Source organism: Tropicibacter sp. Alg240-R139 (assembly GCF_900537075.1).
Lineage (GTDB): Bacteria > Pseudomonadota > Alphaproteobacteria > Rhodobacterales > Rhodobacteraceae > Falsiruegeria.
Genome location: NZ_UNRA01000004.1, coordinates 115,344 through 228,373, shown reverse-complemented (window position 1 = coordinate 228,373; position 113,030 = coordinate 115,344). Strand labels below are relative to the sequence as shown.

The 113,030-nt window shown below is 58.6% G+C and carries 114 protein-coding genes and 1 tRNA gene (2 of these 115 cut by a window edge); 50 read left to right on the top strand and 65 right to left on the bottom strand.

The genetic code is table 11. The features are described from left to right. The 4 genes from G6R15_RS16820 to G6R15_RS16805 all read right to left on the bottom strand — a co-directional run. On the bottom strand, positions 1-689 hold the 5' portion of the coding sequence (locus G6R15_RS16820; RefSeq protein WP_164661139.1) for a phage tail sheath subtilisin-like domain-containing protein. 409 nt of this gene lie to the left of the window's left edge; 689 of the gene's 1,098 nt are visible here — the first part of the coding sequence; the start codon lies at positions 687-689; its stop codon lies beyond the left edge, outside the window. A gap of 68 nt (positions 690-757) precedes the next feature. Beyond that, positions 758-2,161: a TRAP transporter large permease gene (locus G6R15_RS16815; RefSeq protein ID WP_164661138.1), complete on the bottom strand. Its 1,404-nt coding sequence runs from the start codon at positions 2,159-2,161 to the stop codon at positions 758-760. Then, entirely contained in the window at positions 2,154-2,789 is a 636-nt protein-coding gene (locus G6R15_RS16810; protein ID WP_164661137.1) for a TRAP transporter small permease subunit, read from the bottom strand. The genes G6R15_RS16815 and G6R15_RS16810 overlap by 8 nt, the downstream gene beginning before the upstream one ends. 78 nt (positions 2,790-2,867) lie before the next feature. Next, positions 2,868-3,884: a C4-dicarboxylate TRAP transporter substrate-binding protein gene (locus G6R15_RS16805; RefSeq protein ID WP_164661136.1), complete on the bottom strand. Its 1,017-nt coding sequence runs from the start codon at positions 3,882-3,884 to the stop codon at positions 2,868-2,870. 477 nt (positions 3,885-4,361) lie between these two features. Here G6R15_RS16805 and acs point away from each other — a divergent pair, with 477 nt between their 5' ends. The 8 genes from acs (at position 4,362) to G6R15_RS16765 (ending at position 13,780) form a co-directional block, all read left to right on the top strand. Next, positions 4,362-6,326: an acetate--CoA ligase gene (gene acs, locus G6R15_RS16800; protein ID WP_164661135.1), complete on the top strand. Its 1,965-nt coding sequence runs from the start codon at positions 4,362-4,364 to the stop codon at positions 6,324-6,326. 7 nt (positions 6,327-6,333) lie between these two features. Further along, positions 6,334-7,017, top strand: a complete 684-nt coding sequence (locus G6R15_RS16795; RefSeq protein WP_164661134.1) for an adenylate kinase — start codon at positions 6,334-6,336, stop codon at positions 7,015-7,017. A gap of 196 nt (positions 7,018-7,213) precedes the next feature. Beyond that, entirely contained in the window at positions 7,214-7,498 is a 285-nt protein-coding gene (locus G6R15_RS16790; RefSeq protein ID WP_164661133.1) for a DUF4212 domain-containing protein, read from the top strand. A 1-nt stretch (position 7,499) separates the two neighbouring features. Further along, positions 7,500-9,284, top strand: a complete 1,785-nt coding sequence (locus G6R15_RS16785) for a sodium:solute symporter family protein (RefSeq protein WP_164661132.1) — start codon at positions 7,500-7,502, stop codon at positions 9,282-9,284. A 113-nt stretch (positions 9,285-9,397) separates the two neighbouring features. Beyond that, positions 9,398-11,221 carry a DUF294 nucleotidyltransferase-like domain-containing protein gene (locus G6R15_RS16780; protein WP_164661131.1) on the top strand — a complete coding sequence of 608 codons (1,824 nt, stop codon included), beginning with the start codon at positions 9,398-9,400 and terminating at the stop codon, positions 11,219-11,221. Positions 11,222-11,288: 67 nt separating this feature from the next. Continuing rightward, a complete protein-coding gene (locus G6R15_RS16775; protein WP_164661130.1) occupies positions 11,289-11,807 on the top strand; it encodes a hypothetical protein in 519 nt (172 codons plus the stop codon). Next, positions 11,807-13,219, top strand: coding sequence for a 3'-5' exonuclease (locus tag G6R15_RS16770; RefSeq protein WP_164661129.1), 1,413 nt, complete (start codon positions 11,807-11,809; stop codon positions 13,217-13,219). The genes G6R15_RS16775 and G6R15_RS16770 overlap by 1 nt, the downstream gene beginning before the upstream one ends. Before the next feature lie 60 nt (positions 13,220-13,279). Continuing rightward, on the top strand, positions 13,280-13,780 hold the full coding sequence (locus G6R15_RS16765) for a flavin reductase family protein (protein WP_164661128.1): 501 nt from the start codon (positions 13,280-13,282) through the stop codon (positions 13,778-13,780). Positions 13,781-13,792: 12 nt separating this feature from the next. On the opposite strand, the gene G6R15_RS16760 is transcribed toward G6R15_RS16765, so the two are convergent. From G6R15_RS16760 to G6R15_RS16745, 4 genes are read right to left on the bottom strand one after another with little or no spacing between them, the layout of a single operon-like run. Then, positions 13,793-14,269 carry a DUF6505 family protein gene (locus G6R15_RS16760; protein ID WP_164661127.1) on the bottom strand — a complete coding sequence of 159 codons (477 nt, stop codon included), beginning with the start codon at positions 14,267-14,269 and terminating at the stop codon, positions 13,793-13,795. Beyond that, positions 14,266-14,970: a DUF4444 domain-containing protein gene (locus G6R15_RS16755; protein ID WP_373456016.1), complete on the bottom strand. Its 705-nt coding sequence runs from the start codon at positions 14,968-14,970 to the stop codon at positions 14,266-14,268. The genes G6R15_RS16760 and G6R15_RS16755 overlap by 4 nt, the downstream gene beginning before the upstream one ends. Beyond that, positions 14,970-16,031 (bottom strand): Mrp/NBP35 family ATP-binding protein, encoded by a 1,062-nt coding sequence (locus G6R15_RS16750; protein ID WP_164661126.1) that lies wholly within the window; start codon positions 16,029-16,031, stop codon positions 14,970-14,972. Before G6R15_RS16750 ends, G6R15_RS16755 begins: the two co-directional genes overlap by 1 nt. Further along, on the bottom strand, positions 16,028-16,225 hold the full coding sequence (locus tag G6R15_RS16745) for a DUF6494 family protein (RefSeq protein ID WP_164661125.1): 198 nt from the start codon (positions 16,223-16,225) through the stop codon (positions 16,028-16,030). The genes G6R15_RS16750 and G6R15_RS16745 overlap by 4 nt, the downstream gene beginning before the upstream one ends. A 68-nt stretch (positions 16,226-16,293) precedes the next feature. On the opposite strand from G6R15_RS16745, the gene G6R15_RS16740 reads away from it, so the two are divergent. Continuing rightward, positions 16,294-17,025 (top strand): cytochrome c, encoded by a 732-nt coding sequence (locus G6R15_RS16740; protein WP_164661124.1) that lies wholly within the window; start codon positions 16,294-16,296, stop codon positions 17,023-17,025. On the opposite strand, the gene G6R15_RS16735 is transcribed toward G6R15_RS16740, so the two are convergent. After that, entirely contained in the window at positions 17,019-18,965 is a 1,947-nt protein-coding gene (locus tag G6R15_RS16735; protein WP_164661123.1) for a 4Fe-4S binding protein, read from the bottom strand. The genes G6R15_RS16740 and G6R15_RS16735 overlap by 7 nt on opposite strands. A 293-nt stretch (positions 18,966-19,258) precedes the next feature. Here G6R15_RS16735 and G6R15_RS16730 point away from each other — a divergent pair, with 293 nt between their 5' ends. The 10 genes from G6R15_RS16730 to G6R15_RS16690 all read left to right on the top strand — a co-directional run bounded on the left by G6R15_RS16730 (position 19,259) and on the right by G6R15_RS16690 (position 28,676). After that, entirely contained in the window at positions 19,259-19,813 is a 555-nt protein-coding gene (locus tag G6R15_RS16730) for a DUF3305 domain-containing protein (protein ID WP_164661122.1), read from the top strand. Further along, the gene (locus G6R15_RS16725) at positions 19,810-20,439 is read left to right on the top strand and encodes a DUF3306 domain-containing protein (RefSeq protein WP_164661121.1); all 630 of its coding nucleotides are present in this window, start codon (positions 19,810-19,812) and stop codon (positions 20,437-20,439) included. The genes G6R15_RS16730 and G6R15_RS16725 overlap by 4 nt, the downstream gene beginning before the upstream one ends. Before the next feature lie 3 nt (positions 20,440-20,442). Beyond that, positions 20,443-21,057 carry a molecular chaperone gene (locus G6R15_RS16720; protein WP_164661120.1) on the top strand — a complete coding sequence of 205 codons (615 nt, stop codon included), beginning with the start codon at positions 20,443-20,445 and terminating at the stop codon, positions 21,055-21,057. 58 nt (positions 21,058-21,115) lie between these two features. Beyond that, complete coding sequence (locus tag G6R15_RS16715) at positions 21,116-21,304, top strand: twin-arginine translocation signal domain-containing protein (RefSeq protein WP_164661119.1); 189 nt, start codon at positions 21,116-21,118, stop codon at positions 21,302-21,304. A gap of 159 nt (positions 21,305-21,463) precedes the next feature. Beyond that, positions 21,464-24,358 carry a formate dehydrogenase subunit alpha gene (locus tag G6R15_RS16710; protein WP_164661118.1) on the top strand — a complete coding sequence of 965 codons (2,895 nt, stop codon included), beginning with the start codon at positions 21,464-21,466 and terminating at the stop codon, positions 24,356-24,358. Between the two features lie 12 nt (positions 24,359-24,370). Further along, entirely contained in the window at positions 24,371-24,964 is a 594-nt protein-coding gene (gene fdh3B / locus G6R15_RS16705) for a formate dehydrogenase FDH3 subunit beta (protein WP_164661117.1), read from the top strand. Positions 24,965-25,152: 188 nt separating this feature from the next. After that, positions 25,153-26,361, top strand: a complete 1,209-nt coding sequence (locus G6R15_RS16700) for a formate dehydrogenase subunit gamma (RefSeq protein ID WP_164661116.1) — start codon at positions 25,153-25,155, stop codon at positions 26,359-26,361. Then, a complete protein-coding gene (locus tag G6R15_RS16695; RefSeq protein ID WP_164661115.1) occupies positions 26,362-27,636 on the top strand; it encodes a c-type cytochrome in 1,275 nt (424 codons plus the stop codon). It begins immediately after the preceding gene. Next, the gene (locus G6R15_RS23030) at positions 27,633-27,758 is read left to right on the top strand and encodes a hypothetical protein (RefSeq protein WP_255456181.1); all 126 of its coding nucleotides are present in this window, start codon (positions 27,633-27,635) and stop codon (positions 27,756-27,758) included. Before G6R15_RS16695 ends, G6R15_RS23030 begins: the two co-directional genes overlap by 4 nt. Positions 27,759-27,803: 45 nt before the next feature. Further along, a complete protein-coding gene (locus G6R15_RS16690) occupies positions 27,804-28,676 on the top strand; it encodes a helix-turn-helix transcriptional regulator (RefSeq protein ID WP_164661114.1) in 873 nt (290 codons plus the stop codon). A 216-nt stretch (positions 28,677-28,892) separates the two neighbouring features. On the opposite strand, the gene G6R15_RS16685 is transcribed toward G6R15_RS16690, so the two are convergent. The 10 genes from G6R15_RS16685 to G6R15_RS16640 form a co-directional block, all read right to left on the bottom strand. Further along, on the bottom strand, positions 28,893-29,708 hold the full coding sequence (locus G6R15_RS16685) for a substrate-binding domain-containing protein (protein ID WP_164661113.1): 816 nt from the start codon (positions 29,706-29,708) through the stop codon (positions 28,893-28,895). Positions 29,709-29,736: 28 nt separating this feature from the next. Continuing rightward, complete coding sequence (locus G6R15_RS16680; RefSeq protein ID WP_164661112.1) at positions 29,737-30,474, bottom strand: ATP-binding cassette domain-containing protein; 738 nt, start codon at positions 30,472-30,474, stop codon at positions 29,737-29,739. Then, positions 30,467-31,180: an ABC transporter permease gene (locus G6R15_RS16675; protein WP_164661111.1), complete on the bottom strand. Its 714-nt coding sequence runs from the start codon at positions 31,178-31,180 to the stop codon at positions 30,467-30,469. Before G6R15_RS16675 ends, G6R15_RS16680 begins: the two co-directional genes overlap by 8 nt. Positions 31,181-31,721: 541 nt before the next feature. Beyond that, entirely contained in the window at positions 31,722-32,723 is a 1,002-nt protein-coding gene (locus G6R15_RS16670) for an ABC transporter substrate-binding protein (RefSeq protein ID WP_164661110.1), read from the bottom strand. 78 nt (positions 32,724-32,801) lie between these two features. After that, a complete protein-coding gene (locus tag G6R15_RS16665; protein WP_164661109.1) occupies positions 32,802-33,647 on the bottom strand; it encodes an ABC transporter permease in 846 nt (281 codons plus the stop codon). A gap of 82 nt (positions 33,648-33,729) precedes the next feature. Further along, positions 33,730-34,647: an ABC transporter permease gene (locus G6R15_RS16660; RefSeq protein WP_164661108.1), complete on the bottom strand. Its 918-nt coding sequence runs from the start codon at positions 34,645-34,647 to the stop codon at positions 33,730-33,732. Then, entirely contained in the window at positions 34,644-34,937 is a 294-nt protein-coding gene (locus G6R15_RS16655; protein WP_164661107.1) for a hypothetical protein, read from the bottom strand. The genes G6R15_RS16660 and G6R15_RS16655 overlap by 4 nt, the downstream gene beginning before the upstream one ends. Beyond that, entirely contained in the window at positions 34,930-35,724 is a 795-nt protein-coding gene (locus tag G6R15_RS16650) for an ABC transporter ATP-binding protein (RefSeq protein WP_164661106.1), read from the bottom strand. The genes G6R15_RS16655 and G6R15_RS16650 overlap by 8 nt, the downstream gene beginning before the upstream one ends. Positions 35,725-35,781: 57 nt before the next feature. Further along, entirely contained in the window at positions 35,782-37,236 is a 1,455-nt protein-coding gene (gene hydA, locus G6R15_RS16645; RefSeq protein ID WP_164661105.1) for a dihydropyrimidinase, read from the bottom strand. An 82-nt stretch (positions 37,237-37,318) separates the two neighbouring features. After that, entirely contained in the window at positions 37,319-38,569 is a 1,251-nt protein-coding gene (locus tag G6R15_RS16640; protein WP_164661104.1) for a Zn-dependent hydrolase, read from the bottom strand. 183 nt (positions 38,570-38,752) lie between these two features. Here G6R15_RS16640 and G6R15_RS16635 point away from each other — a divergent pair, with 183 nt between their 5' ends. Further along, the gene (locus G6R15_RS16635; protein WP_164661103.1) at positions 38,753-39,361 is read left to right on the top strand and encodes a TetR family transcriptional regulator C-terminal domain-containing protein; all 609 of its coding nucleotides are present in this window, start codon (positions 38,753-38,755) and stop codon (positions 39,359-39,361) included. Between the two features lie 61 nt (positions 39,362-39,422). Here the strand turns inward: G6R15_RS16635 and G6R15_RS16630 are convergent, their stop codons facing one another. From G6R15_RS16630 to G6R15_RS16615, 4 genes are all read right to left on the bottom strand, one after another. Next, the gene (locus G6R15_RS16630) at positions 39,423-39,782 is read right to left on the bottom strand and encodes a 1-deoxy-D-xylulose-5-phosphate synthase (protein WP_240336792.1); all 360 of its coding nucleotides are present in this window, start codon (positions 39,780-39,782) and stop codon (positions 39,423-39,425) included. 175 nt (positions 39,783-39,957) lie between these two features. Further along, the gene (gene preA / locus G6R15_RS16625) at positions 39,958-41,262 is read right to left on the bottom strand and encodes an NAD-dependent dihydropyrimidine dehydrogenase subunit PreA (protein WP_164661102.1); all 1,305 of its coding nucleotides are present in this window, start codon (positions 41,260-41,262) and stop codon (positions 39,958-39,960) included. A gap of 70 nt (positions 41,263-41,332) precedes the next feature. Next, positions 41,333-42,667, bottom strand: coding sequence for an NAD(P)-dependent oxidoreductase (locus G6R15_RS16620; protein WP_164661101.1), 1,335 nt, complete (start codon positions 42,665-42,667; stop codon positions 41,333-41,335). 158 nt (positions 42,668-42,825) lie between these two features. Further along, positions 42,826-43,458, bottom strand: coding sequence for a cupin domain-containing protein (locus G6R15_RS16615; protein WP_164661100.1), 633 nt, complete (start codon positions 43,456-43,458; stop codon positions 42,826-42,828). A 426-nt stretch (positions 43,459-43,884) separates the two neighbouring features. On the opposite strand from G6R15_RS16615, the gene G6R15_RS16610 reads away from it, so the two are divergent. From G6R15_RS16610 to G6R15_RS16595, 4 genes are all read left to right on the top strand, one after another. Then, positions 43,885-44,427: a 3-hydroxyanthranilate 3,4-dioxygenase gene (locus G6R15_RS16610; protein ID WP_164661099.1), complete on the top strand. Its 543-nt coding sequence runs from the start codon at positions 43,885-43,887 to the stop codon at positions 44,425-44,427. 54 nt (positions 44,428-44,481) lie between these two features. After that, on the top strand, positions 44,482-45,465 hold the full coding sequence (locus G6R15_RS16605) for a TRAP transporter substrate-binding protein (RefSeq protein WP_164661098.1): 984 nt from the start codon (positions 44,482-44,484) through the stop codon (positions 45,463-45,465). A 67-nt stretch (positions 45,466-45,532) separates the two neighbouring features. Then, on the top strand, positions 45,533-46,072 hold the full coding sequence (locus tag G6R15_RS16600; RefSeq protein WP_164661097.1) for a TRAP transporter small permease: 540 nt from the start codon (positions 45,533-45,535) through the stop codon (positions 46,070-46,072). Next, positions 46,073-47,332, top strand: a complete 1,260-nt coding sequence (locus G6R15_RS16595; protein WP_164661096.1) for a TRAP transporter large permease — start codon at positions 46,073-46,075, stop codon at positions 47,330-47,332. A 14-nt stretch (positions 47,333-47,346) separates the two neighbouring features. On the opposite strand, the gene G6R15_RS16590 is transcribed toward G6R15_RS16595, so the two are convergent. Together G6R15_RS16590 and G6R15_RS16585 are read right to left on the bottom strand one after the other, a co-directional pair. Next, positions 47,347-47,979 (bottom strand): hypothetical protein, encoded by a 633-nt coding sequence (locus tag G6R15_RS16590; RefSeq protein ID WP_164661095.1) that lies wholly within the window; start codon positions 47,977-47,979, stop codon positions 47,347-47,349. 237 nt (positions 47,980-48,216) lie between these two features. Further along, entirely contained in the window at positions 48,217-48,720 is a 504-nt protein-coding gene (locus G6R15_RS16585) for a hypothetical protein (RefSeq protein ID WP_164661094.1), read from the bottom strand. A gap of 137 nt (positions 48,721-48,857) precedes the next feature. Between G6R15_RS16585 and G6R15_RS16580 the strand changes: the two genes are divergently transcribed. The 4 genes from G6R15_RS16580 (at position 48,858) to G6R15_RS16565 (ending at position 51,896) form a co-directional block, all read left to right on the top strand. Continuing rightward, positions 48,858-49,862, top strand: coding sequence for a hypothetical protein (locus G6R15_RS16580; RefSeq protein WP_164661093.1), 1,005 nt, complete (start codon positions 48,858-48,860; stop codon positions 49,860-49,862). 137 nt (positions 49,863-49,999) lie between these two features. Next, positions 50,000-50,215 (top strand): ABC transporter six-transmembrane domain-containing protein, encoded by a 216-nt coding sequence (locus tag G6R15_RS16575; protein ID WP_240336791.1) that lies wholly within the window; start codon positions 50,000-50,002, stop codon positions 50,213-50,215. A gap of 12 nt (positions 50,216-50,227) precedes the next feature. Continuing rightward, positions 50,228-50,536: a hypothetical protein gene (locus G6R15_RS16570; RefSeq protein WP_164661092.1), complete on the top strand. Its 309-nt coding sequence runs from the start codon at positions 50,228-50,230 to the stop codon at positions 50,534-50,536. Positions 50,537-50,603: 67 nt separating this feature from the next. Next, complete coding sequence (locus G6R15_RS16565) at positions 50,604-51,896, top strand: O-acetylhomoserine aminocarboxypropyltransferase/cysteine synthase family protein (protein WP_164661091.1); 1,293 nt, start codon at positions 50,604-50,606, stop codon at positions 51,894-51,896. A gap of 74 nt (positions 51,897-51,970) precedes the next feature. On the opposite strand, the gene G6R15_RS16560 is transcribed toward G6R15_RS16565, so the two are convergent. Continuing rightward, positions 51,971-52,465 (bottom strand): DUF2938 family protein, encoded by a 495-nt coding sequence (locus G6R15_RS16560; RefSeq protein WP_164661090.1) that lies wholly within the window; start codon positions 52,463-52,465, stop codon positions 51,971-51,973. A 64-nt stretch (positions 52,466-52,529) separates the two neighbouring features. On the opposite strand from G6R15_RS16560, the gene G6R15_RS16555 reads away from it, so the two are divergent. Beyond that, complete coding sequence (locus G6R15_RS16555) at positions 52,530-52,937, top strand: helix-turn-helix domain-containing protein (protein ID WP_164661089.1); 408 nt, start codon at positions 52,530-52,532, stop codon at positions 52,935-52,937. A 129-nt stretch (positions 52,938-53,066) separates the two neighbouring features. Here the strand turns inward: G6R15_RS16555 and G6R15_RS16550 are convergent, their stop codons facing one another. Beyond that, positions 53,067-53,774, bottom strand: coding sequence for an SIMPL domain-containing protein (locus G6R15_RS16550; protein ID WP_164661088.1), 708 nt, complete (start codon positions 53,772-53,774; stop codon positions 53,067-53,069). 210 nt (positions 53,775-53,984) lie between these two features. On the opposite strand from G6R15_RS16550, the gene G6R15_RS16545 reads away from it, so the two are divergent. After that, the gene (locus G6R15_RS16545; protein WP_164661087.1) at positions 53,985-56,357 is read left to right on the top strand and encodes a hypothetical protein; all 2,373 of its coding nucleotides are present in this window, start codon (positions 53,985-53,987) and stop codon (positions 56,355-56,357) included. Between the two features lie 378 nt (positions 56,358-56,735). Here the strand turns inward: G6R15_RS16545 and hppD are convergent, their stop codons facing one another. Continuing rightward, entirely contained in the window at positions 56,736-57,833 is a 1,098-nt protein-coding gene (hppD, locus tag G6R15_RS16540) for a 4-hydroxyphenylpyruvate dioxygenase (RefSeq protein WP_164661086.1), read from the bottom strand. Positions 57,834-57,975: 142 nt separating this feature from the next. Between hppD and G6R15_RS16535 the strand changes: the two genes are divergently transcribed. Both G6R15_RS16535 and G6R15_RS16530 read left to right on the top strand, forming a co-directional pair. Beyond that, positions 57,976-58,431 carry an Lrp/AsnC family transcriptional regulator gene (locus tag G6R15_RS16535; protein WP_164661085.1) on the top strand — a complete coding sequence of 152 codons (456 nt, stop codon included), beginning with the start codon at positions 57,976-57,978 and terminating at the stop codon, positions 58,429-58,431. Between the two features lie 61 nt (positions 58,432-58,492). Continuing rightward, positions 58,493-60,373: a monovalent cation:proton antiporter-2 (CPA2) family protein gene (locus tag G6R15_RS16530; RefSeq protein ID WP_164661084.1), complete on the top strand. Its 1,881-nt coding sequence runs from the start codon at positions 58,493-58,495 to the stop codon at positions 60,371-60,373. A 27-nt stretch (positions 60,374-60,400) separates the two neighbouring features. Here G6R15_RS16530 and cobT read toward each other — a convergent pair whose 3' ends face one another. Continuing rightward, positions 60,401-61,411 carry a nicotinate-nucleotide--dimethylbenzimidazole phosphoribosyltransferase gene (gene cobT / locus G6R15_RS16525; RefSeq protein ID WP_164661083.1) on the bottom strand — a complete coding sequence of 337 codons (1,011 nt, stop codon included), beginning with the start codon at positions 61,409-61,411 and terminating at the stop codon, positions 60,401-60,403. Between the two features lie 79 nt (positions 61,412-61,490). On the opposite strand from cobT, the gene cobS reads away from it, so the two are divergent. Beyond that, positions 61,491-62,255: an adenosylcobinamide-GDP ribazoletransferase gene (gene cobS, locus G6R15_RS16520; RefSeq protein WP_164661082.1), complete on the top strand. Its 765-nt coding sequence runs from the start codon at positions 61,491-61,493 to the stop codon at positions 62,253-62,255. A gap of 185 nt (positions 62,256-62,440) precedes the next feature. Here cobS and G6R15_RS16515 read toward each other — a convergent pair whose 3' ends face one another. The 8 genes from G6R15_RS16515 to G6R15_RS16480 form a co-directional block, all read right to left on the bottom strand. Then, on the bottom strand, positions 62,441-63,214 hold the full coding sequence (locus G6R15_RS16515) for a potassium channel family protein (protein WP_164661081.1): 774 nt from the start codon (positions 63,212-63,214) through the stop codon (positions 62,441-62,443). A 72-nt stretch (positions 63,215-63,286) separates the two neighbouring features. Continuing rightward, positions 63,287-63,976: a glutathione S-transferase family protein gene (locus G6R15_RS16510; RefSeq protein WP_164661080.1), complete on the bottom strand. Its 690-nt coding sequence runs from the start codon at positions 63,974-63,976 to the stop codon at positions 63,287-63,289. Positions 63,977-64,050: 74 nt separating this feature from the next. Continuing rightward, positions 64,051-64,554 (bottom strand): RNA polymerase sigma factor SigZ, encoded by a 504-nt coding sequence (gene sigZ / locus G6R15_RS16505; RefSeq protein ID WP_164661079.1) that lies wholly within the window; start codon positions 64,552-64,554, stop codon positions 64,051-64,053. A gap of 114 nt (positions 64,555-64,668) precedes the next feature. Next, the gene (locus G6R15_RS16500) at positions 64,669-65,184 is read right to left on the bottom strand and encodes a CarD family transcriptional regulator (protein WP_164661078.1); all 516 of its coding nucleotides are present in this window, start codon (positions 65,182-65,184) and stop codon (positions 64,669-64,671) included. Between the two features lie 296 nt (positions 65,185-65,480). Next, positions 65,481-65,819, bottom strand: a complete 339-nt coding sequence (gene fdxA, locus G6R15_RS16495; RefSeq protein WP_164661077.1) for a ferredoxin FdxA — start codon at positions 65,817-65,819, stop codon at positions 65,481-65,483. A gap of 65 nt (positions 65,820-65,884) precedes the next feature. Further along, on the bottom strand, positions 65,885-66,262 hold the full coding sequence (locus G6R15_RS16490) for an RNA-binding S4 domain-containing protein (protein WP_164661076.1): 378 nt from the start codon (positions 66,260-66,262) through the stop codon (positions 65,885-65,887). 3 nt (positions 66,263-66,265) lie between these two features. Continuing rightward, positions 66,266-69,169: a helicase-related protein gene (locus tag G6R15_RS16485; protein ID WP_164661075.1), complete on the bottom strand. Its 2,904-nt coding sequence runs from the start codon at positions 69,167-69,169 to the stop codon at positions 66,266-66,268. A 40-nt stretch (positions 69,170-69,209) separates the two neighbouring features. Next, positions 69,210-69,818: a tetratricopeptide repeat protein gene (locus G6R15_RS16480; RefSeq protein WP_164661074.1), complete on the bottom strand. Its 609-nt coding sequence runs from the start codon at positions 69,816-69,818 to the stop codon at positions 69,210-69,212. 42 nt (positions 69,819-69,860) lie between these two features. On the opposite strand from G6R15_RS16480, the gene G6R15_RS16475 reads away from it, so the two are divergent. The 6 genes from G6R15_RS16475 (at position 69,861) to G6R15_RS16450 (ending at position 75,032) form a co-directional block, all read left to right on the top strand. After that, positions 69,861-70,151 (top strand): SCP2 sterol-binding domain-containing protein, encoded by a 291-nt coding sequence (locus G6R15_RS16475; protein WP_164661073.1) that lies wholly within the window; start codon positions 69,861-69,863, stop codon positions 70,149-70,151. After that, the gene (locus G6R15_RS16470) at positions 70,151-71,116 is read left to right on the top strand and encodes an alpha/beta hydrolase (protein ID WP_164661072.1); all 966 of its coding nucleotides are present in this window, start codon (positions 70,151-70,153) and stop codon (positions 71,114-71,116) included. The genes G6R15_RS16475 and G6R15_RS16470 overlap by 1 nt, the downstream gene beginning before the upstream one ends. A gap of 60 nt (positions 71,117-71,176) precedes the next feature. Next, positions 71,177-72,997, top strand: a complete 1,821-nt coding sequence (locus G6R15_RS16465) for a M3 family oligoendopeptidase (RefSeq protein ID WP_164661071.1) — start codon at positions 71,177-71,179, stop codon at positions 72,995-72,997. A 137-nt stretch (positions 72,998-73,134) separates the two neighbouring features. Continuing rightward, positions 73,135-73,848, top strand: coding sequence for a GNAT family N-acetyltransferase (locus G6R15_RS16460; protein WP_164661070.1), 714 nt, complete (start codon positions 73,135-73,137; stop codon positions 73,846-73,848). A 14-nt stretch (positions 73,849-73,862) separates the two neighbouring features. Continuing rightward, positions 73,863-74,351, top strand: a complete 489-nt coding sequence (locus G6R15_RS16455) for a hypothetical protein (protein ID WP_205520547.1) — start codon at positions 73,863-73,865, stop codon at positions 74,349-74,351. 60 nt (positions 74,352-74,411) lie between these two features. Beyond that, on the top strand, positions 74,412-75,032 hold the full coding sequence (locus G6R15_RS16450) for a cation transporter (protein ID WP_164661069.1): 621 nt from the start codon (positions 74,412-74,414) through the stop codon (positions 75,030-75,032). Here G6R15_RS16450 and G6R15_RS16445 read toward each other — a convergent pair whose 3' ends face one another. Then, a complete protein-coding gene (locus G6R15_RS16445; protein WP_164661068.1) occupies positions 75,033-75,302 on the bottom strand; it encodes a DksA/TraR family C4-type zinc finger protein in 270 nt (89 codons plus the stop codon). A 172-nt stretch (positions 75,303-75,474) separates the two neighbouring features. Between G6R15_RS16445 and G6R15_RS16440 the strand changes: the two genes are divergently transcribed. Continuing rightward, positions 75,475-76,590, top strand: coding sequence for a class I SAM-dependent RNA methyltransferase (locus G6R15_RS16440; RefSeq protein ID WP_164661067.1), 1,116 nt, complete (start codon positions 75,475-75,477; stop codon positions 76,588-76,590). A gap of 240 nt (positions 76,591-76,830) precedes the next feature. On the opposite strand, the gene rpoH is transcribed toward G6R15_RS16440, so the two are convergent. Then, complete coding sequence (gene rpoH / locus G6R15_RS16435) at positions 76,831-77,727, bottom strand: RNA polymerase sigma factor RpoH (protein ID WP_164661066.1); 897 nt, start codon at positions 77,725-77,727, stop codon at positions 76,831-76,833. A 145-nt stretch (positions 77,728-77,872) separates the two neighbouring features. Beyond that, positions 77,873-78,907 (bottom strand): RluA family pseudouridine synthase, encoded by a 1,035-nt coding sequence (locus tag G6R15_RS16430; RefSeq protein WP_164661065.1) that lies wholly within the window; start codon positions 78,905-78,907, stop codon positions 77,873-77,875. On the opposite strand from G6R15_RS16430, the gene G6R15_RS16425 reads away from it, so the two are divergent. Beyond that, the gene (locus tag G6R15_RS16425) at positions 78,906-79,211 is read left to right on the top strand and encodes a DUF6476 family protein (protein WP_164661064.1); all 306 of its coding nucleotides are present in this window, start codon (positions 78,906-78,908) and stop codon (positions 79,209-79,211) included. The two genes, G6R15_RS16430 and G6R15_RS16425, sit on opposite strands and share 2 nt — an antisense overlap. A gap of 681 nt (positions 79,212-79,892) precedes the next feature. Next, entirely contained in the window at positions 79,893-80,924 is a 1,032-nt protein-coding gene (locus tag G6R15_RS16420; RefSeq protein WP_164661063.1) for a GlxA family transcriptional regulator, read from the top strand. On the opposite strand, the gene G6R15_RS16415 is transcribed toward G6R15_RS16420, so the two are convergent. From G6R15_RS16415 to G6R15_RS16380, 8 genes are all read right to left on the bottom strand, one after another. Next, entirely contained in the window at positions 80,902-81,834 is a 933-nt protein-coding gene (locus G6R15_RS16415; protein WP_164661062.1) for a 3-hydroxyacyl-CoA dehydrogenase NAD-binding domain-containing protein, read from the bottom strand. The two genes, G6R15_RS16420 and G6R15_RS16415, sit on opposite strands and share 23 nt — an antisense overlap. Beyond that, a complete protein-coding gene (locus tag G6R15_RS16410; protein ID WP_164661061.1) occupies positions 81,834-82,568 on the bottom strand; it encodes an SDR family NAD(P)-dependent oxidoreductase in 735 nt (244 codons plus the stop codon). The genes G6R15_RS16415 and G6R15_RS16410 overlap by 1 nt, the downstream gene beginning before the upstream one ends. A 60-nt stretch (positions 82,569-82,628) precedes the next feature. Then, a complete protein-coding gene (locus G6R15_RS16405) occupies positions 82,629-83,561 on the bottom strand; it encodes a 3-keto-5-aminohexanoate cleavage protein (protein ID WP_164661060.1) in 933 nt (310 codons plus the stop codon). Next, the gene (locus tag G6R15_RS16400) at positions 83,561-84,355 is read right to left on the bottom strand and encodes an SDR family NAD(P)-dependent oxidoreductase (protein WP_164661059.1); all 795 of its coding nucleotides are present in this window, start codon (positions 84,353-84,355) and stop codon (positions 83,561-83,563) included. The genes G6R15_RS16405 and G6R15_RS16400 overlap by 1 nt, the downstream gene beginning before the upstream one ends. A 5-nt stretch (positions 84,356-84,360) precedes the next feature. After that, a complete protein-coding gene (gene betC / locus G6R15_RS16395; protein WP_164661058.1) occupies positions 84,361-85,887 on the bottom strand; it encodes a choline-sulfatase in 1,527 nt (508 codons plus the stop codon). Continuing rightward, a complete protein-coding gene (locus G6R15_RS16390) occupies positions 85,884-87,005 on the bottom strand; it encodes an SRPBCC family protein (RefSeq protein WP_164661057.1) in 1,122 nt (373 codons plus the stop codon). Before G6R15_RS16390 ends, betC begins: the two co-directional genes overlap by 4 nt. A gap of 442 nt (positions 87,006-87,447) precedes the next feature. Next, positions 87,448-87,524: transfer RNA gene (locus G6R15_RS16385), tRNA-His, on the bottom strand. Positions 87,525-87,566: 42 nt separating this feature from the next. After that, positions 87,567-88,049, bottom strand: a complete 483-nt coding sequence (locus G6R15_RS16380; protein ID WP_164661056.1) for a GNAT family N-acetyltransferase — start codon at positions 88,047-88,049, stop codon at positions 87,567-87,569. Between the two features lie 81 nt (positions 88,050-88,130). Here G6R15_RS16380 and G6R15_RS16375 point away from each other — a divergent pair, with 81 nt between their 5' ends. Further along, positions 88,131-88,319 (top strand): DUF6324 family protein, encoded by a 189-nt coding sequence (locus G6R15_RS16375; RefSeq protein ID WP_164661055.1) that lies wholly within the window; start codon positions 88,131-88,133, stop codon positions 88,317-88,319. Here the strand turns inward: G6R15_RS16375 and G6R15_RS16370 are convergent. Beyond that, positions 88,311-88,760, bottom strand: coding sequence for an MmcB family DNA repair protein (locus G6R15_RS16370; RefSeq protein WP_164661054.1), 450 nt, complete (start codon positions 88,758-88,760; stop codon positions 88,311-88,313). The genes G6R15_RS16375 and G6R15_RS16370 overlap by 9 nt on opposite strands. A 117-nt stretch (positions 88,761-88,877) precedes the next feature. Here G6R15_RS16370 and G6R15_RS16365 point away from each other — a divergent pair, with 117 nt between their 5' ends. Together G6R15_RS16365 and G6R15_RS16360 are read left to right on the top strand one after the other, a co-directional pair. Next, entirely contained in the window at positions 88,878-89,201 is a 324-nt protein-coding gene (locus tag G6R15_RS16365; RefSeq protein ID WP_164661053.1) for a helix-turn-helix transcriptional regulator, read from the top strand. Continuing rightward, positions 89,194-89,619 (top strand): SRPBCC domain-containing protein, encoded by a 426-nt coding sequence (locus G6R15_RS16360; RefSeq protein ID WP_164661052.1) that lies wholly within the window; start codon positions 89,194-89,196, stop codon positions 89,617-89,619. The genes G6R15_RS16365 and G6R15_RS16360 overlap by 8 nt, the downstream gene beginning before the upstream one ends. Before the next feature lie 221 nt (positions 89,620-89,840). Here G6R15_RS16360 and G6R15_RS16355 read toward each other — a convergent pair whose 3' ends face one another. Continuing rightward, positions 89,841-90,146: a hypothetical protein gene (locus G6R15_RS16355; RefSeq protein ID WP_164661051.1), complete on the bottom strand. Its 306-nt coding sequence runs from the start codon at positions 90,144-90,146 to the stop codon at positions 89,841-89,843. 104 nt (positions 90,147-90,250) lie between these two features. Between G6R15_RS16355 and G6R15_RS16350 the strand changes: the two genes are divergently transcribed. Continuing rightward, on the top strand, positions 90,251-91,027 hold the full coding sequence (locus G6R15_RS16350; protein WP_164661050.1) for a LuxR family transcriptional regulator: 777 nt from the start codon (positions 90,251-90,253) through the stop codon (positions 91,025-91,027). A gap of 178 nt (positions 91,028-91,205) precedes the next feature. On the opposite strand, the gene nusB is transcribed toward G6R15_RS16350, so the two are convergent. The 3 genes from nusB to ribB are packed head-to-tail and all read right to left on the bottom strand — an operon-like array spanning position 91,206 to position 93,376. Continuing rightward, on the bottom strand, positions 91,206-91,688 hold the full coding sequence (gene nusB / locus G6R15_RS16345) for a transcription antitermination factor NusB (protein ID WP_164661049.1): 483 nt from the start codon (positions 91,686-91,688) through the stop codon (positions 91,206-91,208). Continuing rightward, a complete protein-coding gene (locus G6R15_RS16340; RefSeq protein WP_164661048.1) occupies positions 91,685-92,236 on the bottom strand; it encodes a 6,7-dimethyl-8-ribityllumazine synthase in 552 nt (183 codons plus the stop codon). The genes nusB and G6R15_RS16340 overlap by 4 nt, the downstream gene beginning before the upstream one ends. Before the next feature lie 6 nt (positions 92,237-92,242). Further along, a complete protein-coding gene (ribB, locus tag G6R15_RS16335; RefSeq protein WP_164661047.1) occupies positions 92,243-93,376 on the bottom strand; it encodes a 3,4-dihydroxy-2-butanone-4-phosphate synthase in 1,134 nt (377 codons plus the stop codon). Positions 93,377-93,519: 143 nt separating this feature from the next. Between ribB and G6R15_RS16330 the strand changes: the two genes are divergently transcribed. Beyond that, positions 93,520-94,575: a proline racemase family protein gene (locus G6R15_RS16330; RefSeq protein ID WP_164661046.1), complete on the top strand. Its 1,056-nt coding sequence runs from the start codon at positions 93,520-93,522 to the stop codon at positions 94,573-94,575. 1,470 nt (positions 94,576-96,045) lie between these two features. Here G6R15_RS16330 and G6R15_RS16325 read toward each other — a convergent pair. Next, positions 96,046-96,633, bottom strand: coding sequence for a riboflavin synthase (locus G6R15_RS16325; protein WP_164661045.1), 588 nt, complete (start codon positions 96,631-96,633; stop codon positions 96,046-96,048). A gap of 161 nt (positions 96,634-96,794) precedes the next feature. Here G6R15_RS16325 and G6R15_RS16320 point away from each other — a divergent pair, with 161 nt between their 5' ends. From G6R15_RS16320 to G6R15_RS16310, 3 genes are all read left to right on the top strand, one after another. After that, complete coding sequence (locus G6R15_RS16320) at positions 96,795-98,087, top strand: capsule biosynthesis protein (protein WP_164661044.1); 1,293 nt, start codon at positions 96,795-96,797, stop codon at positions 98,085-98,087. A gap of 105 nt (positions 98,088-98,192) precedes the next feature. Next, on the top strand, positions 98,193-99,317 hold the full coding sequence (locus tag G6R15_RS16315) for a polysaccharide biosynthesis/export family protein (protein WP_164661290.1): 1,125 nt from the start codon (positions 98,193-98,195) through the stop codon (positions 99,315-99,317). A 4-nt stretch (positions 99,318-99,321) separates the two neighbouring features. Then, on the top strand, positions 99,322-101,322 hold the full coding sequence (locus G6R15_RS16310) for a capsular polysaccharide biosynthesis protein (protein ID WP_164661043.1): 2,001 nt from the start codon (positions 99,322-99,324) through the stop codon (positions 101,320-101,322). 1 nt (position 101,323) lies between these two features. On the opposite strand, the gene G6R15_RS16305 is transcribed toward G6R15_RS16310, so the two are convergent. The 11 genes from G6R15_RS16305 to G6R15_RS16255 form a co-directional block, all read right to left on the bottom strand. Beyond that, complete coding sequence (locus tag G6R15_RS16305) at positions 101,324-103,042, bottom strand: amidohydrolase (protein ID WP_164661042.1); 1,719 nt, start codon at positions 103,040-103,042, stop codon at positions 101,324-101,326. Between the two features lie 71 nt (positions 103,043-103,113). After that, entirely contained in the window at positions 103,114-104,205 is a 1,092-nt protein-coding gene (gene ribD, locus G6R15_RS16300; RefSeq protein ID WP_255456179.1) for a bifunctional diaminohydroxyphosphoribosylaminopyrimidine deaminase/5-amino-6-(5-phosphoribosylamino)uracil reductase RibD, read from the bottom strand. Between the two features lie 5 nt (positions 104,206-104,210). Continuing rightward, positions 104,211-104,681 (bottom strand): transcriptional regulator NrdR, encoded by a 471-nt coding sequence (gene nrdR / locus G6R15_RS16295; RefSeq protein WP_164661040.1) that lies wholly within the window; start codon positions 104,679-104,681, stop codon positions 104,211-104,213. 125 nt (positions 104,682-104,806) lie between these two features. Continuing rightward, positions 104,807-105,220: a secondary thiamine-phosphate synthase enzyme YjbQ gene (locus tag G6R15_RS16290; protein ID WP_164661039.1), complete on the bottom strand. Its 414-nt coding sequence runs from the start codon at positions 105,218-105,220 to the stop codon at positions 104,807-104,809. 51 nt (positions 105,221-105,271) lie between these two features. Next, entirely contained in the window at positions 105,272-105,685 is a 414-nt protein-coding gene (locus G6R15_RS16285) for a hypothetical protein (RefSeq protein WP_164661038.1), read from the bottom strand. Positions 105,686-105,830: 145 nt separating this feature from the next. Further along, positions 105,831-106,310, bottom strand: a complete 480-nt coding sequence (locus G6R15_RS16280; protein WP_164661037.1) for a hypothetical protein — start codon at positions 106,308-106,310, stop codon at positions 105,831-105,833. A gap of 76 nt (positions 106,311-106,386) precedes the next feature. Further along, entirely contained in the window at positions 106,387-108,369 is a 1,983-nt protein-coding gene (rpoD, locus tag G6R15_RS16275; RefSeq protein ID WP_164661036.1) for an RNA polymerase sigma factor RpoD, read from the bottom strand. Between the two features lie 111 nt (positions 108,370-108,480). Next, positions 108,481-110,436 (bottom strand): DNA primase, encoded by a 1,956-nt coding sequence (dnaG, locus tag G6R15_RS16270; RefSeq protein ID WP_164661035.1) that lies wholly within the window; start codon positions 110,434-110,436, stop codon positions 108,481-108,483. A 79-nt stretch (positions 110,437-110,515) separates the two neighbouring features. After that, complete coding sequence (locus tag G6R15_RS16265; RefSeq protein WP_164661034.1) at positions 110,516-110,812, bottom strand: hypothetical protein; 297 nt, start codon at positions 110,810-110,812, stop codon at positions 110,516-110,518. Between the two features lie 39 nt (positions 110,813-110,851). Next, entirely contained in the window at positions 110,852-111,397 is a 546-nt protein-coding gene (locus G6R15_RS16260) for a sarcosine oxidase subunit gamma (RefSeq protein ID WP_164661033.1), read from the bottom strand. After that, positions 111,390-113,030 carry the 3' portion of a sarcosine oxidase subunit alpha family protein gene (locus G6R15_RS16255; RefSeq protein WP_164661032.1) on the bottom strand. 1,293 nt of this gene lie beyond the right edge of the window, so only the last 1,641 of its 2,934 coding nucleotides appear in the window; its start codon lies beyond the right edge, outside the window — the gene reads right to left on this strand; the stop codon is at positions 111,390-111,392. The genes G6R15_RS16260 and G6R15_RS16255 overlap by 8 nt, the downstream gene beginning before the upstream one ends.

Here is a 113,030-nt window from a genome sequence, read left to right as displayed (position 1 = left end):
GCCGCATTCAGCCCCTCTTGATCCTCGTCCGTCAGATCCTGGGTCACAGCGCCCACGCCCCAAAGCCCTACATTGGCCGGTGCCTGCCATACACCCCGTTGTTGATCAGTGCGGGCGATTGCGCCGCATATATGACCTGACGGCGGTGTCGGGTCAAAGAGTGTGCCTTGGGTATCCTTGGGCACCACCCACGGCAGATAGAGCGCCGCCTTGCCGCTTGCCGCCAAGGGCTCTTTCTGTAGAGCGCTCGCATCTGCAATCTCGGCAGGCCCATCCAGAACGGCAAAGCGATTACTACGCCCCTCGCAATGGGCGATCAACGCCTTGTGGCTGGCGGCATCCACATATCCGGGCGCCGCAACCAGGTTTGGATGGTCCACTTGGGTCAGCGGCAACAAAACCTGATCGGTGATCACATCGACATCGGGTCCAATGTTAAGCACAAACAGGTCCGCGCCGCCGTTCTGATAGAACCCCGTCACCGCTCGTTTCAGCACCCCGTCAGGCCAATCCTGATAATCGGGTGGCGGAAAACTGTTCACGCTCAAGTCAACCAGCTCTCCCTCGGGCACGCCCCCCATGGGGACATGTCCAACAAAGACTGTGACCGAAGTGGCGCAGGGGGCAATCCCTGCAATCCCACCACCAAATTCTTGTACGTAAACACCCGGATACGAAAACTCTGGCATCAAATCACTCAAATCACATATAAAATCCAGCGCATCCTATGCGTGAATGAGCGAAGCAGGCAATCCCGTTATTGCGCCAAAGATGGCAGATACAGAACAATCCCCGGAAAGGCGACCAGCAGAGCGATGGTAATGGCGTCCGCCACAAAGAATGGCATCACGCCTCGGAACACGTCCTGCACGCTTAAATCCGGACGTACACCTGCCACGACAAAGCAGTTCAGGCCGATGGGCGGCGTGATCAGGCAGAACTCGGCCATCTTGACCACAAGAATGCCGAACCAGATCGCGCACATGGTGCCTGACATGCCAAAAGCGCTGTCAGCCGCTGACACAGCCTCGCCCCCATTGAGCGCCATGACTGCCGGATACACCACCGGAAGCGTGAGCAGCAGCATCCCGATTGCGTCCATGAACATGCCGAGCACCGCATAGGCCAAAAGGATGCAGACCAGGATCAGCATGGGCGACATTTCCAGCGCAGTGATCCAGTCGGAAAACGCGCCGGGCAGATCGGCAAAACCTAAAAAGCGCACATAGATCAGAACGCCCCAGATGATGGTAAAGATCATCACCGTCAGCTTGGCGGTTTCCAACAGCGCAGACTTGAATTCGGCCCATTTCATGCCCTGAACCATGGCCATGCAGAACACAACGAATGCGCCTAGCGCCCCGCCCTCGGTCGGGGTGCCCCAGGCATCACCGCCAAAGGGATTGTAGACAAAGCAAATGATGATCACGACGACAAAGACGATTGGCAACGCGCCCGGCAGCGCTGCAAACCGCTGGCGCCAGGTAAAGCCCGTCACAGGCGGGCCAACGGATTTGAAGATCACCGCGATGCCCACGATCAACAAGCCATAGATGATGGCGGAAAAGGCGCCGGGAATGAAACCCGCCAGCAGCAACTTGCCCACGTCCTGTTCAACGATGATCGCGTAGATCACCAGAATGGCGGACGGCGGGATCAGCGAGGCAAGCGTACCACCTGCTGCAACAACTCCGGCTGCAAATCGCTTGTTGTAACCGATTGCCAACATCTCGGGGATGGCGATGCGTGCAAAGACGGCTGAGGTGGCGACAGAAGCGCCAGACACTGCGGCAAAGCCAGCAGTCGCAAACACCGTCGACACCGCCAGCCCACCCGGCAACCACGCGATCCAGCGTTTTGCTGCCTCAAACAACGCCTTGGTCAGGCCCGCGTAATAGGCCAGATACCCGATCAGGATAAAGGTTGGAATCAGGGAAAGCGCCTGAGACGACACTTTGGAATGGGGTACCTGCCCCGCAACTTTGATCGACACGGTCAACGCCTTGCCGAACTTGTCGGGCGCATAGCCGAACTTGGCCCAGAAGATCCAGACCAGACCGATCAGACCAGCCATACCAGCAGCAAAGGCAACGCGCATGCCCAGAACGACCATCAGCAGCAGACCGCCGGTGACCCAAAGGCCAATATCAATGCTATCCATTGTCGTGCCCTTCAAGCTGCTCGGCTTCGGCGGCCGCCTGTGCCGCCACATCCTGGATCAAGGGCACTGCCACGGGGCTTTCAAGCCCTAGGATAAACGCCCGACCATAGCCCCATATCTGCAAGACCAGCCGCAGGCACAGCACCGAAAACGCCACTGGTGCCAACAGTTTTGCAGGCCAGATCGGGATGCCGATGTCGATGGAACTGTCCCGGCTCCAGAGTGGAGCGTTGAAATCAAAGGCGCGCAGGAAATGTTCCCAGCTGCCCCAGACCAGCGCCATCATCAACAGAAGGATTAGGGTCACCGACAGCATCTCAAAGAACCACAAGGCGCGGCCTGACAGTTTGCCAACCACCAGATCCATACGGATATGCCCTCCGTCGCGCTGCACATAGGCAATCCCCATGAATGCGATCAGCGGCATCGCCTGTTCGATCCAGTCCACATAGCCCGGCAGCGGCGCGTTGAACGCATTGCGCCCCCCCACCGACACCACCGCCAGCACCATCAGGCTGAAAACAGCCAACCCGCTGAGCAACGCCAGAAATCGTTCGATCGTCAAAAGCGACCGATCCAACCTGCTGAGCAGGCTGTGATCCTCTAATACCGAGGCCTGTCCTGCCATGGCAGAACTCCTTCATGTCAAAGCGGGGAGTGTTTGAAAGGAAAAGGCCGGGCGACAGATGCGCCCGGCCCGAGTGTCTTAGTTGCCGCCGCGCTGCGCTTTGAGCGTGGCCATGACCAGATCATACAGATCCTGCGCAGGCAGGCCCTGCGCGGTCATGTCGGCAATCCACTTTTCGCGGATCGGATCAGCCGCCGCCTTGCGGAACGCATCCAGCTCGCTTTCAGCCAGTTCGACCTTCTGGACATTCTTCTCGGTCAGAACGCTGTCCCACTTTTCAAGCAGGGCGCCATAGTTGGCCAGATAGTGACCGATCGCTTCATCAATCGAGCTGTCCAATGCTTCGCGGTGCTCAGGGCTCAGCGCCTCATAGGCGTCGATGTTCACCACCACCGGGCAGTTCACGGTGCCGGGGTTCAAGTTTGCAGTCCACCAGTCGGCGCGGTTGATGGTGCCGAACGCCAGATGCGCGTGCTGGGCAAAGGCCACTGTATCCACAACACCCGATTCCATCGCGTTGTAGGCCTCAGTGGCGGTCACAGATGTGGGCACACCACCAACAGCGGAAAACGCCTGACCGATGCCGCCGGTTGCCCGGACGCGCATGTCCTTGAACTCGGCCAGTTCATCGCGCGGCTCGCCAGTGCCGACCAGATTGTACTGCGGCATGGGCGAGGTCATGATGATGCGCGCGTTCCATTGCGCCATCTCTTCCTGCACGGCAGGATGATCATAGATCGCGTGGCTGACGGCCACTTCTTCGTCCAGCGTATTCACACCAAGGAACGGCAGTTCCAGAACGGTGATCGCGCGGTTCTTGTCACGGTGATAACCAGCGCAGAACTGGGCCATCTCAAAGGCGCCAATGGAAATCCCGTCCAGGTTCTCCTTGTTCTTGGACAAGCCACCATAGCTGATGTTCAGCGTGAAATCACCGCCGGTCTTTTCGTCCACCAGCTCGGCCAATTTTTCAACGTGCTCAGTAAAAGCACGGCGCTTGCCCCACAGGGACACATTCCATTCGGTCGCCATGGCTTCGGACACAAAAGCAAAGCTGGCAGCAGCGGCCACTGCCCCCGTCAACATCTTGTTCATAAAAGTCTCTCCCTTACATGCGCCCCCTCTTGGGCGGCGCTTGAAGATAAAGCTAGCGCCAACACACCTAGCTGCCAAGTCCTGAACCAAAGCGCATCCAATCCGAGTCGGCGAATGATGCACGCGCAGCATTTTTGCGCCCATGCATGGCTGGCCGAAACAAAATGTCACACCGGATTCGAGAGCAAAGTGACCCAACGTCCTGAGTCCGGGGGCCCATGGAGGTCGGGTTTTGTAAATTTGCATTGACACGGAATTGCTTGAAAAACTGTGACTTTCACAACCTGTCACACAAATACTTTACAAATTCCCAGCGACATCAAGAAACAGATTTACAAGCAAATCGTTATATTACGGCAAGTTATTTCATTATTTTCAGCCCTGACTATTATTTGGGCAGGGATGGAACCAGATCGACAAAACCTGAACTTCGGGTGAAAACGGTCTTCGAACAGAACTTCGAGGGAGGAGCCTCATATGACAACCGCAGCCCAGACCGATTCCCCGGTCTTTCCCCCATCTGCAGACACCGTTGCTCGCGCCCATGTGGACGCCGCCAAATATGATGCGATGTATGCTGCCTCGATCGCCGATCCCGAAGGATTCTGGTCCGAACAGGGCAAGCGCGTCGACTGGATCAAGCCATTCAGCCAAGTTAAGGACGTCAACTACGCCTTTGGCGAGGTCAGCATCAACTGGTTCGCCGATGGCGCGCTGAACGTTTCGGCCAACTGCATCGACCGTCATCTGGAGACCCGTGGCGATCAAACCGCGATCATCTGGGAACCTGACGAGCCGACCGATCCGGCCAAACACATTACTTACAAAGAGCTGCACCGCGACGTGTGCCGCATGGCCAATATTCTGGAATCCCTGGGCGTGCGCAAAGGCGACCGGGTTGTCATCTACCTCCCGATGATCCCCGAGGCCGCTTATGCCATGCTGGCCTGTGCCCGCATTGGTGCCATCCATTCCATCGTTTTCGCTGGCTTCTCCTCGGACGCTCTAGCGGCCCGCGTCAACGGCTGTGACGCCAAGGTTGTGATCACCGCAGACGAGGCCCCACGAGGGGGCCGCAAGACCGCCCTGAAGTCCAACGTCGACGCGGCGCTGCTGCATTGCAAGGACAGTGTGAAATGCCTGGTCGTCAAGCGCACCGGCGGTCAGACCACTTGGATCGACGGACGCGATTTCGACTACAACGAAATGGCGCTTGAAGCGTCGGATTATTGCGCCCCGGCCGAGATGAACGCCGAAGATCCGCTGTTCATCCTCTACACATCGGGTTCCACAGGTCAGCCCAAGGGCGTGGTGCACACCACCGGCGGCTATCTGGTTTATGCCGCGATGACGCATGAGGTGACGTTTGATTACCACGACGGCGACATCTATTGGTGTACAGCAGATGTGGGCTGGGTCACCGGCCACAGCTACATCGTCTATGGCCCGTTGGCCAACGGCGGTACCACGCTGATGTTCGAAGGTGTGCCCACCTATCCAGACGCCAGCCGTTTTTGGCAAGTCTGTGAAAAGCACAAGGTGAACCAGTTCTACACCGCCCCCACCGCCCTGCGCGCCCTGATGGGTCAAGGCAAGGAGTGGGTCGAGAAATGCGACCTGAGCGATCTGCGCACCCTGGGCACCGTAGGTGAGCCGATCAACCCCGAGGCATGGAACTGGTACAATGAGGTTGTTGGCGGCGGTCGCTGCCCGATCGTGGACACCTGGTGGCAGACCGAAACCGGCGGTCACCTGATGACCCCCCTGCCCGGCGCGCATGCGATGAAGCCCGGCTCGGCGATGAAACCCTTCTTTGGCATCGAGCCTGTTGTGCTGGACCCGCAGTCGGGGGTTGAAATCAGCGGCAATGACGTCGAGGGCGTGCTGTGCATCAAAGACAGTTGGCCGGGCCAGATGCGTACTGTCTGGGGCGATCACGAGCGGTTCCAGAAGACGTATTTTGCCGATTACAAAGGTTACTACTTTACCGGCGACGGCTGCAAACGCGATGCCGATGGCGATTACTGGATCACGGGCCGCGTAGACGACGTGATCAACGTCTCGGGTCACCGCATGGGCACGGCAGAGGTCGAAAGCGCGCTGGTGGCACACGCCGCCGTAGCCGAGGCCGCTGTTGTTGGCTACCCGCATGACATCAAGGGTCAGGGCATCTATTGCTATGTCACCCTGATGAACGACCGCGAACCTTCGGATGAGCTGCTGAAAGAGCTGCGCACCTGGGTCCGGACAGAGATTGGCCCGATTGCGTCGCCTGACGTGATCCAGTGGGCGCCCGGTCTGCCGAAAACCCGCTCAGGGAAAATCATGCGCCGCATCCTGCGCAAAATCGCAGAGAATGACTTTGGCGCGCTTGGTGACACATCGACCCTGGCCGATCCCTCGGTTGTTGACGATCTGATCGCCAATCGTGCAGGCGGGTGAGGCTGACATGGACGCTGCCGTGATGACATCCCCCGCCGTTCTGATCCTTCTCGGCCCTCCGGGCGCCGGGAAGGGTACACAGGCCCGCATGCTCGAAGAAAACTTCGGACTGGTTCAACTCAGCACCGGCGACCTGTTGCGGGCCGCAGTTGCTGCTGGAACCGAAGCGGGTAAAGCCGCCAAAGCCGTGATGGAAGCCGGCGATCTGGTCAGCGACGGGATCGTCATCGCCATCCTGCGCGACCGTCTGGCCGAACCTGACTGCGCCAAGGGCGTGATCCTTGATGGTTTCCCCCGCACCACTGTGCAGGCCGAAGCACTGGATGGGCTGCTGGAGAGCACCGGGCAAAAGATCAACGCCGCCATCAGCCTTGAGGTTGAAGACGGTGAAATGGTCACCCGGATCTCGGGTCGCTACACCTGTGGTGGCTGTGGCGAGGGGTATCACGACACGTTCAAGCAGCCCGCCACGACAGGCACCTGCGACAAATGCGGCAGCACCGACATGGAACGCCGCGCCGATGACAATGCCGAGACGGTTGCAAGCCGCCTTGAAGCCTATCACGCGCAAACCGCGCCCCTGATCGCCTACTACCGGGGCAAGGGCGCGCTCAAGACCATCAACGCCATGGGCGAGATCGACGAGATCGCCCATGGCCTGAACGACATCGTTGCGTCAGCCATGACGTAACCGGACCCCAAGGCCCCCCGCTCCCCCCTACCCAACAGGGGGCCTTGGGTTTCCAAAACCAGCAATACCCGATGGACCCGCTTTGGCGGACCAGAGGAGGCATGTCCGCGTTCTGAAAACACGCGCGGACAAACGGAGAAGGTTTGCCCGCCCGCAATCGGACAAACCAGGAGGAAGCAAAAGGAGGACCGCAGTTATGGCGGATCAAACAACCACCTCCGCACAGACTGCCGAAAGCGACAAGGGCTATTGGCAGGCCAACGTGCGGATCATCCTCGTCAGCCTAGTGATCTGGGCCGTCGTATCGTTCGGGTTCGGCATTCTGCTGCGCCCCATGCTGTCGGGCATCGCCGTTGGCGGCACCGATCTAGGCTTCTGGTTCGCCCAGCAAGGCTCGATCCTGGTGTTCCTGGGCCTGATCTTTTTCTACGCCTGGCGCATGAACAAGCTGGACGCCGAATTCGGCGTTGAGGAGGAATAAGATGGACCAGTTTACCATCAACCTGCTGTTTGTGGGCGCGTCATTCGCACTTTACATCGGCATCGCGATTTGGGCCCGCGCGGGTTCCACATCGGAATTTTACGCCGCCGGTCGCGGCATTCACCCGGTCACCAACGGTATGGCGACAGCGGCTGACTGGATGTCGGCAGCCTCGTTCATTTCGATGGCCGGCCTGATTGCCTTTACCGGTTACGACAACTCGTCCTTCTTGATGGGCTGGACTGGCGGCTACGTGCTGCTGGCCCTGCTGCTTGCGCCTTACCTGCGCAAGTTCGGCAAATACACCGTGTCGGAATTCATCGGCGACCGTTTTTACAGCCCCACAGCGCGCATCGTGGCCGTGATCTGCCTGATCGTTGCCTCGACCACCTATGTGATCGGTCAGATGACCGGTGTTGGCGTGGCCTTTGGTCGTTTCCTTGAGGTGTCCAACACCACGGGTCTGCTGATCGGTGCCTGTGTGGTCTTCGCCTACGCCGTATTCGGCGGCATGAAGGGTGTGACCTACACCCAAGTGGCGCAGTACTGCGTGCTGATCATGGCTTATACCATCCCGGCCATCTTCATCTCGCTTCAACTGACCGGAAATCCGATCCCGGCATTGGGTCTGTTTGGCGATCACGTTGCATCCGGCGAGCCTCTCTTGACCAAGCTGGATGCCATCGTGTCCGAGTTGGGCTTCAAGGAATACACTGCACACCATTCTGATACCTTGAACATGGTGCTTTTCACCTTGTCGTTGATGATCGGTACTGCGGGCCTGCCCCACGTGATCATGCGCTTCTTCACCGTCCCTCGCGTTGCTGACGCACGCTGGTCAGCCGGTTGGGCACTAGTGTTCATCGCTCTGCTTTATCTGACGGCTCCGGCTGTTGGTGCCATGGCACGTCTGAACATCACTGACATGATGTGGCCGGGTGGCACGGATGGCGAGGCTGTCTCGGTCGAGATGATCGAAAACGAGCCGCGCTATGATTGGATGGCAACCTGGCAGAAAACCGGTCTGCTGGATTGGGAAGACAAGAACGGCGACGGCAAGATTCAGTACTACAACGACAAATCTGAATCGATGCAGGCAAAGGCGGCCGAAAACGGCTGGGAAGGCAACGAGCTGACCAAGTTCAACCGTGACATCCTGGTTCTGGCCAACCCCGAGATTGCCAACCTGCCGGGTTGGGTCATCGGTCTGGTCGCGGCGGGTGGTCTTGCGGCTGCTCTGTCGACGGCTGCTGGCTTGCTGCTGGCGATCTCGTCGGCCGTGTCCCACGATTTGATCAAGGGGTCTATCAACCCGCAGATCAGCGAAAAGGGTGAGCTGTTGTCGGCCCGTATCGCCATGGGCGTGGCCATCGCGGTTGCAACCTACCTGGGTCTCAACCCTCCAGGCTTTGCGGCTCAGACGGTTGCGCTGGCCTTTGGTCTCGCGGCGGCCTCGATCTTCCCGGCGCTGATGATGGGTATCTTCTCCAAGAAGATCAACAACACCGGTGCCGTGGCAGGTATGCTCGCTGGCTTGGGTGTTACCCTGATCTACATCTTCCTGCACAAGGGCTGGTTGTTCATTCCGGGCACCAACTCGTTCACTGACGCGGACCCGCTGTTGGGGACGATCAAGTCGACCTCGTTCGGCGCGGTCGGTGCCGCGGTCAACTTTGCTGTCGCCTACATCGTGGCTGGCATGACCAAGGAAACCCCGCAGGAGATCAAAGACCTGGTCGAAAGCGTTCGCATTCCCCGTGGCGCTGGCACAGCTCAGGATCACTGATATGTGCCGCAGGCCCCGTTCCCTCCCGTTTGGGGTCTGCTTCAACTGACCATGGTCCCGCCCGGCGTTTCTTACCGGGCGGGGCTTTTTACACTTTTGACAGGCAAGACCAAATGCCCCTGACACATGCGCAAATCACCCGTTTCCTGAAGTCCGTGCATCCCTATGATGCGCTGCCGATTGCAGAGCTCGACACCATCGCGCCGCAACTGGACGTGTGGGAGGTCGAGCGCGACTTTGCCGTCTATGATCATGGCGAGGCCCTGCCCGGCCTCTTCATTGTTTACGAGGGCCAGATCGAGGTGACGGACGAGAACGGCGTCGTGGTCTCGCACCTGGGCCTGCGCAATTCGTTTGGCGAGCGTGGCCTGCTCCGCGAGGGCAAGGCCGTCACCAGCGCCCGCGCGGATGCCCATTCGGTGCTTTTGGTTCTGCCGTCCGCGCTGTTTGCTGATCTGATCGCCCGACACGGCGTGGTCGCGAAATTCTTTAACCGCGCCCGAGCGCCGCGCCCGCAACAAGAGACATTGGCCACCAGTTCCGTCGACACGCTGATGGCCCGCAACCCGGCCACCTGCGCGCCCGACGCCACGGTGCAGGCGGCGGCGCAGCTGATGCGCGACCGTGGGATTTCATCGCTCTGCGTGACCGGGGGCGAGGCACTGCGCGGCATCCTGACAACCCGTGATCTGTCCGGCAAAGTGGTGGCGCAGGCCCTGCCCGCCAACACGCCCGTGTCGCAGGTCATGACCGCGGATCCTCTGACACTGTCGCCCTCGGCCATCGGCTCGGACGTGCTGCACGCGATGATGGAGCATCATATCGGCCACATCCCGATCACCCAGGGCGACCGCGTCGTGGGGATCGTGACGCAAACCGACCTGACCCGGTTTCAGGCCGTCAGCTCTGCCGAGCTGGTCAGTCAGATCGCCAAGGCAACCACGGCTGAGGAAATGGGCAAGGTTACGGCCGAGATACCGCAACTGTTGGTGCAGCTGGTGGCCAGTGGCAATCGGCACGAGGTGGTGACGCGGCTGATCACCGACATCGCCGATACCGCCACCCGCCGCCTGCTAGCGTTGGCCGAGGCCAAGCTGGGCCCTGCTCCCGTGCCGTATCTGTGGCTGGCTTGCGGCTCGCAAGGCAGGCAGGAGCAGACTGGCGTCAGCGATCAGGACAACTGTTTACTACTGGATGATGCGGTAAGTGATGCTGACATGCCCTATTTCGCCGATCTGGCAAAGTTCGTCAGCGACGGGCTGGACACCTGCGGATACTTCTATTGCCCCGGCGACATGATGGCCACAAACCCGCGTTGGTGTCAGCCGGTGCGCGTGTGGCGTGACTACTTTGCAAGCTGGATCGGCAAACCCAACCCCGAGGCGCAGATGCTGGCCTCGGTCATGTTCGACCTGCGCCCCATTGGTGGTACTTTCGATCTGTTTGCCGATCTTCAGGCCGAAACGCTGAAAGCAGCCAGCGCCAATTCGATCTTTGTGGCGCATATGATTTCAAATTCGCTCAAACACACTCCCCCCTTGGGTCTGCTGCGCGGCTTTGCCACCATCCGCTCCGGCGAGCATCGCAACACGCTGGATCTGAAACACAACGGCGTTGTGCCGGTGGTCGATCTTGGGCGGATCTATGCACTGCAAGGTCGACTGCCAGTGGCAGGCACCCGCGCACGTTTGCAGGCGGGGCAAGAGGCAGGCGTGCTCAGCCCATCGGGTGCGCGTGATCTGCTGGACGCCTATGACCTGATCGCTGAAACACGGCTGGAGCATCAGGTGGCGCGAATCAAACGCGGGCTGACGCCCGACAACTACCTCGCGCCCGCAGAATTGTCAGACTTTGAGCGAAGTCATCTGCGTGACGCCTTTGTCGTGGTAAAGACGATGCAATCGGCCGTGGGTCACGGCAAGGGTATGCTGGGATGAACGTGCGGGACGCCTTCGGCGACCGTATTTGGGACAAAAAGAAGAACTGGGTCTGGAGAGTAAGCGCATGTTTCTGGAGTTGATAGCAACGGTTTTTGCAGGCTTCGCCGCTGCGGGCGTCATGATGCTGGTAGGGCGCTGGATCCCCGGCCTGCCCCGCTGGTTGACCCCGGTGGTCGCGGGTGCCGCAATGATCGCCGCGACGATTGCCAGCGAATACGGCTGGTACGAGCGCACGCGCGCGTCCCTCCCAGTCGAGTTCATGGTGATAGAGACGGTCGAGAGCCGCGCAATCTATCGCCCCTGGACCTATGTGGTCCCATTTGTAGAACGCTTTGCCGCTGTTGATACGGCCTCGGTCCAGACCCACGGTGCACGCCCTGATCAGCGATTGGCCGATCTCTATCTGCTGGGCCGTTGGGCGCCAGTGTCCAAGCTGCCGGTGGCCGTCGACTGCGCCGGATCACGCCGTGCCAATTTGGCCGACGGTGTCGAGTTTGATGCAGACGGTGCAATCAATGGAGCCAGCTGGGTGTCTGTGGCTCCCGACGACAGTGTGGTGTTGGCGATCTGCGGAGTGTCCTGATGCTGGCACGCCTGAGCCTTCGGCTGCGAATTTTCCTGTTCTTTGGCCTGATCGCCCTGGGGGGTGTGGCCGTGGTTCTTGTCTCGCTCTACGTTGGTTTGCAACGCAGCGCCGAGGCCGGGGTGGCCGGTGGGTTCACTTTCAGCGCCATCCTGGCCAGCTTTGGACTGCTCGCGTTAAGCGCAGGCATCTGGTTGCTGTTTGACGAAAACGTCGCCAAACCGATCGAGCGGGTAGCCGCGCTCATGCGGGTGCGTGCGCATTCGGACGCTGGCACCGGGATCGACACCGAGTTGGCACGCTATTTGGGCGATCTGGCCCCCGCTGCCGCCGGTTTGGCAGATCGCGCAGGCAGTGTTGCGCAAGATTTGGCGTCAAACCTCGCAGATCACACCGCCCAACTGGCCGCAGAACGGGATCAGCTGACGGCCTTGCTCACAGACATTCCGGTAGCCATGACCGTGCTGAGCGCGGATCTGCAGATCGTGCTCTATGATGGGCAATCTGCCGATCTGCTCAGCCGCATCGCACAACCACGCCTGAACGCGTCCCTGACCCAATATTTTGAAGCCGACGCTCTGGAACGGGCCCTATCAAAGGTCAATCGCACCGGTTTACCGGTGCGCTGCACCCTCACCAGCCTTGATGGTGCATACAGCTGCCAGGCTTTGATGCGGCCATTGGAAAGCACACAGGGTTATCTTCTGTCATTCGGCGACGCAGACAGCACTCTGCGCGTCGATCAACCCCGTCCTCTGGTCTATAACTTTGATCTTCTGGACACCGACGGGCAGGCACGGACCGAGGACACACCCCTGGCAGCACTGACCTATGCAGTGTTTGACACCGAAACCACCGGGCTCTTGCCACATAAGGACGACATCGTACAGATCGGCGCCCTGCGGATGGTACATGGCCGGATCATCGAGGGTGAGGTGTTTGACACGCTGGTCAATCCGGGACGCCCGATCCCGGCCGCGTCCAGCGCCGTGCACGGCATCACCGATGTGATGGTCGCAGGCGCGCCCGATGTGGTCGAGGCGGCACGCGGATTTCACAGCTTTGCCACCGACGCCGTTCTGGTGGCCCACAACGCGCCCTTTGATCTGGCATTCCTGCGCAGGCAGGCTGATGCTTGCGCCGTAACATGGGATCACCCGGTGCTGGACACGGTGCTTTTGTCCGCCGTGCTTTTTGGGGCCAGCGAAACCCACACGCTTGACGCCATTTGCGACCGGCTGGGAATTGTGATCGAACAACGGGACCGCCACACCGCATTGGGAGATGCCCGGGCCACAGCCAATGTTCTGGCCCGCATGATCCCGATGCTTGAGGCGCGCGGACTGATCACCTTTGGCGAGGTGGTGACCGAGACCCAGAAACATGGGCGCCTTTTGCAGGACCTGAACTAAATCGTGGACAAGGCGCGCGGCCCGTGGCACGTGGGCCAAGACCACGAGGACAGGCGCGCGATGACCGAGACCCACTTTAACCCCGGCCCCGACACCACCCTTGCCTTTCGCGAGGCACTTGGCTGTTTCGGTACCGGCGTGACCGTTGTAACCACCATGGCACCGCAAGGGCCGATGGCAATCACGGTGAATTCCTTTGCGTCCGTCTCGCTGGATCCCGCTCTTGTGCTGTGGTGCCCGGCCAAAATCTCGACCCGTTATGCCGAATTCATGGCTGCCCGGCATTATGTCATCCACGTCATGGCCGAAGATCAGCATAGCGTTGCCAAAGGCTTTGCCATGAACGGCGCGGATTTCTCGGTTGCGGATTGGTCGCCCAGTCAAACCGGCGCACCGCTCTTGCACGGCTGTCTGGCTCGGTTCGAATGCACCCAACAGGCTGTCCATGACGCAGGCGATCATTCGATCATCGTGGGTCAGGTGGATGCGGCCATGCATCGCCCCGGTCGCGGGCTGATCTTCAAGCGTGGGCAGTACGGCGATTTCGCACCACGGGGATAGCTGACGGGGGAATTAGTCGTCAGTGACATGCACCGCCAACAGGTCCAATGCAGCCTCTTGCGGCTCGATCACGCGGTACGCCTCACGCACGCCACCCTCGGACAGCTCTCGCGCCACAGTCAGCAATGTGTTGGCGTCGTGCGCGTCACACAGGTCCACCATCTGATCAATCTCTTCTTGCGCCACTGACAGCGCCGCCTCGATCGAGGGCGCTCCGTAGAGGTCGACGAAATGCTGCGCCAGCGCCTGCTCTGCCGCTTCGCGCTCAGCCAGTTCGATCTGGGTTACGGCGACAAATGTCACCCGGCCAAAGGTTTCCAGGCCCAACCAGCCGTTGGCAAAGGCTTGACGCGCTTTGCCTTCCAGATCGCCCTCGGACCAATTGGAAAATTCAAAGCCCCCGGAAATGCACAACTCGCCCGTGCGAGCCGGAGAGTGGAACACATTCCTGTCGCTGTCGTCGAAATGGATGGCTCGAGCCAGTTTCATGTCTGTTCCTCCAACAGCGAACTCAGCGCGATCAGCTCGGTTGCATCGCCTTCTCGCACCAGCATTCCGAAATCTTCGTCCACGCCCAGAAAAGTGCCGTTGTGTCCGGCACGCGAAACAGGTTCACCTACCCCCTGCACCAACCCCATCCACTCGGCGTGCAGCGGCGCATTGCCTTCGGCGTCCCAGCGGTTGATCCAGACAAGCGTATGCCTGGCCCAGCTTTCCAGAAGTGCCAGCGGTTCCACCTCGGCGCAACCTTCGTCATAAAGCGCGGTGACGTCCGGGTTTGAACCGGGGTCCTCGCCTGTTTGCAAGATCGTGATGTCGATTCCGATCACCAGCCAATCGGGCACCTGTTCCGGTGCGCGGGTCGACGCGGCAACTCGCAACCGCCCACAGCGCGCACCATTTACACGGATCACCCCGTCCCAGCCCAGATGCACAGCAACCTCGGGCGGGGCCAGCGCGCCAAGGGCATTCTGGAACCCCACGGCGCAAAGCGGCAACATGACCATCGCCTGCTCCAGCGCCACCTCTGGGGCAAAGACCAGCGCGGCGCGCAGGCGGTCGGCTTGCACGGAATGCACGACGGTGCCGCCGTCACAACCCAAGGCGGCCAACGCCTTCGCTTTGTCACAAGGGTCCTCTCCGCCACCGGCGGGATGTCCCTGCATCAGTGGCGGAAAGGACGGCGTCATCAGGCGTGTCCCTTGGCGATCATGTCGCGGGCAATGGCGCGGAACGCCTCGGCCTGCGGGCTGTCGGGCTTGCTGACCACAATGGGGGCACCGCTATCCGCCGCCAGACGAACGTCCAGATGCAAGGGGATCTCCCCCATCAGTGGGACGCCCATCTTGTCGGCCTCATCGCCCACACCGCCGTGACCAAAAATGTGCTCTTCATGACCGCAGTTCGAGCAGATGTGCGTCGACATATTCTCGATCATACCCAAGATCGGCGTCTTGGTCTGGCGGAACATGTCGATGCCCTTGCGTGCGTCGATCAGCGCCACATCCTGCGGTGTGGACACCACAATGGCACCATCCAACGCGAACTTTTGCGTCAACGTCAGTTGCACGTCACCGGTGCCAGGTGGAAGATCCACGATCAGTACATCCAATGCGCCCCACTGCACCTGGTTCATCATCTGCTGCAGCGCGCCCATCAACATCGGACCACGCCAAACAACTGCCTGCCCTTCGTTGGTCATCAGCCCCATCGACATCATGGTGACACCATGGTTGCGTAGCGGCAGGATGGTCTTGCCGTCCGGGCTGGCAGGGCGACCCGACACACCCAACATGCGCGGCTGAGACGGACCGTAAACGTCGGCATCCAGCAGACCCACCCGACGCCCTTCAGCAGCCAAGGCACAGGCCAGGTTGGCCGAAACGGTGGATTTGCCGACGCCGCCCTTGCCACTGGCAATCGCCACAATCCTGTCAACACCTGCAACATGGGCCGGGCCGGTTTCCGACGGTTTGGGCTTGGGCTTCAAATCTGGTGGGGCCTTTTCGGAATGCGCAGTCAACATGGCCGTGACCTTGGCAACGCCATCCACCATCTGGGCGGCTTGTTCAGCAGCCGCGCGCACCGGTTCCATTTTTTCGGCCAGCTTTGGGTCCACTTCGATGACAAAACGCACGGTGTCGCCTTCGACGTTGAGCGCACGTACCACGCCCGCACTTACGATGTCCTGCCCGCTGACCGGGTCGGTGATCTTCTTCAGGTTCGCCAGAACCGCATCGCGCAGGCTCATGCGTCGCCATCCTTGATCAGACCTGTGACCACATGCTCGACCTCGAGCCCGTCGATGGTCAGCACCACCTTGGCTTCGAAACTGCCGCCATCCGGCGCGCCCGCCTTGCGCAGCCCTTCTTCGATGGCCTGCTGGCTGGTCACGCCAACCTGTTTTAGGAACTTGCGCATGGACATGTTGTAATCGCCGCTCATCGCATCGGTCTCCGTTCATTCATTTCGTGTATTTGACGCATCGCCCCCGCCCGACTTAGGCTGAACCCATGCGCTTTGCCCTTTTGTGCCTGAGCCTTGCCCTGACCGCCAGCCCCTCTTGGTGCCAAGAGGCGCTTGGACTGACTGCGCCGGACAAAGTGGCACGATCCGGTCTGCTGAAACATATCCTTCCGCGCTTCTCTCTCAAGACCGGAGTGCGCATTCAGCTGGAAGAAACAAGCGGAACGCTGCAGATAACGGACAGCGCGCCCGGAGATCCGGTGTTTCAGTATGATCAGGTCACCTATTATCTGCGTGCGGTGGACGACCCGAAACCGCAAAGGTTCCGCGACTGGATGCTGTCGGACATTGGCAAGCGCACCATCGAAAGCTTTCAGATCGACGACACCAATCCGTTCACCGCAAGCTTCGAAGTGGTCGAGGTCGAAGAAGCCCCCGATTTCGAAGGAGACGCCGTGCTTGGCGCCGATCTGGCGTTGACGCATTGCGGGCGCTGCCATGTGATTGGTCCGAGAAACCGTATGAGCGGCTTGGGCTCGACGCCATCCTTTGCGGTGCTGCGCGCCTTTCCTGATTGGTCCGACCGGTTTCAACAGTTCTATGTCCTCAAGCCCCACGGCGCGTTCACACAAGTTGCGGATGTGACCGAACCTTTCAGTCCCGAACGCCCGCCGCCCATCGTGCCGGTGGAAATCACGCTGGATGATCTGGACGCGATCCTGGCCTTTGTCGCCGCCGTTCCCGCGGCCGATCTGGGGGCTCCGCTGCAATTTCAGTGATCCTTGCGTTTGCTGAAATAATCCTCGGTTCGTACGACGCGCGGTTTAGGAGCCGCCTGGAATGGGTTGTTTTCGATGTGAAACTGTGCCTCGACCCGGCAGTCATCACACATCTGCATCACCCGCGCCTGATCTGACGTCGCAAACATCGGATTGACGCCCGCCAGCTTGTCCATGACGCGCTCAATCGTCGATTTTACCCCAAAAAGCGACCCGCATTCGACACAGGCAAAAGGTTCTTCCTCGTTCAGCACCCGCTGGCTTAATGCCCCATCACTCAGGTCAAGTTGGGGCACCAACGTGATCGCCGTTTCCGGGCAGATCGTCTGACACATGCCACATTGCAAACAGGCGTCCTCTTGGAAATTCAACTGCGGCATATCCGGGTTGTCGATCAACGCCCCCGACGGGCACAGCGAAACGCAGCTCAGGCACAAGGTGCAACTGTCAGTATTCACCGACACCGCCCCATAGGGCGCACCTTCGGGCAAGGTCAGCGTCTCGCCGCCGGGGTTCAATGCCTGCGCCGCCAGCCGCGCGATCTGACGTCGATTGCCTAAGGGCAGCACCGGATCTTTCAGCGGCTTGGGGACGTCTGCTTCATACAGCAAATCGGACAGCGCGTCGGGGTCGACCACGTCAATCAGCCCCAGCTTGCCCGTTCCCCCAATCGCCTTGGCCAAGGCCAACTCCCGGTCCAGCGCAGCCCGTTCGGTGGTTGGGGCAAGCAACACTTGGACCTGCGCAAACCCATGCGCCAGACCAGCTAGCATCTCTGCATGACCAAAGCCGGAAATCACCTGCAATTCCATCGGGATAACATCCGCAGGTAACCCACGCCCAAAACGCGCCGCGAGCCGGACCATCTCGGCACCATGCGCATCATGCACCAACAGCCGCGGCGCAACGCCCCCACCCTTGCGATAGCTACGCGCCAGTATCTGCATCCGTGCCAAAACAAAGCCGACACCCGGATCCTGATATGTAATTGCGCTCGACGGACACAGCGCCGAGCACGCCCCACACCCGGCACAAACCATCGGATCAATCGCCACATAATCGCCCGCCGACGTGATCGCCCCGGTCGGGCAGATGTCCAGACAGTTCGAACATCCCACTTGCTCGGCACGGGAATGGGCGCAGAGCGTTTCCTCGACCCGCACATACAAAGGTTTTTCAAAGGTGCCGGTCATCTGCACCGCCTCAAACGCCAAATCAGCCACGGCCACCGGATCGCGTGGGTCCGCACGCAAATACCCCTCGCGCTTTTCTGGTCCGGGCACCAAAGACGGGCCGCCCGTCAGATCAATCACAATGTCACAAGCCGAACGTGCACCGTCCCGAGGCGTGCTTAACGCTTGCGCCCCACGCCCCGCCGGTTCGATCATCTGCAAGCGGTCAATGTGGATCTCAAACCCACCCAATGCGCCGTGCACCTGCCGCACCTGTCCCCGGATCACGTCGAAGGTCTCAGACGGCGTCACCTCGGCTTCATCCGTGATCAAAACTGTCACCGCCAGAACCGGTCCCAACTTGAACGCCAGCGGCTCAACCACCTCACCCGGTCCAACAACAAAACAGACGCCTTCGCTGATCACATCCACTGCAGGCGTCTCGGGGGTTGGCAACAGCGCCTCGGCCGCAAGTGCTGCCATTTTCGGACCTGCTTCGCCTTCCCCCCATCCGGCGCGATCGCGCAGATCGACAAAGCCGGGCAGGTCAACCTCCATATCCTCCGCCAATGCCTCGAACGTCGCGCGTTCCTGTTGGCAGGCGATCAGCACCTCACCACCACGCAAAGCACTCTCGACCGCAGACAGTTCAGTGGTGCAAAGCGCCGTGTGAACCCTACTGCACCTCAGCCCACACCCCGCCTCGATGGCGGTTACGTCCAGATGCTGCGACCCTGCGCAGTCGCATAAAATCAATGACTTGACCATGTTCTCCCCTTGGATCACGCAACGCGAACCGCTCTTCTCCTGGCCGTAGCCTAGGCCCAGGACAGCACACGGGTAAACCCTGCGCTGCACCCAAGTCACGTTTTCACAGGCCGCCCTTTCCCTGAAACCACCAAACGCTACATGTGGCGTTATACGATACAGCATTCTGCCATTACGCCAAAAAATGTAACAATCAAATGTCCACATAAGCCGCTGCAGGGCTTGGCAGACTGCCTGTTCCGTTTATAGTTCCCCTTACGGAAGGAAGGGGAGAGCCTTTCGGGGAGGAGATCGTGGCGCAGGCCGCTATTCACATACAAATGCCTCTGGGCGTGGTCGTCCGGAAGTCACCCGGCGTGACCCGCTGGGCCAAATGGACGTGGAAGGCTGTTGCGGTGCTTCCAGGTGCTGGCCCTGCGGATTGGGTCATGGTGCGCCACGAGGGGGCGGTTGTGGACTACCACGCCGCCACCCTTCCTCTTACGCTCTGGGCGGCCGAGGCCGAAGCCTATGTCACCAATTTGGCCGACGGCCAGCCCTCGATCTATCTGGTTCTGCGCGAAGAACGCGATGGAGACCCGCCGCTTGAAGCTGTGCTGGTGACTGCTTCACCCTTCGAGGGTCAGGATTACGCCGACACCGGCGAGGACATCGTTGAAAAAATCCCGATGACACCGGGCCTGATCGCCTGGGTTCGTGATTTCGCAATGGAACACTACCAACCGGAAACATTCGTCAAACGCCGCCGCGACAAGTCCCGCGTGGATTTATCCGAAGACGGCAAAGGCGATCAAAGGATTAGGCAGACATCGGATGTCTACAGGGCACCCAGGAAGGTCTTGCAATGACCCAAGCCCGCGATTTCTGGAGCAAGCGCAAAGCGGCCGTTCAGGCCGAGACAGAAGCGGACGAGAGTGCCCTGGCCTTGCAACAGGAAGACACGGAGATGGAGGTCGACGAGCGCAGTGATGCCGAGATTCTCGCCGATCTGAACCTTCCCGACCCAGACGGCCTGCAAATGGGCGATGACGTGTCAGGTTTTATGGCCAAAGCGGTGCCCGACCGCCTCCGTCGCCGCGCTCTGCGCAGGCTCTGGCGGCTCAACCCGGTGCTGGCCAATGTCGATGGACTGGTGGACTATGGCGAAGACTATACCGACGCGGCTTGTGTGATTGAAAACCTGCAAACCACCTATCAGGTCGGCAAGGGCATGCTGGCCCATGTCGAAGCACTGGCCAAGGCCGACGAAGTTCCCGAAGAAAACACCACCGCCGAAGATCTGGCCGACGACATCTCCGCCAGTCTCCCCGACCAGGACGAAGCCACACCACCGGCGGCACTGACGGAGGATGCGCATGCATCCGACGCGGGCGATGAGGTGACCCCGTCAGGGGTTGGCGAAGAACCTGCACCTGACGAACTCACCCTGCACTCTCCCACGCCGCGCCGTATGCGGTTTGAATTCGAAGGATAATCCATGGTCACAGCCCAACAGCAGCCAACAACGACCACCTCCGAGGAAGACCGGCTGCGCGCCGACTTTTACAACTTCCTCGGGCTGGTCCTGGCCGGTCCCCCGGACCAGATTCTGCTGGACCAGATCGCAGGCCTGACCGGCGGCGACACAGATTTGGGCAAAGCCATCACGGCGCTGTCTCGTGTCGCCCATGTTACCAAACCCGCCGCCGCTGAACGCGAGTTCAACGCGCTCTTCATCGGTCTGGGTCGGGGTGAGTTGCTGCCCTACGCCAGCTACTACCTCACCGGGTTCCTGAACGAAAAGCCGCTGGCGCAACTGCGCAACGACATGGCCGCACGCACCATCACCCGCGCGCCCAACGTCTATGAACCCGAAGACAACATCGCCTCTCTGATGGAGATGATGGCCGGGCTTATCGTGGGTCGTTTTGGTGCTCCCGCCCCGCTCGACGCTCAAAAAGCGTTCTACAACAAACACATCGGCCCCTGGGCCGGGCATTTTTATTCAGATCTCGAAGCTGCCGAACACTCGGTTCTCTATGCTTCGGTCGGCGCAGCCGGCCGGGTGTTCATGGAGATCGAGCGCGACGGCTTTCGAATGTCGGCGGATTGACCCGCCACCAACCGGTGCCCGTCAGGGTGCCATAACTGCCAAGGGAAAGGAGACTCCCATGAGCAAACCAGAGGAAAGTGGCGCAACCCGCCGCGACTTCCTGAAACTGGCCGGAACCGCAGCGCCCGCTGCCGTTGCTGCGGCCACGTTGAGTGGTAAGGCCGAAGCCGCCGAACCGCCGGTGAACGAAACCCGCATTCAGGATACCGCGCACACCCGCGCCTATCTCGATAGCGCCCGTTTCTGACACCTCTTCGCGCCCAGCGCGGACACACAAAAGACGCCGCCCGGCCCCGCCGGACGCCAGTCACCCCGGAGAGAGAGGTAGCGAGAGGCCCTTGATCCCCGGTTTTAGGGAGAGAGTACCAAGCCAGCCACGATACGTGGCCAGCAAGGGAGGAAAGAAATGCTAAGGAAAAAGACCAACGGGGTTGCGAGACGCCCCCAGCGGACAAGTATCCTGTCCCAGGTCGGCGAGAAAACCGTCGACCGTCGCGCATTCCTGCGTGGCTCGGGTCTGGCGATCGGTGGCCTTGCCGCGATCAGTGCCACGGGTGGAACCGTGACACAGGCCAGCGCCCAGACAGCGGCGACCAGGGCCGTCGAGACAGTCAAATCCGTTTGTACCCATTGTTCCGTCGGCTGCACCGTGGTGGCCGAGGTTTCCAGCGGCGTCTGGATCGGGCAAGAGCCCGGTTGGGACAGCCCCTTTAACCTGGGCGCCCATTGCGCCAAGGGTGCGTCGGTGCGTGAACACGCACACGGCGAACGCCGCCTCAAATACCCGATGAAAAAAGAGGGTGGCGAGTGGAAGCGCATCAGCTGGGAACAGGCGATTGATGAGATCGGCGACGGCATGATGAATATCCGCAGCGAGAGCGGACCTGACAGCGTGTATTGGCTGGGATCAGCCAAGCACAACAACGAACAGGCCTATCTGTTCCGCAAGTTCGCCGCCTATTGGGGCACGAACAACGTGGATCACCAGGCCCGTATCTGTCACTCGACCACTGTTGCGGGTGTGGCCAACACATGGGGCTACGGCGCCATGACCAACAGCTACAATGACATCCACAATTCCAAGGCCATCTTCATCATCGGCGGCAACCCGGCCGAGGCGCACCCCGTCTCGCTGTTGCACGTTCTGCGCGCGAAAGAGCAGAACAACGCACCGCTCATCGTCTGCGACCCGCGCTTTACGCGCACCGCAGCCCATGCTGATGAATATGTCCGCTTCCGCCCGGGCACCGACGTTGCCCTGGTCTGGGGCATCCTGTGGCATATCTTTGAAAACAGCTGGGAGGACAAAGAGTTCATCCGCACCCGTGTCTGGGGCATGGACCAAATCCGCGAAGAAGTGCGCAAATGGAACCCGGAAGAGGTCGAACGCGTCACCGGCACGCCGGGAACCCAATTGCGCCGCGTGGCGCGCACCATGGCAAACAACCGTCCCGGCACGGTGATCTGGTGCATGGGTGGCACGCAGCACACCAATGGCAACAACAACACCCGCGCCTACTGCATCCTGCAACTGGCCCTTGGCAACATGGGCACCAGCGGTGGCGGCACCAACATCTTCCGCGGCCACGACAACGTGCAGGGCGCGACCGATTTGGGCGTTTTGTCCCACACCCTGCCCGGCTATTATGGCCTGTCCAAAGGTGCATGGGGTCACTGGGCGCGAGTCTGGGAGGAAGAGCCCGAATGGCTTGCCAGCCAGTTCGATTCCATCAAGGACAAGGACGGCAAGGACAAGTCGCTCCAGAATGAGCGCGGCATCCCGGTCAGTCGCTGGATCGACGGGGTTCTCGAAGACGTCGACAACATGGACCAGCCGAACAAGGTTCGGGCCATGGTGCTCTGGGGTCACGCCCCGAACTCGCAAACGCGCGGGCCTGAGATGAAGACGGCGATGGAACAGCTGGACATGCTGGTGGTGGTTGATCCCTACCCGACTGTCTCGGCCGTTCTGCATGATCGCACAGACGGTGTTTACCTGCTGCCTGCGTGTACGCAGTTTGAAACCCGTGGGTCTGTCACTGCGTCCAACCGCTCGTTCCAGTGGCGCGACAAGGTTGTCGATCCCCTATTCGAGAGTTTGCCGGATGAGGTCATCATGGCCAAATTCGCCAACAAGTTCGGGTGGGCAGATCGCCTGTTCCGCAACATCGAGATGGACAATCCGGAAACGCCAAACGTCGAAAGCATCACGCGAGAGTTCAACCGCGGTCTCTGGACCATCGGGTATACTGGGCAGGATCCGGACCGGCTCAAGCTGCATATGGCGAACCAGCACACCTTTGACCGCACCACGCTGCGCGCCAATGGTGGACCGGCAGATGGTGACTATTATGGTCTGCCATGGCCCTGCTGGGGCACCGCCGAGATGGGTCACCCGGGGACACCAAACCTCTATGACATGTCCAAACCGGTGGCCGAGGGTGGCCTGACCTTCCGCGCCCGCTTTGGCGTGGAGCGTGATGGTTCCAACCTGCTGGCCGAAGGGGTCTACTCAGCGGGCTCCGAAATTCAGGATGGCTATCCTGAATTCACAATGCAGATGCTGATGGATCTGGGCTGGGACGGCGATCTGACCGACGATGAACGCGCCTCAATCGACGCGGTTGCCGGTCCCAAGACCAACTGGAAGACCGACCTGTCGGGCGGCATCCAGCGGGTTGCGATCGAACACGGCTGTGCCCCCTTTGGCAACGCCAAGGCCCGCGCCGTGGTCTGGACTTTCCCGGATCCGATCCCGATCCACCGCGAGCCGCTCTATACGCCGCGTCGCGATCTGGTGGAGGACTATCCCACCTACGAGGACCGTCAGAGCTATCGCCTGCCGACCCTTTATGCGTCGATCCAGAAGAACGACTTTTCAAAGGACTACCCGATAATCCTGACGTCTGGTCGCCTGGTGGAATACGAAGGCGGCGGCGAAGAGAGCCGGTCGAACCCCTGGCTTGCCGAACTACAGCAAGACATGTTCGTCGAGATCAATCCACGCGATGCCAACAACCTTGGCATTCGGGATGGCTCTCAGGTCTGGGTCGAAGGCCCTGAGGGTGGCAAAGTCAAAGTGATGGCGATGCTGACCGAACGGGTCGGAGCCGGGGTGGCGTTCATGCCATTCCATTTCGGAGGCCATTTCCAGGGAGAGGATCTGAGGCACAAATACCCCTCGGGCGCTGATCCTTATGTGCTGGGCGAAAGCTCGAACACGGCGCAGACCTATGGCTATGATTCAGTGACCCAGATGCAAGAGACCAAGACCACTCTCTGCAAAATCTGGACAGCGTAAGGAGGACCCAACATGGCAAGAGCAAAGTTTCTTTGTGACTCTGAACGCTGCATCGAATGCAATGCCTGTGTCACGGCCTGTAAGAACGAACATGAAGTGCCCTGGGGCATCAACCGCCGCCGCGTGGTAACCATCAATGATGGTAAACCCGGTGAACGGTCGATTTCCGTAGCCTGCATGCACTGTTCTGACGCGCCCTGCATGGCGGTGTGTCCGGTGGATTGTTTCTACCAGAACGAGGAAGGCGTGGTTCTGCACTCCAAGGACCTGTGCATCGGTTGTGGCTATTGCTTCTACGCGTGCCCCTTTGGCGCGCCGCAATATCCGCAGGCGGGCAACTTCGGCTCACGCGGCAAGATGGACAAATGTACCTTCTGCGCCGGTGGCCCCGAAGAGAACCACTCCACCGCCGAGTTCGCCAAATATGGCCGCAACCGGATCGCCGAGGGCAAGCTGCCGCTGTGCGCCGAGATGTGCGCCACCAAGGCCCTGCTCGCCGGTGACGGCGACGTGGTGTCGGCCATCTACCGAGAACGCGTCGTGGCGCGCGGTTTTGGCTCTGGCGCTTGGGGCTGGGGAACCGCCTACGAACAAAAAGGCGGCTAAAAAACAAGGTCAACGACGGGAAAGGCCCCGTCGTTGGCCACACTCGGTGCAAGAATTTTACAAAAATTCTTGGTAAGAAAATTTGTAATTTTCTTGTCCCGCAATACCGCGATCGGAGCGTTTCCAGCCGCAAAGGTTGGGAGATTGGCGCAAAAGAACTCGAAACCTGTATCAATAGGAACCAGGCCATGATCACTTTCAGGCTTTTGATCCTTCTGCTGGCAATTGTTTTTGGTGTAACCAGTGCTGTGGCGCAAAGCGTCGTGCCTCCAGCAGATGCAATTCCGCGCGCTGAAACGGGCGGTGCCACCACGCTCGAGGACATCATGGCTCGACAGCGCGGGGAAAAAGTCGACGACGACTATCGATCCTCCAACACAGGTGCCAGCAACACCGAGGCCTTGATCGGCCAACTCGGTACACGCGGCGTCGCCTCTGACAGCGATCTTTATCGGTCCCTGCGCTATGGCTCGGCCGACATCACCGTTTCGTCCCGTGGCCCTGCCGCAGATGTGATCATTCAGGACGGCGGCATGTGGTGGCTCACTTTCCGCACTGGGCCCCTGCGTACCTATGGAACCTACATCCTTGGCGGGATGCTTGGCCTTCTGATCCTTTTCTTCATCCTGCGCGGCAAGATCCGCATCGAAGGCGAGCGCACCGGCCGCCGCATCCTGCGTTTCAACGGCTTTGAGCGCTTTGGCCATTGGCTGTTTGGCGGCTCCTTCCTGATCCTTGGCGCCACGGGGTTGATCACGCTCTATGGCCGCGACTTCCTGATCCCGCTTTTTGGCCACGACGGCTTTGCCATGATCGCGCAGGGCTGCAAGTGGCTGCATAACAACATTGCCTGGGCCTTTATGTTGGGACTGTTGATCATCACAGTGAACTGGATCGCCCACAATATTCCCAACAAGCTTGATCTGAAATGGCTCGCCGCTGGCGGTGGATTGTTCACAAAGGGCTCGCACCCGCCTGCTCGCAAGTTCAACGCTGGGCAAAAATTGATCTTCTGGGCCTGCGTGATCCTTGGCGTGTCGATCAGCCTGTCTGGTCTATCTCTGCTCTTTCCGTTCGAGATGCCGATGTTTGCCAAGACCTTTGTGCTTGCAAATGCAACCGGCCTCCCTGAATTCATAGGGCTGAACCTGCCCGAACAGATGTCACCCCATGAAGAGATGCAATATGCCCAAGTGTGGCACGTCATGGTCGCCTATGGCTTCCTCGCCATCATCTTTGCACACATCTATCTCGGCTCGGTCGGGATGGAAGGCGCCTTCGACGCCATGAGCACTGGCAAGGTCGAAGAACAATGGGCCCGCGAACATCACCCCAATTGGCTGGAAGAGGTCAAGGACGCTGAAACACAAAGCGGCGCGACCTCTCGCGCCGAATAAATGCGCGCGCTGCTGGCCGCGTTTCTATTGCTGCCGCCCACAGGGGCAGCGGCGGATTTCTTTACTCTTAAAGGTCACGGCGGCCCGATCATGGGCATCGCCAGCGCGCCTGATGGGCGCATCGCCACCGCGAGTTTCGACAATACGGTCGGACTGTGGACAGACGGCGTTCCGCAGTGGTTTGAGGGGCACGACGCCGCCGTCAACGTGGTGCTGTTCAACGGCACCGGTATCTATTCCGCAGGCGACGATTTTACCCTGCGCCACTGGCCGGGCGGCGAGGTTTTGGGCCGCCACAAAGGCAAGATCGTCGATCTGGCGGCCAGTAAAACCCATGTCGCCAGTGCCAGCTGGGACGGCACCATCGGCCTCTGGCCGCTTGACGGAAGTCCCTCACAGATCCTGCCAGTGGGCAGTGGCGGCATCAACGCGGTCGCCTTCTCACCGGATGGGGCAAAGCTTTATTCCGCCGGAACCGACGGCACTCTTCGCCTGTGGGATGTTGCGACGGGCGAAGAACGCCAACAACTCCTGCGCCAAGGCTTTGGCCTGAATGTACTGCTGATCAACTCAGATGACGGCTGGCTGGCCTATGGTGCCGTCGACGGTGGCACCCGCATTCTGGATCTGCACAGCGGCCAAGAGCTGCATGATTTTACCCTTGAGCGCCGTCCAATTTTGGCGCTCGCGCTCAGCCCGGACCGCCGTCACCTCGCCGTTGGGGATGGCGAGGGATATATCATGGTGATAGACACCCAAAACTGGCGCATTGCCCGCGATTTTCGCGCCACACTGCGCGGACCCGTTTGGGCACTGGCGTTTTCTTCGGATGGCAAGAATATCCACGCAGGCGGCATTGATGACGCCCTTTACAGCTGGCCGCTGGCCTCGCTCGGCGAACACGGACAAATGGCCCAAGCAGACCTCAGTTTTCTGAAAAACCCGGCCGAGATGGGCAACGGCGAACGGCAGTTTGCACGCAAATGTTCCATCTGCCACGCTCTGACACCGGAAGGAAAACGGCGTGCTGGCCCGACGTTGCACGGCCTGTTCGGTCGCCCTGCCGGAACCGTGCCGGGATATTTGTACTCTCAGACATTGACGGGATCGGACATAATCTGGTCAGATGACACGATAAATCTGCTTTTCGATCAGGGCCCGGACCACTACATTCCGGGAACAAAGATGCCGATGCAACGCATCACCGCAGAACAGGACCGCGCCGATCTGATCGCGTATTTGCGTCAAGCTACAGCTCTGGAGGACACGAAATGAAAGCCTTTCTTGCAGCCGTTGCCGCGATGGCCGTGATCACCGTTGCCGCCCCCTTTGCGCTAGAGACCGTGGGGTTCACGGCCGCCGACAGCACCACCAGCTCTTCGGTGCGCCTGGATTAAGGCATGTTGCGTCCCACTCAGAACAAAAGGCGTATCGAACCGTAGATGTCCGACTATCTGACCACCCGTGAACTGGCAGAGCTGCTGCGTCTGGGCGAGCGCAAGGTCTATGACCTGACGTCGTCGGGCGAGATCCCGTGCGTACGCGCCACCGGAAAACTGCTATTCCCACGGGCCGAGATCGCCGCCTGGCTCGCTTCCTCACGCACCGGGCCACAGGTGGCCGAGCCGCCCCTGCCCGCTATTGTCGCAGGCAGTCACGACCCGCTGCTGGACTGGGCGATCCGCGAAAGCGGCTCGGGCCTGGCGACATATTATGACGGTTCATTTGATGGTCTGACGCGGCTAGCTGACCGCTCGGCACAGGCGGCAGCACTGCATATCCACGAAGCGGACGGGTTCAACACTGCGTCCTTACGCGACCGCTTGGGCGAGGCACCGGTGGTGCTGATCGAGGTGGCGCGGCGACAACGCGGGCTTCTGCTAGCCCCGGATGTCTCGGGCATCAAAGGCTTTTCTGATCTGGCCGGGCGCCGCGTGATCCTGCGCCAGCCGAGCGCCGCGAGCCAGCACCTGTTCCTGTCCGAACTCGCCGCACATGATCTGTCGGCGGCGGACTTGCAGACCCCCGCCCCTTGCGCGCGCACCGAAGAGGACATGGCAATCGCTCTTCAATCTGCCAAGGGAGACGCCGGGTTCGGGTTGGGCGCGATGGCCAAACTCTATCGGTTGGGCTTCGTTCCGACCCACAGCGAACGCGTCGATCTGGCGATCTGGCGCCGCGCCGCGTTTGATCCGCCGATGCAGGCGCTCTTGTCCTTTCTGCGCTCGGGTCGGTTTACGGCCCGAGCTGAAGAATTGGGGGGTTATGACGTTAGCCAAGCAGGAGAAATCCACCACAACGGCGCCAGCGGCTGACACGCCTTTTTCTTTTCATCTTAAATTCGCTCAACCAAGGCTTTGGCCGCAGGCCAATCCATGCGGACAGGTAGCGCTCCCGCCCGTCGTCGATGCCCCCGACGGGGCATCTCCTTCCGTTGGGCCAGGCTCATCCGGGCAAAGCCCGGATGAGCCTGGCCCACGCCAAGTTTCCGTACTATCCGCAGAACGCAGGGCCGACAGGTCGCGCAGGAATTAGCGTGCGTTCGGAAAAAACAGCTGTTCACCACCCAGCTTGTAGCTGGCAATCGCGGCCTGGCCATCCGGTCCCACCAGCCAGTCGATGAACCGTTGCCCGGCTTCCGCCCGAACGCTTGGGTGTTTTTCGGGGTTCACCAGTATGACACCGTATTGGTTGAAAAGCCTCGGATCGCCCTCGACCAGAACCTCCAGCCCGCTGGCATTGCCAAAGGCCAACCAAGTTGCTCGGTCTGTCAGGGTATAGGCCCCCATGCCTGCTGCCACATTGAGCGTCGCCCCCATGCCAGACCCGGTCTCGCGGTACCAACCGCCCGAGGCCTGCGCTACATCCACACCGGCCCTGACCCATTGGTGCAACTCGGCCTTATGAGTACCGCTGTCATCCCCGCGCGAAACAAAGACCGCTTCGGCTTGGGCTATCATCGTCAGCGCGGCGACCGCATCGGTGCCTTTCCGAATACCCGCCGGATCGCCCGTGGGACCAACTATGACGAAATCATTATACATCACGTCTTGCCGCAACACGCCCCAGCCCTCGGCCACAAAGGCCTCTTCGGCTAGCTTGGCATGCACCAGCAGCACATCCCCATCACCGTTGCGCGCATTGCGGATCGCGTGGCCCGTACCGACCGCTACGACGCGCACATCGATCCCGCTCTCGGCCTCGAACCACGGTAAAATCGCGTCGAAAAGGCCCGAATTCTGTGTCGACGTCGTCGATTGTACCACAATGAAGTGATCGGCCGCCTGGGCAGACCCCGCTATCAGCGCAATCACCGCCGCTGCTGCGCGCGCGCATTCTCTTATCATGCCTCGTGTCTCTCCACTCATCTCGAGGTCACACCATCAATCCGCCGGATAGAAACCGCCGGGTCAAATCGTTTTGGGGTCCTGAAAACAACTGCGCGGCCAGCCCCTTTTCGATCACGCGCCCGCCATGCATCATCACCACTTCCCGCGCAAGGCGTCGTGCCTGGCCGATGTCATGTGTCACCATCACCACCCGCAACCCTTGCCCCGAAGCTCGCAGAACCATCTGTTCGACCTCCTGCGTCGCCTCTGGGTCCAGCGCACTGGTTGGCTCGTCCAGAAACAGCACCGCAGGCTTGCAGGCCAGTGCCCGCAAAATTGCCAACCTCTGCGCCTCCCCCCCGGACAGGGACCGCGCCGATTGTCGCGCCTTGTCGGCCAACCTGCCCTGCGCCAGCAGCGCCTCGCGTTCCGCCTTGCGCGCCACGCGCGACAGCCCCCGACGTCGCAATACAAAGTCCAGATTACCTGCTACGCTCCGACGCAGCAGTACAGGGCGCTGAAACACCATCGCCTGTCCGGCCCGCACCTGATCGGTCAGTGCTTGCCCGTTCTGGCTGACCGCACCACCGTCCGGCGTGATCAATCCGTGCAGACAGCGCAATAGCAGGCTCTTGCCGGCCCCGTTCGGGCCAAGAATGATCGTCGGCCCCGGACCGTCCAAATCCAGATGATCGACATCCAGAATCGCCCTGCCATCCCGTGCAATGCAGAGCCCACGGACGCTGATGATCGGGTGATCGCTTGGGGCCTGATAATCACGCATGGCCCACCCCTTGACGCTCGCCGCGCAGGCTCAACACGCTCACTGCCCCCGTGACGCTCACAGCAAGAGAAATCAGGATCGCCCCAAGAGCAAGGGCCAGCGCCAAATTGCCCTTGGAGGTCTCTAGCGCAATGGTCGTCGTCATCACGCGGGTCACATGGTTGATATTGCCACCAACAATGATCACCGCGCCCACCTCGGCGATGGCGCGACCAAAACCCGCCAGCAGAGCGGTCATCAACGCCAACCGCCCGTCCCACAACAATACCGGAACTGACGACAGGCGCGACACGCCCAAGGACCGCAACTGTTCGTCATATTCGGTGGCCAACATCTCGACCACTTGCCGCGTCAGGGCCGCGATGATCGGCGTCACCAGAACCACCTGCGCAATGATCATCGCCGTGGGGGTGTAGAGCAACTGCAACACGCCCAAAGGCCCCGAACGGGACAGCATCAGGTAAACCAACAGCCCCACCACCACCGGCGGCAAACCCATCAAAGCGTTGATCAGCACGATCAGAACCCGACGCCCCGGGAACCGTCCCACCGCCAGACCAGCCCCCAAAGGCATGCCGATCAGAGCCGAAATGATCACCGCCAAAACAGAAACCTTGAGTGACAGCAGAACAATCGCCCACAGCTCGGGATCACCGGTCCCGACAAGCTTAAGTGCGATTATGAATTCTTGCGTGAAATCCTGCATTATTTACGTTCGATTGATGTTTTGTGGAGGTTCTTCAGTGGTATGCATCAGAAACCTAACATATGCGGGATTCATTTCCACATCAGAAACGACCAACCACACACAAAAAGCGCGCGACGCCACTGATCGCGGGTCAACCAGAAATCCATGCTCTGGACAGTGGGCTGCTAAATGGCTCAACGCGATTGTGAAAAGCGTGCGTGTTGATGCGTCGATCGACACATTTCAGCTGCCTCTTCGCGTCCCGCAGCTAAGCACCAACTAAAAACCCGGGAAACTCCCGCACCCGCGCGATCCCGACTGCGTCGGCACCGCTGGCGGCTCTGGGCCGGGCATTGCGCAAAGCGCAATGCCCGGCCCAACAGGAGGAGCTGTTCCGTCAGGAACATCGACGACGGGCGGGAGCGCCTCTGAAAACAATGGAAATTGAAGCAGCAGTCGGATCATCGGTGTCCGCTACACAACGCACATGAGACACAATTAGGGCCTCAAGGTCGCAGCGCCCCAACCCAGGGCGCTGCCAATCGCTTAGTACAGCAGCTTAATTCAACGCCGCATCAGTGATGTCATGTGTCCAGGCACCTTCAGGCTTTGCCGTGATCACCGGATCAGAACCACCGGCCAGCAGCGTGCTTACCGTTCGGTCGAAATCCGCCGGGTCCAGTGCGCCATTGCTGCCCGCAGTCAGCTTGGCGATTTCGCCCATCATACGCACCTGATGCGCTTCGGTCTGGGCACCGCTGGCGTCATTGTCCAGCACGATACCTGCCGCTTCATCCGGGTTCGCTTCGGCGTATTTCCAGCCCTTCATCGAAGCACGCACAAAGCGGGTCATCTTGTCCTTGAATGCCGGATCGCTCAGCTTGTCTTCCAGCACATAGATCCCGTCCTCCAACGTGGCGACGCCCATGTCTTCGTACTTGAAGGTCACCAGCTCATCCTCGGACACGCCCGCATCCAGCACCTGACCGTATTCGTTGTATGTCATGGTCGAGATACAGTCTGCCTGGCGTTGCAGCAGCGGATCAACGTTAAAGCCCTGCTTCAGAACCGTCACGCCATCATCACCACCATCGGTGCTGATCCCCTCCTGGCTCATCCAGCTCAGGAACGGGTACTCGTTGCCAAAGAACCAGACGCCGATGGTCTTACCCTTGAAATCCTGCGGCCCGGTGATCCCGGTGTCCTTCCAGCAGGTCAGCATCAGACCCGACGACTTGAAAGGCTGCGCAATGTTGACCACCGGCAGGCCCTTTTCGCGGGCTGCCAGCGCCGACGGCATCCAGTTCAGCATGGCATCCGCGCCACCACCCGCCAGCACCTGCGGCGGTGCGATGTCCGGGCCACCCGGCAGGATGGTCACATCCAGATCCTCTTCGCCGTAATATCCTTTGTCGAGCGCCACGTAATACCCGGCGAATTGCGCTTGGGTCACCCACTGCAGCTGCAGTTTGACCTCATCCGCTGCCAAGGCCGATGTAGCGGCAAAGCTCGCGGCCCCCATCACCAGGGCCGAAGCGGCACCACTCAGTAGCTTTTTCATTGTCTTTTCTCCTTGTTGGTTTGTTTTTCTACCCCGTTTATCAGGGTCTTGAAATTGATATGCTCTTATCCCCGCCGATTACCCCCTCTGCGATGGATGCCAAAAGGTCATCGATCTCTCGATCATCGCGACACAGCCATAAAACAGCGAACCGGCCAATGCAGCCACCACAATTTCAGCCCAGACCATATCGAGCGCCAGCTGCCCCACACTCGTCGAGATACGAAACCCCATGCCCACCGTCGGCGAGCCAAAGAACTCAGCCACAATTGCACCAATGAGCGCCAACGTGGTCGAGATCTTAAGCCCGTTGAAAATGAACGGCATCGCCGCGGGCAGGCGCAGCTTGAAAAAACTCTGCCAATAGCTGGCGGCATAGGTCTCCATCAGGTCCCGCTGCATCGCTGTGGTTTCGCGCAGGCCCGCCACCGTGTTCACCAGCACAGGAAAGAACACCATAACCACGACAACGGCCGCCTTGGACTGCCAGTCAAACCCGAACCACATCACCAGAATGGGCGCGGTGCCCACGATGGGCAACGCGGCGACAAAGTTGCCCACTGGAAGCAGCCCCAGACGCAAAAACTCATACCGGTCCACCGCTATCGCCATCAGGAACGCACCACCGCACCCGATGATATAACCGCTCAGCGCGCCCTTCACGAAGGTCTGTGAAAAATCCGCCCATAAGATCGGCATCGAGGATCCGAACCGATCGGCAATCATCGACGGCGGCGGCAGGATCACCAAAGGCACCTCCAGCCCGCGCACCACCATTTCCCAAACAATCAGGATGGTCACACCAAAGATCACCGGCACAAGCAACCGCACTGCCCGCGTCTTCGCCTGTGGGCCCTCGGCCAGCCGCGTGTTCAAAAACCACGCGCCCATCCAGATCATAAAAGCCAGCCCTAGCAAAATCATGCAACCGCCCCCTTCATCTGACCGAAAATATCCCGGGGGAGTCGCAGAGCGACGGGGGCAGAGCCCCCAATCCAACGTTCCATCATGACGCGATCCCCATCCGTTTCAGAACCATCCGTTCGATCAGCCCTAGCAACGCCACCAGACAAGCGGCAAGAATGGCAGCGGCAAACAGCGCCGACCAGATCTGCACCGTCTGACCATAATAGCTCCCCGCCAACAGACGCGCGCCAAGACCGGCCACCGCCCCTGTCGGCAGCTCACCCACGATGGCCCCTACAAGCGATGCGGCGATACCGATCTTGAGCGAGGCAAAGAGATACGGCATCGACGCCGGCAGGCGGAGCTTCCAGAATCCCTGCGATTGAGAGGCACTGTAGGTCCGTAAGAGATCCAGCTGCATGTGATCAGGGCTGCGCAACCCCTTTACCATGCCGACAACCACTGGAAAGAAACTCAGATAGGCCGAGATCACCGCCTTGGGTATGATCCCCTGAACTCCCACGGAATAGAGCACCACGATGATCATCGGCGCGAGTGCGATGATCGGGATGGTCTGGCTGACGATGGCCCAGGGCATCACCGACATATCCATGACGCGCGAATGCACGATACCCACAGCCAGCAAGATGCCCAGCCCCGTACCAATGGCGAAACCAAGCAACGTCGCGCTCAGCGTCACCCAGCCGTGATAGATCAGCGAACGTTTCGAAGTAATCTTTTTGCCCACCGTGGTATTCCACAGCTCGGTCGCAACCTGATGGGGTGCAGGCAGACGCGGGCGGGCCTGCTCCCAAGTGGCAGGGATGGCAAAGCTGTTGTCGATTATCAGACCAATCTCACCCATATCGCGGCGAACTTTGGCAGATGGCGGTTGCACCTCGGCGCCAGCGCGCTCGGCCTCGACCAGAACACCCTTGATGTTCATCGGCACGCAGGCGGCGTACCAAAGCGCGATGATGACAGCGATGACGGTCAGAACGGCCAGAATGGATTTCATGCTCCCAACTCCCGGCACTCAGCTTCTGATGCCATCCGCTCCTCGAACCGACGCTCGGCACGGCGTGCTTCGCCGTCCAAATGAAGTTTCATGAAGAATGCTGCGCAAAAAAAGAACACCAACAGCCCCACCGTATGTCCGACTTGGTAAGAGCCGCCGAATAAAACGCTGAATAGCTGTGTCCCGATGCCCACACCCGCAATTATCGCGTAACGAAGCAAACGCAGTTTGTAGCACGCCCACACCCACGCATCTAGATCAAACCCGTTCGTAGTGTTTGTGTCAGTCATCTGAATGCCCCGCCCGCAAGCCTTCACGCACGCGGTGCGCCACTTCGATGAATTCGGGAGTGTCACGGATGTCCAAGGGGCGTTCCTTGGGCAGCGGGCTTTCGATCACATCCGTGATCCGGCCCGGACGCGGGCTCATCACCACGATCTTGGTCGACAGATAGACCGCCTCAGGGATCGAGTGTGTGACAAATCCGATGGTCTTGTTGGTCCGCGCCCACAGCTGCAAAAGCTGCTCGTTCAGATGATCACGCACGATTTCGTCCAATGCCCCAAAGGGTTCGTCCATCAGCAAGAGATCGGCGTCAAAGGCCAGCGCCCGTGCGATAGACGCGCGCTGCTGCATTCCACCCGACAATTGCCATGGGTACTTGCCACCAAATCCAGCCAAATCAACAAGTTCCAGAACTTCGCTCACGCGCTTGTCTTGATCGGATTTGGAATATCCCATGATCTCAAGCGGCAACTTGATGTTCTTTGAAATGGTGCGCCAAGGATAGAGCCCCGCCGCCTGAAACACATAGCCATAGGCCCGGTTTCGCCGCGCCTCATCGGCACTCATCCCGTTGACGCTGAGCGTGCCACCAGTGGGTGTTTCCAGCGCTGCAATACAGCGCAAAAACGTCGTTTTGCCACAGCCCGAAGGACCGATGAAGCTGACAAAATCGCCTTTGTTGATATCAAGGTTTACATCCTTGAGAGCATGAACAGGACCGTCGTTGGTTTGAAACGTCAGATCCAATTGCCTCGCCTTGATTACAGGCTGGGTGGTGCTTTCAGTAGTCATTCTATCGCCTTGTAAAGACTGGGAAACGGGCTGCTGATACAGCAGCCCAACTCCGGTTTACACGCCAGTGGCCGGAATACCTGTCCGCTCGACCGGTCGGGGCGAGGTCAGTTCTTTCCAACTGCTGAGCGCGCGGTTGACTGGCGTGTTTGCCTCGCGTTTGACGAACTTGCCGTGGCCCTCCTGCGTCCGGATTTCGCCGTCATGTACGGCCACCTGACCCCGGCTCAGAGTAAAGCGCGGCAGACCTTTGACCTCTTTGCCTTCAAAGACGTTGTAGTCAATCGAACTTTGCTGGTTAGAAGCCTGAATTGTCTTGCTCTTTTCCGGATCCCATACAACCAAATCTGCATCCGCGCCGACGAGAACCGCGCCTTTCTTGGGATAACAGTTCAGGATCTTGGCGATGTTGGTCGAAGTGACAGCGACAAACTCATTCGGTGTCAGACGGCCCGTGCCCACCCCATAGGTCCAAAGCATCGGCATCCGATCTTCCAACCCGCCGGTTCCATTGGGGATCTTGGTGAAATCGCCGACGCCATATCGTTTCTGTTCGGTGCTGAAAGCACAGTGGTCAGTGGCCACAACGCTAAGTGATCCCGACTGCAACCCGTTCCACAGGCTGTCTTGATGCTGTTTATTGCGGAAAGGTGGCGACATCACACGCCGCGCCGCATGGTCCCAATCTTTGTTGAAATACTCGCTTTCATCCAATGTCAGATGCTGGATCAATGGCTCGCCCCAGACCCGCTTGCCCTGCATACGCGCCCGACGAATGGCCTCGTGGCTGTCCTCGCACGAAGTATGCACCACATAAAGCGGCACGCCCGCCATATCCGCAATCATGATGGCGCGGTTGGTCGCCTCGCCTTCGACTTGCGGCGGGCGCGAATAGGCGTGTGCCTCGGGGCCATTGTTGCCTTCGGCCAGCAGTTTTGCGCTCAGCTCCGCCACCACATCGCCATTTTCGGCGTGCACCATGGCGATACCACCCAGTTCGGCAAGCCTTTGGAAAGACGAATACAATTCATCGTCATTCACCATCAACGCGCCCTTGTAGGCCATGAAGTGTTTAAACGTGTTGATGCCGCGTTGTTCAACCACGGTCTTCATGTCATCGAACACCTGCTCGCCCCACCAGGTCACCGCCATGTGGAAAGAATAGTCACAATTTGCGCGCGTCGATTTGTTGTCCCATCGCTTGAGCGCATCCAGCAGGCTTTCACCCGGATTGGGCAGCGCAAAGTCCACAACCATGGTCGTGCCCCCAGCCAGACCCGCGCGCGTGCCGCTTTCAAAGTCATCAGAGGAGTACGTCCCCATAAAGGGCATTTCCAGATGCGTGTGCGGGTCGATCCCACCGGGCATCACATAGCAGCCCGTCGCGTCCAGCTGCTCGTCCCCTTTCAGGTCCGGCCCGATCTGAGCGATCACGCCCCCTTCGATCAGCACATCGGCCTTGTACGTCAAATCGGCAGTTACGATGGTTCCGTTTTTGATGACGGTGCTCATGTCATTCCTCCCTTGGCGCGCCTCCCGCGCACCTCTTCATCTTTTCTCAAATACACCGGGGGTTTTGGGGGCTAGCCCCCAATCACTCCACGATTTCCGCCGTCTCAACAACGGCATGAAACAGGACATCTGCCCCGGCTGCAGCCCATTCGCGGCTGATTTCTTCGGCTTCATTATGGCTCAACCCATCCACACAGGGGCACATGACCATCGCCGTAGGTGCGACCCGGTTGATCCAGCAAGCATCATGACCGGCGCCTGAAATGATATCCAGATGCGAATGCCCTAGCCGCTCGGCCGCACTGCGCACAGCCGAAACACAGCCTTCGTCAAAGGTCACCGGATCAAACCCGCCTACCTTCTCGAAACTGATGCTCAGGCCCATGTCGTCAGCAATCTTTTGGCCCTCGATCCGCAGCCGCGCCTCCATATCCTCGATCACTGACAGATCGGGCGATCGGAAATCGACTGTGAACACCACCTTGCCCGGAATCACATTGCGTGAGTTCGGATAAACGTCAATATGACCCGCCGCCCCCACCGCATGCGGTGCGTGGGACCAGGCGATTTCATCCACCTTCTCCAGCACCCGCGCCATGCCAAGGCCCGCATTCTTGCGCATCGGCATCGGAGTGGAACCAGTATGTGAATCCTTGCCCTCGATCGTGACCTGCGTCCAGCTAAGGCCCTGGCCATGGGTGACAACCCCAATATCCTTGCCTTCGGTCTCCAAAATCGGGCCTTGTTCAATATGCAGCTCAAAGAAAGCATGCATCTTGCGCGCGCCAACCTCTTCATCGCCACGCCAGCCAATGCGCTTCAGCTCATCACCGAACGTTTTGCCCTCGGCATCCTCGCGCTCATACGCCCAATCCTGCGTGTGAATGCCCGCAAACACACCCGACGACAGCATCGCCGGAGCATAGCGTGTCCCCTCTTCGTTGGTGAAGTTGGTCACCACGATGGGATGTTTGGTTTTGATCCCCAAATCATTGAGAGTGCGTAGAATTTCCAGTCCGCCAAGCACCCCAAGTACGCCGTCATACTTGCCACCCGTCGGCTGCGTATCCAAGTGAGAGCCGACATAGACCGGCAGCGCGTCAGGGTCCGTCCCTTCGCGTCGGGCAAACATATTGCCCATCTGGTCCAGGCCCATCGAGCAGCCCGCCGCCTCGCACCAACTTTGGAACAGGGCGCGGCCATCGCCATCCTCGTCGGTCAGGGTTTGGCGATTGTTGCCACCTGCGACGCCCGGGCCGATCTTGGCCATCTCCATCAGACTGTCCCACAGGCGTTCGCCGTTGATCTTCATATTCGCGGCAGGCGCTGCCATGTCTCATCCCCTGTTGCTTGCTTGCGATTGGCTCGCTCTTGGTATGTGATTTGACCAAACGGTCAAACTCACGCTATCACGGGTTTGACACCAGTCAAGAAATTGCGGCACATGTCTGCAAAAATGCTGGTAAAAAATGCAATCTGCTCGGCAATCGCGCAGCCAACAAAGGACAATCGCCCCATGCCAAAGGACCGCACCCCGACACGGATCCAGAAAAAGAACCGTGCCGCGATCCTTGAAGCGTCGTTGAACGTGTTTTCGGCCAACGGATTCCGGGGTGCAACCGTCGATCAGATCGCGAGTGAGGCCGGGCTGTCCAAGCCAAACCTGCTGTATTATTTCCCCTCCAAAGTCGACATGCACAACGCGCTTTTGGCGCAGCTGATGGACACCTGGCTGGATCCGCTGCGCGAGATGGATGAAGACGGCGAGCCGCTGACCGAGATCATGGCTTATGTTCGCCGTAAACTGCAGATGAGCCGAGATTTCCCGCGTGAAAGTCGGCTGTTTGCTAATGAAATCGTGCAAGGCGCGCCCCGCATTCACGACGCGCTGAACCACGATCTGAAAACACTGGTGGACGAGAAAACCAAACTGCTGGAGCGCTGGATGGCGGACGGCAAAATCGCCCGCGTCCACCCTTATCACCTGCTGTTTTCGGTCTGGTCGCTGACCCAGCACTATGCCGATTTCGACGTTCAAGTCCGCGCAATTTTGGGCGACGAGGATCCATTCGACGGTGCTGACCCGTTTCTTGAAACGCTCTACTTGCGGCTGCTCACTCCCTAAGCAAACCAATGTCTGAGTGTCGCTTTGGTCCGTCCTGAGCCCGAGAACCTATATCGTTATTCTAGCGTATCAGCGTCTCGTATTCATCGCGCACATCGTCATCGACCAAGACCCCTTGATTGCCCCCATAGAGCCTGTCGTTCTGATCTTTTCGAGGTCCTGATATCCAATAAAAATCGCCGCTAGCAGTTTCGAAGTAGTTTGCTTTGAAACCGGCGCCCTTGAGACTCTGGAAGCGAAGCCCCTTATAATAAAGGGTTTTTCCTGATTTTGAGAAGTACACACGGCCGATTACAGCAACTCCTTCAAGCCCTTCAAACTTGGATTCGATGTACATAATTCGTGACCGTGTTAGACGAAACTCCTTTGGAAGCGTCGCATCTTGATCGAGCTTCTCCATCCAATGATCGGCGTGTCGCATTGGGAAATTCCATTCCGTTGTTCGCGCAGGTTTCCAAATACCAAGAAAACCGAATGGCAGCAAAGTCCAGTTTGCAGAGCAATACGGTTAGAAGGCACTGCCTACAACAAAGGGCGGCGCGTATCGCACCGCCCTTTGTTCTTTTTGTTCCAAATACGGTCGCTGAAGGCGCCCCTCACTCGGCTGCTTGTGCGGACGGGTTGTTGGGATGCGTCGTCCAGTTGGCGTAGTCCGCGCTCACGGTTTCACCGGTACGCTCGTCCAGCTCGCCGGGCTGCAACTCGACCATCGAGATGCAATTTTCGACCGGGCAGACGTTGACACACAAGTTACAAGCCACGCATTCGTCGTCCTTGACGGTGAATGTGCGGTCTTCGCTCATCGCGATCGCCTGGTGTGATGTGTCCTCGCAAGCGGCATAGCAGCGGCCGCATTTGATGCAGGCGTCCTGATCGATCTTGGCTTTCGAGATCGAATTCAGGTTCAGATACTGCCAATCGGTGACATTAGGCACCGCCATGCCGATGAAGTCCGACGTCGAGGCATAACCCTTTTCGTCCATCCACTGCGACAGGCCCGAAATCATCTCTTCGACGATTTTGAAACCATAGGTCATCGCCGCCGTGCAGACCTGCACGTTGCCGGCACCCAGCGCCATGAACTCTGCCGCGTCGCGCCAGGTGGTGATGCCGCCAATGGCCGAGATTGGCAGGCCATGGGTCTGCGGGCAGCGGGCGATTTCGGCCACCATGTTCATGGCAATCGGCTTGACCGCCGGGCCGCAATAGCCGCCGTGGGTGCCCTTGTCGCCAATGATCGGCTCGGGTGCCATCTGGTCCAGATCGACCGAAACAATCGAATTGATGGTGTTGATCAGGCTGACCGCATCCGCGCCGCCCGCTTTTGCCGCGCGCGCCGGAAAGCGGACGTCGGTGATGTTGGGCGTCAGCTTGACGATCGCCGGCTTGTCGTAATTTTCCTTGCACCAGCGGGTGACCATCTCGATGTATTCCGGCACCTGCCCCACGGCCGAGCCCATGCCCCGTTCGGCCATCCCGTGCGGGCAGCCAAAGTTCAGCTCGATCCCATCAGCGCCGGTTTCCATCACGCGCGGCAAGATCGCTTTCCAGGCCGCTTCTTCGCAGGGCACCATCAACGAGACGATGATCGCACGGTCAGGATAGTCTTTCTTGACGCGCGTGATTTCATCCAGGTTGGTTTGCAGTGGTCGATCAGTGATCAGCTCAATGTTGTTGAGCCCAAGCAAGCGCCGGTCCGCGCCCCAGATCGCGCCATAACGCGGGCCGTTCACGTTCACCACCGGCGGCCCTTCGGCCCCCAGTGTTTTCCAGACCACGCCGCCCCAGCCGGCCTCGAATGCGCGGCGGACGTTGTATTCCTTGTCCGTGGGCGGAGCTGACGCCAGCCAGAACGGGTTGGGACTTTCTATTCCGAGGAAGTTTGTTTTTAAATCAGCCATTTGTCCGGCCTTTCTGATGCAAATCTTGCACCTTCATCATGTCATACATACTCACATCCAGCGGCGCGGCTTAAGCGCTCAGGCTGGCGTGAATGTCCATCGCGGCGTCGCGGCCTTCGGCCACGGCTGTCACGGTCAGATCGTCGCCACCAGCGGCGCAGTCACCTCCGGCCCAGACACGTTCTAGCGAGGTCCGGCCCGCGCCCGTCACAGCGATCTTGCGACCGTCCAAGGTCAGCTCACCAGGTGCGTCCTCAAGCGTCTGGCCGATGGCTTTGAACACTTGATCAGCGGACAGGCGGACAGTTTCGCCAGTGCCGGTCAGTTCGCCGCCCGTGTATGAAGTATACTCCAACTCGATCTCTGTCGCAGCCCCGTTGCCATGCACGGCGACCGGCTGGACGTTGAACATCAGTTTCACACCTTTGGAGGCAGCCAAATCCTGTTCGAACCGGCTGGCGCCCATGGCCTCGCGGCCCCGGCGGTATGCGATGGTGACGTTCTCTGCGCCCAGCAGTTTCGACTGCACGGCGGCGTCAACCGCTGTCATGCCGCCACCGATCACCACGACATTGCGGCCCACTGGCAGCGCCGACAGATCGTCGGCCTGGCGCAGATCAGCGATGAAATCGACCGCGTCGCGCACACCATCCTTGTCCTCCCCCTCAGCGCGCAGCGCGTTTACGCCGCCCAAACCGATGGACAGGAACACGGCGTCATACGCCTCTTGCAAACCCGCCAGCGTCACGCCCTGCCCCAGAGCCGAGCCGTTCTCGATGGTGATGCCACCGATTTTCAGCAACCAATCGACCTCGGCCTCGGCGTAGTTTTCAGTGCTTTTGTAGGCGGCGATGCCAAATTCGTTTAACCCGCCCGCCTTTGGACGCGCCTCGTGGATCACAACGTCATGGCCCAGCATCGCCAGACGGTGCGCAGCGGCCAGACCCGCAGGCCCTGCCCCGACAACGGCAACGGTCTTGCCGGTGGATGCGGCGCGTTCGAACGGATGCACGCCCGCCGACATGACGGTGTCGGTGGCGTAACGCTGCAATCGGCCAATCTCGACCGGCTTGCCTTCGGCTGTTTCGCGGACGCAGGATTCCTCGCACAGTGTTTCCGTCGGACAGACCCGCGCGCACATGCCGCCCAGAATGTTCTGATCCAAAATGGTCTGTGCGGCCGCCTGCGGGTGTCCCGTCTGAATCTGGCGGATGAATAGCGGAATGTCGATGTCCGTGGGACAGGCCGTCACACACGGCGCGTCATAACAGAAATAGCAACGATCTGCGGCAACTGCGGCCTCGTGCGGCGCGTACGCCGGGTGAAGGTCGTCAAAGTTCGCGGCAATGTCTTCGCTGGATAGCCGCCCGGACACGATACCGGGTGCTGTCTGGCCCTGTGCCATCACTCTCTCCCTGAGATATGTTGTTCTTGCCCTCCAGACTGCCACATTTGAATTTTTTATCAATTGGTAAAATTTATCAAAGGGTCAAAAAATTGAAAAAACCGGACCAATGGCCCGGTTTTACTGCAAATTTCATCAGGTTAGGGATAAGCAAAAGATCAGATCATTTGGTTCAAATGACCAGATTTCACCCAAACTTCGGACCCATCGGGCCCGGCGACCGCCCGAAACGCCCCGTTGGGCGGCACCCGCAGCCAGTCCCATTTGACGAAAGTTTCGCCGCTTTCTACGTAGCTCCCGGACAGCACAAAAACCTCCAGCCCGCCTCCGGCGTCCAACTCGACCACCTCACCCGCAGCCCACCGTTCAACCCGCACATCCTCAACCGCGTCGCGGTGCAAATCGACCCGCCCCTCTCCAGCAATCGGTTGGCGCACCTCGGTCCGGTCGTCCGGGTCGAACTGGTGCAGCTTGACCAGAATGGTCGCCCCCGGCTTTGTCGCGGGCGTGTGGGAGGAGGTGGGCGGGTTACGCACATATGTGCCAGTGGGGAAATCACCCAACTCGTCCTGAAACACGCCATCCAGCACCAGATATTCCTCTCCTCCGTCATGGGTATGCGCAGCAAAGGCACTGCTGGGCGCAAAGCGCACGATAGTGGTGGCGCGGGCCACCTCTTCGCCGATCCGGTCCAGCATCTTGCGTTCGACGCCTGCGGAGGGGGATGGCACCCACTCGGCTTCGTCAAAGTGAACGGCGACGCGCTTGGTGAAGTCGGCATTGATCCGCATGGGGCTCTCCTTGGGCGATATCCGGTCTGGAATGTGGGTCTTTTGTCGGATCAGACAAACGCTCATCACCGCGACGTAAAATGACGCCTGAATTAAGTCTGTGCAACTTGGATCGTTTCACCGCTACAAACAACAACAAATACAACCCCTTACCTGCCTCAGTAAAAACCCGCCCAAACGGTGAACCACAATCTCTTCAGAAAAATTCTTGACTCGCGCACATATTTTAAACCTAAACTTTCAAGCATGAAGCAACTTGAACTGCTGTCGTGAACCGCTCTTCACCTATCCGGGTGAGTTATGCCAAGGGAAACAGGTATCCATGTTTTTGATATCAACATTCGGACAATTACCTTGTTCCAATGCCCTTGGTTGCCCGACCTTTGGTGCATGGCCAGCCCGGCCCCTTTGGGAGGATAATGAACCATGGCACGCCTGAGCGCCTTCAATTTCCAGAAATGGATCGACGAGCACAAACATCTGTTGAAACCGCCTGTGGGCAATCAACAGGTCTGGGAGGACGCGGACCTGATGGTGACTGTTGTGGGTGGACCAAACAAGCGCACCGACTATCACGACGACCCGGTCGAAGAGTTCTTTTATCAGCTCAAGGGGGACATGGTGCTCAAGCTCTATGAGGGCGGCGCGTTTTATGATGTCCCGATCCGCGAAGGCGAGGTTTTCCTGCTGCCCGCACATGTCCGCCACTCACCTCAGCGACCGCAAGAGGGCTCGATTGGTCTGGTGATCGAGCCCAAGCGCCCCACAGGCGAGCAAGACGCCATCGAATGGTACTGCTTCAACTGCGGTGATCTGGTGCATCGGTCCGAGCTGATCCTGGAAAGCATCGTCCGCGACCTGCCGCCCGTCTATCAGGCGTTTTATGCCGACGAACAGGCACGCACTTGCAAAAGCTGCGGCGAGGTTCACCCAGGGAAGGAACCGCCAGAGGGTTGGGTGAAACTCTGATCCGCGCTTAAACTCGCCAAAAACAACAATGATTCTATCAGGGAGAGAGAGAACATGACAATCAGCCTAAAGGGCCTGACCAAGGGTGTCACAGCCGCTGCGCTGGTGCTGGCCGCGCTGCCCGCCACCGCCAAGGAATTCAAGCTGGGCCTGATCACGCCGCCGCCACACGTCTGGACCAAAGCCGCCGAGGCCTTTGGCGCCGAGCTGGCCGAAAAGTCGGGCGGTGAACACAGCGTCACCGTGTTCCCCGCCCGTCAGCTGGGCAACGAAGCGCAAATGCTGCAGCAATTGCAGACCGGCGCGCTGGACATGGCGTTCATGACAGTTGCCGAAGTGTCAAACCGGGTGCCGAACATGGGTGCGTTTTATGCCCCCTATCTGGCCAATGACATGACCCACGCTGCCGCGATCCTGCGCTCGGACACCGCCAAGGGTATGCTTGACGTTCTGCCACAAGAGGCAGGCGTTGTTGGTGTCGGTTACGGCAGCGCGGGCATGCGCCAGATTCTCAGCCGGGGCGAGGTGAATTCAGCCGCCGATCTGTCTGGTGTGAAGCTGCGGATCACACCGTTTGACCCGATCCTGGATTTCTACAACCTACTGGGCTCGGCCCCGACGCCGATGCCCCTGCCCGCGGTTTATGACGCGCTGGCCAACGGTCAGGTGGACGCCATCGACATGGACGTCGAACTGATCAACGTGCTGAAGTACTATGAGCACGCCGACACGCTGCTGATCTCGAACCACATGATGTTCCCGATGGTCGGCCTGATCTCGGCGCGCGTTTATGCAGGCATGAGCGACGAAGACAAGGCGATGGTGTCCGAGCTGATGGCCAAGCACGTAGACACCACGCTGGACGCTTATATCGAGAAATCACCGGCTTGGACTGACAAGCTGAACACCGTGGGCATCACCGTGCACACCGTAGACGCAGAATACTTCGGTGACGTGATGGGCAAGTGGGAAGAGATTTGGGCCGCCAAAGCACCGTCACTGCCCGATCTGCGCAAGACCGCAGACGCGACCAAGTAAGCTCTGACATACGCGCTCGGGCCGGTCACGCACCGGCCCGTTTGCTTAAAATACCAAAGGCAGGCACATGCTCTATCGGGCTTCCCACTTCTGGGCACGGGTCGAGATTTTCTTTGCGGCAGCATTTGCCGCATCGGTTACCGGGCTCATCCTTCTCAACGTCATCACCCGCGCATCAGGCAACGCGATCTATTGGGTCGATGAGGCCGCGATTTACGCGATGGTCTGGATGACGTTCCTGGCCGCATCCGCCGCGATCCACTTTCGCTCGGCCATTTCGGTCACGATCCTGAACGAGATGCTGCCTGCATCGGGCCGCACTTGGATCAACCGCTTTGTCGATCTGACCATCTTTGTCTTTGCCTGCCTGATGGTCTGGATCTGCCTGCGCTGGTTCATGCCACTGCAATTGATGCAGGCGGGATGGGACGTGAAGGCGTTCCAGGGCCAGACGTTCAATTTCATCTATGCCGAACCCACGAACACCATCGGGTTGAAAAAGGTCTGGATCTGGCTCGTGATGCCGCTCTTTACTCTTGGTGCACTACTGCATTCGGGTGCCAACCTGCTGCACCCCGGCAAGACATCTCAAGTGGAGGCCGTGTAAATGACCCCTCTCCTCTTTCTTGTTCTGCTGTTCGGCTCTGTCCCTATTGCCTTGGTGCTGGCACTGACCGCGCTGTGGTACATCTACGACAGCGGCAATCTGGTGCTGTATGACAGTTATGCGCAGCAAATCTTTTCTGGCGTTGAAAACTATGGCCTGCTGGCGATTCCGCTGTTCATCCTTACCGGAGAGCTGATGAACGAAGGCGGCATGACCCAACGTCTGGTCCACGCGGCGCGGGTATTTGTGGGCGGGTTCCGGGGCGGGCTGGCCTATATCAACCTGCTGGCCAATATGTTCATGGCCGCCATCATCGGCTCGGCCGCCAGCCAGATCGCTGTGATGAGCCGGGCCATGGTCCCGGCTATGGTAAAAGAGGGCTATGACCCCGGATTTTCGGCCGCCACCACGGCTGCAGGGGGCCTGTTGGCACCGGTGATCCCACCGTCGATGCTGTTCGTCATCTACGGCGTTCTGGCGCAATTGCCGATTGGTGACATGTTCATCGCTGGTATCATTCCCGGGCTCATTCTGGCGGGCACGTTCTTTGTTGTCGTCGCCTTGATTGGGTTGGCCAAGGATTTCCCCAAGGGGGAATGGATGACCTTGCCCGAAGCGACCATTGCGCTGCGTAACGCTCTGCCTGCCTTTCTGATCCCGATCGCCATTGTGGGGGGCATCCTGTTTGGCATTGCCACACCGACCGAATCCGCCGCTGTCGCCTCGCTCATCGCCTTTGCTGTTGGGTGGCTATTCTACCGCGAAATCACCCCGCGCAATCTGGGTCAGCTGTTTGTACGCACGGCCACAAACTCCTCACTGGTGATCTTTATGATCGCCGCCGCCAATGTGTTCGGCTGGGTTGTCGTTTATGAGGAGCTGCCACAGAAATTGGCGGCCTTCATCTCGACCGTGACGTCGGACCCGTTCACCTTTTTGCTGATCGTGAACCTGTGCTTGCTATTTGTTGGCATGCTGATCGACGGCATCGCCGCGCTGATTTTGATCACACCCATCCTGTTGCCGATTGCGATGAACACCTACAACATTGACCCCTTCCATTTTGGGGTTGTCGTAAGTCTGAATCTGGTTCTCGGCCTGCTGACGCCACCCGTGGGTGTGGGCCTTTACATCGCGTCAGCCATGTCCGGGGTGCGCCCGTTCACCATCTTTGCCGCCCTTTGGCCCTTCCTGCTGGCGGTCGCGGTGGTGCTGGTTTTGCTGAGCTACTTCCCGATCCTCAGCACGGCGTTGATTTGAGCCTAGGTTGGGGGTCAGAAATTAAAGACGACCCCCAGCAACGGCCCCTGTTGTTCGACATCATACAGGAAACTGCCGTTGGAGCGGTCCACTGACATATAGCGATAGCCCAGAACGCCTGATGTGGTCGGCGTGAACTGATATCCAACGCCGCCGAACAGATCGACCATACTGTCAGAACCGGCGCCAAACCCGCCAACATAGGCCCAGCCGGACACATAGGTGCGCTCGCCAATGTCGCGGCGTCCGTAGATGCCTATGACCGGATCGAGCCAGCTATCCGATCCGTTCGCGGTACGTGCGGCGGCGGTGCCGGCCGTCAGGGACAGGTCGGTTGAAACAGACCAATGTCGGACCCCGCCTGAAACCCAAAGCTCGTGCTCCTGGCTTTGGCCCACTTGATAATCTGCGTAGAGCGACACAATTGTGTTGCGAATCTTTGCATTGGCTTGACCAAACGTTGGCCCCAAAGGCCCGCTGGCCGCGCTCAGTTTGACGTATTGCACATCGCCTGATAGCCCCCACCGCCCATTGCGCGCCTGAACAACCACCATCCCGGCAAAATCCAGATTATCCAAGATATCGCTGAAGCTGGCATCCACATCTACAGGGGGCAACCCCGGCACAGTGGCCACCGGCCCGGACAAGGATGTGCCCCATAGATAAGGTGCGATTCGCCATTCCCAATTGTCCTGAGCCTCAGCCCAAATCGGTATGCAACATAAAAGGCCGGCCGCCAAACTTCGAATACACCGTCTTCCCAGGGGCTTGGGGGCAATCTCTCGAGGCTCTGACATCAACAGTCCTTTCGGTTGGCAGCGTAAATTGGGGTCTTGGTCTGTCCGTCTTTCTTGGATCATAGTTCAATTGTCTCGCGAGAGTGTTCACGGAATCTTAACGGCCTGCCGTTCAAAGCTGGCGTTTTCGGTCGTCAAATCATCATAGGTCAGCTGAACCTCGATTGCCTGAACCGAACCCAGGTCAAAAACGCCGTACGGCAAACCGTCTTGTTCCTTGATCGCGTTAGGCGCGGGCTCGTCCTCGTGACAGGTGGGCAGTGGCCAGACCTCGGGCGCGGTCCCATTGATGCCGATGCGCAGTTCCACCAGCCCGCAACGCCACGACCACAGATGCGTCACATAGAGAAGATCCTGACCGTCATATTCACGCACCCCGATCCAGTTCCCCCGTGTGGCACCAAGGATCGGCTTGATCTCGATGGCCGTGGTGAACTTGCCCGATGGCACCTGCGGCTCGGCCACAAGCTTGCTCTGAGGCGCCAGAAAGGCAGGCGGCGCTTCAGCGGATTGGCCATCGACCGCAGCCGCCCCGCCCCCTTGGTTGGATTGCGCTGCTGCCGCGGCAAGGAACAACAGAATTTCAATCATTTTGACCACCAGATGCTGAACCAAATTCGTAGAATTTCTAAGTCGGAATTCCGGCCTTTTGTGATCGGCCAACGCGTTCTATAGTGCCTGCAAAAGCAGGTGCCACATTCAAAATTCAATTGCGGCTTTCAGGTAGTATGGCAAAAAAACAGGCGTCGCGCCAATTGTTTAACATCGTGATCGTTGGTCAGAACAACAGACTTCAGTATGAGGCGCTGCTGTTTGCGGCCTCGTTGCGCTATTCCTCGCCTGGGTTTCAGGGGCGGTTGTTTGTTGCGACCCCGCAGCCGGGCAAGCGATGGACCGGCGATCCCAGCATCCGCAATGTGGACGTTCTCAAGGCCCTGCTCGATCTGGATGCCGAGGTTGTGCCCTTTTCGAACAAGGTCTTTGGCGAAAGTTATCCGCACGGTAACAAGATCGAGGCGCTGAGTGTTCTGCCCAAGGGCGAACCGTTTGTCTTCTTTGATACCGACACGCTGATCACCGGCGATGTCAGCACTGTTCCGTTCAATTTCGACCGCCCGTCCGCATCTATGCGGCGCGAGGGTACGTGGCCGGAACCCACACTGTATGGCCCCGGCTACACGGCCATATGGAAGTCACTTTACGATCGGTTCGGGTTGAACTTTGAAAGCTCGTTGGACAAGACCCAGCCGGACGAATACTGGGGGCGATACCTGTATTTCAATGCCGGCTATTTCTACTATTCCTGCCCGCACAAGTTCGGTCAGCGGTTCATGGAATATGCCACCAGCATCTATCGCGATCCCCCACCCGAATTGATCTGTCAAAGCCTTGACCCCTGGCTGGATCAAGTCGCTCTGCCGCTGGTGATCCATTCGTTCCGGGGCGGTCGCCGGACGCTGCCACCGGGCATGTTGGACGGCACGGTCAGCTGCCATTATCGCAACTTCCCGCTGCTGTACGCCCGCGAGAGCGACTATGTGATTGATGTGCTGGAAAACGTGGCCGCGCCCAACAAGATCAAAAAGGTTCTCAAGAACTACGAGCCGATGAAAAAAATGATCTATCAGAGCAAGGGGCAAAAAGTGCGTGCGCTCTTTGATCAAGACAACTTGCCGCGCAAAGAACAAGCGATCCGCAACCGGATCAAGTCCAACGGATGGTGGATGCGGTAAGTAATGCACGCGCAATCGGTAACGCCCATCTGATAGTCATTCAAAGGTAAGCTGTCTCAGCTGCTAGAAAAAGCCCTTCTCTTTCAACACTTCTGCGCGTCTTTCGTTGGAAATTCCGCCTAACCTGCGTGGTAACCGTGCTGAAAACAGCCCCGCTGACCTTGATCCCTCTTTTCATCGGATTCGCGATCGACGGGTTTATGGGGCGTGACGTCTTCTCACTGTGCTTGCTCGGCACAATCCGGGTCGCTTTGGGGGCGGAACTGGCAGATCGCAATGCCTCATTGCCGGTGTTATCTCTTAGCGCCGAGGTGCTTATGGCGCGGGAGCTGGTGGATTTCCTAGAACAATAGCTGCCGGATTGCATGAAGGTGGTGCTGCAACTGGTGATCGCGTTGCATTTCGACCCCAATTTGCAGGCTTTGCGCAAATTCACCGTGAACTTGTCGGACACCAAGACGCTGGTTTATGGCGTCATCCTCTCTGTCCTGTTAGCGGCGATCATCTTCAATTTGGCGTACGCCGCACATGTTTTGGCGGCCTCAGCTGGAACAATATTCTCGATCATCACCTACAGCAGGAAATTCATCAACGTTGCGGCCGCCATCCCTTTGGCGCCGCAAAGCTGGCCCCGCCTGAGCGAGATCATCGCACCGCTCAACCGGACGCCCTGAACGGTTGTGCAACCGGCATCTGTCCTCTAACTCTGGTGCCAAGAATTTGACCAGGGAGACTTTGACCATGACCGACGGCCCGACCTACGGCTTTGATACATTGCAGATTCACGCAGGTGCCCGGCCCGATCCGGCAACCGGTGCCCGCCAGACACCAATCTATCAGACCACCGCTTATGTATTCCGCGATGCGGATCACGCCGCTGCGCTCTTTAACCTGCAAGAAGTGGGCTATATCTATTCGCGTCTGACCAACCCGACTGTGGCGGTTCTGCAGGAACGCATCGCCACGCTTGAAGGTGGTGTTGGCGCGGTTTGCTGCTCGTCGGGACACGCAGCCCAGATCATGGCGCTGTTCCCCCTGATGGAGCCGGGCCGCAACGTGGTCGCCTCGACCCGCTTGTATGGCGGAACGGTCACGCAGTTCAGCCAGACCATCAAGCGCTTTGGCTGGTCGGCCAAGTTTGTCGACTTCGACGACCCCAAGGCGGTGGCAGACGCCATCGACGACGACACCCGTGCGATCTTTGGCGAGTCCATCGCCAACCCGGGCGGCTATGTTACCGACATCCGTTCGATTGCTGATGTGGCCGACGCTGCTGGCATCCCTCTGATCATCGACAATACCTCGGCCACGCCATACCTGTGCCGCCCGATCGAACACGGCGCGACCTTGGTGGTGCATTCAACCACCAAATACCTGACCGGCAACGGCACTGTCACCGGCGGCTGCGTCGTCGACAGCGGCACATTCGACTGGTCGGCCAGCGACAAGTTCCCCTCGCTCAGCGCGCCCGAGCCCGCCTATCACGGGTTACGGTTCCACGAAACGTTTGGCGGGTTGGCGTATACTTTCCACGGCATCGCCATTGGCTTGCGTGATCTGGGCATGACCATGAACCCGCAGGCGGCGCATTACACGCTGATGGGGATCGAAACCTTGTCGCTGCGGATGCAGCGCCACGTCGAAAACGCCGAAAAAGTTGCAACCTGGCTCGAAAAGGACGACCGCGTCGACTACGTGACCTATGCTGGTCTGGCGTCGTCGCCCTATCACGACCGCGCCAAAAAGCACTATCCGCTCGGCGCTGGTGGTCTGTTCACCTTTGCGGTCAAAGGCGGCTATGACGCCTGCGTCAAGCTGGTCAACTCGCTGGAAATCTTCAGCCACGTCGCCAACCTGGGCGACGCGCGCTCGCTGATCATCCACTCGGCCTCGACCACACACCGCCAGCTGACGCCCGAACAGCAGGAAGCCGCAGGCGCAGGTCCGGGCGTGGTGCGTATCTCTATCGGGATCGAAGACGCCGATGACCTGATCGCCGATCTGGACAAGGCGCTGGCCGCAGCCTGCGGTTAAGTCCAGCCGACCAAGTTATCGGTATGTACAATAAAGCCCCCGCCACACTTTGGCGGGGGCTTTTATCATTCTCATCAAGTGATCAACCTGTTCAGCAGCACCGCGCTCAACCAAAGTCCCAGGCCAAACACTGCATGCGTGATCAACCCGCGCAGGCGCAGTTTCCATGGCTCTGGTGCTCTTGCAACAGCGACGCCCCAACCAAAGAACGGTTGAAAAATGAGCCAAGGCACCAGAACCGTCAGCACACCAAAGCTCAAACCCTGCCAGGCTTGGGGCGATCGCAGGGCTGCTGCCCCAAAAAGCACAGCGAACGCCATGCCGAACACAAGCCCCAAGCCAATGTGAGCAGCCCACCCCAATGCAGCCTCTGCTCTGACCGGCGGCGTGGTGCGTATGTCATCGTGAAACACCCCCTGACAGTGGACTGATCCCACCCATCGCCCAACCAGGCAATAAAACCCATGTGTCGCGGCAACCCCCTGGCGCAGAAAACCGACGCAATCGGTTAGCAAGGTCGCTCCAAGGCCAAGGGCGCTACCCCAGGCCATCAATTCAGTGAATTCCATGCGCTTTCCTTCTTTTCAATAGTCGCGCAAGATGTGTGCAACTTGAAGTGAGGTTTAAGTCAACATGTTCCGCCTGGATATTGCCGAGGTCGCCCACCAAAGCGGCTTCCCGCCGTCGACCCTGCGTTTTTATGAAAAGCGGGGCTTGATCACCTCGGACGGGCGGCAGGGCTTGCGTCGGCAATACGACGACGGAGTATTGACGAGACTCGCGTTGATCGCGCTCGGACAACGGGCGGGTTATTCCTTGGATGAGATCGCCACGTTACTGCGCCTGAAAGAAGGAGAGCTCGATCTCAGCCGGACTGAATTGCAGAGCCAAGCCACCACGCTGCGGGCGAAAGCGAAGGAACTGCAGGCCACTGCCGATCTGCTTGATCACATTGCAGCCTGTTCGGCCCCGTCCCATCTGGAATGTCCAAGGTTCAAAGCGCTCTTGCGAGACCCTCGTATCACCGGAAGAACAGGTTAGGCTGCATCATCTGGCTGCCAATTGGGGGTAGAACAGTGCCCAACAAACTCAGCCCGCCAGTTGATAGCGAGCTGCGTTGTACGGGTTCATCCCCAAATCTTGTATATCAGGCAAACGGCCTGCCAAAGCTCACTGACCGATGACAAACACCATCGAAACCGTGGATTGATAGCTGATCTCGCCTACTTCGATGGGCACGGCTGCGGATTCCATCGCAGCAAAGCGTGCGTTTGCGCCACGCGCATAGGGTTGCACACTGTTTTCCGAGATGCTCAGAACGTCGCCAAGTTTGACGCCTGCCGCTTCGGCCAGCTGCTGTGCCCGATCCATAGCATCCTTAACGGCATCTGCGCGGGCCTGATCGACCAGCGGCTTGGGGTCTTGAACCAAAAAGCGCAGGCCCTGAAAATCGTTGACGCCATCACCCACGACCTCACCCAGGATCACCCCCAGTTTGTCCATATCCTTGACCCGCACGGCCAGGATGTTCGACGCTGAAAAGCCCGTTATATGGTTACGGTTCTGGCCTGTGGATTTGTCGACCTTCTGCGACCAGATCGGGTGCAGTGACACCTGCTGCGTCTGGATATCACGTGCCTCGACACCTTGATCCTTGAGCCGCGCGATCACTTCGGCCAGAGCTTGCGAAGTCGCATCCATCGCCTCGGCAGCAGTGGCGGCCTCATTGGTTACACCAAGGTTGATCAACGCCTGATCCGGCTCGGCTTGGACCTGTGCCTGACCTGAAACCTGAATCGTGCGAGGCGGCTCTTCGGCGCGCACAAGCGTGGCAGCAGTGATCATGAGGGCGGTCACGAGAAAAACAAGCGTCTTCAATGAACTTCTCCTGTTGATTTAAGTTATACATCGGGTGCGCCCCCTTGCCCAACAAGGGGGAAGATTTGTGTTTTTCTTTCCCTCGGCGAATGTCTGCTTTATGGTCATCGCGCGGGCATTCATGTGCGGGCATTTCAGCCGTACACATTGGCTCCGCGAAACCCGGGTGGCGCGACGCCCGATTGTGAACTGGGATGGTATGGCCGCAAAATGAAACCCGCATTTGCGCTTTCTTTGTCGTTCGAGGGGATCTCTCTGCTGCATCGCGCAGCCGGAGGTTGGCGTCTGGTTGGCGACGTCGACATCAACAATGACGATTTCATTCAAAACCTGTCCGCATTGCGCGACAAGGCACTGCTTTTGTCACCTGATGGGGTCGGCTGCAAACTGATCCTGCCAAACGATCAAATCCGCTATCTAAGCATCAACACCGGTTCTTTCGAAGGCGAAACACGAACGTCGATCATCGAAAGTGCCGTGAATGAGGCGACGCCTTATGCGATGGACGAGTTGGTCTATGACACCTCGCCGGACGGGCATCTGACGCATATCGCGATCGTCGCGCGCGAAACCCTGCAAGAGGCCGAAGATTTTGCGACCAGCAATGGGTTTGGACCGGTAAGCTTTGTCGCTGTGCCGGGTGAGTATGATTTTCTTGGGGAGCCGTATTTTGGCCCGTCGCAGGCCGCACTGGGACTGACCGGCGCCGATGCGGTGGAGCCGGACGGGATCGCCGTTGTGGTTATTGGGCCCGCCGAGCTTCCAGTGGTCGAGCCTGCCCCGGAACCCGAAGTCGAAGTTGAAGTCGAGGAGCCTGCACCTGAGGCTTCTGAAGTTCCAGCTACAACGCCGGAAGAGCCGGAAAAACCCGCTGTATCTGAAGTTCAACCCGCCGTTGGATTCGCGAGCCGAAGGGCCAAAGCCGCAACCACAAAGCCAGAGCCCACCCCTGAACCGATCTCTGAGACGTCGGCCGAGCCCACGCCCGAAGTTGTGGCTTTTGCAAGCAAGCGGTCTGCGCCGCCAGTGACGGCACCTGCGCCACCTGTTGCACCGCCCCCACCAACGCCAGAACCCATTCGGCACGAACCGACAGCCATAGCCGTCGCCGAGGTGGAACCTTCGGCAGGCTTTGCGGCACCGCGCCTGCCTGGACAAGAGGCTGCAACCGAAAAAGACCGCATGACCATCTTCGGCGCGCGCGATGGCGGCATTGGTGGCAAGCCCAAGTATCTGGGTCTGATGCTGACGGCTGCGCTGATCCTGGTTCTGGCGGCTGTTGCCACATGGGCAGGCCTCTTTTCCGGCATTGGACTGTTTGACGACCGATCAGAGCAGCGCGAGCTGACACCTGCGCCGGTTCCCTCCCCGCTGGACCCAGTAAAGCCGCAGTCACCAGGCACGGCCCCCGCTCTGCCCGATCCGGCCCTTGCGACGCCGCCGCCGACAGCAGGCTTGAGCGAAAATACCCCGCAAGAAGAAAACCTTGCTTCACTCCCGCAGGATCAGGATTTGAGCGGGACGGACAACGCCGTACTGGATGCCCTCAGGGTAGAGCCAGAAACAGTCGAGACTGTCACCCCCGAAGAAGACGCCGAAACCGCGTCACAGGATCTGGCGAACGATAAGGACCCGCTGGAGGGGACCAATCCTGAAACCCGCTATGCGGCGACTGGGATCTGGGATCTGGCCCCGGAGGAGCCCTTTACGCCGTCCCTCATTCATCTGGACGATCTGTATGTCGCTTCAATCGACCGGACGGACTTGTCACAAGACGCTGTGGCCTTGCCCACCCCGATTTCGTATCAAACGGACTTGGATGTGGATTTGCCTGCTTCGCCAACTGCCGCAGGAACCGCCTTTGTGTTGAACGATCAGGGGCTTGTGACACCAACGCCCGAGGGCACGCTGAATCCCGATGGCATCGTCGTGTTCCTCGGCCGACCGGCGCGCGTGCCGCCTGCGGTTCCAGTGCGATTTGAAGCCGCCCCCGAAACAGACGAAGCGCAAGAGCGTCTGGCGGGTTTGCGGCCCAGAGTGCGCCCCGGCAACCTGATCGAACAGGCCGAGCGTGGTCAGTTGGGCGGTCGCAGCCTGGAAGAACTGGCCGGCCTCCGACCCAAGCTCCGTCCTATTACCGAAAAGCAGAAGGCCGAAGAGGACCAGACCCCTACGGCGCTTGCCGTCGTCCGCGGTCCGCGTCCGAAATTGCGGCCACAGGGTCTGGCCGCCAGGGCCACGCGGCGCACGGCCAGCCTGGGTTCGACCGCTGGCGTGGGGCGGGATTCGGGTGACGTGGGAACAGTCGCTCCGCGCACTGTGAAACCCAAGACACCATCGCCAGCATCAGTGGCTCGTCAGGCAACTCTCGACAATGCAATCAACCTGCGTCGGGTGAACTTGATCGGGGTTTACGGAACCCCGGCCAACCGCCGCGCATTGGTGCGTCTGCCGAGTGGTCGCTACAAAAAAGTCAAAGTGGGTGATCGGGTGGATGGTGGCCGTGTCGTCGCCATTGGTGACAGCGAGCTGCGCTACCAAAAAGGCGGTCGCAACATGACGCTCAAGATTCCTAGCGGGTGATTTCGCGTCTGAAAGAACCTCTAGCGCCCATTTACTCGAAGTGCTCCCGCGCCCGAGCGGTCCTGACTTCGTCAGCACCGTTAGCGGCCTTGGGCCTAGCGCCTCGCTGCGCTCGGCGCGGTCCCGCCTGCGGCAAGTGTTGCGCCCATTTCGCGCGGCCGAACTGCTGTGACACATTTGGTCGCGACAAAGCACCAACAGCCGAGCGCAGCGAGGCCCGGCCCAACGGGAGGAGATGTTTCGCAAGAAACATTGACGACGGGCGGGAGCTCCCCCGGCTATGTGCCCCTACTCGTGCAGAAAAAAACCGCCATCTGCCGCGAGACAGATAACGGCCAGTCTGGAATGGTCAGGTCACCCGGACCACATCCGATCTGATTATTCTGCGGCGGTGATTTCTCCGCTTTCGATCTGCTCACGCTCAATCGATTCAAACAGGGCCTTGAAGTTGCCTTCGCCAAAGCCGTCGTCGCCCTTGCGCTGGATAAACTCGAAGAAGATCGGACCGATCACGGTCTTCGAAAAGATTTGCAGCAGGATCTTGGTTTCGCCCCCATCCACGACACCTTCGCCGTCGATCAGGATGCCGTGTTTCACCATTCGATCCTTGGGCTCGTCGTGCCCCACGACACGGTCATAAGACATGTCATAATAGGACTCGTTCGGGCCAGGCATAAACTTGAGGCCCTTATCTGCGATCGCGTCCGTGCTGGCATAGATGTCATCCGACCCAACGGCGATGTGCTGGATACCCTCACCCTTGTACTTTTTCAGATACGACACGATCTGACCGGTTTCACCGCGGTCCTCGTTGATCGGAATGCGGATACGGCCACAAGGCGAAGTCAACGCGCGGCTCAGAAGGCCGGTAAACTTGCCCTGAATGTCAAAGAAACGAATTTCCTTGAAGTTGAACAGGTCGCCATAGAACCCGAACCACTTGTCCATGTTGCCCTTGAATACGTTGTGGGTCAGGTGATCCAGGTAAAAGAATCCGTCGCCGCGTGGCTTGGATTGGGTCAGCCATTCGAACTCGGTATTATAGGGTGAGGTGTCATAATACTGGTCGATGAAATAGATCAACGATCCACCGATCCCCTTGATTGCAGGCACGTCCATGGTTTTGTCGCCCGCGTCATAAGGCTCGGCGCCTTTGGACACCGCATGCTCATACGCCTTTTGCGCATCTACAACACGCCAACCCATGGCCGGGGCGCAGGGCCCGTGCTCTTCGACAAAACGCGCGCCAAAGCTACCCGGTTCTGCGTTCAGGATGTAAGTCACATCGCCCTGCTGCCACAGTTCGACGTTTTTGGTCTTGTGGCGGCCGGTCAGCGCATAACCCATGCGCGCAAAGAGATCGCGCAATTCCTGCGGTTCGGGATGAGCAAACTCGACAAACTCGAAGCCGTCAGTGCCGGCGGGGTTTTCTTCGTTGATGACGGACTTGGGGGCATTGTGCGGGAAAGGACCCATCGCGCATCTCCTGGCTAAATATGAGGCGTTGATACAAAAATAACCCATGCACGATACGGCGTTTGCGCGTATTCTAGCTCGAGAACGTAATTTTATGCGTAAGTTCCGCATGATTATCAGATAACACAAGGAAACCCCGCACGTGCTGGACGAAACCGACAATCGATTGCTGGATGCCCTGCAAAAGGACGCCCATCTGACAGCGCAGCAATTGGGAGAGATGCTGAATCTATCACCCAGTCAGGCGGGACGTCGCCGACAACGGTTAGAGGCAGACGGGTTCATCACCAATTACGCCGCGAAGCTGGACCCTGCCCGTCTTGGCCTGCACGTACAAGGGTTTGTGCAGGTGCACCTTGGCACACATGGACCGGATCAGTCCCAGGCCTTTGCCCGGATGGTAGATACCCGCCCCGAGATCACCAGCGCCTGGACGATGACCGGGGATGCCGATTACCTGCTGCACGTCTATTGTGCGGATTTGCCCGCGCTCAACAGCTTGATTCATCATGTGATCTTGCCGCATCCTGCAGTGGCACGGGTGCAAAGCCAGATTGTTATGGATCAATTGAAACGAGACGCCCCGCTGCCCACTTGAATCGGGCCCCATAAAACCGGACCACGAGACCGGACAAAAACCAACATAGGACTGCCCCCGTATGGAAAACTTCCTGTACCAAGCCTCGATCTACCTTGCTGCGGCGGTGATTGCGGTCCCCTTATCGGCTCGGCTGGGGTTGGGTTCGGTGCTGGGCTATCTGGCGGCTGGGATCATAATTGGCCCGGTTTTGGGACTGGTGGGCGCTGAAACCGAAGACTTGCAGCATGTGGCCGAGTTTGGCGTTGTCATGATGCTGTTCTTGATCGGCCTAGAACTGGAACCGCGCGCCCTGTGGGATATGCGCGACAAACTGCTTGGTCTTGGCGGGCTGCAAGTGGGCGTGTCGACGCTCGCTTTGATGGTGGCGGCGATGGTGGCGGGGCACCCATGGTCCGTCTCATTGGCCGTCGGTCTGACGCTTTCATTATCCTCGACAGCCATCGTTCTGCAAACCCTGTCAGAAAAGGGATTGATGCAGACCAATGGGGGCCGTGCGACGTTTTCTGTGTTGCTGACGCAAGACATCGCCGTCATTCCGATCCTTGCATTTCTTCCGTTGCTGGCGATGCAGTCAGGGCTGCACATCGAATCTGATGGCTCAATTGTTCGCAGTCTCGAGCACGGCCACGAAGCTGCGCACCAATCCTTGTCACTGGTCGAGGGGCTCCCAGGTTGGGCCGTGACACTGGTCACCATCGCTGCTGTAGTGTTCGTAATTCTGGCGGGTGTTTACCTGACACGCCCCCTGTTCCGCTTTATCCATGCAACCCGGCTGCGCGAAATGTATACCGCGCTGGCCCTGATGATCGTGGTTGGTATTTCGTTTCTGATGACCTTGGTGGGGCTGTCCCCGGCTTTGGGCGCATTTCTTGCCGGCGTGGTTCTGGCCAGTTCCGAATTCCGACATGAATTGGAAAGCGACCTGGAGCCGTTCAAAGGGCTGCTATTGGGGTTGTTCTTTATCACCGTCGGGGCAGGCATCAACTTTGGCTTTTTCTTTCAAGAGCCGCTGGACCTGATCGGGTTGGCCTTGCTGGTGATCGTGGCAAAGGGCGCCATCCTCTACGTGGTCGGGCGTGCCTTTAATCTGAAAGGGCGCGATCATTGGCTGTTCACCCTTGGTCTTGCCCAAGCGGGAGAGTTCGGGTTTGTTTTGCTGGCCTTTTCGGTACAGCAAAACGTGATTCCGACTGATCTTTCACAAAAGCTGCTGCTGATCATTGCTTTGACAATGCTGATCACGCCACTTCTGTTCATCATCTACGACATCTTAAGCCGCAATATCAAAGACAGCACACCGGCGCAGGTCGCAGATGAGATCGACGAGAAAGGCCCGGTGATCATTGCGGGCATCGGTCGTTTTGGTCAGATCGTAAACCGGCTGGTGCGCGCGACCGGGTTCAAGACCATCGTACTAGATCATGACATGGACACGATTCAGCTGATGCGCCGGTTCGGAGTCAAAGGGTTCCTGGGCGATCCCACCCGGCCCGAACTGCTCAAGGCTGCTGGCGTCGACAAGGCGCAGGTGTTGGTGGCGGCCATGGATCAGCGCGCCGAGGTGACCAAGCTGGTGGCCTATGCCCGCCGGATCAGACCCGACTTGCACATCATCGCCCGCGCCGCAGATCGCAATCACGTCTACGAGCTCTATCAGGCGGGGGCCAACGACATTGTGCGCGAAACCTTTGACAGTTCACTGCGCGCGGGCCGCTATGTGCTCGAAAACATCGGGTTGAGCGAGTATGAGGCCGCAGAAGCGGAAAAGACCTTCTACCATCACGACCGCGACACGGTTCGGGAATTGGCAGAACTGTGGATTCCAGGCGTGCCTACGGCCGAAAACACAGCCTATATCGAACGCGGCAAAAAGTTGGAGAAGGATTTGGAAACCGCGCTCCTCCAACTGGCAGAGGAGCACGCCAAGAAGTCCGCCTGACCCCAGATTGGGGTCAGACTGCAACCATCATCCGTCGGACACGCCCGCTTCGGCAAATGTGGCCATGCCAGAGTGGCAGGCCACCGCGCTTTTGACGATGTTGATCGCCAGAGCGCCGCCCGACCCCTCACCCAATCGCAGGCCCAACGACAAGAGCGGTTCCTTGCCCAGATGACCCAGCAGAGCGCCATGCGCGCCTTCGGCGCTTTGGTGGCCCGCAACGGCGTGATCCAAGGCGCCACCCTCGATCTTGGCCAGACAAGCCGCCGCCGCGCAGCAAATGAACCCGTCCAGAATAACCGGAATGCGCAGCACGCGCGCCGCAGCAATCGCACCCGCCATGGCGGCAATCTCGCGCCCACCCAGACGTTGCAGAACTTTTAGGCCATCGTTCGAGCCGTGTAGGGCGACGCCTTCGGTCACAACACGTTTCTTGTTGGCAAGGCCGGCATCATCCACACCCGTGCCACGCCCGGTCCAATCACCGGCGTCACCCCCGAAAAGCGCACAGCCGATGGCCGCCGCAGGGGTGGTGTTGCCAATCCCCATCTCGCCCACGACCAACAGATCCGAGTTCGCGTCAACCGCGTTCCAACCGGTTTGCAAAGCAGCCAGCAACTCGTCCTCGCTCATGGCGGAGCCTTGGGTGAAATCCGCAGTGGGGTTGTCCAGATTGAGCGCATGCACATCCATCTTGGCCCCGGCCGCCTTGGCCAGCTGATTGATCGCAGCGCCGCCATGCTGAAAGTTTGCGACCATCTGGACGGTTACTTCCGAAGGGAAAGCTGACACGCCCTGCGCCGTCACCCCGTGGTTGCCTGCAAAGACAATGACCTGCGGCGCCTCAACACTGGGCCGCGCATCCCCACGCCAGCCTGCATACCAGATCGCCAAATCTTCGAGCCGCCCAAGCGCACCCGGTGGTTTGGTCAATTGACCGTTGCGCTCATGTGCGCCTTGGATCGCGGTCGCATCCGGGCCAGGAGCCGCCGCCAATTGCGCGCGAAAGGTCGAAAGATCGGTGAGTTCGGGCAGCATGTAAAGCCTCGTTGCATCTGAGTGGTCACATGTGTTTAACCAATGCATCCCGTGTCACAAGACCCCGAAAGGACAGGACGTGCACAAAAACGACACTTCCACGTCTTGGGTGTGGGATATCCCGTTGGCTTTGGTGCTGCTGACGCGCCTGCCCCTGCCCCGACTGCCCGAGCGTGTCTTTGCCCGTCAGGCTGCAAGCGCCTGGGCCTTTCCGATTGTCGGGCTGATCATTGGGGGATTGGCCTGCGGTGCTGGTGCGCTGCTGTCTTGGATCGGATTGCCACCTGCTGCAGTGGCAGGTGTCCTGCTCGCGATGCTGATCATGACCACCGGCGCAATGCATGAAGACGGATTGGCGGACACTGCCGACGGGCTTTGGGGCGGGTTCACGCGCGAGCGACGTCTGGAGATCATGAAGGACAGTCACATTGGCACTTACGGGGTGCTTACGCTCATCCTGGTCCAGCTGATGCGATTTACGGCGCTATCAGGACTGATCTCCGACGGCACGCTTTGGTTGGCTCTCTTGGCGCCAATCTGGTCACGGGCTTTGATGCCGGTTCTGATGACAACCCTACCCAACGCGCGCGGCTCGGGCCTGAGCCAAAGCGTGGGGGCACCGTCCCTTGTCACAAGCGCAGTTGGCGTTTTGTTGGGCGTTGGCTTTGGCATACTCTGGCTCGGCTCTTTGGCCTTGGTGCCAATGCTGATGTCGACGTTGGTCGTCTTGGCCCTGGTGGTTGTGGCACGTTCAAAGATCGGTGGGCAGACAGGTGATGTCCTGGGCGCCAGTCAACAACTGGCCGAAGTTACCACGCTGCTGACACTGTTGGCACTGGTCTGACAAGCGCCAACACACTGGCAGTGACGGGTGGCATGCACCCAAGCACTCCCGCCCGTCGTCGATGTTTCTGACGAAACACCTCCTCCCGTTGGGCCGGGCACTGCGCGTAGCGCAGTGCCCGGCCCAAAGCCGCTAGCGGTGCCGACGAAGTCGGGATCGCTCGGGTGCGGGAGCTCCCCCGAATTCTAGCTCACACCCCCGGTTTCGATGTTCAACAGCCCGCCACAATGTTTACAATGCACTGCATCCGGGTCGTGGCGATAGAGACCGCACCCACCGCATTTGTGACGTACTTTCTGAGGCATGAATATCGCCTGAGCCAACCGCACGAACAACGCCACCCCAACAACCATGATGAAAACTGAAAAGAGCTTCCCCCCAGACGTCCCCAGCGTAATGTCGCCAAACCCGGTCGTTGTCAGCGTCGCCATGGTGAAATAGAGCGCATCGATATACGGTGTCTGGCTGGTGTCGTGGTCGATAAAGAACACAAAAACAGCCGTTGATGTCGCAAAGACGAACACCATCAGATTAATGGCCGCTATCACGGCGTCTTCGTGCGTTCGAAAGAACTGACTGTCACGACGCAGATCTCGAAGCAGGTGATACGAATGGATAAGGCGCAGCCCCCGAAGAATGCGCAAGAAGGCCAAGCTCTCATTCAAAATCGGGTCAAGTATCAGCGACAAGATGACGATGATGTCCGCCAGGGTATAAATCTGGCGAAGGAATTTCCTGCGATCCCGGGCAATCCACAACCGGGCACTGAAATCCAAAAGAATGATCAACCCCACAGCCTGGCTGATCGTGGTCAGCATTGGTCCGTGTGTTTTGTGTGCGGTCCCCACAAAAAAGACGATCGTCGCAAGATCAAAAACGATGAGGCAGTAGCGAAACCATCGCGGCACCGTTCCAGAACCCAGGTACAAGCCACGAACCTGCTTTTTCAATGCCCTCATGCGTTCTTCTCCCTCAGGAATTATCTAAGCGCAAAGGGGGCTTGGGGCGCAAGTCGCGCGCCCCGGATTTTGTTAGCAACAGGTGCCAGAACCGCGCCGCGGAGCCTGACACTTGCCTGTACCCAAATAGGTCTGGTCCGACAGGTAGAATTCACTGAACGCTTGTTCGAAATCCGCCGCTACGGACTTGGCCGGCAATCCGGTCTGATCCAGCGATTGCTGCCATGCCTTGACCTTGGGAAAGTCACTCAGGAAATCATGGCCAGTATACTTGGTGATGATCCGTGCACGGTCCAGTAGCGGCAACCAGGCCAGGTCCACGTTACCCAGTGTCTTGCCGTTGAAAAATGGCCCCTCGCCCAGTTCCCCTTCGGCGCGGGCAAAGGCCCTGGACAGGTTGGCACTGCGCTCAGCTAGGGTCTCCTTGTCCGCACTGCGCATCGCCGAGCATTGCACCAGATAGTGTTTCGAAGCCTGGTAGCCCCACGCCCGATTTCTGGCGCGCGCAACCGGAGTCAAGTCGGCCTCCAGCGCTGGCGCGATCTCGTCGATGTATTCCGCAATGGCGTCGGATTCGAAGATCGGTTCACCATCCTCAGTGATCAACACCGGCACCTGGCCGGTCGGCGAGATGTCAAGGAACCAGTGCGGCTTGTCACTAAGTGAGATGTAGTCGACGTGATACGGGATGTTGCGTGCGTCAAGCATGGCGGTCACACGTTGCACAAACGGGCAGATCTTGAAGCTGACGATTTTGATCATTGGAGGTGTCCTTTTCCTATCCAACTGCTTTCACCTCTGAAGACGCAAACGGATGGAAAAAGACGACATTCAGATCAACATTTTTTGCAACCGTCTGATTTTCTTTCGTAATCGGATACACCACCCCGCGTGTCGAAACTGAAGCGGCAACAGTTTTCAAACAAGGACCGCAACTGTTTGCGGCCTGATTGCACCTGTGACTTGAGCGTTGAATATGGAACTCCATGGGCGGCTGCATAGTCCTTTTGCGCCTGACCCTCCAAATCTACTGCAGTCAAAACCTTGGCGTATTCCTGCGGCAGGGCACGCACCATCGGAGCAATGCAGTCGGCCAGCTCATCCCGCGCCGTGGCAGGATCGGGGTCTTGATACCAGAGGTCGTCGACTTGCAGGTCGTCACCGCGTCCCGACACGCGATAATGATCAATGACCACGTTGCGCGCGATCTGATAGATCCATGCCCGCAGTTTGGTGTCTTCGCGCAACTGAGGCAGGTTGCGATGGGTGCGGATCATAATTTCTTGTAGCAGGTCCTCGACATCGTCGGGATTGCTGACGCGGGCCCGAAAAAAAACCACGCAACGCGTGCCCGTAGTCGGACCAGATCTGATCAAGATCAGTCATTGTTCACCCCACGAACGAAAAGAGCCGCCCCAGAGATGGGACGGCCCGAACCATATGTCAAATCCGGATTACGCTGCGGCAGCGCGCGACATCAGAACCTCATCCACCTGCTTGGCGGCCTGGATTTCGTCGCCACCGGCCACGGCGGCCACTTCGCGGGTCAGACGCTCGAGCGCGGCTTCATACAGCTGACGCTCGGAATAGCTTTGTTCGCGCTGATCGTCGGTGCGGTGCAGGTCGCGAACCACCTCGGCGATCGCGATCAGATCGCCCGAGTTGATTTTCTGTTCGTATTCCTGCGCACGACGCGACCACATGGCGCGTTTCACCTTGGCTTTGCCTCTGAGCGTTTTCATCGCCTGATTTATGACGTCGGGCGAACTGAGGCCCCGCATGCCGATCTCGGTCGCTTTGTTGGTAGGCACCCTCAGGGTCATCTTGTCCTTTTCAAAGGACACCACAAACAGCTCAAGCGCATAGCCTGCGACTTCCTGCTCTTCGATGGAGATGATCTGGCCGACACCATGCGCCGGATAGACCACATATTCGTTGGGGCGGAAATCGAGCTTCTTCGATTTGGTCATACAGGTCTTTCCTTGCTGCGAACCGGACATTGGGCGACAAAAAAACCACGAGCGGGGAATGCGTTTCCCCGACAGGCGGTTAAATGTTCGTAAACTCTATAGCTCCAACACGAGCATCTGGGTGGAGCACATCCCGGTCGTTGACATCATTTGAACAGAGAACGTAACACAAAAAACAAGAAACTGGAAGCCGACGCAGGGTCAACTTCGGCTTTATTTCCTGTTTTCAGCGCCTTAACGGCATTCATTCGACATACAGAATGTCAAAAAGGTGCGAATCGCTTACCCAACTTGGGTTATCCACCCTCACCCGGTGTTTCCGAGAAATACTTCTCCATCTTGCCGGTCTCGCCATCGCGTTCTTCGGCTTCGGGAAGCTGGTCTTTTTTGGTGACGATCACCGGCCAGAGCTCGGCATACTTGCGGTTCATCTCGACCCATTTGTCCATATCCGGCTCGGTATCGGGGCGGATGGCGTCAGCAGGGCATTCGGGTTCACACACACCACAGTCGATACATTCATCGGGGTGGATGACCAGCATGTTCTCGCCCTCGTAGAAACAATCCACGGGGCAGACCTCGACGCAGTCGGTGTATTTGCAAGAGATGCAATTGTCGGTGACGATATAGGTCATGTGCAGCTTTCCAGTTTCGCCTATTGCCGGACTAGCTAAATCAGAGTGCGCGCTTCTTCAAGGGATCATTCAGGCTCAAAGGGGTTGGAAAGATCAAGAGCCCTGCGATCCCGCTTGGATGGACGACCTTTTCCCTCGTACTTGGGATTTAGTGGGGGTTTTTCCTGCTTTGGGGTCAAATCGGCATACAACGTTTGCGCCTCGGATGCCGGTCCACGGCGCTCGCCAAGGGACTCGATGCGCACAACACGCACGATTTTGGCTTGGGGAAAGGTCAGAACGTCACCGGGGCTCACACCGTATGAGGGTTTGAGCACCCGGTTTCTATTCACACGCACATGCCCGCCGCTGACTTGCTTGGCCGACAGCGAGCGGGTTTTGAAAAACCGCGCCTGCCACAGCCACTTGTCGATCCGCAGTTTTGCGGCAGGTGTGTCGTTCAAGGCTTACTTGCCCTCTTTCAGCCCCATCAGCGCAGCGGCGAAGGGGTTGTCGGGATCGATCTGCTTTTCGCGGCGCGGTGGGCGCGACGAGAAGGTTTTGGCGCCTTGCGGTTTGCCACCCTTCTTGCCCGGCTTACCACCTGGTTTGCCACGGCCACCGTCCTGCGGCTTGCCGCGCGGCTTGCCTTTGCCACGGGCCTCGTTGCGACCTTGCGACTGCTGGTCCCGGCGGGGACCCCGTCCACCCTGATTGGCGCGGCCACCCCAGGTGAAGGTGTAGAACACTTCGATCTCGGGTTCAGCCGGTGCGTCGACTGCGGGGGCATCGGTTGCGGGTTCTTCGGTCGTAGCGTCTTTGGTCGCGGGGGCCTCGGCTGCCGCCTCGGTGCTTGTCGTAGCCTCGGCTAGCGCCTCGGCGGGTGCGACTTCTACCGCTGCTTCTTCGGGCGTTGCCTCGGTGGGCGCTTCTGTCTCTGGCGTTGCAGCCGCTTCTTCGCCACCTTCAGGTGCAGGCTCGGCAGGGGCTTTGACTTTGGGGCGTTCGCCCTTTTCAGCCTTGTAGCCCAGACCACCCATCAGGTCAGAAAATTGATCCAGCGTCATGCCCGTGATCGAGAGCATGTCGGCCTTGGCTTCAAAACCACCCCTGCTGTCCTCGGACCGCAGCATGTCTGCCAGACGCTCCAGCATGTCGATGCGGATCGCCCGCTCGCCTGCGTTGCGGTAGCCGCACATGGTGTCATAACCCCGCGGCGCATCCGCAACCGTCGGCACGGTGACCAGGCCCGGCGGGGGCGATTCGGGGAATTCTTGCAACCCTTGGGCCAGCGACCACAGAACCAGACGCAAGCGCGTCGGCGCGGGCTTGAGCAGCAGCGGCATAAAGATGGTGAACTGACCAAAGCGAATGCCGTGCTTGCGCAGCGCGCCACGGGCGTCCTGATCCAGATCCTTCACATCTTGGGCCACGTCGGCACGCGGCAGAACACCAAGCGCTTCGACCATGCGGAAGGCAAAGCCACGGGCCAGGCCGTTCAGCTCTTCGTCGCGCGACAGGTTTAGCAGCGGTTCAAACAGCGCTGCCACCTTGCGGTCGATGAAATGCTGCAAGCGGCGCTGCACTTTCTGTTCGACGTCCGGGCCTGCGGCCTCGTCCACGAACACATCGACCATGGGCTTGAGCGGTTCCGCACCGGCCACCAGTTTACCCACAGCGTGTTCGCCCCACATGAGGCCACCCTGTTCGGTAAAATCAATCTCGGTATCGGGCGCATTGTAAAAGCGATCCGCCCGCAGATGGAATTGCGGTGCGAGAGCCTGGAGCGAGGCGGCTTTCAACGCCTTCGCCTCGGCACCTTGCGCGCTTTTATCCGGGGAAAACCGGAATCCTTCCAACCGTCCGACAAATTCGCCTTCGACGGTCACATCACCCTTGTCATTCACTTCGGCCAAAAGGGCCTCCTTCTGTTTGAGCCGGCGCAGCAATACAGATGTACGCCGGTCCACAAATCTCTGGGTCAGACGCTCATGCAGAGCGTCAGATACACGGTCTTCTACAGCGCGCGTTTCGTCGCGCCAATGGTTTTCGTCACGAACCCAACCGTTCCGTTGCGCGACATATGTCCACGTACGAATATACGCCAGCCGTTTCGACAGCGCATCAATATCTCCGTGGGTCTTGTCGATTCGGCGGATTTGCCGCGCGAGGAAGTCGTCAGGGATGTGCCCGCGCTCGTGCAGATGGCCGAAAATTACCTCAAGCAGGCTGGCGTGTTCGGCGTGGCTGATGCCACGGAAATCGGGAATTCGGCAGACATCCCACAACAGTCGCACGCTATCGCCGCTACTGGCACGCGCCGTGACTTCAGCCACTTGGGATAGCGATTTCAGCGCTTGCAGATCATCCGCCTCGCGCGCTTTGAGCAGATGTTCGCCAGTCGGGCTGACCTCAAGCGAGCGGATCAGCGACTCGATCGACCCGAACTGCAAGGCGGCGTTGCGCCAGTTAAGTTTCTTGAGCGGGGTAAATCGGTGATCCATGATCGCCTGCGCCATGCCATCGTCCAAGGGCCGCGCCTCGCCAGTAACACCAAATGTGCCATCCGACATGCCCCGCCCGGCCCGGCCCGCGATCTGGGCCAACTCGTTGGGGGCCAAGGGGCGCATGCGACGGCCGTCAAATTTGCTCAGCGCGGAAAAGGCAACATGATCCACATCCAGGTTCAGCCCCATACCGATGGCGTCAGTTGCGACCAGATAGTCGACCTCGCCATTCTGATACAGGTCGACCTGCGCGTTCCGGGTGCGCGGACTAAGCGCCCCCATAACTACAGCCGCCCCGCCCTTTTGTCGGCGAAGCAATTCCGCGATGGCATAGACGTTGTCGACGGAAAATCCGACGATGGCGCTGCGGGCGGGCATGCGGCTGATTTTTTTCGACCCTGAATAAACCAGCTGCGACATCCGCTCGCGTTGCATGAACTGCGCCTCGGGCACCAATTCGCGGATCGGGCCGCGCATGGTGTCCGAGCCCATAAACAGCGTCTCATTCGTACCACGTGACCGAAGCAGACGGTCGGTGAACACATGACCACGCTCTGGGTCAGCGCAAAGCTGGATTTCGTCGACGGCCAGGAAATCGGTGCCCATGCCTTCGGGCATCGCTTCGACGGTGCAGACCCAATATTGGGTTCGGGGCGGAACGATTCGTTCTTCGCCAGTGACAAGTGCCACGACCGATGGCCCACGCACGGCGACGATCTTGTCATAGACCTCGCGCGCAAGCAGCCGCAGCGGCAGACCGATAATGCCGGTGCGATAGCCCAGCATTCGTTCGATCGCATAGTGTGTTTTGCCAGTGTTGGTCGGGCCCAAAACGGCCACGATCCGGGATGACCCGCTCACCATTTGCCCCCTGCCCGATTGCTCCGGGCTTTGATTTGTCGCCTCAGATGGACTTGCCCTGCACGTGAGGCGCCAGTCGTGAGACGGCTTTGGATACGTCTTCGTGATGCGGATGTATAGACTGCGCCCGTACATAGGCGTCATAGGCCAGTTCGGGTTGGTTGATCTGCTCTAGAATGTGCCCCAAACCCAGCATCGCTGTGTAGTTGTTGGGGTTGAGCGACAACGTACGTTCCAGATCGGTAATCGCCGGGCCAAAGAGGTTGGCGTTGTAAAAGGCCGACGCGCGCATGTGCCATCCTTCGGCGAACTCGGGCGCGTGATCGGTCAGAGCTGTGAAATGCTCGATGGCAGCGCCATAGTCTTCGGCCTCCATCGCCTCGCGCCCGCGCTTCAACAGCAGATCGGCAGACGCAGACCCGGATTTTGACCACAGCGCCTGCAACTGCCGCTCCAACCGTTTGGCCTCGACTGGGTCAGCCATCACCAACGCTTCGAGCAGCTCGGATTCGTCGTTCAAATCCGCCTCTTGCGCTTGTACCGCAACGGAAAACATCACTATTGTGATGGTTGCCGCAACGATAGCTTTGAGATTGATGCTTGCAATGCCCATAACAATCCTCAGTGTAGCGTGGCGTGCGTGGATGTCCATTCACAGCGCCGTTGTCTCAACGATGTTAGATGGAGAAAAACCATGAGCGAACTTCTTGACCAGGCTCTGGCCGGATTGAACGAAAAACTGGGCGGTGCTGGCTTTGACGGCTCGGCCAAATTTGCCATCGCAGACGTGGGCGCCATTGTTCTGGACGGCGACGGCGCACGCATCAGCGATGACGAGGCCGACGTGACCATGACCGCGGACGCAGACACATTCACGCAGATCTTTACCGGCGAGCTGAACCCGACTGGTGCCTTCATGTCGGGCAAGCTGACCATCGACGGTGACATGGGCATCGCGATGAAACTGGCCTCGGTACTGGCCTGATGAGTTTGCCGCTGGCCCCGTTCTTTGCAGATGTGGCCGGCGGACCCGCTGGGGGTGCGGCTTGGTGGGTGCAGACCTCGGATAATGTGCGCATACGCGTGGGTGTTTGGCGCGCTGAAGGAACAGTTAAGGGCACGGTCCTGATGTTCCCCGGACGCACCGAATACATCGAAAAATATGGCGAGACGGCGACGCAGTTGGTCTCGCGCGGCTACACCGTTCTGTCGGTGGATTGGCGTGGCCAGGGTCTGGCCGACCGCCTGCTGGATGACACCCGCGTGGGTCACGTGGGCCATTTCACCGACTACCAAAAAGACATCGCTGCCGTTCTGCGGGTGGCGCGTGAGCAAGAGCTGCCCAAGCCTTGGCACGTCATCGGTCACTCCATGGGCGGCGCCATCACGCTGCGCGCAGTGATGGAAGGGATGCCGGTTCAGACCTGCGCCTTTACCGGTCCGATGTGGGGCATCTATTTCTCGCCGCTGATGAAGCCGCTAAGCAAGGTGACCATGGCGTTGGCGCCCGTATTTGGGGCCGCGCACAAGAACCCGCCCAGCACATCCCTTGGCAGCTATGTTCTGGAACAGGAGTTTGACGGCAACACCCTGACCCGCGACTCCGACATGTACCAGATGATGCGCGATCAGCTGACCGCACACCCGGACCTGTCGCTGGGTGCACCCTCGATTCATTGGCTGAAAGAGTCTGTCACAGAGTGCGCCCATCTGGCCGAACGTGCCTCGCCCGACATGCCCTGCCTAACATATCTGGGCACGCATGAGCAGATCGTCGACCGCGACGCCATCCGCGCCCGCATGCCAAACTGGCCACGCGGCCATCTGGTCGAGGTTCCCGGCGGCGAGCATGAGGTGCTGATGGAAGCGCCCGATGTGCGTGGCCCAATCTTTGATCAGCTCGACCACCTCTTTACCACGGGCGATGCCCACGCGGCGGCCAAAGCGTAACTTGTGGTCGCCTCACCTGCGCCTTAGATACCGGTAAGACAGATTTTCATGAGGTCCCACATGCTCCACCTTCCTTTTCCCGTGCGCGATGCCAATGCTGGCGGCGGATCCGATCCCTTGGGCAACTTGCCCGAATGGGACTTGAGCGATCTTTACACCGCAGATGACGCGCCCGAGCTGAAGCGGGACCTGGAATGGCTGGAAGAAGCCTGTGCCGAGTTTGCTGCGGATTATGAGGGCAAGCTGGCTGATCTGGACGCTGCGGGCCTGCTGGAGTGCGTACTGCGCAACGAAAAGATCAACGCCATCGCCGGGCGCATCATGTCTTATGCGGGCTTGCGTTATTACCAGCTGACCACCGATTCTGAGCGCGCCAAGTTCATGTCGGATGCGCAGGAAGCAATTACCAACTACACCACACCGCTGGTGTTCTTCACGCTGGAACTGAACCGCATCGACGATGATGTTCTGGCGGCGCATTTTGCAGAAAATACCGATCTCTCTCGCTATGAACCCGTCTTCCGTCGCATTCGTGCAATGAAACCCTATCAGCTTAGCGACGAGTTGGAACGCTTCATGCATGATCTGGGCATGGTCGGCGACGCCTGGGAGCGGCTCTTTGACGAGACCATCGCAGGCCTCACCTTTGACGTCGACGGCGAAGAGCTGAACATCGAAGGCACGCTGAACCTGTTGACCGAGCAGGACCGCGCCAAGCGCGAAGCTGCCTCGCGCGAGTTGGCCCGCGTCTTTGCCGACAACATCAAGACCTTTGCCCGCGTCCACAACACGCAAGCCAAGGAAAAGGAAATCATCGACCGCTGGCGCGGCATGCCCAGCCCGCAGACCGGCCGTCACCTGTCCAACGACGTGGAACCCGAAGTGGTCGAGGCGCTGCGCGAGGCCGTTGTTGCCGCCTACCCCAAGCTGTCGCACCGCTATTATGAGCTGAAACGCAAATGGCTGGGTCTGGATGTCATGCAGGTCTGGGACCGCAACGCGCCCCTGCCGATGGAAGACACCCGCACCGTCGCCTGGCCCGAAGCCGAAAAGATGGTGATGGACGCCTATTCTGCCTTTGACCCACGCATGGGTGATCTCGCTGCTCCCTTCTTTTCGAAAGGCTGGATCGACGCCGAAGTGAAACCGGGCAAAGCGCCCGGCGCCTTTGCCCACCCCACTGTCACAGACGTGCACCCCTATGTGATGCTCAACTACCTGGGCAAGCCGCGCGATGTGATGACGCTGGCGCATGAGCTGGGCCACGGCGTGCATCAGGTTCTCGCCGCTGAACAGGGCGAGATGTTGTCATCGACCCCGCTGACGCTGGCCGAAACAGCCTCTGTCTTTGGCGAGATGCTGACTTTCCGCAAGATGCTGGACAAAGCCGAAACCAAGGAACAGCGCAAGGTACTGCTGGCCGGCAAGGTCGAGGATATGATCAACACGGTCGTGCGTCAGATCGCGTTCTATGACTTTGAATGCAAACTGCATGCTGCCCGTGCGACAGGCGAGCTGACCCCGGACGACATCAACGCCCTGTGGATGAGCGTCCAAGCCGAGAGCCTTGGCCCGGCATTTGAGTACATGGAAGGCTATGAAACCTTCTGGGCCTATATCCCACACTTCGTCCACTCTCCCTTCTACGTCTACGCCTATGCGTTCGGCGATGGCCTCGTGAACGCGCTCTACTCGGTTTATGCCGACGGCAAGGAAGGGTTCGAAGACCTCTATTTCGACATGCTCCGCGCGGGTGGATCAAAGCACCACAAAGAGCTGCTGGCCCCCTTCGGTCTGGACGCCAGCGACCCGACCTTCTGGGACAAGGGCCTGTCGATGATCTCGGGCTTCATTGATGAATTGGAGGCGATGGAGGACTAACCTCCACCAACGCCAGGTTCGCGCCCGTTCCCGTGGGTGGGCGCGAACTGGATCGCAAGCGATCCGGGGCCAAATTGACTGGCGTTTCTCCGGTATCTGTCTGAGAGTGTGCCTATATCTTTCACGGTCCAACTCTCATGCCCAACTCTGCCCTTTCGCTCAGTCCGATCACCGAGTCAAACTGCGGGCAATTCCTGTCCGTTTCGGTCACCTCTGATCAGATCAATTTCTCGGGCACGGTGGCCGAGGCTTATGGATCAGCCGAAGAGGGCATCGACTTTCACGGCATTTGGCTGGGCGATCAGCCGGTGGGCTTTTACAAGATCGACCGTCTCTATCACTCCCGCTATCCCTTTGCGGGCGAGGGTGATCTGGGCCTGCGGGCCTTCATGATCGATGCGAACCAACAGGGTCAGGGGATGGCAACTCGGGCGGTCGAGATGCTCAAGATCTACATCCCACAGCACTATCCCGACACGAAGTCGGTAGTTCTAAGCGTTAACATGGCAAACCCAACCGCCATCCGCTGCTACCTTAAAGGTGGGTTCGAGGATACCGGCGAAACCTGGCCAAATGGCGAGGCCGGTCCGCAGCACATCATTCGGATGGACGTGGCGACCGAGCCCGCCAAACCCACATTGCGAGAGCGCTTCAAACCTTTCTTTGCCTGGGTTCGCCGCAACGTGCCAAGGGGCATGCGTCTCGTTCTGGGCATACTGTTGATCATCGGCGGCACCTTTGGCTTTCTGCCCATTCTGGGGTTCTGGATGATCCCCCTGGGCGTGATGGTGGCGGCCATGGATGTGCGCCTGTACCGCCGCTGGCGCAGCCGTCGCAACAACCGGAAGTAACGCCCCTGTACCGCATGAAACCCGGTGTCAAAAAGGACCCCGAACGACGATGGGCGCTGCCGGATCGGGTGATCTTTGGCAACGGGGCCTGTCACATCCTGGCCGGTGTCTATCTGCAAGCCCCGCCCCTGCCCGGTTTTTATGCCGAGCGCACCCTTCCGGGCGACGGCTTTGCCGGAAACCACATCTATGTCACCGACGGCACCGTGGCATTTGACTATCACGGCTGTTCCTTGCGCCATCTTCTGCTGCGCTATTACACCAACAACTGGGCCGAAGAGTATACACAGGGCTGGCATTGCAGGCTCGAGCGGGTCGCATTTAATTTGTTGAGCACGCAGGCCCTCAACGCCCGCAAGATGCTGGGCCCGACCAATATCTGCACGACCCGTTCAAACGGGCGCCGCGATACTTGCACAAGATCGACCAACAGGCAGCCCATGACAAAGCCCTGCAACAGCCCGCCTGAAATTTTTCATAAAAAACCTAAAACTCTCTCTTGAACCTACAGCCGCTAGAGCAATTACCTTAACGGTCAAACCAAAGATCAAGGAGAGCGGCCCATGGCCGGATGCTGCAACAACAACACCAAATTCGACGGGCTGTCCGCCGACTATAAACGACGGCTCTGGCTGGTGATCGCCATCAACGCGACCATGTTCACGGTCGAGATGGGCGCTGGTCACGTGGCACGCTCGCAAGCCTTGCAGGCCGACGCTCTCGATTTTTTGGGTGACGCACTGACCTATGGCATCTCGCTGGCCGTGATCGGCGCCTCGGTCCGGGTGCGGACCAATGCAGCGCTGTTCAAAGCTGTCAGCCTACTGATCATGGGCCTCTGGGTCATGGGAGCAACCCTCTACCGCGTGGCCTATGTCGGCGTCCCCGAGGCGCAGATCATGGGGCTGATCGGCTTCATGGCGCTGGTCGCAAACCTCGCCAGTGTGGCGCTTCTGGTGCGCTATAAGGACGGTGACGCCAACGTGCGGTCGGTCTGGCTGTGTTCACGCAACGACGCCATCGGCAATGTTGCGGTCATGCTGGCGGCCGCCGGTGTCTGGGGCACGACCACCGGTTGGCCTGACCTGATCGTCGCAGGCATCATGGGCGGCTTGTTCCTGTCCTCGGCCATCCAGATCTTTCGCCAGGCTGTGGACGAACGCCGCGCCTTTGCCCTGGCATAATCACTTGAGCTGACTGTCCTTCGATCCGCGCCGGTTGATCCCGGCGCGGGCCTGAAAGGCACCATCGCGCTCTTGCTGACAATCGATGCACAGTTTGACGCCCGGCAAGGCAAGGCGGCGTTTTTCAGGGATCGGTTCTTCGCATTCGGCGCAATGGGTCCGGCTCTCGCCCTGCGGCGCACCGCGCTGCTTCATCCGCGCCAACTCATCCGAGATCGACGCCTCGATCTGTTCGCCTACCGCGCCATCGCGGGCCCACCCTCCGGCCATCTGCCTCCTCCTCGTCGAAGTCAGGCTGCAAGTATTCCACAGTAGATCAGGCAACGTAAAGTCGGCCGTCACCGCAACACAAGATGAACTCGGGCCTTGGAGAAGACACCCGTCTGCGCCGTGCCCCCAAAAAACGGTCGAACTCGGACCCGGTTGCCATTACAGAGGCGCAATGAACACATACGCCAAATTCGAGATCTTTGCCGTTGTCGCTCCGGGGCTAGAGCTTGCCCTGCGGGACGAAGCCCTGGAGTTGGGTTTTCGCAAGGCCAAAGCCACCCCCGGCGGCGTGCGGTTTCGCGGCAATTGGGCGGACGTCTGGCGCGCCAATCTGGAGCTGCGTGGTGCGTCCAAGGTATTGGCCCGAATCGGCAGCTTTCGGGTGACGCATCTGGCGCAGCTCGACAAGCTGGCCCGCGAATTCGACTGGGCCACCGTTTTGCGCGCAGATGTGCCAGTGCGGGTCGAGGTGACGTGCAAACGCTCGAAAATCTATCATGCGGGCGCTGCAGCCGAACGCATAGAACGCGCGATTGCCGAGGAATTGGGCGCGCCGATTGATGCGGAGGCTCAGGTCACTCTGAAGGCGCGGATCGAAGAGGACAGCTGCACCCTCAGCGTCGACACCTCCGGGGAGCTCTTGCACAAGAGGGGTCACAAGGTGGCCGTTGGAAAGGCGCCCATGCGCGAAAACATGGCAGCCCTCTTCTTGCGCCAATGCGGTTTCAACGGGATCGAGCCGGTGCTGGACCCGATGTGTGGGTCGGGCACATTTGTGATCGAAGCAGCCGAAATCGCCAACGGGTTGCAACCGGGCCGGGCTCGAGGATTTGCCTTCGAGCGACTGACAACATTTGAATCAAATGCGTTCGATGCGTTGAAGAAGCCGTCGCAAGCCTCTGATATAAAAATCAAATTCTATGGCTCAGATCGAAATGCAGGTGCCGTTGAAATGAGCATAGCAAACGCGGGTCGTGCTGATGTCAGCGATGTAACCCAGTTCCGCCAATGTAGCATCAGCGAGATTGAACGCCCCGATGGGCCGCCGGGATTGGTGATCGTAAACCCGCCCTATGGGGGACGGATCGGAGACAAAAAGGCGCTTTTCGCACTCTATGGGGCCTTAGGCCGTACATTGACCGAGCGCTTCAAAGGGTGGCGAGTGGGCATTGTGACCAACGAGGTCGGCCTCGCCAAAGCCACTGGTCTGCGGTTCAAACCTACTGCGCCGCCGGTTGCCCATGGTGGGATCAAGGTCACGCTGTATCAAACTGATCCGATTGAATAACTCGGGCAAGCTTTGCTGCTGGATGCTCCTGCACGCACGCAGTTGCGACTTTATCGGCATAATCGGCGTTCTGCGATGACGCGCAGCGCGCAGCGCGGCGCCCGGCCCAACGGGAGGAAATGTTTCGCCAGAAACATCGACGACGGGCGGGAGAGCCCCGTTTCTCAAAGTCCACCTGGTCAGAAACGCAACAAGCCCCGACCAAGGTCGGGACTTGCGCACGAGGGGCGTCTAGAAAAGTCAGCTGTTGCCCAGCATCCCCTTTTCACGCGCCAGTTCGCGCATTTTCTTTTGCAGCTTTTCAAACGCGCGCACTTCGATCTGACGAATACGTTCACGGCTGACATTGTATTGCGTGCTCAGATCTTCGAGTGTGACAGTCCGTTCTGCCAAGCGGCGTTGAGTCAGAATGTCCTTTTCTCGATCATTCAGCACGTCCAACGCCTGCGCCAGAAGCTCGCGGCGGGCATCCAATTCATCACGCGCTTCATAATCACCGGCCTGATCGGCATCTTCATCCTCAAGCCAGTCCTGCCATTGCATGGTCCCTTCACCTTCAGAGCCCACCGTCGCGTTCAGCGACGCATCACCACCCGACATACGGCGGTTCATGCTGATGACTTCCTGCTCGGTCACGCCCAGATCGGTCGCAATCCGCTTGACGTTCTCCGGGCGCAGGTCGCCCTCTTCCAGGGCGCCGATACGGGCCTTGGCCTTGCGCAGGTTAAAGAACAGTTTCTTTTGCGCAGAAGTCGTACCCAGTTTGACCATCGACCACGAACGCAGGACGTATTCCTGGATCGAAGCCCGTATCCACCACATCGCATAAGTTGCAAGGCGGAACCCTCTTTCGGGGTCGAACTTCTTGACTGCCTGCATCAGACCAACATTAGCCTCTGAAATGACCTCGGCCTGCGGCAGACCGTAACCACGGTAGCCCATGGCGATCTTAGCTGCCAAACGCAGGTGCGAGGTGACCATTTTATGCGCTGATTCAGCATCCTGCTCTTCGACCCAGCGTTTGGCCAGCATGTATTCTTCTTCCGGCTCAAGCAGTGGAAACTTACGGATTTCCTGCATGTAACGGTTCAGGCCGCCCTCAGGCGTCGGTGCGGGGAGATTTGCGTAATTTGCCATTTTGATGTCCCTCCCTTAAATGTTTAAGGACTTAACATAGGATATGGGTCACGTTTGTTGCCCTTACAAGGGCTGGGTGTACAATTTTGAGATTAAGCTTTGATTAAGGAAAGGTGACAATGACACTCTCACAGTTTTGTGCTGTTCATGTCATCGGCATCCTAAGTGCAACAAGCAGGTCGTCCATATCTTGTGGCAGCGACGCTTCGAATCGCAAGTCTTCGCCTGTCACTGGATGCACGAACCCCAGAACAGCCGCATGAAGTGCCTGACGCGGGAAGGCTCTTACCGCCTCTTGCGCCACCGGGTTCAATGCCTTGGCTGACAGCTTGCGCTTGCCGCCATAGGTTGGGTCACCGATCAAACTATGCCCCGCGTGGGCCATATGTACGCGAATCTGATGCGTCCGTCCGGTTTCCAGCCAACATTCGACCAAAGACGCCACATACGGTTTGCCGAAAGGTTCAACAATGCGCACCCGTGTGACCGCATGACGGCCGCCGTGAAACAGCACTGCTTGGCGCTGACGATCGGTCTTGTGGCGGGCCAGATTGGTAGTCAGTTTCATGATGTTTCCGGGCTCAAAGCTCACGCCTTTGACCCCACGCAAACGAGGATCGTTGGCATCCGGCACACCATAACACAGCGCGCGGTAGTACCGCTCAACCGTGTGTTTCTCGAACTGCGCAGCAAGTCCCTGATGCGCGGCGTCAGATTTAGCAACAACCAACAAGCCACTGGTTTCCTTGTCAATTCGATGCACAATGCCGGGGCGCTTGACACCGCCCACACCAGACAGATTGTCCCCACAATGATGCAACAATGCATTCACCAGCGTCCCCGACGGAGTACCCGGTGCCGGGTGCACCACCATCCCGGCCGGTTTGTTGATCACAATCAGATTTTCATCTTCGAACACAACATGCAGCGGGATCTCTTCGGGACCGATGTGGCTGTCTTCGGCTTCTTCGACAGTGATGACAACGACCGCTTCCGCGGCCACCTTGGCCTTGGCATCGCTTACAACCACGCCGTTGATCGCGACCTGCCCCGCCTCGATCAGCCGCGCCAAACGAGTGCGCGACAGGGTGGCTTCGGCTGGCACATCCCGCGAAAGCGCCTTATCAAGGCGGGGCGGCGGTGCGTCCGCGATGACGAATTCAATCTGGCGGGTGCCCATGACGATCCCCTCTGATGAGCCTGTGGAACCGCAGGAAACACCGCAGCTTAGACTGCTGCGACGGATGGTCATGCTGTTGACCGCGGTGATGATTGGCGGGGTTTTATTGACATTTGCCCTGATTGTCATCCGCTTGTCTGACCGCACCCCCACATTGCCTGAAGAAGTCGAACTGCCGGACGGGGCGTCTGCTCAGGCCGTAACGATTGGGCCGAATTGGTTTGCTGTTGTAACAGACGACAGTCGCATCCTGATTTTTGACAAAACCACCGGTAAGTTAAAGCAAACGGTGACCGTCGACTGACGCCGACCATCAAGCAGCCTATCTTAGCTCATGGATCGGTCCGCAACTGCGCGTATTCCTGCTGCAAGGCCGTATTCACCCACAGAGCAAAACGACAGTCTGCATGGATGGGGCAGTCGGGACGAATTGATCGTACCATCACACTTAGGGACCGTGTTATCCCGACCGCGATACAAGCGACCAAAATAGCCCGCGAAGACCGCAGCAAAAACGCGGACATTGCCTTTAGGTCGATCGGATAATTACCGTAACAAGTTAATAATAAATGATTTTTACGAGTCACTGTCTAATGGTAGATCGGCTCAGAACGGTTGGTGAACTAGGGTGCAACCAGTGTCGCCGCGCCAAACGCGGCCGCGTTCAACGTTTCAAAGTACTCTCGAACGGCATGGGGTGCATCAATGAGATCAATGTTCACTCGCCTCCCTATCTTTCATCGCGTTGAGTTCTGTCTGTTGGCATCTGCCGCAATTGACCGAATGTCGGGTTTTGTGGGCCCAGACAACAAATGAGCCCAGCTCTGGCTGGTTCAACATTCATATTCTAGCAGTATTTGCGCGAGGATTTCGTGCATCTTGGGTCCAAGCTCCGAGCCCTACGCGCCCTTCGGACACCACAACAGGACACTCCAACCATCGAAATGGAATTGACAATTTTGGACATCATTTTACAAAATCGGTCATGACGAAGGCAAATGACCACAGACTGGACATCGTTGTTTTAGTGAGTCCGCATTTCAATGTTTCGGCGACGACATCTTTTGTGGATCCATTCAGAATTGCAAATTACCTGTCAGGGTTTGCTCGTTTTTCCTGGACTTATGTCTCTGACACGGGTGGCCTGGTTGAATCCAGCAGCGGCTTGGTAGTTGATACGACCCCCTTGGCGGACGTGAACGGGCGCAATCCTTGGCTTGTTCTTGTAAGTACAAGTTGGACACCTGAACGTCACGGGACGCCTCAATTCAAAACGGCCCTTCAGAAGTGGGGTTCGGGTGGCTCAATCGTTGGCGGATTGGATACTGGCGCGATCGTTCTTGCGACTGCTGGGCTGCTCAAGGGCAAGACTGCAACGGTTCATTATGAACACATTGATGCCTTTTCCGAAATGGCTCATGATACCACCGTGTCGGAAAACATGTTCATTACGGATGGCAAGATATTCACTTGCTGTGGGGGATCAGCAGCAACCGATCTAGGTTTGCGGTTTGTGCATTCTGTCGCTGGCGAAAGCCTTGCCAATGCATCTGCGCGGTATTTATTTCATCACACCGTGCGCGGTGAAGGACAGTCGCAGAACCCAAAAGACGTGGAACCGCTGGGGTATGTCACATCTGAAAGCGTGCGGAAGGCGATCGACCTGATGGAGGCGCACTTGGAAACCACCTTGTCGATCCCCGACATATCAGCGCGGCTAAATATTTCGCAACGACAGCTAAGCAGACTGTTCCGGCACTATGTACATAAATCGCCGGTCGAGTATTACCGTGACATCCGCCTTGATCGCGCTCGCGGATTGGTGACACAAACCGAGCTGAAGTTTAGCGAGATTGCGCAAGCCTCAGGGTTTAATGGGCAGGTTCACTTCAGCCGCGCATATCGCAAACGCTTTGGCCTGACACCAAGTGCGGACCGCATAGAGGGCCGCACACCGTTCGAGTTTCGCGCCTGGCCAATGTTCAAGCCCGACATCAAGTCCGAAGATGTTGGGTAGCCTTTTGCATCGCGGTCAGCATCTTGTCACGCTGCGCTGATAGCTCTTGGGTGGTTTGCCCCTGAGCTTGCTCTGCAATGCCATCGACCAACAGTTTGATCACATCCTCATCGAGGCGGGGGTCGCCAAGATCGTCCCACCAGCCATTGAACGTGTCTTTGAAATGATCGCAAAAGGCCCGTAGCCCACCCTCCCCGGCGCCCAGGTGAAAAAGGGTCGTTGGCCCCATCGCAGCCCAACGCAGCCCCGGTCCGGCCCACATCGCCTTGTCAATGTCTTCGACACTGGCAACACCTTCGACCGCCATATGGACAGCCTCGCGCCAAACTGCGGCCTGCAACCGGTTTGCGACATGCCCGGGCAGGCCTTTATTGATCCGGATCGTGACCTTGCCGATGTCTTTGTAGAACGCTTCCGTGCGGTCCAAAACATCTGACCCCGTGGCATTATTCGACGTTAGCTCGACCAGTGGGATGAGATGTGGCGGGTTAAATGGATGACCCAGAATCAGTTTGCCCGGTTCGCGCCATCCCTCTTGCAAGGCTTCGAGCGTCAGACCAGAGGTTGAGCTGGAGACGATGGCATCTGCGTTCAACTCTAGCTCAATCTCGGCATAGGTCTCGTGCTTGATCGGCAGTCGCTCTGGCACGTTTTCCTGTATGAATTGTGCGTCTTGAACGGCCTCAGCGAGGGTCGGCACGAATTTGATCGCATCAGGCGTAGCGCGGTCCGTCAAGTCCAGTTCTTCTAGGGCAGTCCACGCCTGCTCAATGTACTCACGGACCGACGCTTCTGCCTTGGGATCGGGATCAAACACGGTCACGCTGCGGCCCGAAGCGAGAAACAGTGTGGCCCAGCTTGCCCCGATGACACCCGCACCAAGGATGGCGGTTCTTTTAATCTCTGACATCAGAACAGTCCCGGATTAAGGGGGGAGGCAGCCGTCATACCCCCGTCCACAGTGAATAACTGGCCGGTTGCAAAAGACGACTCGTCTGAGGCCAACCACAGGGCCATCGCAGCAATATCGCCAGGCTTGCCAAAACGTTTGACAGCGTGTCGAGCCAACGCATCCCTTTTTGCCTTTTCAGGGTCTTGGGCGAGATCAAAACCGGCGTCCAACATTCCCGTTTCAATCCATCCCGGACAGATCGCATTGCAACGCACCGCCGGTCCATGGTCCACCGCGATAGAACGTGTGAGCCCATGAACGAACGCTTTTGACGCATTGTAGAGCGCCATGGATGGATCTGCGACCTTGCCCGAGATCGAACCGATATTGATGATCGAGCCACCCGCCCGCATTTGCGGGATCAAAGCGCGACAAACGTTGAATACACCCTTGGCATTGACCCCCATGATCAAGTCCCAGTCATCATCGGAGCTTTCCACAACTGTCTTTTCCACCTGCACCCCTGCGTTGTTCACGACGATGTCCAGCGGCCCAAGCCCTTGCGCACAAGCCGCAACAGCTGTGGGATCGGATACATCCAAGGACATCCAACCGGCATCTAAATCACTTGGTGCAGGCCCACGCCCACAGGTGATAACCTCGGCCCCTTCAGTCAGGAACACCTCAACGATGCCGCGTCCAATTCCCTGCCTGCCGCCGGTGACAAAAGCGCGTTTTCCGGCCAACCGCATCACAGTGCCACCAGGATGTGACCGATTGGGCTCGCTTCCGTCGTCTGCATATGTCTCTCCTTAGAACCCAACCTGATCGCCGCCCTTCAGGGCAAGCCGCACGCGCGCCTCAGCCGGGGTTGCGACCGTAAAGCCAAGGTTTTCAATGATTGATCGGATGCGGGTGACTTGTTCCGCGTTGGATTTTGCCAGCTCACCCTTGCCGATGAACAGGCTGTCTTCGAGCCCTACCCGGAGGTTTCCGCCCCGCATGGCGCTTTGGGTTGCAAAAGGCATTTGATGGCGACCAGCGGCAAGGACGGACCATTCATAATTTTCTGCCCCGAACAGCTTGTCGGCAGTGTTGTGCATGTGGGTCAGGTGGTCAGCATCTGCCCCGACGCCGCCCAGAATACCAAACACCATCTGAATGAAAAACGGCGGTTTGATCAGGCCCTGATCCACAAACCATTTGACGTTGTAGAGATGGCCAAGGTCGTAGCATTCGAATTCGAACTTGGTGCCATGATCGCCACCAAGTTTTTCGATGGCGTAACGAATTGTCTTAAAGGTGTTGGGAAAGATGAAATCCTCTGTCATCTCAAGAAATGGCTGTTCCCAATCGTGCTGAAACTCGGTGTATTTTTGCAGCATGGGAAAGATGCCAAAGTTCATGGACCCCATGTTGAGAGACGCCATCTCGGGGCTGGTCGAGGTCGCTGCCAGCAGCCGCTCATCTATCGACATGCCCAAACCGCCGCCGGTAGAGACGTTCATAACCACATCGGTGGACTGTTTGATCACAGGCAGGAACTGCTTGAACAGCTCTGGTCGGGGATCGGGTTTACCGGTTTCTGGGTGTCGCGCGTGCAAGTGGATGATCGATGCACCTGCTTGTGCAGCTTCAATACTGGCTGTTGCGATTTCGGCAGGTGTTATCGGCAGATAAGGTGACATCGACGGCGTGTGAATGCCGCCCGTTGGCGCGCAGGTGATGATGACGGGTTTGGGCATCACAGCTTCATCTGCTGCACTTGTGCAGACAGCCCCCCGTCCAGAACCCACAACTGACCAGAGGCATATCGTGCTTCGTCCGAGGCCAGCCAGTTGACCAGGTTCGCGATGTCCGTTGGCGTCCCATAGGTGCGCATCGGATGAACATCGCGTACCGCCCTTTGCAGCGTTTCAATGTTGCCGCCGCCCGCGCCCGATCCATCGCCGTTGAAGAAGCTTTGCAGCATTGGCGTATCGATATAGCCGGGGCAGATGGCGTTCACGCGGATACCTTCGGGGCCATGATCGCAGGCCATTGCACGAGTCAATGCGTGCACCGCACCTTTGGTTGCGCAATAAGCCGCAAGGCCTGGGTCGGCGATGAACCCATCGTATGAGCCGAAATTGATGAGGCTTGCGCTGTTGCCTGATTTCGCCGCTTCACGCATCAACGGAATGGCGTATTTCGAGGTCAGGAAAGTGCCGGTGGAATTTACAGCAAAGCTTTGGTTCCATTCCTCTAGCGTGGTTTCTTCGACCGTTTTCTCGATCTCGATGCCCGCCGCGTTTACAAGGATGTCCAACTGTCCATGTTCGGCGCGCACATGATCCATTGCCGCAATCGCATCTGCTTCTTGCGTCACGTCAAGCTTAACAAATTGACTGCCATCATCGTCGTGCTGGTCCAGCGACCCTTCCGGTGTCAGATCAGCTGCATAAACTGTTGCGCCTTCTTTTAGGAACCGCGCGACAATCGCACGCCCGATACCGCCGCGCGCACCCGTCACAAGGGCGATTTTTCCGTTCAACATCATGGGGTTCAATCCTTCAAAGGTGGATAGCGGTAACGACTTGCGGCCACCGTCCAATCCATATTGTTGCGAACATATTGCTGGCTGGCGTCTGACGGCGGGTTGTAGTCCCAAGGCGCGCTGGCCCCTGCCTCCATCGCGGCATGTAGCGCGCGACGCGATTTTTGCGTGGCGATTATCTTCTCTCGCAAATCGCGACCATCCCACCGTTTGGCGACTTCGGTCGCAAAACGAGCCTTGGCGTCAGCATAGTCTGGATCAGTGGCCACATTCGTTGTTTCCATCGGATCAGCGCTTAGGTCGTAGAGCTGTGGCGGGTCGCTATCGCAATGAATGTATTTCAAAGGGCCGCGTCGGATCATAATCACAGGATAGCCCGTCATCTCGGCACAATATTCTCCGACAGCCTCATCAATTGGGTCGTCTTCACCCCGGGCCAATGGCATCAGGCTGCGACCGTCGATCGGTTCTCCGATCATCGCCTCATCACCGCCACCAACGTCGATAAATGTCGGTAGCAGATCAACGAGCGACACCGCATTCTGCGCAGTACCTTGGACTACGCCCGGCCCTGCCATCACCAGCGGCACGCGCGCCGAGTGCTCGAAGAAGTTCATTTTGTACCACAGTCCACGTTCGCCCAGCATGTCGCCATGGTCGGCCGTGACGATCACAACGGTATTGTCCAACTCGCCTGTCTCTTCGAGGGTTTGTACCAGTTCCCCGATTTTGCTGTCGAAGTAGCTGACATTGGCCAGGTATGCCCGACGCGCACGGCGTATTTCGCCCTCACTGAGCGGCACATATGATGCCTCGATTCCATCCATCAACCGGCGGGAAAACGGATCCTGATCCTCTAGCGCGGGCACAAACGCGGGTAAGTCGATGTCATCATCCGCATACAGGTTCCACCACACGGGTCGTGCCACATAGGGATCATGCGGATGGATGAAACTTGCCACCATCGCAAAGGGCGCATCGTTCCCACGCGCTTTGTCACGGGCCACGTCAAACAGCCAACGTTTGGCCGCAAAGCCCACTTCATCGTCATAATCGATTTGAAAGGTCGCATGGGCCAAACCGCTTTCCTTGACGGTTTGCATGTTGTGATACCACTTGTCGATCCGCTCGTCGGGGGCCTCCCAATCTGGGGTCCATGCGAAGTCGGCAGGATAAATGTCAGTCGTCACCCTGTCTTCGAACCCATGCATCTGATCCGGGCCAACAAAATGCATCTTGCCAGAAAGGCACGTGCGATAGCCGAGCGATTTAAGGTAATGCGCAAATGTCGGCACCGAGGCCCTGAACTCGGATGCATTGTCATAAGCGGCGACGCGGCTGATATGCTGGCCCGACATGAACGCAAACCGTGACGGCGCACAGAGTGGCGAATTGCAATACGCCGCATCAAAACGCATGCCGCGTGCAGCGAGAGCATCAAGATGTGGCGTTTTGGCGATCTTATGTCCGTAAGTCCCAGTGAACTGCGGGGCCAATTGGTCCGCCATGATCACCAGGATGTTCGGCTGAGTCATGCAGCACCTTTGGCATAGGCATCCAGGATCAGGCCATGGAAATGGTGAACGGCGTGTTCAGACTTACCTGACCCATCCGGGTCATTGACGATCCGACCTTGGGTGAAGGCTGGCGTGTTCATCCCGCGCTGCACACTTTCGACAAGACTGATGTCTTCGACCTGAAGAACCTCGTCCAGATAGCGAATTGCATCCAACTCCATCGCGTCAGGTTCCGGCGTCTCAAGAAAGAAGTCGTAGGTTTCAAGCGTCCGATCTGGCCCAACAGGGATGATGTTCAGCACGATCATGCTGGATCGTCCCGGATACCGCATCAGGCAGGTGGTCGGGTAAAGCCACCAAACCGCATGGGTTTTGACGGTGGCATTCGACACATCATAGGCGGCATTCGGACTGGTGCCGGCATCGGCCATGTGGCTTGAGTAGATGCCATAGGTTGTGACCTTGTAGGTATCCATGTCCACAAGGTCACAAAAATCCTTGTGGGCCGTGGGACAGTGATAACACTCAAGGAAGTTGTCGACGACGTTCTTCCAGTTCGACTGGATGTCATAGGTCAGACGGTGGCCAAAAGTGAGCTGATCCACATCTGGCGCCCAATGGCGCACCTCGGTTTCCAAGTTTCCAGATTGCTCTGACAAAGAGGCTGCCGTCGGATCCAAGTTGACGAAAACAAAGCCGCAAAATTCTTCGACCTGCACTGTGTCGAGGCAAATCTCGTCTGTGCTGAAGTCTTCGAGGTTTTCGGTATGTGGCGCACGCGCCAGTTGGCCATCTAGCCTATAGACCCACGCATGATAGGGGCACATGATCCGTGTTGTACTGCCCTCGCCCGACAGCAGCGCATGCGCACGGTGTTTGCAGACATTGTAAAAGGCACGAAGCTTACCCTCCTTATCACGCACCACCGCAATGGGTTGGCCAGCTACATCCGCCGTTACGTAAGAACCCGGCTCACGTGTTTTCTCGACGTGACACACCCACTGCCAAGTTCTGGAAAGGACGGACCGAAGGTCAGCATCAAACCACTTCTCTTTGGTGTATGCAGCAGCCTGCAATGAACTGGAGCGCGATGGATCGGGGTAATAGCCAGAAGATATTGATTCATAATCAGTCATGATGCGCCTCCCACGGTAGATTCAGACTATTTCAAGTGAAATCAGAAATTATTCCTTTTCGGCCATCGATTTGATTATTTTCGACAAGCGTTTTAACCATCAAAGCAAGATGACTGGCTACTACGTGGATCAGTGCACAAGAAACGACAGACGCCGACCCTGAGCCTGCATATGACTGGTTTCAATAGGCGATCAGCCTGAAACCGATCGCCAAACCCTCAAATGTCGTTCTTCCCCGCGACGCTTTACACGTCTTAAAGTTGGGCACCTGGCAAGAGTACCGCGCTGGTCGATTGATCTTGCTCTGCATCACTGCGTTGAACAGCGCCAACCGCCGTGTCGTGGCGTTTCGATCCATGGGCGAAACGCATGAAACACTAGGCAAAACGTACCCGATGCGCATAAGTTTCAGCGCCTGTGTATGCTCGATGATTGATTTGGATGGTACCACCACCCCGGCTCGAACGGGGGACCTCCTGATCCACAATCAGGCGCTCTAACCTACTGAGCTATGGCGGCACTGGGGGCGATTTATATAACCCGCCAATGGATTGCAATAGTCTAAAGATCAATCCGCCAGCTTTGTTCGACCAAATCTACCCCAAAGGATCGAACCGGTTTGCTGTCGACCAACTGCCACCCGAACTTGACGTACAAAGCGCATGCAGCTTCGTGGCTTTCGTGGGTCCACAACACCATTTCACTATACCCGGTTTCGCGTGCGTAATCCATGCAAGCCTGCAACAACTGCTTGCCCAACCCCTTGCCACGCGCCTGGGGCGTCAGCAGAAACAACCTCAATTTGGCAGAGCCGGGCCCGGCTGAGACGCAAAAAATACTGCCGAGCCTCTGCCCATCCTCTTCTGCAATCCATCCTCTTTCCCGCACGGGATCATGATCGGTCACGAAATCCGCCAAAATCTGCGCCACCAGCTCGCCAAAGCTGCTGTCGAATCCCTCAGTCTGCGCATAAAGCGTGCCGTGCTGCTCAACCAGCCAGGCGATATCGCCTGCTTCGAATCTGCGTAAGTTTACCTGTGACATACCTTAAACAGACCCCGAACCCGGCTTGATTTTCAAGCCCCTGCGCGATAGCACAAGGCCCTACTGACAAAAGAGGCACCCATGGGTATCAACACCGAACGCGACGTCGAAGCCAACATGCAAATCGGCCCCACAGACGAGGGCATGGTGCGCATTTTCATCGAATCGCAAGGCGTGGAAGTCCCGATGGATTTCGATCCCGAAGAGGCCGAGGAAATCGCCGAGGAAATTCGTGCCGCTGCTCAAGCCGCGCGCGGCGTCTCAGGGTAACATCTCGGGGGGAATGCCGGGATCGCGTAATGCCTGCAATCTGCGGGCTGCGTGGGTCGCGAATTTCTGTACCATCACTTTACGCCGCGCGGGCGCAAGTTTCTGCTCATCCGGCATGCGGATGATTTCGGCGCCGTAGGAATCAGCTATGATCAGCCCAGACTCGGGCGGCAAAAGTTCGGTCGGAAAGTCGATATCGACAGCCCAAAAATAGCGATCGCACCATTCCAAATAGCCCTGCCATTTGGCGTCGGATTGAAAATCGGCACGGCTGGATTTGCATTCGATCACCCAGACCTCGCCCTTGGGACCAAGGCCGAGAACGTCAACGCGCAAGCCACGGGTGGGCACAAATTCTTCAACAGAAACAAAGTTGTGGCCGCGCAAGTGTCGAGCGACCCCGCGGGCAAGTTTCTGACCAGGTTGCAGATCCAGCTCCATACTTAAATAGTGAACAATTCGTGAACAAACTTCAAGCCTGATTTACGAAGCTTGACATGATACCAAACGGTACCCCATAAATGATACCAATTAGTATCTCTTTTGCGGTGACCCAAGATGACCCAAAATCCCCACCTTGCTTTTCGCGCCCTGGCGGATCCGACACGACGCGAGATCATGCGCCTCCTGACGGACCAGGACATGACCATTGCCGAAGTCTCGACCCAGTTCGACATGACCCGCGCAGCTGTCAAAAAGCACCTGACCATGCTGTCGGACGGTGGGTTGATCACGGTCGAAGTTCGAGGCCGCGAGCGGATCAACCGGCTGAATCCTGCGGGGCTCGCACCGGTGTTCGACTGGCTGAGCTTCTTCGACCGCTTCTGGGATGCCCGCCTGAGTGATTTGAAAACGGCCATTGAAGGAGAACAACATGACTGACGCCGTTCTGAAAAAGACCATCTACCTGAAGGCCGAGCGGGAAACCGTATGGGATTACCTGACACAACCCGATCGGCTGGCCGAGTGGTTCCACCGCCCCGAACGTCCCTTGGAACAGGGATCAAAGCTGGAAATGTTCGGAACTGAAAGCGGTGATCTGTTGATCTGGGGTGAGGTTATAGCGGCGCGTGCTCCCGAATATCTGGAATATTCGTTTACGGTTAAACCCATGGGCGACGCCGTAAGTACGGTAAAATGGACATTGACGCCCGTCGCTGGCGGTACACAGCTGTCATTAGAGCATGAGGGGCTGCCACAGGGTGCCGAAGCCTTCGGCCTTATTCTTGCCCTGGACAAAGGGTGGGACGATCATATTGCCCGGATGCGAAGCGCGATACACGAACTTGTTGCGGCCTGAACCCTTGTAAGAGCCCGCCATGCGGCCTAGTTAGGGCTGTGGCGGGTTCTGCCCTTCTCGTGATATGCAGCATTCCGGTGGCCTTAAGCAATTCCGAGGGAGCTGGCTCTGTCCGGACCGTGGTCCGGTTACCTGGCGCCCACCTGTATATACAGGTCCTCGGGAATCAAAGCACCACGGTTGACTGGTGGTCCCGCCACATTTCCAAAAACTTCAACGCCTTAGCGGCCCGGTTTGCCCCGAGCAACAGAAGAATCCGGTGAAAAACTGACCGCAATCGGTGTGCCCCGGTGGCGATCATCATCCCTTTGGGCCAAATTCATCACCGCCAATGCAAATTGTACGCCTGCAAAAACGATTCCGTTCATGAACCACAGCATGAAAACCGCCAGCGCAGCCACACCCGATCCGCTGATCAAAACCCACAGATTGGCGACGTTGAGCCACAACAAAGCGCCCACAAAGATGGCGGACAGGCCAAATCCAGTACACACATTCGTGATATAGAGGCGGATAAGCTTGGGCATGGGCCATTTTCCTTTTCTCCGACTACAATTTAGCGCAAGTTTGTTTCAATGACACTGCGGCCAGTTGTGCACTCAATACCGCGGCCCAATTGACCGGAGACCGAATGAAGCCCATCAGCGAGTTTGCTCTTGAGTTGCTGGACCAGCTGTCACAGCGATTTTCCGATCAGGATCGTTGGGATTTCGTCATTTCCAGCTTGCAAAACATCGGGTTCAACGCGCTGAACATGGGTTGTTTCTCCCCGACCACTGGCGTCCTTAAATGGTCGCGCAGTTCGATGAGCGCTGAATGGTTGGAGGAGTATTCATCAGGTAACTACGCAGATGAGGACCCGCTGCTGGCGCAGGTCACGAACGGAATCGAATCGATTTACCTCAAAAGCGAAGAACGGGCGGTAACTGCCAACAGCGAGAAATCTATCAGCCTATACAACGGTCTCAAAGCATCCGGCTATGTGCATTTGTTCAGCCTTGTGGTGCCCTGCCCCGGAGACGAGGCAAAGATCGTCGTGCTCAGCTCCGACCGCCCCGACGCCGAACAGGTGATGACGGATCAGGCGCGCGAAATGCGAATCCTGGCCACCGTTATTGCGACAAACCTTGGACCCGAAACCCAAGACGACGAGGGGGGCGTGGTGGATTTTGGGCCCATTCTTGCCAGTACGCGCCCCCTCAGCAACCGTGAACAGCAGGTTTTGGCACTGCTCAGCGAAGGCCTGAGAAATGACCGGATCAGCAATCTTCTGGGAATCAAGGAAATCACGGTTCGCACCCATATCAAGTCAGCACGCGACAAATTGGGGGCACCCACGCGTGAGGCTGCATTGGTTCGCGCCGTTCAAATGGGACTGATCGCACCGGAGCACTATCGAAAACGATAGGTTTTTCCCACAGTCTCGCGGAGATACTGTTGGTGTGCACCTGAGAATCCCGTGAGTGAGTGGTGGAAACTTAGGAGCTGTATTGAGTGGACTATTTTTCGAAAATATCTGGTGCAGGCGTTCTATTTCCCAGGCGTCTGCACCAATTTTTTCTGACTGAACTCAATGCAATAGAGATTCAGAATGCTTCAGGCTTGGCCGCGCGCGCCATGTGATCCAAAACAGCATTGACGAAGTTCGCCTCACGCCCATCCGGAAAGAAGGCACGCGCAATATCCACAAATTCGACAATAACCACTTTGGGTGGCGTGTCGCCTTGAGTCAGCTCTGCTCCGGCGGCCCGGAATAGCCCCCGCAGGGTCGGGTCGATACGTGCAATCGGCCACTTCGCCACCAGCGCCCGGTCAGTCATCTGGTCGATCAGAGCCTGATTGTTCACCGCGTCATGCACCAGCTTGCGAAAGAGCGTGCTGTCGCCTTCTTGCATTTCGACATCTTCGTAGACGGCCCCGAAACGGTGATCCAGAAACTCGACGATGATCTGTTCTGTGGTCTGTCCGGTCTGTTCCATCTGATAAAGCGCCTGCACGGCATAAAGCCGGGCGGCGGACTTCATCTTGCGTTTCTGGTTGCCCGAAAGGGGCGCGCCTGTATCGGTCATGCGGTTGTGGATCCGTTGCTATCGCCAGCCATAAGGATGGACTCAGAGGGCGGCTTGAATCCGACACCCTCTTTCGAAGCGCCCCATTTACGGCGCAGCGCGATAAGATGCAAGGCCGCAGCCGCAGCCCCGCCACCTTTGTTCTGATCGGCAGGATCAGCGCGCACTTCGGCCTGTGGACGGTTTTCAACCGTCAATATGCCGTTCCCGATGCACAGCCCCTGCAAACCCAGCAGCTGAATGGCCCGGCTCGAGTCATTGCAGACGGTGTCATAGTGGGTGGTCTCGCCGCGGATGACGCAGCCGAGAGCAACATAACCATCAAAGTTGCTCTGACGATCCGAAATGCCGATGGCAGTCGGGATTTCCAACGCTCCAGGCACCTGAACGACCTCATACGTCCCGCCTGCTGCTTCAATCTCGGCCACAGCACCGGCGACCATATTGTCGGCAATGTCCTTATAATACGGAGAAACGACAATCAGGATCTTGACCGGTTTGTCGAACTCGGCGCGGGGCATGATGTAATGCTGCTCGTGACCAGCCATTGGCGATTATTCCTTGTCCAACCGGCTGGTGCCGGTGATTTCCAGACCATAAGCATCCAGCCCCACAACGCTCGGCGCGGGCGAATTGGTCATCAGGTTCAACTTGCTCAGCCCCAGCGACGACAAAATCTGAGCGCCCAGACCGTATTGGCGCAGCACTTTGGTCGACACCTCTTGCCCAACGCCGCCCTCAGATCTCACCGCGTGGTCCACGTCGCGCAACAGCACGACAACGCCGCGCCCTTCTTCGGCAATTCGTTTCATTGCGGTGCCCAATTTACCGGCCCGCTTGGCGCCACCGATTGCCAGAACATCGCGCATCGCGTTCAGAACATGCATCCGCACCATGACCGGCTCTGCCCCGGAAATATCGCCCTTGATCATGGCAATGTGCTCATCGCCGTGGGTTTCATCGCGATAGATGCGCATGGTCCAGTCGCCGCCGAACTCGCTGTTGACGGTTTCCTCGTCGATAACCCGCACCAGATTGTCGTTGCGGCGACGATAAGCAATCAGGTCGCTGATGGTTCCGATTTTCAGACTGTGCCGTTGTGCAAAAGCCACCAACTCGGGCAGACGCGACATGGTGCCGTCTTCGTTCATGATCTCGCAGATCACGCCCGAAGGATTCAGGCCAGCCAGTCGGCTGACATCCACCGCGGCCTCGGTATGGCCAGCTCGCACGAGAACGCCACCATCGCGGGCACGCAGCGGGAACACGTGACCTGGCGTGGCGATATCAGATCCAGACTTTCCCGCGTCAATGGCCACAGCCACGGTACGGGCGCGGTCATGGGCCGAAATGCCGGTGCTGACGCCTTCGCGCGCTTCGATCGAAATGGTAAAAGCGGTTTCGTGACGCGACGAGTTATTGGTCGACATCAGTTCCAGCCCAAGCGCGTCAATGCGATCCTCGGTCAAGGTCAGGCAGATCAGACCGCGTCCGTGTTTGGCCATGAAGTTGATCGCTTCGGGCGTCGCCATCTGCGCTGGAATGACCAAATCGCCCTCGTTTTCGCGGTCTTCATGGTCGATCAGGATGAACATCCGGCCATTGCGAGCTTCGTTGATGATCTCGTCGATTGGCGAAATGGCATCGCTCCAGGTGGTTTCGACGGGTCCCGGTGTTTCAAAGCTCATATCACGGCCTTTCGAGGAGAAGTGTTTGACTGGCGAAATACCTCACTCACACGGCAATTGCGAGTCATTAGCCGCCCTTCTACAGTGTTCATAACGCACCGTCGGTGTGTTAGCGTACCAACGACATATGGCGGAGGGGCCAAATGCGGACATCACGCATAATCACAGCGGTCGAAGCACATGCCGAGGGAGAACCGGGGCGCGTCATCACTGGCGGCATGCCGCATTTACCGGGAAACAGCGTGTTCGAGAAAATGCAATGGATGCAGGAACATGCAGACGACATTCGCCTGATGATGCTGCGCGAACCGCGTGGGCATCCGGCTCTGTGCTGCAACGTGCTGGTGCCGCCTTGTGATCCTCGGGCTGATGCCGGGTTCATTATCATGGAGCAGACCGAATATCCGCCCATGTCCGGATCGAACACGATCTGCGTCGTCACTGTATTATTGGAAACCGGTATCCTACCGATGGTCGAGCCCGTGACCGAGCTGACCTTGGAATCGCCCGCTGGGTTGGTGCGGGTCAAGGCTGAATGCCGCGACGGCAAGGTAACACGGGTCGCATTTCGCAATGTTCCTGCCTTTGCGGTGCATCTGGACGCCGAAATCGAGGTGCCGAGCTTGGGAAAGGTCGTGGTTGATGTGGCCTGGGGCGGGATGTTTTTTGTTCTAGCCCAGTCTGATCAGTTCGGGTTGGAACTGATCCCAGAGAACGGCGCCCGGATTGTGAAACTTTCTGAGGCCGTGCGCGCTGCATGTGCGGAACAATTGCCTGTGATCCACCCGGAAAACCCGGCGATCACCGGCCCGACGATTACCAACCTCTATGCTGATCCGGTCGATTCGACGACAGATGGGCTGGGGGCGATCACTGTATCAACCGGGGACTTTGACCCCGCCAGGCCCGAAGCCTTAACCGGTATTCTGGATCGATCCCCGTGCGGCACAGGCACGTGCGCCAAGATGGCCGTGCTGCATGCCAAGGGTATGCTGGATGCTGGGCGGGACTATGTGAACGCAGGGCCTATGGGGACAACGTTCACAGGACGGATCGAGGAAACCACGACAGTCGGCCCCTACCCTGCAATTGTCCCGACATTGTCAGGCCAAGGTTGGATCTATGGCACGGCAAACTGGTTCCGCGATCCGTCAGATCCGTTCCAGAACGGTTATACCATCGGGGATATTTGGGGCTGACCGGTCGGACTTCGTGTCCGTGTGTGTTTGTTTCCATGCTCTGATGGTGCGATCCATTCGATGGAAACGATGGACACCTTGTGGGACAGATACGTCACGACTGCGTCACGCATTGCTGTCCAGCAGTTGCTTGCACGGCACTCAACAAGAGGGACAAGCTTTGAAAACACTCAGCGCAACATGAACCAAGAAGGTGTCCAGGAAATAAAGGACAATTCAAAGATAAAGGTAGAGAGGCGATGATCGTTGCCTTTCGACGCCCTGCTGTGCTTCCGCTTGATGATTGCCTCTATGGCTTACAGCTCTCTTTTCCCTATCCCACGCGATCTCTATTGCATCATTGCCTGCTGCAGCGCAGCCTTACGCGTCCGCCTGAAATGGACAGGGACATGCCGATCCGGCGGACATTTTAGCGGTATGCAATCGGCTTTTTACATATCCACCGCCCGGCAGGTGCATCCCATGGATGCTACCGAGAGGAGACATCGCCGAACTCCGGATCGCGCAGGGCAAGATCTTTCTCTGTGTAGCCCTTGCCGCACCAACAAGTCTGCCGTGGCCCAACGCCCATGGGTCGGTGACCCGGTCGCACACATGAACCGCACTATCGGGAACACGACCGTCAAGCGGCATCACCCCGAACGCCAAGACCTACTCCTTTCGCATCTGGCCGACTTCGCTGATGCCTATCATCACGCCCTTCGATTACAGACACTCAGCGGCTTAACTACGTAGGTATGCGTCTTTTGAACCTGGAATTCACAAAAGGGTCGTCTCATTGCCGACACGATCTGACAGAAGCGGGGACTGAACCGATGGGATCAGAGATGTGTTTTTCCAGGTACCGACGCGCGATGTCTTCGGTGACGAAACCGTTGATGGCTGAAAACCACCCCTGTCCCAAAAACCGGCAACCCCAGTAGTGCTTGCGGATTGCAGGAAACTCCCGACACATTGACGGACGAACTGCCCTGACGACAGATGTTACACTTCCGCAGAGCGGCGCCCCGGTCAGCACCTCGCAGCGAAACTTGGACGACCTGACGAGGTGACAGAAAACGCAGTTCTTGCCGGTGTCATATTTCATGTCCTTACTCGCGGAAAAGGACATGACACGATGCTTCGCACTAAAGCGGGCCCGACTGAAAGTCGGAGGGTCTAGACCAACGCATGGAAGCTGAACATCCAGCGTCCAGTCAGTCCGGGGGAGCTCCCGCACCCGAGCGAYCCCGACTTCGTCGGCACCGCTAGCGGCTTTGGGCGTAGCGCCGCGCTGCGCGCGGCGCAGYCCGGCCTGTAGCAAGTGTTTCGCTCGACCATCGACGCTCAAACCGCCCTGCAGTGCGAGACCGCAATAAAGCGCGGACCGCCGAGCGTAGCGAGGCCCGGCCCAACGGGAGGAGATGTTTCGCAAGAAACATCGACGACGGGCGGGAGTGCCCCTTCTTAGGCACACTGAAACTAGAGGATTCAGGACATCTCGTTCAACCGCGCCACATAGCGCGCCAGAGTGTCGATCTCGAGGTTGATACAGTCCCCTACGGTCACGTCACCCCAAGTTGTTACTTCTTTCGTGTGCGGGATGAAGTTGATACCAAAGTCACAACCATCAACTTCATTCACCGTAAGAGACGTCCCGTTCAATGCGACCGACCCCTTGGGTGCTATGAACCGCGCCAGCGCCTCGGGCGCACGCAGGGTCACGCGGGTGCTGTCGCCCTCGTCCACCATCGCGATCACCTCGGCCACTCCATCCACATGGCCAGACACGATATGACCACCCAACTCGTCGCCCACTTTCAGCGCACGCTCCAGGTTCACGCGACGCCCTACGGCCCATGCACCCAGGCTGGTCTTATCTACGGTTTCAGCGCTCACCTGCACGTCATACCAGTCATCACCGAGCGCAATCACAGTCAGACACACGCCATCACTGGCAATAGAAGCGCCAATGTCGATGCCTTTCGTGTCGTATCCAGTACGAATGCGCGCCCGCAAATCGCCTTGCTGCTCCAATTCGGCCACGGTTCCGACGTCAGTGATGATCCCGGTAAACATTTCATTTGCCTCTGCATGCCTAAATCAGCACCTGACGTAACGGTCTGTTTCGCGCCCGACAAGCCCCCGCTGCTTGCTCTGGCGCAATGCGAGAGTCATAGTTTTGCCTGAAACACCGGGTAAAGGGTTATCAACAGCCAACCCGGCCCAAAGGACGAAAGATGCCAGAACCGGCAAAATCTCAGCGCGTATTCCTGTTTCTACAGGGTCCCCACGGGCCATTTTTCAACGCCCTTGGGCGGATGTTACGCGCCGCCGGGGTCGACGTCTGGCGCGTGGGGTTCAATGCAGGCGACCGCGCGTTCTGGTTTCATCCCCAAAGCTACATCCCCTATCGCGGCACACCCGATGAATGGCCCGACGTCTTCATCCAACTGCTCGAAGCGCGCGGTGTGAGCGACATCGTGTTATACGGTGACACCCGCCCAATTCATGCCAAAGCAATAGAGATCGCAAGGACCCGCGGGCTAACCGTCCATGTTTTCGAAGAGGGCTATATGCGACCCTATTGGGTCACTTACGAACGCGGTGGATCAAATGGCAACTCGCGACTGATGGACATGTCCATCGCCGAAATGCAAACCGCGCTTGAACTGTCGGATATGGAGGCCCCCCTGCCCCCGTCCCATTGGGGGGACACCCGGCACCATGTCTTTTACGGCGCGCTCTATCATTGGTTTGTGATGTTCCGGAACGGCGATTATCGCAATTTCAAGCCGCACCGCGATTTGACCGTGACCAAGGAATTCCGCCTCTACCTCAAGCGCTTGCTCTTGATGCCAGCCCATTGGGCCGAGCGTGGGTTAGCGACCTGGCGCGTGCGCAATGGTGGCTTTCCCTATCATCTGGCGCTCTTGCAGTTGGAGCACGACAGTTCATTCCAGATGCACTCGCCTTTTTCCACGATGACCGAGTTTCTGACCGAGATGTTCGAAGGCTTTGCCGCAGGCGCACCGCAGCATCACCACCTGGTGGTCAAAGCGCACCCGCTGGAAGATGGACGCGTTCCGATTAAGCGCGAGGTTAAGCGCTTGGCGAAACAACACGGGCTTGATGGGCGTGTGCACTATGTACGCGGCGGCAAGCTGGCTCGCTTGCTGAATGACGCGCGCACAGCCGTGACTGTGAACTCGACCGCCGGCCAACAGGTGCTCTGGCGCGGGATTCCGCTCAAGGTCTTTGGTCGCGCTGTCTACGCCAAGCCCGAATTCGTTTCGGATCAACCGCTGCGCGACTTTTTTGCCGGAGCCAGCCGACCAGATAATCGCGCCTACAAAGATTACCGCCGTTACCTGCTGGAAACCAGCCAAGTCCCTGGGGGGTTCTATTCCCTGAAAGGGCGGCGTCAATTGCTGCGCCAAGTGGTCGACATGATGCTGTCGTCGGATGACCCGTATGATGCGCTCAAATCAGGCACAGCGGCACCAAGGCAACAGTTGCGCCTTGTGAACTGAAAGACACAAGACCGGGGACTGGATTTTAATGACGGATTCCGATAGGTTGCTAAAAAAAACTCAGGCAGAATAACAATAGGTCGAGGAGACCGAGCAGTGAAATCCATGTCCGTCCGCTGGGCGAAGCCCGTTGCCGTGCTGGCTGCGATTGGAATCGTGGCCTCGTGTTCATTGCCCAAAGTGGGCCCGAACAAACGTGAAATTTTTGCCGGGTCGGTTCAAAAAGAAGGCGACGCCTTTATCGTCTCGGTCAACGACCGTGTCACCCGCGCCACCGCCGTTGTTCCCGCCCTTGGATTTACCAGCGGGTTTCAGAATGCATCCCAACTGACCTCCGACACCATTCGTCCCGGCGACGTCTTGGGTCTGACCGTTTGGGAAAACGTCGATGATGGCCTTTTGGCAGGTGAAGCGGCGAATTCCACCATTCTGGAAGAAGTGCAAGTCGACAGCGCTGGCTTTATCTTTGTGCCCTATGCGGGACGCATCCGCGCCTCGGGCAACACCCCCGAACAGCTGCGTGAGATGATCACCGCCAAGCTAGAAGATCAGACACCTGACCCACAAGTGCAGGTGCGCCGCCTGGCCGGCGACGGGTCGACCGTTTCGCTGGTAGGCGCGGTTGGCGCGCAGGGTATTTACCCGATCGAACGCCCAACCCGGACATTGGGCACCATGTTGGCGCAAGCCGGTGGCGTAACTATCCAACCTGATATCGCACAGGTCACGGTGATACGTGGCAGCCAACAGGGGAAAATCTGGTTCCAGGATCTGTTCGACAACCCTCAGCTCGACATCGCACTGCGCGGCGGTGATCGCATTCTGGTCGAAGAAGACACCCGATCGTTCACCGCACTTGGTGCCACAAACGCGCAGGCCCGCGTACCATTCGAAACCCAGGATCTGTCAGCTTTGGAGGCCATCGCACAGGTTGGCGGTCTCATTTCCATTGCGTCAGACCCCACGGGTGTCTTCATTTTCCGCAATGAACCAGCCGAAGTCGCAGGACAGGTTTTGGGCCGCGACGATCTGCAAGGGGCACAGCGCATGGTCTATGTACTAAACCTGACCCAACCCAACGGCCTGTTTATCGCCCGTGATTTTGTCATCCGCGACGAAGACACTTTGTATGTGACCGAGGCGCCTTATGCACAGTGGACCAAGACCATCTCGCTTATCTCTGGTGGCCTGACACCGCTGGCCAACCTGCAGACTATCGCCGGCAGCTAACCTGATGATCCCAGATCAAGTCGAAACAGCCGAGAGCCCCCGCTCTCGGCTGTTTGTGTATAACGGGGGCTTTTTGTGGCAAAGAAGGCTTAGGCGTATTCTGTCACTGGAGGGCTATGACCTGCGTTTGGGTGTACCCCGTGACGGTGACCTGGTCGGAATTTGGGGTGACAGCCCAACTGCACATCGCGGCCGCGCCGCAGCTGAAAAACACGACACCCCCATTTTGAGGGTCGAGGATGCGTTTTTACGCTCGCTTCAGCCCGGTCGCGGGGGCGAGCCCCCTTTGGGGCTAATGTTGGACCGGTCCGGCGTGCATTTTGATCCTGCTATTCCGTCGGATCTGGAACAACTCCTTACCACCGATCCGCTGGACGATACCGCCCTTTTGAACCGCGCCCGAAATGCGATGGCGCGGATGAAAGAAAGCCACCTGAGCAAATATTCGGGCTTTGATCCCACGGCACAGGTGCCTGCGCCGGGCTATGTTCTGGTGGTCGATCAAACCCGCGATGATGCATCGGTTCGCGCAAGCAAAGGCAACGACGCACTGTTTCGCGAAATGCTCGTTTTTGCGCAAGAAGAACACCCCGGCGCGCCCGTTGTGATCAAAACCCATCCTGAAACAGTCGCCGGGTATCGCAGCGGGTACTACTCGGAACGGGATGCATCGAGTCGCATTCAATTGCTGAGCAACCCGGTGAGCCCCTGGGCGCTGCTCGAAGGGGCGGTTGGGGTCTATACACTGTCCTCGCAGCTGGGGTTCGAGGCGATCATCGCCGGGCATAAACCCCGTGTTTTTGGTCAACCGTTTTATGCGGGCTGGGGGCTGACAATAGACGAGTTTCCTGTGCCGCGTCGTCAGCGAAAACTGACCAAGGCACAGCTCTTTGGCGCGGCAATGATCCTGGCCCCGACATGGTACGATCCCTACCATGACCGCCTGTGCGAACTTGAGGACGTGATGGCCACGCTCGAGGCGCAGGCGCGTGCCTGGCGACAGGATCATCGGGGATGGGTGGCCAGCGGCATGCGCCTGTGGAAACGCAAACCGATGCAGGCCTTTTTTGGCCAACAAAAGAAGCTGGTGTTTGATGAAGCCCCGAGCGATTTGCAGGGCCGCTCTCACATGGTCTGGGCCGGACGCGCGGAAGATCAGAGCGACGCGGCGCGGATCGAGGATGGGTTCTTGCGCTCTCGGGGATTGGGTGCTGAATTGGTGCCGCCCCTGTCGCTCGTGACCGATGATCTGGGCATCTACTATGACCCAACCCGACCCAGTCGGCTTGAGGTGTTGATCACCCAACGCGCCACCCTGCGTCCCGATCAGCACCTGCGCGCCGAACGCTTGATCACCAGCCTGACCCAAAAACGGCTGAGCAAATACAATCTGGGCGGTGCAATGCCCACCCTGCCCGATGGACACCGCATTCTGGTTCCCGGTCAGGTCGAAGACGACGCTTCGATCCGCAAGGGGGCGGGACAGGTCAACACCAACCTCGCCCTGCTGGAACATGCACGCGCGGCCAATCCAGACGCGGTGATCATCTACAAACCGCACCCGGACGTCGAGGCAGGTCTGCGCACGGGCGATGTCGATGCCCGCGACCTGGCCGATGTCGTCGCAACAGATGCCGATCCGACCGCCCTGCTGGATCAGGTGCAAGAGATCTGGACCATGACCTCGCTTCTGGGATTCGAGGCACTGCTGCGCGGGGTAGAGGTGACAACGCTCGGCGCGCCGTTTTATGCAGGCTGGGGTTTGACCCGTGACCTGGGCAACGTCCCGGCGCGGCGTGCGGCACAGCCAACCCTATACGGCCTGGTCCATGCCGCGCTGATCGATTATCCACGCTATTTTGATCCCGTCACCGGACAACCCTGCCCGGTCGAGGTTGCTATAGACCGGCTTGCCACGGGCAAAGTTCCCCATCCCGGACTGGCCAACCGGTTGTTGTCAAAGCTTCAGGGCGCCTTTGCCACTTACGCGCATCTCTGGCGATAAGTTACTCGACCTTTTCATAGGTCAGTTCCCCGTTCATGATCGTATATGACACGTCGACATCTGAAATCTGCGCAGGCGCAACCTTGAACAAATCCTGCTCCAACACCACGAGATCCGCCATCTTTCCAACCTCCAGACTGCCGATCTGTGCCTGCATTCCCATCCCGCGGGCCGCATTGATGGTGTGCGCCTCCAACGCCAATTGCAGCAGCAATTTCGCCCCGTCTCCACCTAAAGGCGCCACATCCTCGCGCCCACGCAATTGCCGCGTGGTGCCGACCTCGATCGCGGCCAAGGGGCGGTATTCAGAGACATAGCCAGACACCGGCCAGTCTGACCCGAACGAGAATATGCCGCCCGCATCCGCCACGCGGTTGACCGGAAACATCGCCTGTACCCGCTCCATCCCCAGCCGGGTCGTCGACACCGATTGCAGCAAGGGATCAAGCGACATCCAAGAGCCTGTGCTGTCGTAGATCACGCCCAGTTCCGCAAAGCGCGCGTAGTCGTCGGGGTGGATCAACGTGCCATGGGTGATCTTATGCGCCCGCTCGCGCGGTGGGTTGGCTGCAATCGCGGCTTCGATTGCGTCCAGCAGAGCACGCACAGCGAGATCCCCGAAACAGTGACAGGTCACGTTGATCCCCACCGCGTCCGCCCTGCGCACAGCATCCATTACAATATCGACTGGGATAATCGGATCCGGCGTATGATCTGGCTTGTCGGTGTATGGATCGACGTAAAGCGCGTTCCACTTGTCGTCGCCCCCGTCCATGTTGATCTTGAGGTACTGCGCCTGCACCAGATCCGAGTTGAACTGTTCGCGCAACTCCATCGTGCCCGGCAAGGGATCAACCCCGCCGTCGTTCCAATAGAACGAACCGACAAAGCGAACTGGTAATTCGCCCCGTTGTTCAAAGTCAGCCATCATCTGAAAGCCTTCCTGCTGGCTCATCCCCTGAATGCCATGGTCATGCACAGTTGTGATGCCTGCAGCCGCAAAGCGTTGCAACCACTGCCCCACGCCTTCGGACATGAAGTCCGGCGTAACGTCGATAAGAGAGGTCAGCACCTGCATCTGCGCCGGGATTTCAACGATCCACCCGGTTGGGTTGCCATCCGCGTCCCGTTCAAAAAACGAAAACCCCGGCACCGTCTCGGGCGTATCCTTATCAACACCTGCAAGCTCCAAAGCCTTAGAGTTCACCCAGGCTGCGTGCCCATCAATCGCCCACAGAAAGACAGGTCGTTCGCTTTCGATCTCGTCCAGCATGTCGGCGGTTGGGTTACCATCGGTCCAGGGATTGAACCGGATGCCATTGCCCAGGATGATGTCATCTGTATTGGTCTCGACTTCTTTGCGAATGCGGTTGAACAATTCGTCCTTTTCATCGGTTTGCAGATCGACGCCCAGCATGATCAAGCCACCCGCTGCGGCGTGAATATGACCATCGACAAAACCCGGCAACACCATGCGCCCCTCAAGGTCGATCACCTCGGTCCCGATCCCGATCACGTCCTTCAGGCCATCCGCCGCGCCCACATAGACGATCTTATCACCCTCGATCCCGACGGCGCTGACAACCCGGCTGTCTGCGTCCATCGTGTGAACACGCCCGTTAATCAGCGCGTAGTCGGCAGTTGGGTTGAGCCTGTTGGATTGTGCTTGCACGACAATAGGCAACGCGGCGAGAACCGCCGACACAATGGACCAATTCATGAATACTCTCCTGTTGAGACCTGCAGGAATAGCATTCTGATAATCAGATATTTCTAGGTATTTGTCGCGCTTCAGCGCAGCGCGCGCGTCCAGCGATGCACGACGTCGGCCCCCACTGGGCGCGTCTCGGTCAATTGAAAGCGTGGCGCTTGGGCCAGCCGGTCCAACCCCATGGCCCCCAGCGACGGCAGCCCCTCGGCCCCGATGGCCAATCCTGCCGTGAACCCGATCAACTCGTCCACCAGATCATCCACCAAAAGCGAAGCCGCCAGAGCCGAACCGCCCTCGCAGAACACCCGTGTCAAACCAGCCGTTCCCAGTTGTTGCAACAGATCACCCGCGTCGATCTGCACGCCATGCAATGCACACGGGATCAGCTTGGCGCCGATTCCCTCCCACGCGCGAATGCGTTCGATGTCGGCTCCGGGTCCGTGACAGAGCCAGACCGGCACATCCTTGGCGGTGCGGGCAAGCTGGCTCATCAGCGGCAAATCCAAATGGCGCGAAACGACAACGCGCACGGGTTGGCGATCAACACCCATATCGCGCACAGTCAACGACGGGTCATCTGCTCGCGCCGTCCCTGCCCCAACAAGCACCGCGTCATGACGAGAGCGCATGGCATGCACCACGCGCCGCGCCTCTGGCCCAGTGATCCATTTGCTTTCACCGGTCGCGGTGGCAATGCGGCCATCAAAGCTGTTGGCAAGTTTCAGTGTCACCAGCGGACGCCCTTGTTCGGTACGCAACAGGAACCCGGCATGATCGCGAGCGGCATCGTTGCCGAGAACGCCGATCGTCACTTCGATCCCGGCGGCGCGCAGCATGTCGAAGCCTTGCCCAGACACGCGCGGATCACTGTCCTGCAAGGCACAGACAACGCGGGCAATACCGGCATCAATCAATGCTTGCGCACATGGTGGTGTCTTACCGTGATGCGAACACGGCTCCAGCGTGACATAGGCTATAGCACCACGCGCGGCCTCGCCCGCCTGGGCCAAAGCGACAGGTTCAGCATGAGGTCGACCACCGGGTTGGGTCCAGCCGCGACCAACAATGCGCCTATCTTTAACGACAACACAGCCCACAGCCGGGTTTGGCCAGCACGACCCCTGACCGCGCCGCCCCAGTGATAGGGCCAGCGCCATGTACCTATTGTCCAAAGTCTTTACTCTTCGTTAGGGGGCACCGGTGGGCGTAGTTCATGAACAAAGTCCTCGAAGTCATCCGCCGCCTGGAAGTTTTTGTATACACTTGCAAATCGCACGTATGCGACCGTGTCGATGCGGGCCAGAGCTTCCATGACAATCTCACCGATCTGTTTCGATGGAATGTCAGTTTCCCCCATGCTCTCGAGCCGCCGTACGATACCGGAAATCATCTGATCGATGCGTTCAGGCTCGATCGGTCGTTTCTGCATCGAAATGCGAATGGACCGTTCCAGCTTGTCCCGGTCAAAGTCCTCGCGCTTGCCATTGGTCTTGATCACCACCAGATCGCGCAGTTGTACCCGCTCGTAGGTTGTGAACCGTCCGCCACAAGCCGGGCAGAACCGACGCCGCCGGATCGAAACATGATCCTCGGCTGGGCGTGAATCCTTGACCTGTGTGTCTATATTTCCGCAAAACGGGCAGCGCATCCGCCTTCTCCCTCGTTCGTTTCCGCCTCTGATTGTGAGCACTCCGACCCACTTATCCACAACTATAGGGCAGCCTCTACAGTTTGGGTAGAGGGGAAATCACACCGCTAGATCATGGGGCAAAATCAACTCAGATGCGCAACAACTTTGCGGTTATGCGGCGCGTTGCGGTGTTCGAACAGATAAATCCCCTGCCAGGTGCCCAAAACTGGTACACCGCCTGACATCGGGATCGACAACGACACCGGCATCATCGCCGCTTTGATGTGGGCGGGCATGTCATCTGGCCCCTCATATGTGTGCGTGAGATAGGACATCGATGGTTCGGTTGTTGGTGGCACAAGACGATGAAAGAACGCCCTCAGATCGGTCTGAACCTCGGGGTCGGCGTTTTCCTGGATCAGCAGAGAACAGGACGTGTGGCGCACAAAAAGCGTCAGCAGCCCATCTTGCGGGCTGCTGCGGGTCCAGTGTTTGACCTGGGACGTGAACTCATAAAGGCCCTGACCTTGGGTGGTGATTTCAAACTCGGTCTGCATGAGGCGACTGTGGACAACCGCACGCGCGCCCGCAAGGGTGTCAGGTCAAAATCAAAACCGGATCGGCACCGGTTCACACATCCCGTCGGCTTGCTGCACTGACATGCTGTCGCCCACGTTAAAGCCAGTTTTGAAAAATCCGCCGTCGGTTGGCGTGATGCCAGCGGCCTGCGGATCAATGGTGAATTGAACGGCTGAACGGCGGCCCGTCGTGACACTCGCGCCGCGCCCGCGGGCTACGTAGACTTGGGTTTTCCACCCTGCCCCCAGTTGGCGCCGCGCAAATTCAGACGCTGCACACCAGATGTCATTGGTGCGGCCCGAGTTGCGCGGCACGACCTCGAAAATGGCGGCGTTGACCGGGTTCACCCGCGCGCCACTGCGAGCCGAAAACGCGTCGGCGTGATTGGGAAGCGCGGTGGCCAGGGCCGCTGCAACAGTGCAGGCAGTGACGATATGTTTCATGAATCGATACCCAAATGTTAAATTTCTTGCACACAGTGTAGTGCGTCCAACCAGCGCCGGACAGAGCGTTTCACAGCGTTGTCATGGCTTGTGCTTGGGATCGGCGCAGACTGGCAGCATCGTGCCGACCTTCGGCATGTCGACCTCAGTTCCAGCTTTGCGTTTCTGGCGAGTAGATTTGTCCGGCACGTTCTTTGGCCTCAAACAACGGAAGGCCATAGCCAGCAGACTCGATCGACCCTCGATCGCAAGCTAGATGGGCCAGTTCCTGGTTTCCTTTCATGACAGTGATCCCGCCACTCACGTTTCCCTCCGGGGTGCGTTCGACAGCATAGTGGATGACATAGGAAACATCCTTGTTGTAAAAAGTGAACTCCTCCCAGATGGTTGACCCGACCCCAGGCCAGGGGCGCATGCCCACATCACGCACAGAGTGATCCAGCAACAATTCGGGAGCGCGCCCAGTCGATCCATACGCATAGCTGGCGCGCGTTCCATCCAAACAGGTGGTCAATTTCTTGGCCCCACCTTTCAACGTGCAAGACACGAGCGTCTGGGACTGCTCGGGACATTGAGCAGAGGCAACGCCAGCCGAAAAAATCAATGAGACAGCAAAACGAAACATCTAAAGAAACTCCTAAAGAAAAAGGGCGCCACACTGGACGCCCTCGATCTTATCACAGTTTCCGACATTCCCGGCGTTACTGATCCAGGAAGGACCGAAGTTTGCGCGACCGGCTGGGGTGCTTGAGCTTGCGCAGCGCCTTGGCTTCGATCTGACGAATACGCTCACGCGTAACGCTGAACTGCTGACCCACTTCCTCGAGCGTGTGATCAGTGTTCATGCCGATGCCGAAACGCATCCGCAGAACCCGTTCCTCGCGCGGGGTGAGCGAGGCCAGAACACGGGTCGTGGTTTCCTTGAGGTTTTCCTGAATGGCGCTGTCCAGTGGCAGCACGGCATTCTTGTCCTCGATGAAATCGCCCAGCTGGCTGTCTTCTTCATCGCCAATCGGGGTTTCCAGTGAAATCGGCTCCTTGGCGATTTTCATCACCTTGCGGACTTTTTCCAGCGGCATCTGCAGCTTTTCAGCCAGTTCCTCTGGCGTCGGCTCGCGACCGATTTCGTGCAGCATCTGGCGACCGGTGCGGACCAGCTTGTTGATCGTTTCGATCATATGGACCGGGATACGGATGGTGCGGGCCTGATCCGCGATCGAGCGCGTGATCGCCTGGCGGATCCACCAGGTCGCATAGGTCGAGAACTTGTACCCGCGACGGTATTCGAACTTGTCGACCGCTTTCATCAGGCCGATGTTGCCTTCCTGAATAAGATCCAGGAACTGCAGGCCACGGTTGGTGTACTTCTTGGCGATCGAGATTACGAGGCGCAAGTTGGCCTCGACCATCTCTTTCTTGGCCTGACGGGCTTCTTTCTCACCCTTTTGAACCTGCTGCACGATGCGGCGGAATTCGCTGATGTCCAGACCGACGTACTGACCGACCTGCGCCATATCGCTGCGCAGTTCTTCGACTTTGGCAGTCGAGCGTTCGATGAACATCTGCCAGCCACGGCCCGGCTTTTCAGCCATGTCCGACAACCAGTTCGGATCGAGTTCGCGGCCGCGATACGCTTCGACAAACTCGCGGCGATTGATACGGGCCTGGTCGGCCAGTTTCACCATCGAGCTGTCCAGCGACATGATCCGGCGGTTGATACCATAAAGCTGGTCGATCAACGCTTCGATGCGGTTGTTGTGCAGGTGCAGACCGTTCACCAGTTCGACGATCTCGGAGCGCAGAGCCTGATAAATCTCCTCGTCCTTGGAGCTGAACGAGCCGTCCTCGTTCAAAGTCGCCGAAATCCGGCTGTCCTGCATTTCAGACAGCTGTGCATAATCCGACGAGATCTGCTCGAGCGTGGTCAGCACCTGATCCTTGAGCGCGGCCTCCATCGCGGCAAGCGACATGTTGGCCTGTTCGTCTTCGTCGTCGTCATCGTCCTTGGCGATCGGGTTGCCATCGGCGTCCAGTTCCGGGCCTTCGTCCTTTTCAGGCTTGGCCGCCTGAACGGCCGACGTGTCAACAACAGGCGCTTCTTCTTCGTCGTCCATCTGACCGGAAAATGTGGTTTCCAGATCAATAACGTCGCGCAGAAGAATATCTTCGCTCAGAAGTTCGTCGTGCCAGATGGTGATCGCCTGAAAGGTCAGCGGGCTTTCGCAAAGCCCGGCGATCATCGTGTTGCGACCGGCCTCGATCCGCTTGGCGATGGCGATCTCGCCCTCGCGGCTTAGCAGTTCGACGCTGCCCATTTCGCGCAGGTACATGCGAACCGGGTCGTCGGTGCGGTCAAGCTTTTCGGCCGTGCCGCTGGACAGTGTAACCTCGCGGTTGCTGTCCGTCGTCACCAGTTCGGTCGCGCCTTTTTGCTCTTCGTCCTCGGCCTCTTCATCTTCAATGATGTTGATGCCCATTTCAGACAGCATCGACATCACGTCCTCGATCTGCTCCGAGCTGACCTGATCGGGCGGCAGCACCTGATTGAGCTGATCGTAGGTGATGTAGCCTTTCTCGCGGGCCTCGGCGATCATCTTCTTGACCGCTGTCTGACTCATGTCGAGCGAGATTTCCTGTTCCTGGTCCTCGGGCTTGCGGTCGTCGTTGGTATCTTTGGCGGCCATTCAGTGCTCCTGCAGGGCTGGGTGATTCGGTTAGCCCGAATCATTAGCGCGATGAAATGATTCGGCCACCCGTTTACCCGTTTTTTTCTACCTATTCTTTACCAAAACGCATTATCTGCGCTTCTTCTCGAAATTGATTCCCGCCGCGATTGCAGCAAAGGCGTCCCGTTCTTCCCGATTGATTCGTGCTCCGTTGTCACCAACGTCATAGATCGCCTTGTCCTCATTCTCGCTTCGGTTTGCCTTATTGCGGGCCTCGGCGGCCTGGCCCAGACGCCAGGTGATCGCCTCGTCCGTCTGCCCGGCCATCTCTTCTTCGGCCTCGGCAATCTCGGCACTCAGCCCCCGATGCGCGGTCAGTTTTGCGAGTTCTTCGTTGAGCGTAAGCTCGGCCAGTTCGACATCGCCGGGATTGCGGACACAGGGGCTGATTGCGACATGGCGAAGGGATCGCAGGTTTTCAAGGGCATCAGGGCCCAAAGCGTCATAAATCCGATCCGTCAACTGATCAGGTGCGTCGATGGCATAGCGCAGGATCACGTCTCGCAGGACCCCATAGTCGGGATCGCGGCATTCCATGTCCTCGATCTGGACCTCGAACTGCACGACCACCTCGGGCGTGGCGATGGCTGTGGCCAGAATAACAGCCTCGCGCATTTGTATCTGTGCATTCGCCCCCGCCGAAGCCAGAAGCGATTGGCGCGTACCCGGCAAGGCAGACAGGCGTTCAGGTTTCCATTTGCCCCGTGGTTGCCAGCTGCTCTTGCCCCCCTGTTTGCGATTGGGGCGGAACAGGTCCCACCGCAGATCCTTGATCTCTTGCCCATAGTGCGAGCGGATAGAGGGGTCACGGATCAGTTTGATCTTTTCGCGCAGTGTTTTGTCCAGTGCGGCCTTGCGTTCAGGACTGTCAAAGACCTTGCCTTCGGTTTCGCGCTGCCAAAGCAAGCGCACCATGGGGATCGCCGCATCCAGCACGCTCTGCACAGCCGCAGGACCTTCGGCCTTGATCAAATCGTCGGGGTCCTTGCCTTCGGGCATCAGCGCAAAGCGGACCGACTTTCCGGCCTCTAGCAGCGGCAGGGCCAGGTCGATCACGCGCATCGCGGCGCGAACCCCAGCCTTGTCCCCGTCCAGAGCGATGATCGGCTCGTCCGAGATTCGCCACAACAGTTGCAGCTGGTTTTCGGTGATCGCAGTGCCCAAAGGGGCGACCGAAGCGCCGAAACCGCCTTCGGCCAGAGCGATCACATCCATATACCCCTCGGCCACGATCAAGGGTTGCCCCTGTCCCGCAGCCTGCCGTGCAGGCCCGTGGTTATAAAGGTTGCGACCCTTGTCAAACAGCTCGGTCTCGGGCGAGTTCAGATATTTGGCGTTGTCATTGGGGTCCATCGCGCGGCCACCAAAGGCAACACAACGCCCGCGTGCGTCCCGGATCGGGAATATGATCCGGTTGCGAAAAGTATCATAGGGTTCCTTGCCCTTGTTCGACGGTTTGGCCAGCCCCGCGCCCAGGATCAGCTCTTCAGCCACGCTTTTACCGCGCAGGTGATCCCACAGACCTTGCCACCCATCGGGCGCAAAGCCGATCTCCCACCGCTCCAGTGCTTGGCCATCCAGCCCGCGCCGGGTGATGTAATCGCGCGCCGCGCTACCGCCACCGGTGTTGAGTTGTAGGCGGAAGAATTGCACCGCCTGCTCCATCACTTCGGCCAATTGGCTCCGGCGATCCTGCTTTTCCTGCGCCTTGGGGTCACGGGCGGGCATGGGCAAGCCGACCTCGCGCGCCAGAATCTCGACCGCTTCCATAAAGGCGACGTTTTCGGTTTCCTGCACAAACTTTATGGCGTCACCTTTGGCGTGACAGCCAAAGCAGTAATAGAACCCCTTACGGTCATCCACATGAAAAGACGCGGTTTTTTCGTGGTGAAATGGGCACGGGGACCACATGTCACCCTTGCCCTGGTTCGACTTGCGCATGTCCCATGTCACCTTGCGCCCAACCACTTGGGTCAGGCTGACGCGGCTGCGCAGCTCATCCATAAATCCGGGTGTCAGTGACATGTGCGTACTGTGTCAGAGATGAGCGCCGTCGCCAAGTGGTCTGGGTCAAGCCCCGTGGGCGTCACCATCGTTGATCCGCTTATTGTTTCAGGCAGAGTTCCAGCCACGCCTCGCCAAGGTTTTCCTTGCGCACGGTAGACATCTTCTGCTCATAAACCCACGGCGCGATCAGCGGAATTGCCGCGCTATAGTTCTCGGGCCAGGTGGGGTTGGTGGCAGCAACCACTTTGGCCACGTCGCGTTCCTTGACCCGATCCAGCCGTGCGTTTTGAACGGCTGCGACCACCTGCGCCTGATAAGTGCAGCTCTGTTGTTTGGTATCAGCAGCGGCAACGGGTGTCGCCAACAGGGCAGCGGCAAGTGCAAGGCGGATCATCAACGGTCTCTCCCGGAATCAGTTCTGGTTCCGCGCAGGTTACCCCCGCGCGGCCACAGCTTCCATGGCCGTTTTCAGATCGTGAACCAGAGTGTGCGCCATCGAGCGAAACGCCATGATTTGGAACGTGCCCTCATCCACACGCGCCAGAGACACCGACAGGTGCATAAGTTGCGTGCGAACCGCTTGGCCTACAGCGAAATGCGCCAGCCGCACATCCACCGGCACCAGCCGTGCCAGAACATCCTCGGCCGCATCGCCAGACAAGGTGACAACCGCCCAGGCGTCGGACTGATCCGTCAGCGCCGCGTGTTTGGCCAAACCCGCATCCGCCGCCGGACCAACCAATATTGCTTGCGCGTGGCCAAACCAGATGGCTTGCGTATCGCCATCCCGTGTCAGACCATTGGCCTGCGGGTACGCGACCCCACACACCGCCTTCATCGCCTTGGACAGCTTGTCGTGCTGCCTATTGTAAGGCGCGACAGAGGTCAGGTGCCCCGGTTCAACCTCGACCACCTTTGCGGCGCCAATCGTCAGCGGCAACAGGCCCGAACAGGGCGAAAGTGCACTAAGTTTATCCACGGACCCGTTCCCCCTGCTGGTCAAAAAACACCGGATCAACCACCTCGCAGAGCGTTTCTACCCCGCGCAGCCCGTCGACCATTTTCACGATCTCGCCATGGCGCTCGCGCCCGTCGGCCATAAACCCAAGAGCCAGCATGTGGCCTAAGGTCGGCGAATGGCAGACCGAAGTCAGATAGCCCTGATCATTGGTCCGCACAGGCTCGTCACCCTGCTTGTACAGATGCGCCCCCGCCAGAACCTGACCGTTGGTGTCGACCGGTTTCAGACCCACCAGAACCTCGCGCCCCGGCTCCTCAAGCCCCGGTCGCTGGGTCATGGTCTTGCCAATGCAGTCCTTCTTGGCCGAGACCATTCGCCCCATGCCAATGTCATACGCCGTTGTCCGCCCGTGGATTTCCGAGTGGGTGATGAACCCCTTTTCAATCCGCAGAACATTCAACGCCTCCATCCCATAGACGCCGCCGCCCAACGCTTCGGCCTTTTTGGCCAGCAGGCGGAACAGGCTGTCTCCGTATCGCGCGGGCACCGCAACCTCGTAAGCGTGCTCGCCCGAGAACGAGATCCGGAACAGGCGGGCGTCCACGCCCAGAACCTTGACCGGGCCACAGGCCATAAAGGGCCAGTCTTCATCGGTCAGCGGCTGGTCCAGCAGCGCGTCCAGAACTTCGCGCGATTTCGGACCAGCAACAGCAAATTGCGCCCACTGTTCGGTGACAGAGGTGAACTGCACATCCAGATCACGGCGCAGCGCCTGATTGACGAACTCCAGATGTTTCATCACGTCGCCTGCACCTGCCGTGGTGGTGGTCATCACATAGTGGTTCTCGCCCAACCGCGCCGTGGTACCGTCGTCCATGACGAACCCGTCCTCGCGCAGCATCAGACCATAGCGCGTGCGCCCGACCTTCAACGAGCTAAACATGTTGGTGTAGACGAAATCCAGAAACTGCCCCGCGTCCTTGCCTTGAACGTCAATCTTGCCAAGTGTCGACACATCAGCCACCCCGACCGCATTGCGGACATAGCCAACCTCACGATCACAGCTTTCGCGCCAGGTGGTCTCCCCCGCTTTGGTGAAATAACTGGGGCGATACCACAGCCCGGCCTCGATCAGCGGCGCACCGCGCTCCACGTTCGCCGCGTGAGAGGTCGTGAAACGTTCCGCGGCAAAGCTTTTGCCCGTACCGCCTGCCCCCAAGGCCGCAATCGGCACTGGGGAATACGGCGGACGGAAGGTGGTTGTGCCGGTCTCAGGTATACCCCTGCCGGTCGCATCGGCCAAAATGGCCAGCGCTGCCACGTTCGAGTTCTTGCCCTGATCGGTCGCCATCCCTTGGGTGGTGTAGCGCTTCATGTGCTCGACCGAGCGGAAGTTTTCGACCGCCGCCTGTTTCACGTCCTTGACCGTGACGTCATTCTGGAAATCGAGCCAGGCGCGACCTTTGCCCGGAACGGCCCATAGTGGCGCGATCTCGTAAGCGTCATCCTCTGCCCGCGGCTGTGTCACCTTCGGTGCGGTGTGCCCCAGATCGGCAAGCGCACGGGTGACAACCTCGGCCCCTTCGCGCAAACAGGCTGCGGTCGAGAAGGTCCCGTTGCAAGCCCCTGCTGCTTCCATCCCCGGGATCGC

What these genes read in the sequence shown, in the direction of transcription:
- G6R15_RS16815 (WP_164661138.1), bottom strand. Translation starts at nt 2,161, where the DNA reads ATGGATAGCATTGATATTGGCCTTTGGGTCACCGGCGGTCTGCTGCTG.
- G6R15_RS16810 (WP_164661137.1), bottom strand. Translation starts at nt 2,789, where the DNA reads ATGGCAGGACAGGCCTCGGTATTAGAGGATCACAGCCTGCTCAGCAGG.
- G6R15_RS16805 (WP_164661136.1), bottom strand. Translation starts at nt 3,884, where the DNA reads ATGAACAAGATGTTGACGGGGGCAGTGGCCGCTGCTGCCAGCTTTGCT.
- acs (WP_164661135.1), top strand. Translation starts at nt 4,362, where the DNA reads ATGACAACCGCAGCCCAGACCGATTCCCCGGTCTTTCCCCCATCTGCA.
- G6R15_RS16795 (WP_164661134.1), top strand. Translation starts at nt 6,334, where the DNA reads ATGGACGCTGCCGTGATGACATCCCCCGCCGTTCTGATCCTTCTCGGC.
- G6R15_RS16790 (WP_164661133.1), top strand. Translation starts at nt 7,214, where the DNA reads ATGGCGGATCAAACAACCACCTCCGCACAGACTGCCGAAAGCGACAAG.
- G6R15_RS16785 (WP_164661132.1), top strand. Translation starts at nt 7,500, where the DNA reads ATGGACCAGTTTACCATCAACCTGCTGTTTGTGGGCGCGTCATTCGCA.
- G6R15_RS16780 (WP_164661131.1), top strand. Translation starts at nt 9,398, where the DNA reads ATGCCCCTGACACATGCGCAAATCACCCGTTTCCTGAAGTCCGTGCAT.
- G6R15_RS16775 (WP_164661130.1), top strand. Translation starts at nt 11,289, where the DNA reads ATGTTTCTGGAGTTGATAGCAACGGTTTTTGCAGGCTTCGCCGCTGCG.
- G6R15_RS16770 (WP_164661129.1), top strand. Translation starts at nt 11,807, where the DNA reads ATGCTGGCACGCCTGAGCCTTCGGCTGCGAATTTTCCTGTTCTTTGGC.
- G6R15_RS16765 (WP_164661128.1), top strand. Translation starts at nt 13,280, where the DNA reads ATGACCGAGACCCACTTTAACCCCGGCCCCGACACCACCCTTGCCTTT.
- G6R15_RS16760 (WP_164661127.1), bottom strand. Translation starts at nt 14,269, where the DNA reads ATGAAACTGGCTCGAGCCATCCATTTCGACGACAGCGACAGGAATGTG.
- G6R15_RS16755 (WP_373456016.1), bottom strand. Translation starts at nt 14,970, where the DNA reads ATGACGCCGTCCTTTCCGCCACTGATGCAGGGACATCCCGCCGGTGGC.
- G6R15_RS16750 (WP_164661126.1), bottom strand. Translation starts at nt 16,031, where the DNA reads ATGAGCCTGCGCGATGCGGTTCTGGCGAACCTGAAGAAGATCACCGAC.
- G6R15_RS16745 (WP_164661125.1), bottom strand. Translation starts at nt 16,225, where the DNA reads ATGAGCGGCGATTACAACATGTCCATGCGCAAGTTCCTAAAACAGGTT.
- G6R15_RS16740 (WP_164661124.1), top strand. Translation starts at nt 16,294, where the DNA reads ATGCGCTTTGCCCTTTTGTGCCTGAGCCTTGCCCTGACCGCCAGCCCC.
- G6R15_RS16735 (WP_164661123.1), bottom strand. Translation starts at nt 18,965, where the DNA reads ATGGTCAAGTCATTGATTTTATGCGACTGCGCAGGGTCGCAGCATCTG.
- G6R15_RS16725 (WP_164661121.1), top strand. Translation starts at nt 19,810, where the DNA reads ATGACCCAAGCCCGCGATTTCTGGAGCAAGCGCAAAGCGGCCGTTCAG.
- G6R15_RS16720 (WP_164661120.1), top strand. Translation starts at nt 20,443, where the DNA reads ATGGTCACAGCCCAACAGCAGCCAACAACGACCACCTCCGAGGAAGAC.
- G6R15_RS16715 (WP_164661119.1), top strand. Translation starts at nt 21,116, where the DNA reads ATGAGCAAACCAGAGGAAAGTGGCGCAACCCGCCGCGACTTCCTGAAA.
- G6R15_RS16710 (WP_164661118.1), top strand. Translation starts at nt 21,464, where the DNA reads ATGCTAAGGAAAAAGACCAACGGGGTTGCGAGACGCCCCCAGCGGACA.
- fdh3B (WP_164661117.1), top strand. Translation starts at nt 24,371, where the DNA reads ATGGCAAGAGCAAAGTTTCTTTGTGACTCTGAACGCTGCATCGAATGC.
- G6R15_RS16700 (WP_164661116.1), top strand. Translation starts at nt 25,153, where the DNA reads ATGATCACTTTCAGGCTTTTGATCCTTCTGCTGGCAATTGTTTTTGGT.
- G6R15_RS16695 (WP_164661115.1), top strand. Translation starts at nt 26,362, where the DNA reads ATGCGCGCGCTGCTGGCCGCGTTTCTATTGCTGCCGCCCACAGGGGCA.
- G6R15_RS23030 (WP_255456181.1), top strand. Translation starts at nt 27,633, where the DNA reads ATGAAAGCCTTTCTTGCAGCCGTTGCCGCGATGGCCGTGATCACCGTT.
- G6R15_RS16690 (WP_164661114.1), top strand. Translation starts at nt 27,804, where the DNA reads ATGTCCGACTATCTGACCACCCGTGAACTGGCAGAGCTGCTGCGTCTG.
- G6R15_RS16685 (WP_164661113.1), bottom strand. Translation starts at nt 29,708, where the DNA reads ATGATAAGAGAATGCGCGCGCGCAGCAGCGGCGGTGATTGCGCTGATA.
- G6R15_RS16680 (WP_164661112.1), bottom strand. Translation starts at nt 30,474, where the DNA reads ATGCGTGATTATCAGGCCCCAAGCGATCACCCGATCATCAGCGTCCGT.
- G6R15_RS16675 (WP_164661111.1), bottom strand. Translation starts at nt 31,180, where the DNA reads ATGCAGGATTTCACGCAAGAATTCATAATCGCACTTAAGCTTGTCGGG.
- G6R15_RS16670 (WP_164661110.1), bottom strand. Translation starts at nt 32,723, where the DNA reads ATGAAAAAGCTACTGAGTGGTGCCGCTTCGGCCCTGGTGATGGGGGCC.
- G6R15_RS16665 (WP_164661109.1), bottom strand. Translation starts at nt 33,647, where the DNA reads ATGATTTTGCTAGGGCTGGCTTTTATGATCTGGATGGGCGCGTGGTTT.
- G6R15_RS16660 (WP_164661108.1), bottom strand. Translation starts at nt 34,647, where the DNA reads ATGAAATCCATTCTGGCCGTTCTGACCGTCATCGCTGTCATCATCGCG.
- G6R15_RS16655 (WP_164661107.1), bottom strand. Translation starts at nt 34,937, where the DNA reads ATGACTGACACAAACACTACGAACGGGTTTGATCTAGATGCGTGGGTG.
- G6R15_RS16650 (WP_164661106.1), bottom strand. Translation starts at nt 35,724, where the DNA reads ATGACTACTGAAAGCACCACCCAGCCTGTAATCAAGGCGAGGCAATTG.
- hydA (WP_164661105.1), bottom strand. Translation starts at nt 37,236, where the DNA reads ATGAGCACCGTCATCAAAAACGGAACCATCGTAACTGCCGATTTGACG.
- G6R15_RS16640 (WP_164661104.1), bottom strand. Translation starts at nt 38,569, where the DNA reads ATGGCAGCGCCTGCCGCGAATATGAAGATCAACGGCGAACGCCTGTGG.
- G6R15_RS16635 (WP_164661103.1), top strand. Translation starts at nt 38,753, where the DNA reads ATGCCAAAGGACCGCACCCCGACACGGATCCAGAAAAAGAACCGTGCC.
- G6R15_RS16630 (WP_240336792.1), bottom strand. Translation starts at nt 39,782, where the DNA reads ATGCGACACGCCGATCATTGGATGGAGAAGCTCGATCAAGATGCGACG.
- preA (WP_164661102.1), bottom strand. Translation starts at nt 41,262, where the DNA reads ATGGCTGATTTAAAAACAAACTTCCTCGGAATAGAAAGTCCCAACCCG.
- G6R15_RS16620 (WP_164661101.1), bottom strand. Translation starts at nt 42,667, where the DNA reads ATGGCACAGGGCCAGACAGCACCCGGTATCGTGTCCGGGCGGCTATCC.
- G6R15_RS16615 (WP_164661100.1), bottom strand. Translation starts at nt 43,458, where the DNA reads ATGCGGATCAATGCCGACTTCACCAAGCGCGTCGCCGTTCACTTTGAC.
- G6R15_RS16610 (WP_164661099.1), top strand. Translation starts at nt 43,885, where the DNA reads ATGGCACGCCTGAGCGCCTTCAATTTCCAGAAATGGATCGACGAGCAC.
- G6R15_RS16605 (WP_164661098.1), top strand. Translation starts at nt 44,482, where the DNA reads ATGACAATCAGCCTAAAGGGCCTGACCAAGGGTGTCACAGCCGCTGCG.
- G6R15_RS16600 (WP_164661097.1), top strand. Translation starts at nt 45,533, where the DNA reads ATGCTCTATCGGGCTTCCCACTTCTGGGCACGGGTCGAGATTTTCTTT.
- G6R15_RS16595 (WP_164661096.1), top strand. Translation starts at nt 46,073, where the DNA reads ATGACCCCTCTCCTCTTTCTTGTTCTGCTGTTCGGCTCTGTCCCTATT.
- G6R15_RS16585 (WP_164661094.1), bottom strand. Translation starts at nt 48,720, where the DNA reads ATGATTGAAATTCTGTTGTTCCTTGCCGCGGCAGCAGCGCAATCCAAC.
- G6R15_RS16580 (WP_164661093.1), top strand. Translation starts at nt 48,858, where the DNA reads ATGGCAAAAAAACAGGCGTCGCGCCAATTGTTTAACATCGTGATCGTT.
- G6R15_RS16570 (WP_164661092.1), top strand. Translation starts at nt 50,228, where the DNA reads ATGAAGGTGGTGCTGCAACTGGTGATCGCGTTGCATTTCGACCCCAAT.
- G6R15_RS16565 (WP_164661091.1), top strand. Translation starts at nt 50,604, where the DNA reads ATGACCGACGGCCCGACCTACGGCTTTGATACATTGCAGATTCACGCA.
- G6R15_RS16560 (WP_164661090.1), bottom strand. Translation starts at nt 52,465, where the DNA reads ATGGAATTCACTGAATTGATGGCCTGGGGTAGCGCCCTTGGCCTTGGA.
- G6R15_RS16555 (WP_164661089.1), top strand. Translation starts at nt 52,530, where the DNA reads ATGTTCCGCCTGGATATTGCCGAGGTCGCCCACCAAAGCGGCTTCCCG.
- G6R15_RS16545 (WP_164661087.1), top strand. Translation starts at nt 53,985, where the DNA reads ATGAAACCCGCATTTGCGCTTTCTTTGTCGTTCGAGGGGATCTCTCTG.
- hppD (WP_164661086.1), bottom strand. Translation starts at nt 57,833, where the DNA reads ATGGGTCCTTTCCCGCACAATGCCCCCAAGTCCGTCATCAACGAAGAA.
- G6R15_RS16530 (WP_164661084.1), top strand. Translation starts at nt 58,493, where the DNA reads ATGGAAAACTTCCTGTACCAAGCCTCGATCTACCTTGCTGCGGCGGTG.
- cobT (WP_164661083.1), bottom strand. Translation starts at nt 61,411, where the DNA reads ATGCTGCCCGAACTCACCGATCTTTCGACCTTTCGCGCGCAATTGGCG.
- G6R15_RS16515 (WP_164661081.1), bottom strand. Translation starts at nt 63,214, where the DNA reads ATGAGGGCATTGAAAAAGCAGGTTCGTGGCTTGTACCTGGGTTCTGGA.
- G6R15_RS16510 (WP_164661080.1), bottom strand. Translation starts at nt 63,976, where the DNA reads ATGATCAAAATCGTCAGCTTCAAGATCTGCCCGTTTGTGCAACGTGTG.
- G6R15_RS16500 (WP_164661078.1), bottom strand. Translation starts at nt 65,184, where the DNA reads ATGACCAAATCGAAGAAGCTCGATTTCCGCCCCAACGAATATGTGGTC.
- fdxA (WP_164661077.1), bottom strand. Translation starts at nt 65,819, where the DNA reads ATGACCTATATCGTCACCGACAATTGCATCTCTTGCAAATACACCGAC.
- G6R15_RS16485 (WP_164661075.1), bottom strand. Translation starts at nt 69,169, where the DNA reads ATGGTGAGCGGGTCATCCCGGATCGTGGCCGTTTTGGGCCCGACCAAC.
- G6R15_RS16480 (WP_164661074.1), bottom strand. Translation starts at nt 69,818, where the DNA reads ATGGACATCCACGCACGCCACGCTACACTGAGGATTGTTATGGGCATT.
- G6R15_RS16475 (WP_164661073.1), top strand. Translation starts at nt 69,861, where the DNA reads ATGAGCGAACTTCTTGACCAGGCTCTGGCCGGATTGAACGAAAAACTG.
- G6R15_RS16470 (WP_164661072.1), top strand. Translation starts at nt 70,151, where the DNA reads ATGAGTTTGCCGCTGGCCCCGTTCTTTGCAGATGTGGCCGGCGGACCC.
- G6R15_RS16465 (WP_164661071.1), top strand. Translation starts at nt 71,177, where the DNA reads ATGCTCCACCTTCCTTTTCCCGTGCGCGATGCCAATGCTGGCGGCGGA.
- G6R15_RS16460 (WP_164661070.1), top strand. Translation starts at nt 73,135, where the DNA reads ATGCCCAACTCTGCCCTTTCGCTCAGTCCGATCACCGAGTCAAACTGC.
- G6R15_RS16455 (WP_205520547.1), top strand. Translation starts at nt 73,863, where the DNA reads ATGAAACCCGGTGTCAAAAAGGACCCCGAACGACGATGGGCGCTGCCG.
- G6R15_RS16450 (WP_164661069.1), top strand. Translation starts at nt 74,412, where the DNA reads ATGGCCGGATGCTGCAACAACAACACCAAATTCGACGGGCTGTCCGCC.
- G6R15_RS16445 (WP_164661068.1), bottom strand. Translation starts at nt 75,302, where the DNA reads ATGGCCGGAGGGTGGGCCCGCGATGGCGCGGTAGGCGAACAGATCGAG.
- G6R15_RS16440 (WP_164661067.1), top strand. Translation starts at nt 75,475, where the DNA reads ATGAACACATACGCCAAATTCGAGATCTTTGCCGTTGTCGCTCCGGGG.
- rpoH (WP_164661066.1), bottom strand. Translation starts at nt 77,727, where the DNA reads ATGGCAAATTACGCAAATCTCCCCGCACCGACGCCTGAGGGCGGCCTG.
- G6R15_RS16425 (WP_164661064.1), top strand. Translation starts at nt 78,906, where the DNA reads ATGACGATCCCCTCTGATGAGCCTGTGGAACCGCAGGAAACACCGCAG.
- G6R15_RS16430 (WP_164661065.1), bottom strand. Translation starts at nt 78,907, where the DNA reads ATGGGCACCCGCCAGATTGAATTCGTCATCGCGGACGCACCGCCGCCC.
- G6R15_RS16420 (WP_164661063.1), top strand. Translation starts at nt 79,893, where the DNA reads ATGACGAAGGCAAATGACCACAGACTGGACATCGTTGTTTTAGTGAGT.
- G6R15_RS16415 (WP_164661062.1), bottom strand. Translation starts at nt 81,834, where the DNA reads ATGTCAGAGATTAAAAGAACCGCCATCCTTGGTGCGGGTGTCATCGGG.
- G6R15_RS16410 (WP_164661061.1), bottom strand. Translation starts at nt 82,568, where the DNA reads ATGCGGTTGGCCGGAAAACGCGCTTTTGTCACCGGCGGCAGGCAGGGA.
- G6R15_RS16405 (WP_164661060.1), bottom strand. Translation starts at nt 83,561, where the DNA reads ATGCCCAAACCCGTCATCATCACCTGCGCGCCAACGGGCGGCATTCAC.
- G6R15_RS16400 (WP_164661059.1), bottom strand. Translation starts at nt 84,355, where the DNA reads ATGATGTTGAACGGAAAAATCGCCCTTGTGACGGGTGCGCGCGGCGGT.
- betC (WP_164661058.1), bottom strand. Translation starts at nt 85,887, where the DNA reads ATGACTCAGCCGAACATCCTGGTGATCATGGCGGACCAATTGGCCCCG.
- G6R15_RS16390 (WP_164661057.1), bottom strand. Translation starts at nt 87,005, where the DNA reads ATGACTGATTATGAATCAATATCTTCTGGCTATTACCCCGATCCATCG.
- G6R15_RS16380 (WP_164661056.1), bottom strand. Translation starts at nt 88,049, where the DNA reads ATGTCACAGGTAAACTTACGCAGATTCGAAGCAGGCGATATCGCCTGG.
- G6R15_RS16375 (WP_164661055.1), top strand. Translation starts at nt 88,131, where the DNA reads ATGGGTATCAACACCGAACGCGACGTCGAAGCCAACATGCAAATCGGC.
- G6R15_RS16370 (WP_164661054.1), bottom strand. Translation starts at nt 88,760, where the DNA reads ATGGAGCTGGATCTGCAACCTGGTCAGAAACTTGCCCGCGGGGTCGCT.
- G6R15_RS16365 (WP_164661053.1), top strand. Translation starts at nt 88,878, where the DNA reads ATGACCCAAAATCCCCACCTTGCTTTTCGCGCCCTGGCGGATCCGACA.
- G6R15_RS16360 (WP_164661052.1), top strand. Translation starts at nt 89,194, where the DNA reads ATGACTGACGCCGTTCTGAAAAAGACCATCTACCTGAAGGCCGAGCGG.
- G6R15_RS16355 (WP_164661051.1), bottom strand. Translation starts at nt 90,146, where the DNA reads ATGCCCAAGCTTATCCGCCTCTATATCACGAATGTGTGTACTGGATTT.
- G6R15_RS16350 (WP_164661050.1), top strand. Translation starts at nt 90,251, where the DNA reads ATGAAGCCCATCAGCGAGTTTGCTCTTGAGTTGCTGGACCAGCTGTCA.
- nusB (WP_164661049.1), bottom strand. Translation starts at nt 91,688, where the DNA reads ATGACCGATACAGGCGCGCCCCTTTCGGGCAACCAGAAACGCAAGATG.
- G6R15_RS16340 (WP_164661048.1), bottom strand. Translation starts at nt 92,236, where the DNA reads ATGGCTGGTCACGAGCAGCATTACATCATGCCCCGCGCCGAGTTCGAC.
- ribB (WP_164661047.1), bottom strand. Translation starts at nt 93,376, where the DNA reads ATGAGCTTTGAAACACCGGGACCCGTCGAAACCACCTGGAGCGATGCC.
- G6R15_RS16330 (WP_164661046.1), top strand. Translation starts at nt 93,520, where the DNA reads ATGCGGACATCACGCATAATCACAGCGGTCGAAGCACATGCCGAGGGA.
- G6R15_RS16325 (WP_164661045.1), bottom strand. Translation starts at nt 96,633, where the DNA reads ATGTTTACCGGGATCATCACTGACGTCGGAACCGTGGCCGAATTGGAG.
- G6R15_RS16320 (WP_164661044.1), top strand. Translation starts at nt 96,795, where the DNA reads ATGCCAGAACCGGCAAAATCTCAGCGCGTATTCCTGTTTCTACAGGGT.
- G6R15_RS16315 (WP_164661290.1), top strand. Translation starts at nt 98,193, where the DNA reads ATGTCCGTCCGCTGGGCGAAGCCCGTTGCCGTGCTGGCTGCGATTGGA.
- G6R15_RS16310 (WP_164661043.1), top strand. Translation starts at nt 99,322, where the DNA reads ATGATCCCAGATCAAGTCGAAACAGCCGAGAGCCCCCGCTCTCGGCTG.
- G6R15_RS16305 (WP_164661042.1), bottom strand. Translation starts at nt 103,042, where the DNA reads ATGAATTGGTCCATTGTGTCGGCGGTTCTCGCCGCGTTGCCTATTGTC.
- nrdR (WP_164661040.1), bottom strand. Translation starts at nt 104,681, where the DNA reads ATGCGCTGCCCGTTTTGCGGAAATATAGACACACAGGTCAAGGATTCA.
- G6R15_RS16290 (WP_164661039.1), bottom strand. Translation starts at nt 105,220, where the DNA reads ATGCAGACCGAGTTTGAAATCACCACCCAAGGTCAGGGCCTTTATGAG.
- G6R15_RS16285 (WP_164661038.1), bottom strand. Translation starts at nt 105,685, where the DNA reads ATGAAACATATCGTCACTGCCTGCACTGTTGCAGCGGCCCTGGCCACC.
- G6R15_RS16280 (WP_164661037.1), bottom strand. Translation starts at nt 106,310, where the DNA reads ATGTTTCGTTTTGCTGTCTCATTGATTTTTTCGGCTGGCGTTGCCTCT.
- rpoD (WP_164661036.1), bottom strand. Translation starts at nt 108,369, where the DNA reads ATGGCCGCCAAAGATACCAACGACGACCGCAAGCCCGAGGACCAGGAA.
- dnaG (WP_164661035.1), bottom strand. Translation starts at nt 110,436, where the DNA reads ATGTCACTGACACCCGGATTTATGGATGAGCTGCGCAGCCGCGTCAGC.
- G6R15_RS16265 (WP_164661034.1), bottom strand. Translation starts at nt 110,812, where the DNA reads ATGATCCGCCTTGCACTTGCCGCTGCCCTGTTGGCGACACCCGTTGCC.